Annotated in this window: 73 protein-coding genes and 1 riboswitch (1 of these 74 only partly in view); of the genes, 23 read left to right on the forward strand and 50 right to left on the reverse strand. The window is 45.7% G+C overall.

The genetic code is table 11. From position 1 onward, the window contains the following. Positions 1 to 311, forward strand: the 3' end of a protein-coding gene (locus ABDW33_RS20650) for a ribonucleoside-diphosphate reductase subunit alpha (RefSeq protein WP_343691995.1). The gene continues 2,092 nt to the left of window position 1, outside the view; the window shows 311 of its 2,403 coding nt (coding positions 2,093-2,403); the start codon falls outside the window, past its left edge; the stop codon is at positions 309 to 311. Between the two features lie 86 nt (positions 312 to 397). Here the strand turns inward: ABDW33_RS20650 and ABDW33_RS20655 are convergent, their stop codons facing one another. Continuing rightward, a complete protein-coding gene (locus tag ABDW33_RS20655) occupies positions 398 to 988 on the reverse strand; it encodes an RNA methyltransferase (RefSeq protein ID WP_343691996.1) in 591 nt (196 codons plus the stop codon). A 103-nt stretch (positions 989 to 1,091) separates the two neighbouring features. On the opposite strand from ABDW33_RS20655, the gene ABDW33_RS20660 reads away from it, so the two are divergent. Both ABDW33_RS20660 and ABDW33_RS20665 read left to right on the forward strand, forming a co-directional pair. After that, positions 1,092 to 3,782 (forward strand): AsmA-like C-terminal region-containing protein, encoded by a 2,691-nt coding sequence (locus ABDW33_RS20660; RefSeq protein WP_343691997.1) that lies wholly within the window; start codon positions 1,092 to 1,094, stop codon positions 3,780 to 3,782. A 206-nt stretch (positions 3,783 to 3,988) separates the two neighbouring features. Next, positions 3,989 to 4,399: a hypothetical protein gene (locus ABDW33_RS20665; RefSeq protein WP_343691998.1), complete on the forward strand. Its 411-nt coding sequence runs from the start codon at positions 3,989 to 3,991 to the stop codon at positions 4,397 to 4,399. Between the two features lie 73 nt (positions 4,400 to 4,472). Here ABDW33_RS20665 and ABDW33_RS20670 read toward each other — a convergent pair whose 3' ends face one another. From ABDW33_RS20670 to ABDW33_RS20695, 6 genes are all read right to left on the reverse strand, one after another. After that, positions 4,473 to 7,649 carry a multidrug efflux RND transporter permease subunit gene (locus ABDW33_RS20670; protein WP_343691999.1) on the reverse strand — a complete coding sequence of 1,059 codons (3,177 nt, stop codon included), beginning with the start codon at positions 7,647 to 7,649 and terminating at the stop codon, positions 4,473 to 4,475. Positions 7,650 to 7,686: 37 nt separating this feature from the next. Next, entirely contained in the window at positions 7,687 to 8,832 is a 1,146-nt protein-coding gene (locus ABDW33_RS20675; RefSeq protein WP_343692000.1) for an efflux RND transporter periplasmic adaptor subunit, read from the reverse strand. A 55-nt stretch (positions 8,833 to 8,887) separates the two neighbouring features. Then, the gene (locus ABDW33_RS20680) at positions 8,888 to 10,219 is read right to left on the reverse strand and encodes a TolC family protein (RefSeq protein WP_343692001.1); all 1,332 of its coding nucleotides are present in this window, start codon (positions 10,217 to 10,219) and stop codon (positions 8,888 to 8,890) included. A 488-nt stretch (positions 10,220 to 10,707) separates the two neighbouring features. Next, a complete protein-coding gene (gene lipA, locus ABDW33_RS20685; protein ID WP_343692002.1) occupies positions 10,708 to 11,631 on the reverse strand; it encodes a lipoyl synthase in 924 nt (307 codons plus the stop codon). Positions 11,632 to 11,989: 358 nt separating this feature from the next. Then, entirely contained in the window at positions 11,990 to 12,832 is an 843-nt protein-coding gene (locus tag ABDW33_RS20690; protein WP_343692003.1) for a hypothetical protein, read from the reverse strand. A 243-nt stretch (positions 12,833 to 13,075) separates the two neighbouring features. Beyond that, positions 13,076 to 14,407: a DUF2851 family protein gene (locus tag ABDW33_RS20695; RefSeq protein WP_343692004.1), complete on the reverse strand. Its 1,332-nt coding sequence runs from the start codon at positions 14,405 to 14,407 to the stop codon at positions 13,076 to 13,078. 84 nt (positions 14,408 to 14,491) lie between these two features. Then, a riboswitch (SAM riboswitch) is annotated at positions 14,492 to 14,615 on the forward strand. A gap of 127 nt (positions 14,616 to 14,742) precedes the next feature. Here ABDW33_RS20695 and ABDW33_RS20700 point away from each other — a divergent pair. Continuing rightward, entirely contained in the window at positions 14,743 to 15,921 is a 1,179-nt protein-coding gene (locus ABDW33_RS20700; protein ID WP_343692005.1) for a PLP-dependent aspartate aminotransferase family protein, read from the forward strand. A 50-nt stretch (positions 15,922 to 15,971) separates the two neighbouring features. Further along, a complete protein-coding gene (locus ABDW33_RS20705; protein WP_343692006.1) occupies positions 15,972 to 17,153 on the forward strand; it encodes a homoserine dehydrogenase in 1,182 nt (393 codons plus the stop codon). An 84-nt stretch (positions 17,154 to 17,237) separates the two neighbouring features. Here ABDW33_RS20705 and ABDW33_RS20710 read toward each other — a convergent pair whose 3' ends face one another. From ABDW33_RS20710 to ABDW33_RS20725, 4 genes are read right to left on the reverse strand one after another with little or no spacing between them, the layout of a single operon-like run. Then, a complete protein-coding gene (locus ABDW33_RS20710) occupies positions 17,238 to 17,798 on the reverse strand; it encodes a Maf family protein (RefSeq protein WP_343692007.1) in 561 nt (186 codons plus the stop codon). Continuing rightward, the gene (locus ABDW33_RS20715) at positions 17,798 to 18,739 is read right to left on the reverse strand and encodes a geranylgeranylglycerol-phosphate geranylgeranyltransferase (protein WP_343692008.1); all 942 of its coding nucleotides are present in this window, start codon (positions 18,737 to 18,739) and stop codon (positions 17,798 to 17,800) included. The genes ABDW33_RS20710 and ABDW33_RS20715 overlap by 1 nt, the downstream gene beginning before the upstream one ends. A 21-nt stretch (positions 18,740 to 18,760) precedes the next feature. Beyond that, positions 18,761 to 19,282 (reverse strand): HAD-IIIA family hydrolase, encoded by a 522-nt coding sequence (locus ABDW33_RS20720; RefSeq protein ID WP_343692009.1) that lies wholly within the window; start codon positions 19,280 to 19,282, stop codon positions 18,761 to 18,763. Positions 19,283 to 19,332: 50 nt separating this feature from the next. Beyond that, a complete protein-coding gene (locus tag ABDW33_RS20725; protein WP_343692010.1) occupies positions 19,333 to 20,097 on the reverse strand; it encodes a DUF2520 domain-containing protein in 765 nt (254 codons plus the stop codon). 384 nt (positions 20,098 to 20,481) lie between these two features. Here ABDW33_RS20725 and topA point away from each other — a divergent pair, with 384 nt between their 5' ends. Together topA and ABDW33_RS20735 are read left to right on the forward strand one after the other, a co-directional pair. Beyond that, complete coding sequence (gene topA / locus ABDW33_RS20730) at positions 20,482 to 22,836, forward strand: type I DNA topoisomerase (RefSeq protein ID WP_343692011.1); 2,355 nt, start codon at positions 20,482 to 20,484, stop codon at positions 22,834 to 22,836. Positions 22,837 to 22,949: 113 nt separating this feature from the next. Further along, the gene (locus ABDW33_RS20735; RefSeq protein ID WP_343692012.1) at positions 22,950 to 23,825 is read left to right on the forward strand and encodes a transglutaminase-like domain-containing protein; all 876 of its coding nucleotides are present in this window, start codon (positions 22,950 to 22,952) and stop codon (positions 23,823 to 23,825) included. An 89-nt stretch (positions 23,826 to 23,914) separates the two neighbouring features. Here ABDW33_RS20735 and ABDW33_RS20740 read toward each other — a convergent pair whose 3' ends face one another. After that, a complete protein-coding gene (locus ABDW33_RS20740; RefSeq protein WP_343692013.1) occupies positions 23,915 to 26,041 on the reverse strand; it encodes a carboxy terminal-processing peptidase in 2,127 nt (708 codons plus the stop codon). A gap of 279 nt (positions 26,042 to 26,320) precedes the next feature. Here ABDW33_RS20740 and ABDW33_RS20745 point away from each other — a divergent pair, with 279 nt between their 5' ends. Continuing rightward, positions 26,321 to 27,586: an MFS transporter gene (locus ABDW33_RS20745; RefSeq protein WP_343692014.1), complete on the forward strand. Its 1,266-nt coding sequence runs from the start codon at positions 26,321 to 26,323 to the stop codon at positions 27,584 to 27,586. Between the two features lie 23 nt (positions 27,587 to 27,609). On the opposite strand, the gene ABDW33_RS20750 is transcribed toward ABDW33_RS20745, so the two are convergent. Beyond that, positions 27,610 to 28,101 carry a YkgJ family cysteine cluster protein gene (locus ABDW33_RS20750; protein WP_343692015.1) on the reverse strand — a complete coding sequence of 164 codons (492 nt, stop codon included), beginning with the start codon at positions 28,099 to 28,101 and terminating at the stop codon, positions 27,610 to 27,612. A 166-nt stretch (positions 28,102 to 28,267) separates the two neighbouring features. Between ABDW33_RS20750 and gcvP the strand changes: the two genes are divergently transcribed. The 5 genes from gcvP (at position 28,268) to ABDW33_RS20775 (ending at position 35,140) form a co-directional block, all read left to right on the forward strand. Then, positions 28,268 to 31,138 (forward strand): aminomethyl-transferring glycine dehydrogenase, encoded by a 2,871-nt coding sequence (gene gcvP / locus ABDW33_RS20755; protein ID WP_343692016.1) that lies wholly within the window; start codon positions 28,268 to 28,270, stop codon positions 31,136 to 31,138. A gap of 186 nt (positions 31,139 to 31,324) precedes the next feature. Beyond that, entirely contained in the window at positions 31,325 to 31,843 is a 519-nt protein-coding gene (locus ABDW33_RS20760) for a hypothetical protein (RefSeq protein ID WP_343692017.1), read from the forward strand. Between the two features lie 262 nt (positions 31,844 to 32,105). Then, positions 32,106 to 32,459: an MmcQ/YjbR family DNA-binding protein gene (locus tag ABDW33_RS20765; RefSeq protein ID WP_343692018.1), complete on the forward strand. Its 354-nt coding sequence runs from the start codon at positions 32,106 to 32,108 to the stop codon at positions 32,457 to 32,459. A gap of 4 nt (positions 32,460 to 32,463) precedes the next feature. Next, entirely contained in the window at positions 32,464 to 34,356 is a 1,893-nt protein-coding gene (locus ABDW33_RS20770) for a CocE/NonD family hydrolase (protein ID WP_343692019.1), read from the forward strand. Positions 34,357 to 34,423: 67 nt separating this feature from the next. Then, entirely contained in the window at positions 34,424 to 35,140 is a 717-nt protein-coding gene (locus ABDW33_RS20775; protein ID WP_343692020.1) for an FKBP-type peptidyl-prolyl cis-trans isomerase, read from the forward strand. Positions 35,141 to 35,308: 168 nt separating this feature from the next. Here ABDW33_RS20775 and ABDW33_RS20780 read toward each other — a convergent pair whose 3' ends face one another. From ABDW33_RS20780 to ABDW33_RS20815, 8 genes are all read right to left on the reverse strand, one after another. Beyond that, positions 35,309 to 36,304 carry a chorismate synthase gene (locus ABDW33_RS20780; protein ID WP_343692021.1) on the reverse strand — a complete coding sequence of 332 codons (996 nt, stop codon included), beginning with the start codon at positions 36,302 to 36,304 and terminating at the stop codon, positions 35,309 to 35,311. Positions 36,305 to 36,330: 26 nt separating this feature from the next. Beyond that, positions 36,331 to 37,620, reverse strand: a complete 1,290-nt coding sequence (gene aroA, locus ABDW33_RS20785) for a 3-phosphoshikimate 1-carboxyvinyltransferase (protein WP_343692022.1) — start codon at positions 37,618 to 37,620, stop codon at positions 36,331 to 36,333. Positions 37,621 to 37,636: 16 nt separating this feature from the next. Further along, a complete protein-coding gene (aroB, locus tag ABDW33_RS20790) occupies positions 37,637 to 38,662 on the reverse strand; it encodes a 3-dehydroquinate synthase (RefSeq protein WP_343692023.1) in 1,026 nt (341 codons plus the stop codon). A gap of 38 nt (positions 38,663 to 38,700) precedes the next feature. Then, positions 38,701 to 39,798 (reverse strand): chorismate mutase, encoded by a 1,098-nt coding sequence (locus ABDW33_RS20795; protein ID WP_343692024.1) that lies wholly within the window; start codon positions 39,796 to 39,798, stop codon positions 38,701 to 38,703. Positions 39,799 to 39,908: 110 nt separating this feature from the next. Continuing rightward, a complete protein-coding gene (locus tag ABDW33_RS20800) occupies positions 39,909 to 40,751 on the reverse strand; it encodes a prephenate dehydrogenase (protein WP_343692025.1) in 843 nt (280 codons plus the stop codon). Positions 40,752 to 40,763: 12 nt separating this feature from the next. Beyond that, a complete protein-coding gene (locus tag ABDW33_RS20805; protein ID WP_343692026.1) occupies positions 40,764 to 41,924 on the reverse strand; it encodes an aminotransferase class I/II-fold pyridoxal phosphate-dependent enzyme in 1,161 nt (386 codons plus the stop codon). A gap of 22 nt (positions 41,925 to 41,946) precedes the next feature. Further along, positions 41,947 to 42,768 carry a prephenate dehydratase gene (locus tag ABDW33_RS20810; protein WP_343692027.1) on the reverse strand — a complete coding sequence of 274 codons (822 nt, stop codon included), beginning with the start codon at positions 42,766 to 42,768 and terminating at the stop codon, positions 41,947 to 41,949. Between the two features lie 558 nt (positions 42,769 to 43,326). Next, positions 43,327 to 43,557 carry a hypothetical protein gene (locus ABDW33_RS20815; RefSeq protein WP_343692028.1) on the reverse strand — a complete coding sequence of 77 codons (231 nt, stop codon included), beginning with the start codon at positions 43,555 to 43,557 and terminating at the stop codon, positions 43,327 to 43,329. A 206-nt stretch (positions 43,558 to 43,763) separates the two neighbouring features. On the opposite strand from ABDW33_RS20815, the gene ABDW33_RS20820 reads away from it, so the two are divergent. Together ABDW33_RS20820 and ABDW33_RS20825 are read left to right on the forward strand one after the other, a co-directional pair. Further along, positions 43,764 to 44,333: a sigma-70 family RNA polymerase sigma factor gene (locus ABDW33_RS20820; RefSeq protein ID WP_343692029.1), complete on the forward strand. Its 570-nt coding sequence runs from the start codon at positions 43,764 to 43,766 to the stop codon at positions 44,331 to 44,333. A 36-nt stretch (positions 44,334 to 44,369) separates the two neighbouring features. Next, the gene (locus tag ABDW33_RS20825; RefSeq protein WP_343692030.1) at positions 44,370 to 45,449 is read left to right on the forward strand and encodes a S1C family serine protease; all 1,080 of its coding nucleotides are present in this window, start codon (positions 44,370 to 44,372) and stop codon (positions 45,447 to 45,449) included. 135 nt (positions 45,450 to 45,584) lie between these two features. On the opposite strand, the gene ABDW33_RS20830 is transcribed toward ABDW33_RS20825, so the two are convergent. From ABDW33_RS20830 to ABDW33_RS20850, 5 genes are all read right to left on the reverse strand, one after another. Next, a complete protein-coding gene (locus ABDW33_RS20830; protein ID WP_343692031.1) occupies positions 45,585 to 46,298 on the reverse strand; it encodes a carboxypeptidase-like regulatory domain-containing protein in 714 nt (237 codons plus the stop codon). 117 nt (positions 46,299 to 46,415) lie between these two features. Beyond that, the gene (locus ABDW33_RS20835; RefSeq protein WP_116851712.1) at positions 46,416 to 46,565 is read right to left on the reverse strand and encodes a lmo0937 family membrane protein; all 150 of its coding nucleotides are present in this window, start codon (positions 46,563 to 46,565) and stop codon (positions 46,416 to 46,418) included. A 2-nt stretch (positions 46,566 to 46,567) separates the two neighbouring features. Continuing rightward, the gene (locus ABDW33_RS20840) at positions 46,568 to 46,753 is read right to left on the reverse strand and encodes a CsbD family protein (RefSeq protein WP_072359918.1); all 186 of its coding nucleotides are present in this window, start codon (positions 46,751 to 46,753) and stop codon (positions 46,568 to 46,570) included. Between the two features lie 70 nt (positions 46,754 to 46,823). Next, complete coding sequence (locus ABDW33_RS20845) at positions 46,824 to 47,777, reverse strand: aldose 1-epimerase (protein WP_343692032.1); 954 nt, start codon at positions 47,775 to 47,777, stop codon at positions 46,824 to 46,826. A gap of 10 nt (positions 47,778 to 47,787) precedes the next feature. Beyond that, the gene (locus ABDW33_RS20850; RefSeq protein ID WP_343692033.1) at positions 47,788 to 48,159 is read right to left on the reverse strand and encodes a helix-turn-helix domain-containing protein; all 372 of its coding nucleotides are present in this window, start codon (positions 48,157 to 48,159) and stop codon (positions 47,788 to 47,790) included. Between the two features lie 191 nt (positions 48,160 to 48,350). On the opposite strand from ABDW33_RS20850, the gene ABDW33_RS20855 reads away from it, so the two are divergent. Further along, positions 48,351 to 49,076, forward strand: a complete 726-nt coding sequence (locus tag ABDW33_RS20855) for an alpha/beta hydrolase-fold protein (RefSeq protein ID WP_343692034.1) — start codon at positions 48,351 to 48,353, stop codon at positions 49,074 to 49,076. A 109-nt stretch (positions 49,077 to 49,185) separates the two neighbouring features. Here the strand turns inward: ABDW33_RS20855 and xylA are convergent, their stop codons facing one another. The 11 genes from xylA to ABDW33_RS20910 form a co-directional block, all read right to left on the reverse strand. Then, positions 49,186 to 50,514 (reverse strand): xylose isomerase, encoded by a 1,329-nt coding sequence (gene xylA / locus ABDW33_RS20860; RefSeq protein ID WP_343692035.1) that lies wholly within the window; start codon positions 50,512 to 50,514, stop codon positions 49,186 to 49,188. 93 nt (positions 50,515 to 50,607) lie between these two features. Further along, entirely contained in the window at positions 50,608 to 52,080 is a 1,473-nt protein-coding gene (locus tag ABDW33_RS20865; RefSeq protein WP_343692036.1) for an FGGY family carbohydrate kinase, read from the reverse strand. A 71-nt stretch (positions 52,081 to 52,151) separates the two neighbouring features. Beyond that, positions 52,152 to 53,849, reverse strand: coding sequence for a sodium/sugar symporter (locus ABDW33_RS20870; RefSeq protein ID WP_343692037.1), 1,698 nt, complete (start codon positions 53,847 to 53,849; stop codon positions 52,152 to 52,154). Between the two features lie 103 nt (positions 53,850 to 53,952). Beyond that, a complete protein-coding gene (locus ABDW33_RS20875) occupies positions 53,953 to 55,062 on the reverse strand; it encodes an FAD-dependent oxidoreductase (protein ID WP_343692038.1) in 1,110 nt (369 codons plus the stop codon). A gap of 11 nt (positions 55,063 to 55,073) precedes the next feature. Further along, positions 55,074 to 56,030, reverse strand: coding sequence for an NADP-dependent oxidoreductase (locus ABDW33_RS20880; RefSeq protein ID WP_343692039.1), 957 nt, complete (start codon positions 56,028 to 56,030; stop codon positions 55,074 to 55,076). A 101-nt stretch (positions 56,031 to 56,131) separates the two neighbouring features. Further along, positions 56,132 to 57,388 carry a threonine ammonia-lyase IlvA gene (gene ilvA, locus ABDW33_RS20885; protein WP_343692040.1) on the reverse strand — a complete coding sequence of 419 codons (1,257 nt, stop codon included), beginning with the start codon at positions 57,386 to 57,388 and terminating at the stop codon, positions 56,132 to 56,134. Between the two features lie 62 nt (positions 57,389 to 57,450). Then, complete coding sequence (gene ilvN, locus ABDW33_RS20890) at positions 57,451 to 58,041, reverse strand: acetolactate synthase small subunit (protein WP_343692041.1); 591 nt, start codon at positions 58,039 to 58,041, stop codon at positions 57,451 to 57,453. A gap of 28 nt (positions 58,042 to 58,069) precedes the next feature. Continuing rightward, positions 58,070 to 59,830 (reverse strand): biosynthetic-type acetolactate synthase large subunit, encoded by a 1,761-nt coding sequence (gene ilvB / locus ABDW33_RS20895; protein ID WP_343692042.1) that lies wholly within the window; start codon positions 59,828 to 59,830, stop codon positions 58,070 to 58,072. Beyond that, positions 59,796 to 61,475, reverse strand: a complete 1,680-nt coding sequence (gene ilvD / locus ABDW33_RS20900) for a dihydroxy-acid dehydratase (RefSeq protein ID WP_343692043.1) — start codon at positions 61,473 to 61,475, stop codon at positions 59,796 to 59,798. Before ilvD ends, ilvB begins: the two co-directional genes overlap by 35 nt. A gap of 451 nt (positions 61,476 to 61,926) precedes the next feature. Next, positions 61,927 to 62,832, reverse strand: a complete 906-nt coding sequence (locus tag ABDW33_RS20905; protein WP_343692044.1) for a branched-chain amino acid transaminase — start codon at positions 62,830 to 62,832, stop codon at positions 61,927 to 61,929. 415 nt (positions 62,833 to 63,247) lie between these two features. Then, positions 63,248 to 64,150: a sugar phosphate nucleotidyltransferase gene (locus ABDW33_RS20910; protein ID WP_343692045.1), complete on the reverse strand. Its 903-nt coding sequence runs from the start codon at positions 64,148 to 64,150 to the stop codon at positions 63,248 to 63,250. A 232-nt stretch (positions 64,151 to 64,382) separates the two neighbouring features. Here ABDW33_RS20910 and ABDW33_RS20915 point away from each other — a divergent pair, with 232 nt between their 5' ends. The 4 genes from ABDW33_RS20915 to ABDW33_RS20930 all read left to right on the forward strand — a co-directional run bounded on the left by ABDW33_RS20915 (position 64,383) and on the right by ABDW33_RS20930 (position 69,863). Then, on the forward strand, positions 64,383 to 65,726 hold the full coding sequence (locus tag ABDW33_RS20915; RefSeq protein WP_343692046.1) for an alpha-L-fucosidase: 1,344 nt from the start codon (positions 64,383 to 64,385) through the stop codon (positions 65,724 to 65,726). A gap of 72 nt (positions 65,727 to 65,798) precedes the next feature. Next, positions 65,799 to 68,075 (forward strand): family 20 glycosylhydrolase, encoded by a 2,277-nt coding sequence (locus tag ABDW33_RS20920; RefSeq protein ID WP_343692047.1) that lies wholly within the window; start codon positions 65,799 to 65,801, stop codon positions 68,073 to 68,075. Next, on the forward strand, positions 68,075 to 68,965 hold the full coding sequence (locus tag ABDW33_RS20925) for a pyridoxal-phosphate dependent enzyme (protein WP_343692048.1): 891 nt from the start codon (positions 68,075 to 68,077) through the stop codon (positions 68,963 to 68,965). The genes ABDW33_RS20920 and ABDW33_RS20925 overlap by 1 nt, the downstream gene beginning before the upstream one ends. Positions 68,966 to 69,071: 106 nt before the next feature. Next, positions 69,072 to 69,863 carry a hypothetical protein gene (locus ABDW33_RS20930; RefSeq protein ID WP_343692049.1) on the forward strand — a complete coding sequence of 264 codons (792 nt, stop codon included), beginning with the start codon at positions 69,072 to 69,074 and terminating at the stop codon, positions 69,861 to 69,863. Between the two features lie 75 nt (positions 69,864 to 69,938). Here the strand turns inward: ABDW33_RS20930 and lipB are convergent, their stop codons facing one another. Continuing rightward, positions 69,939 to 70,649: a lipoyl(octanoyl) transferase LipB gene (gene lipB, locus ABDW33_RS20935; RefSeq protein WP_343692050.1), complete on the reverse strand. Its 711-nt coding sequence runs from the start codon at positions 70,647 to 70,649 to the stop codon at positions 69,939 to 69,941. A 394-nt stretch (positions 70,650 to 71,043) separates the two neighbouring features. On the opposite strand from lipB, the gene ABDW33_RS20940 reads away from it, so the two are divergent. Both ABDW33_RS20940 and ABDW33_RS20945 read left to right on the forward strand, forming a co-directional pair. Beyond that, positions 71,044 to 72,111, forward strand: coding sequence for an RluA family pseudouridine synthase (locus tag ABDW33_RS20940; RefSeq protein ID WP_343692051.1), 1,068 nt, complete (start codon positions 71,044 to 71,046; stop codon positions 72,109 to 72,111). A gap of 205 nt (positions 72,112 to 72,316) precedes the next feature. After that, complete coding sequence (locus ABDW33_RS20945; protein WP_343692052.1) at positions 72,317 to 73,978, forward strand: gliding motility-associated C-terminal domain-containing protein; 1,662 nt, start codon at positions 72,317 to 72,319, stop codon at positions 73,976 to 73,978. A gap of 214 nt (positions 73,979 to 74,192) precedes the next feature. Here ABDW33_RS20945 and ABDW33_RS20950 read toward each other — a convergent pair whose 3' ends face one another. The 9 genes from ABDW33_RS20950 to ABDW33_RS20990 all read right to left on the reverse strand — a co-directional run bounded on the left by ABDW33_RS20950 (position 74,193) and on the right by ABDW33_RS20990 (position 80,731). After that, a complete protein-coding gene (locus ABDW33_RS20950) occupies positions 74,193 to 75,119 on the reverse strand; it encodes a hypothetical protein (RefSeq protein ID WP_343692053.1) in 927 nt (308 codons plus the stop codon). Between the two features lie 26 nt (positions 75,120 to 75,145). After that, positions 75,146 to 75,976 carry an anti-sigma factor gene (locus tag ABDW33_RS20955; protein WP_343692054.1) on the reverse strand — a complete coding sequence of 277 codons (831 nt, stop codon included), beginning with the start codon at positions 75,974 to 75,976 and terminating at the stop codon, positions 75,146 to 75,148. 3 nt (positions 75,977 to 75,979) lie between these two features. After that, positions 75,980 to 76,531 carry a sigma-70 family RNA polymerase sigma factor gene (locus ABDW33_RS20960; protein ID WP_146967146.1) on the reverse strand — a complete coding sequence of 184 codons (552 nt, stop codon included), beginning with the start codon at positions 76,529 to 76,531 and terminating at the stop codon, positions 75,980 to 75,982. Between the two features lie 216 nt (positions 76,532 to 76,747). Further along, on the reverse strand, positions 76,748 to 77,608 hold the full coding sequence (locus tag ABDW33_RS20965; protein ID WP_343692055.1) for an anti-sigma factor: 861 nt from the start codon (positions 77,606 to 77,608) through the stop codon (positions 76,748 to 76,750). Positions 77,609 to 77,612: 4 nt separating this feature from the next. Then, on the reverse strand, positions 77,613 to 78,161 hold the full coding sequence (locus ABDW33_RS20970; protein WP_343692056.1) for a sigma-70 family RNA polymerase sigma factor: 549 nt from the start codon (positions 78,159 to 78,161) through the stop codon (positions 77,613 to 77,615). Between the two features lie 68 nt (positions 78,162 to 78,229). Further along, the gene (gene def, locus ABDW33_RS20975) at positions 78,230 to 78,808 is read right to left on the reverse strand and encodes a peptide deformylase (protein WP_343692057.1); all 579 of its coding nucleotides are present in this window, start codon (positions 78,806 to 78,808) and stop codon (positions 78,230 to 78,232) included. Positions 78,809 to 78,913: 105 nt separating this feature from the next. Next, entirely contained in the window at positions 78,914 to 79,327 is a 414-nt protein-coding gene (ruvX, locus tag ABDW33_RS20980; RefSeq protein WP_343692058.1) for a Holliday junction resolvase RuvX, read from the reverse strand. Continuing rightward, positions 79,327 to 80,193 (reverse strand): UbiA-like polyprenyltransferase, encoded by an 867-nt coding sequence (locus tag ABDW33_RS20985; RefSeq protein ID WP_343692059.1) that lies wholly within the window; start codon positions 80,191 to 80,193, stop codon positions 79,327 to 79,329. The genes ruvX and ABDW33_RS20985 overlap by 1 nt, the downstream gene beginning before the upstream one ends. A 7-nt stretch (positions 80,194 to 80,200) precedes the next feature. Next, a complete protein-coding gene (locus tag ABDW33_RS20990; protein WP_343692060.1) occupies positions 80,201 to 80,731 on the reverse strand; it encodes an RNA methyltransferase in 531 nt (176 codons plus the stop codon). A 107-nt stretch (positions 80,732 to 80,838) separates the two neighbouring features. Between ABDW33_RS20990 and mutS the strand changes: the two genes are divergently transcribed. After that, positions 80,839 to 83,445, forward strand: a complete 2,607-nt coding sequence (gene mutS, locus ABDW33_RS20995) for a DNA mismatch repair protein MutS (protein ID WP_343692061.1) — start codon at positions 80,839 to 80,841, stop codon at positions 83,443 to 83,445. Between the two features lie 71 nt (positions 83,446 to 83,516). Here mutS and ABDW33_RS21000 read toward each other — a convergent pair whose 3' ends face one another. From ABDW33_RS21000 to ABDW33_RS21010, 3 genes are all read right to left on the reverse strand, one after another. Continuing rightward, positions 83,517 to 84,824 (reverse strand): cytochrome c, encoded by a 1,308-nt coding sequence (locus ABDW33_RS21000; RefSeq protein WP_343692062.1) that lies wholly within the window; start codon positions 84,822 to 84,824, stop codon positions 83,517 to 83,519. Positions 84,825 to 84,828: 4 nt separating this feature from the next. Further along, positions 84,829 to 85,392 (reverse strand): redoxin domain-containing protein, encoded by a 564-nt coding sequence (locus ABDW33_RS21005; protein WP_343692063.1) that lies wholly within the window; start codon positions 85,390 to 85,392, stop codon positions 84,829 to 84,831. A gap of 63 nt (positions 85,393 to 85,455) precedes the next feature. Beyond that, the gene (locus ABDW33_RS21010; RefSeq protein WP_343692064.1) at positions 85,456 to 86,757 is read right to left on the reverse strand and encodes a cytochrome c; all 1,302 of its coding nucleotides are present in this window, start codon (positions 86,755 to 86,757) and stop codon (positions 85,456 to 85,458) included. Positions 86,758 to 86,927: the final 170 nt, after the last annotated feature.

Consider the following 86,927-nt stretch of genomic DNA (forward strand, 5'->3'; position numbering starts at 1 on the left):
GAGCGTTCATCTGCCAGTCTCAGTCGCTGAACCTGTTTGTAGATACACCATCTGCTGCGAAGCTGACATCTATGCACTTCCATGCATGGAAGAAAGGTCTGAAGACAGGTATGTATTATCTGCGCACACAGGCTGCTGCACAGGCGGTACAGTTCACTGTAGAAAAACAGGGTGGTCAGAATATGGAACCTATGATCGCTGCTACAGCACCTGCAGGAGAAAAGAAAGTAGACCCGAAGTTAGATGAGGTGGAGATAATTGAAGGTGCAGTATGCACTATGGAAGAGGGTTGTGTAACTTGTAGTGCGTAAAATGAATTAAATTTTATAAGGTACGCAACAGGTGTACCTACAATTAAAAAAGCTTTTGCCATGGGCAAAAGCTTTTTTAATTGTATTTATTCTTCTTCTTCATATCCCCATTTCTCCAACAGCATATTATATTGTTCATCGGGCAAACTCCTCTTGTCATAATGCCCTGCCAGTGTCTTCTGCCGCATAGCTTCATAAATACTCACCGCACAGGCAACAGATACATTCAGTGATCGGATAATGCCCATTTGCGGAATAATAAAATTCCCGTCGGCAGCTGCCAGGAATGCTTCTGATACACCCGTCTGTTCATTGCCAAATACCAGTGCAACAGATTCTTTAAAATCAATATCATATAAACTCACTGAATCCTGTGCAAGATGTGTGGTCATCAATTTATCATATCGCTGCTTCAACACTTTAATACATTCATGCACATCGGTAAACTTATGATGCGTCAACCATTTATTGGCACTGGATGAACTTTTGGCGCCCCATTTCTTTACCCTTGGCGGCTTGTTATTCACCGTAAAAATTTCCTGTATACCCACTGCATCACAGGTACGCATGATAGCAGCGATATTATGTGGATCCTCTATATTATCCAGCACGACTGTGAGGCCGGCCTGGCGTCTATTTAGTACAGATAATATGCGTGCTCTACGTTCAGGTGTCATAATCAATCAGATATAAAAATTCAGGAGCAAAAGTAAGCTAATTTGAAGAATACGAACTTTACTTGTTATCTTCAATCGGAATATATAAACCTATATCAGCCACATGTTAAAGAAGATCCTGAAAGTAACAGGCATACTGCTGCTCGTACTAATAGTAGCAGCTATTGCTATTCCTTTCCTGTTCAAAGGAAAGATTATGTCCATCGTTAAGACTGAACTGAATAAGCAGTTAGAGGCGGACGTTGACTTTAAAGACGTGGATATCAGTTTGATCAGGCACTTCCCACGCCTTGCCGTGGCACTGGAAGACCTGCAGGTGGTAAACCGCGCGCCTTTTGTCGGAGATACACTGATCTCCGTGAAAAAAATTGATGTGGCATTGAACCTGATGAGCGTAATTAAGGGAGAAACCTACGATATCTACAACATCAATGTCGATGCACCACGTATTCACGCTATCATCAACAAAGACGGTAAGGCAAACTGGGATATCACCAAACCAGATACTGCCCGGATCAATCCTGCAGATACTGCTGCGACTAAGTTTGCAATGAGCCTGCAACAGTACAAAATCGAAGATGCTTATATCGAGTATACTGATCGTCAGGGAGATATGAGTATGATCATCGAAAACCTGGATCACTCAGGCAAAGGTGATTTTACACAGGACCTCTTTACGCTTACCACTTCCACAGAAGCGGAAGCTGTAACTTTCCGTTATGGTCTTATCCCCTACCTGCTACGTACCCATACCAAAATGGATGCAGACATCAAAGTAGATAATAAAACCAATACCTACACTATCCAACAGGCTAAAGCCAGTCTGAATAACCTGCAGCTCACGGCACAAGGTTCTTTCACCCTGGTGAATGACAGTACTTATGGGATGGATCTGAGCATGAAAGCGCCTTCTACCCAGTTTAAAGATATCCTTTCACTGGTACCGGCTATCTTCATGACAGATTTCGAGAAGATCAAGACATCTGGTACAGCAACATTCGATGGCTTTGTGAAAGGTACTTACAGTGCTACACAGATGCCGGCATTTGGCCTGAACCTCCAGGTAAAGGACGGGTTCTTCCAATATCCCGACCTGCCTAAGCCAGTAAAAAATATACAGATCGCCCTGAAGGTCAACAATCCTGACGGTGTACCTGATCATACAGTTATTGACATGCCTGCTGCACATCTTGATATGGACAATACCCCACTGGACCTGCGCCTGCTGGTAAAAACACCTATCTCTGACATGTATATAGATGGTGCTGCCAAAGGTAGCCTGGACCTTTCAAAAGTGACCCAGTTCGTAAAACTGGACGAAGGAACCGCTGTAAGTGGTATTGTAGATGCTGACGTAAGTGCGAAAGGCAACATGAGCGCCATCGAAAAGCAACAATATGACCGTTTCTATGCAGCAGGCAGCATCCTGGTGACTAACCTGCTGTATCGCAGCAAAGATTATCCGGATGGCGTAAAGGTGAATAACCTTTCCATGAAATTTAATCCAAAGAATGTAACTGTAGAATCATTCGACGGTCAATACATGGGCACAAATTTCAAAGCCAATGGTGCAGTAAATAATATGCTGGCCTATGCATTCAAAAACGAACCATTGGATGGTAACCTGACCGTGAAGGCAGATCAGATTGACCTGAATAAATGGATGGGTACGGAAACTACTGCCACCGCGACAACGGATACCCCCAGTGCACCATTTGCAGTACCTGCTAATCTGAACCTGAGTCTGAATGCAACAGCAGACAAGGTACGCTATGATCAACTGGATCTGACCAATGTAAGCGGTGCACTGCTTGTCAAAGATCAGACCGTTACTATGCAACAGGTGAAAGCCAATGCTATGCAGGGTACAATGGAAGTAAATGGTAGCTACAGCACAAAGGCAAATCCTAATACCCCTGATATCAGTATGTCTTACAATGTACAGCAGATAGATATCCAACAGGCATTTAAGTCATTCAATACGGTACAGAAACTGATGCCAATCGCACAGTTCATAGGAGGTAAAGTCACGTCTCAATTGAGTATGAAGGGTCAGCTGGGCAAGGACATGATGCCTATCCTGAACAGCCTCAACGGAGATGGTAACCTATTTGTACTGGAAGGAGCGTTGCAGAAATTTGGGGTAGTAGACCAACTGGCGAACACCCTGAACGTGACTGCCTTGAAAAACCTATCCCTGAAGGACCTGAAGACTTACTTCTCCTTCGAGAACGGAAGAGTAAAAATCAATCCATTCACACTGAACTTTAACGGTATGCACATGCAGATCGGTGGTTCTCATGGTTTTGATCAGTCATTGGATTATACGATGCTGATGACCCTGCCGAGGAGTGTAATTGGCAAACAGGGAGATGCCCTGATTACCAGTCTGACAACCCAGGCAAGTAACAAAGGTATACCCGTAAACGTAAGTGATAGTATTCATTTAAATGTTTTATTGGGAGGAAATATCTTAAAACCAACTTATAAAACTAACTTGCAGGAAACCGCTGGCAATACAATAAATAACCTGAAAGATCAGGCTGCTACTTTAGTAAAAAATAAGGTAGACACAGTAAAGACAGCGATAAAAGATACTTTGCAATCCGTTAAAAACCAAGCGGTAAACACCGTTAAAGAAGCAGCGAAAGAAGAGCTGGCCAAGCAGTTACTTGGTGGAAAAAAGGATACTTCGAATACAACTACGACAACCAACAAAGCAGAAGATTTGAAGAATGTTGGGAAAGAGGCGGTAAAGGGGATCGGGAACATATTCAAGAAAAAAAGCAACTAGGCAACACATTAAAATCATTTATATACAGCTATAAATGGGAGAATGTACCCTTAATTTCATTTTTTTTTGGGGTTTTTCTTAATTCACTAAATTGGACAACTTTTTGTCTGACATTTTTATCACCTTAGCAAAGCCGTGGAAAATTGCTTATTCTCCATCCTTTGAATGGATGACATGTTAACTTGAGAGAAAACCTAAATAAGTATATGGAATACGAGCGTTACATATCAGATGGCCTAATCGAAAAACACTTTCTTGGGTTCGCTACCCTGGAAGAAGAAGAAGACCTGCGAATCCATTTGAACATTTTTCCTGAATTACATACAGAAATGGAAGAAGTAGAACGTCGTATGGAGCGGGCTGCATTTAAAGATGCTCCAATGCCTCCGGCTCATATTAAAGTTGCTTTGATGCAGCGGATTGCTCTGGAAGAAGCTACCAGACAAGCAAGTGTGTCATCCCGTGCGCAGAATAAGGTGTATAGAGATGTCGCACCACCAGCAGATAAAATAACTGTTCATATAGGATGGAAAATATTTTTGATATTCTTTCTATCCTCGATTGCCCTGTCCCTGTTAGCCATTTTGCTATACTACAGACAAGTGGTTGGTAAGTAAAATGTTAAAGCCCGCTCGAATGAGCGGGCTTTGTTATTCTTGCAATAAGGTGGCCAATGGCCACCTTATTTGTTTATACATCCATATGATCCTGCATCACTTTGTAGTTATCCTGCATCGCCTTCAGTTTATCTTTACCATATGCCAGTCTTGTGATCGTTACAAACAAAACAGGTACAATAAAGATCGCCAGGAAGGTAGCGGTAAACATACCACCCAATACCGTCCAACCCATCGTTTTACGTGATTCTGCACCTGCGCCGGAAGCCAGTACCAGTGGCAGAATACCCAACAGGAATGCCAGGGAGGTCATGATAATCGGACGCAGACGCAGCTTCGCAGCTTCTACCGTCGCGGTAACCAGCTCCATTCCTCTATCCACACGTTCTTTCGCAAACTCCACAATCAGGATCGCATTCTTGGCTGATAAACCAATCAACGTAATCAAACCAATCTGTGCATATACGTTATTACTGATCTTTGGCAGGAAGGTAAGCGTCAGGATCGCACCAAACGCACCAATCGGCACCGCCAGCAGTACGGAGAACGGTACTGACCAGCTTTCATACAACGCTGCCAGGAAGAGGAATACAAACACAATAGACAATGCGAAGATGTACACCGTTTTACTACCGGATAACAATTCTTCACGGCTCAAACCGGAGAACTCATATCCGTAGCCTTCCGGCAATACCTGCGCCGCTACTTCTTTCAGGGCATTGATCGCATCGCCACTACTATAACCAGGATTAGGGCTACCGTTTATTTCCGCTGAACGGAACAGGTTATAGTGGGAAATCACAGGGGCTGTTTCAGTCACCTTATAATTAGTCACCGCACTTAACGGTACCATATCTCCATTTGTATTCTTTACAAACATCTGGTTCAGATCCTTTATATCTCCACGATAGCTGGAATCAGCCTGTGTGAGTACACGGAAGTTACGTCCATAGATGGTAAAGTCATTCACATAGGAACTACCCATATAAGTGGACAGCGCAGTAGCGATAGATGAAATAGATACTCCCATCTTCTTCGCCCTTTCACGGTCTATTTCCAATTGATAGCCCGGTGTACGTGCAGTGAAGAAGGAGAATCCTCTTGCTATTTCAGGACGCTGGTTGATCGCAGCTGTAAACTTCTGCAATACTCCTTCAAAGGCCTTGATATCAGGGTCACCACTACGTTGCTCCAGGATAAAGGAGAAACCGGCAGTACTACCCAGACCCGGAATAGCCGGTGGCTGAATTACGACAACAGATGCCTGTTTCCAGCGGGATAGTTTCGCCTGTATGTTAGCAGCGATTGCCTGGATCTGCGTTTCCTTAGACTTTCTTTCGTCCCATGGTTTCAACTGCACAAAGATGGTCGCACTATTTGATTTGGTCGCAAAGCTGATAACGTTCAGACCACCCAATGCTGCATAGTGCCCGATACCCGGTACGCTATCCAGTGCATGCATCATACCTGTCAGCGCCTCTACGGTTCGCTCTGTAGAAGCTGATTCCGGTAAGTCAAACGTGATATACAAACGGCCATCGTCTTCAGTAGGAATGAACCCTGTTGGCTTGGATCTGAACAACATGAACACGCCCACACAAATACACAGCAGCAGGATCATCACATACCTTGCCCAGCGGATACTCTTCTTTACACCCAGTGAATAACGGCTGGTGAGATGACCAAACCAGGTATTGAAACGATAGAATAACTTGTTCAGACCTTTTGAATCCTTATCCAGGTGCATAGGACGCAGAATCAGCGTACACAATGCCGGAGTCAGGGACAACGCGATAAAAGCGGAGATCAGTACTGAGATCGCGATAGTGATCGCAAACTGCTGATACAGGCGACCTACGATACCAGGAATAAATCCTACCGGTACGAATACTGCTGCCAGGATCAATGCAATGGCGATTACAGGACCTGAGATCTCTTTCATTGCCTGCAGGGTAGCTTCTTTAGGCGACATCCGCTCATGGTCCATATTGTGCTGGACCGCCTCTACCACCACGATGGCATCATCCACCACGATACCAATCGCCAGTACGAAACCGAACAAGGTCAGGGTATTGATAGTAAAGCCTAACGGTATGAAGAAGATGAACGTTGCAATAATAGATACAGGAATCGCCAGTACCGGAATGATGGTCGCTCTCCAGCTTTGCAGGAACAGGAACACCACGATCACCACCAGCACCAGGGCTTCAAGCAATGTTTCAACTACCTCGTGGATAGATACTTTCACCACAGATACTGATTCAAATGGAACTACATAATCCACATCCGCAGGGAATGCTTTTTTCAGTTGTTCCATTGCTTCCGTCACGTTTTCAGCAGTTTCAATCGCGTTACTACCTGGCGCCTGGTATACCAGCAGGTAAGAAGCTCTTTTACCATCTACAAAGGAGTTACCGGTGTAGTTGAATTTACCAAGTTCTACACGGGCTACATCTTTCAGGTAAACAAGGCCACCATTATTAGGCTGGGTTTTCACGACGATATTTCCAAACTCTTCCGCATTTGCCAGACGGCCTTTTACGAAAATGTTGTACTCGTAGGTCTGACCAGTCTTTTGCGGAGGCGCGCCTACGGAACCGGCTGCGATCTGCGCGTTCTGCTCTGTAATGGCAGCTTTCACTTCGTCGGCAGATACGTTCATTTCAGCCAGCTTATCAGGCTTTAGCCACACACGCATACTAAAGTCGTCCGCACGGGTAAAGATATCGCCCACACCCTTTGCACGCAGCAAGGCATCTTTAATAAAGATGTTGGTGTAGTTGTCCAGGAAGGTTACATCGTGGGTACCTTTTGGAGAATATAATGCCACCAGCATCAGGATACTGGGGTTACGCTTTCTAACTGTAAGACCCAGTCGTTGTACTTCCTGAGGCAGGGTTGGCTGAGCGATACCCACACGGTTCTGCACATCCAGTGCCGCAATGTTGATATCTGTACCTACTTCAAAGTTTACAGTAAGGCTCATGGAACCACTGTTCGTACTGTTACTGGTCATGTACGTCATACCAGGTGTACCGTTTACCTGTACTTCCACAGGCGTGGCTACGGTTTGCTCAATGGTCTGCGCATCTGCACCGGTGTATGTACCTGTCACCTGCACCGTAGGAGGTGAGATTTCAGGATACTGACCGATAGGCAGGTTGAGCATCGCCAATATCCCTACCAACACCAGTACGATAGAAATTACTATCGCGGTGACCGGTCTGCGTATAAAAGTATTTGCAATCATGATCTTCTTCTATTGATTCAAACTCAAACTGTTTACGTTATTTTTTAGGAGCCTGGCCTGGTGCCTGCTGCGCTGGTACGCCGGAAGTATCGATCACACCACCATCACGCAGACGCTGGAAGCCATCGGTTACTACTACTTCTCCAGCCTTCAGGCCATCGCTTACTACTATGCGGTCCCTCAGTTTGGGGCCCAGGTGGATTTTACGTTGTTCAGCAATAGTATCTTTTGCTACGAATACGAAGAATTCACCCATCTGTTCTACAACAGCTTTGTAAGGAATGATCACGTTTTCGCCGCTTTGCTCATTCAGCACCTGCAGTACAGCACTCATACCATCCTTCAGTTCGTCTTTAGGATTGGCAAATTCGATACGTACTTTGATAGTAGCAGTCTGGTTGTCTACACCACGGTCAACGGCGAGGATCTTACCTTTTTCTGAATAAGCCATACCACCTGGCAGTACAAGGCGGAAGGTAGAGTCATTAGGTGTAATGGTTTTGCCCTGCATCGCTGAAAAGCGGGCAATATCAGTTTCGCTCACTACGAAGTCTACTGCAATGGGGTTCTCACTGCTCATGGTATTCAGCAATGTAGAGCCCTGGCTGATCTGAGCACCCAGCTTTACCTGAGAGATACCGATACGACCCGTGAATGGCGCTTTAATAATAGAATAATCCAGGTCGGTGCGGGCAGCGAGCAATGCTGCTTCGGCTGCAGCTACGCTTGCACGGCTGGTTTCGAGTGTAGCATCGGCATTGTCCAGTGTCTGACGGGCTATCGCATCCTGCTTGGCCAGCTCGTGATAACGATCAGCATCTTTCTGCGCGCGCACCAGTGTAGCCTTTGCACTAGCCAGATTGGCTTCTGCCTGACGTACTGCAGCTTCATATTTACGACGGTCTATTTCATACAGGGCTTTTCCTTTTTGCACGACTTCCCCTTCTTTAAAAAAGATACCAGTGATATAACCACTGACCTGCGCACGCAGTTCCACCTGGTTCAGGGCCACCACTGAAGCCGGGTATTTATCATAATAAATAGCCTGTCCCATAGTAGCAGCCGTAACATTTACCTTAGTTGCCGGCATCGCCATAGCACCTTTTTGTTCCGGACCTTTACAGGAAGCCAGAAAAAACATACCTGTAGCGCCAATGAGGAGAATGTGTTGCTTTGTTTTCATCTGAAAATATTTGTCCTTTCAATGACTGGTTATTGCAACCAGCCAGTTTTATCATTTATTGATTAGATGTTGTTATAGTACCCAATGCCACCTGCAGGTCTATCTTGCTGGATAATACAGTGAACATGGCATTATAGTAATTCAGTTCTGCTGAGCGGAGATCTGTCTGGGCGGTGATCACTTCCAGGTAGGTTTTGATACCTTCCCGGTATTGCAGATCGATCAGGTTGTAAACCTCCTTGGCCAGGTCCATATTTTCCCTGAGAATGAAATATTCGTTCAGGTTACTCTTATAGGAAGCCATTGCCTGGGTATACTGTGTATTGATCTGTTGCTTCAGCGCTTCTACGTCCCAGTCGGTACGCTTGAGGTTCAGTTCAGCGATCTTGATATTATGAGTACGTTTGAAGCCCTGGAAAATAGGCAGGGCGACTGTCAGGCCTACCAGGGAGTTAGGGTAGTTGTTGTTGTACAACTTACCAAAATCCTTATTGAAGTATGCAAAGGTGTAGCTGCCAGATGCAGACACGGTAGGCAGGTAACTCCACCTGTTGTACTTCAGTTCTGCTTCCAGCAGTGAACGCTGGGTTTGCAGCAGTTGGTACTCAATCCTGTTCTGGTAGGTAACTGTTGTGTTGGTATCCAGTTGTACGCTCTGCGCCATCTGGATGGTATCATATCGCACATCCAATGCAGAATCAGGCGGGAAGCCCATATATTGCTTCAGCAAAGCGTTTTTGGCTTTCAGCGATTCCTCGCCGGTTTTCTTTTGCGCTTTGGCATTGTTCAGTGAAATAGTGGCTCTCTTGTAGTCTGTCTTGTCTACAATACCGCTTTGGTATTGGTTGTAGGCATCTTTCAGGCTACGTTCCAGGCGCACGATATCCTCATCCAGCACTGCTACCTGTGCTTTGGTAAGCAACATGTCGTAATAGGCTTTAGATACATTGGATACCACATCGATCTGATTGCTGGTAGTATTTTGTGCAGCTTGCTGACGCACAACCTTGGCGGTTCTGCTGGCCAGCAATACATCCCTGTTAAAGATGTTCTGCGTTAAAGTAAAGGCTGCAGAGGATGTATTAGCCACACCAGTGGTGATAGCCGCTCCATTAAAATAAGACGTCTGCAACTTCAGATAGTGGTTCAGGCCGGCGGCCAGATTCAGCTGGGGATACCAGTCAGCCAGTTTGCTCTTGATGGTATGTTCCGCTATTTCCTGGTCCAGCAGCGTTTGTTTCATCACCGGCTGGTGGGTTAAAGCGTACTGGATGCAATCCTGCAGAGACGCTTTTGGCATGACGGAATCAGATACCTGCTGTGCAAAGGATGAGGTGCTTATTAGCCCTGCTCCCAACATGGCGGTCAGATAAATTACTCTTTTCATAAAAGGTTTTGACAATCAGTTTCTTCTTTAGACCAATCGTAGAACAAAGCAATAATGCTATATGTTCTTTGCTTGCGTAGTAATTAATTAAGATTTCATTAAGACACACAATATCCAGCTTAAGCACAGATCAATATGTACTAACAATCAAACAGGTAGGTTGCAGGTAATGTAGGTGTAAGCTGCGGTTATGGTCGCATATACGGGTATATATACCGGGGAAATATCCGCCTATTCCCCTGAAACTATTCGAAAATGTGTTTGCGAAGATAACTATTCAATCAAAATTTTCTATCTCTAATAATCAGCAGATATTCAATATTTTATTATCTGCTGAAATGGCTGGATAGTAACTCAAGGTCTGCTGGTTATAAAATGCGCCCTTAATATTATTCTATAAATACGTCTCTTATCGCAATCGAGATGCGAAGATATGATGGAAATAAAAAAATCCATCACCGCTGATGGATTTTAATAAACAAGATTAATTACTTATTCGGCCGCCCACTGTGGATATGCTTCTCTGCATGGTAGGAGGATCTTACCAATGGTCCTGACTCTACATAATCGAGTCCCATTGCGTAACCAATCTCTCTGTACTCTGCAAACTCATCCGGGTGCACAAAGCGTACTACCGGCAAATGCTTTGGTGTGGGCTGCAGGTATTGACCCAGGGTCACTACGTCACAACCATTATCATACAGATCCTGCATAGCCTGGATCACTTCTTCTTTGGTTTCACCCAGTCCCAGCATAATACCACTCTTGGTGCGCATGCCACCGTCTTTCAAACGGCGAATCACTTCGAGACTTCTGTGATATTTCGCCTGGATACGCACCTGTTTGGTAAGGCGCTCTACTGTTTCCAGATTGTGAGACACGATTTCCGGTGCTACGTCAATGATACGCTGCAGGTTTTCCCATTGTCCTCTGAAGTCAGGGATCAGGGTTTCCATGGTCGTTTCAGGGTTCAGCGCTCTTACTGCCTTGATCGTATTGGCCCAGATGATAGAACCACCATCTTTCAGCTCATCTCTGTCTACAGAGGTGATGACAGCGTGTTTTACCTTCATCAGGAAAATGGCTTCTGCTACACGCTGAGGCTCGTCCCAATCAACTGCTTCTGGCCGGCCGGTGGCTACGGCACAGAATCCGCAACTACGGGTACAGATATTTCCTAATATCATGAACGTAGAAGTACCAGCCCCCCAGCATTCACCCATATTAGGGCAATTTCCACTTTCGCAAATGGTGTGTAATTTATGGGTGTCTACCAGGCTACGAACCTGTTTGTAGTTTTCTCCTATTGGCAATTTGACACGCAGCCAGTCAGGTTTTTTAGTCCTGGGGGCAGGTGCAGCATCAGGTGCTGTACTGCAAGGTGTTGCGGTCGTGAGTGTTGGTTCTTGCATCTCTGATCCTTTCTTTAAGATTACAAAAATAGTACTTCTCGGGGGATTTTGAACCGGGTTATTGCCAGGGGCTGGTTAATGGTATGCTAATCAGTAAAAATCTTCCACCATTGTCAGCCTGTCTTGTATTCTCCTGTAAATATTATTTCACCATCATTCGCCTCTTCTGCCTGCTTTCTGCCCGCTTTCAGTAGATGCCCGCCAACAACCTAATTATTTCCGTTTCCTTCAATAAAATCCACTTTCGCCGTAATCGCCTACCTACCCACTATCATTTTTCTACTGCTGTTCCCGCTATTCTCATAAAAAAACGCTTTCACCATCAGGCAAAAGCGTTTCTTACATTATTTTTCATTTTTTACTTCTTCTTATTCCAGCGCTTACCAAACTGTAAAGCTATATAAGCATTGAAAAAGAACTTCTTAGGGTCACTATTCACCATTATAGGTATATCCTTAACGTAATATTCGGCATTCACACCTACCTCCAGCGCACTCACCACCTCATTAAATCTGGCCCAGTCAAAACGGAGTCCCGTTTTACCATGCACACCCGGCGCCACAGTCACCTCTCCCCAACCTTTTCCAAATCCACCGCCACCAATTATCTTATCCCGGTCCAGGAAAGCCTGGTTATACTGCACACTTTCACCATATTTAATGGTTCTTACCGTTACACCATCATTAGGATCGATCACGTTTACATAATAAGGCTTCAGCAACCCGATTGAAAGCCCTCCATAATAGAACGCATTTACCAGTACTCCATTCTTATTGGCCTTCCCTCCTATCAGTCTTTGCTGCCCGATACCAATCTTAACCTGGTAAAAGTTATTCTGCTTACCATAGATATAAGGTTTTTCAGAATATACGAATCCATATTGGTCTACTCCCTTGATTGCACCTGACTTCTTGTCTTCCTTTGGATCTTTCTTTTCTGCAAATTCAAACTGGAAAAAGGTCACCTTAGTCCTGCTGCTGCGATATCCTTTTTCAAGGAAACCACTCCAGCCATCAGAATTCAGACGGGCACCCACTGAAAACTCACGCTCATAAACATTCTCCAGTTCCTCCTGCGCCTTAAATGAGTTAACGGGTTTAGACTTCTTCTGCTCCCTGTGCTCCCCCGACGAGGTATTGTCCTGTGCCTTCAATCCACCTGCCACTACCAATAAAAGCAAGAATAAGTGTAATTTTTTCACCTGTATAGATTTGTTTTTGTTAAAGGGAGTAATATTAAACTATGATTGATCAGCCTCATCACGAATTACAAACAAAAGTATCCTGAGTTTAACTGTATCGCCCACTATTACTAATAAACGTAAGGGGCGTAATATTGGTATACTTATCGTTACAAACCTACACGTTTTTTCTTTCATGTGTAAATTTGTTTTATCCCCGGCCATATGCCTACCCATAGATATAACGCACTCGAAGTAAAATGGTTACAGGGAAATGCCTTTCTTCAGCAGTTTACACCCTATTGCACATTGTAAGCACCGCTTTTCCTCGCAGTAATACTGCTTCAGATGCAGCAGTGCCTGGGAATCGGCAGCATCGCCTGCCATAATACCGACCTTCTTCCAACCTTCCATCACACTGTTTTCTTCGGCAGGCAGGGCTTCCATCATGCCCAATGCCCTTTCCTGGTATTCCGGCAATCTTTTCTCCCTTCCATACAAGTATAACAAGGGCAAGACACTATTGATGATCACATTCCTTGTGACCATAATACCTGGCCTTCGCATGATCACCGCCGCCGTATCAAACCTGTAATGATCCTTCCAATAGCCATCTGGCTGCACAAACAGCATCTGTTGAAAATGTTGCAGATCTTTTATCTCCAGCAACCTGGCAAAAAGATCTCTTCCCTGCTGTAATAACACTGCCAGACTGGCCAGCCTCACTGAAGGAAAAGATGAAGGCCGCATCCGCAACCATCTCCACTGATGAGGTAACAACGACAGCAAATTGTATTTCCGCTTTAAAAAAGCATATTCCGCCTGCAATTCCGATGGATAATCATCTGTAAACGGCCCTTCCAGCATGCCTGCCTGACCAAACAACAACGCTTCAAGCTGCGCAAGGTGATGCTTATTCCGCATCAGCATTGTATAAGGCAGGCTTTGGGCCAGCTTCAGAAAAGCTTCTCCATTTACCGGCATCCCATAACTATAGGCAATAGCCCAGTAGCAACACTCCTCCCAGTTATTACGACTCCTTGTCAGCCATTCCTTCATCATATCTGCCCTTTTCTCCAATCGCTCTACCAGCAGGCGATCTTTCCAGCTTCGCCATGTAAGCCGCTCTACCGACGCCACATTTCCTCCACAAGGCACAAAATGCCCTGAATGCTTCAACTGCGCATACCGGTGCAGTAACATTTTCGGGATAGCTGATTGCAACTCCATACATGGAATTCCCTGGGTAGTCGTCTCCTCCAGATCGTGTTCAAACACGACATGAAGTATAACATTCCTGTAGCGCTGATCGCGCTGATGATTGTGCCTGTACCAGTCAGATGTTTTCAAATGTAATTCTACATTTCCTGCCCAGATTGTATTGCCTATCCGCAACCTTGCGTTGCTGAAATCCGGACCATCATTACTGTTCAGTACTCCCGGTTGAAGTACCTGTACGGCCTCTCCTTCTATCGTATGTAAATGAGAAATGGTAAACAAACGATGCTTCCAAATATATTGGAACAGCTCCTCTGTGAGAAGCGGGGCTATTTGAACAATGGTCATATCTTCTTCCTTTGCTAATAAATTTAGCATTTCCAAAACGACATTTCAAATTTTTTCTTTTTTTGGAAATCTGATGCACTTACCATTAACTTTGCACCCAGTTCTTTAACACATGACTTATCCAGAAAGGCGGAGGGACTTGGCCCTGCGATGCCTTAGCAACCAACCTTGTTTAAAAAATGAGGGAAAGGTGCTAATTCCGGCTTCGGTTATACACATAACCGGAGATAGATAAGTTGGCAGAGATTGACATTTTCAACGTACTTATATACTGAAAAGGCTCTTCCAACTACGGAAGAGCCTTTTTTGTTTTGGGTAGTTAGCTGTTCTGAACGAAAGTTTCATAACCGTATAATTGCTTTGCGTTGAAAATAGCCACACAGTTATTACATAGTATCCCGGTAGATGAATTGACGGGCGCCATCTCCGTCCCCATCTATCAAACTTCTACCTTCGTACAGGAATCACCCGGTATCAACAAGGGATTTGAATTCTCCCGTGCCAATAATCCTACTCGCAAGGTGCTGGAAAACATTATCTGCAGCCTCGAAGAAGGACACGCGGGTTTTGCTTTTGCCAGTGGTATGGCTGCTATCGACGCGGTAATGAAACTTTTAAAATCAGGTGATGAGATTATGGCCGTTGAAGATACTTATGGCGGTATCTTTCAGATGTTCCAGCACATGTTCGAACGCTTTGGCATTAAAGCAAACTTTGTAGATACAAGCAATACCGACAAAGTATTGGCTGCTATCACCCCTAATACAAAGATGATCTGGCTAGAATCGCCCACCAATCCTACATTACGCGTTTCTGATATCAAATCTATCAGCAAGATCGCCAAGCAGCACAATGTACTGCTGGTAGTAGATAATACCCTGTGTACACCACTGCTGCAGCAACCCATTCCATTGGGCGCAGACATTGTGATCCATAGTGCTACCAAATACCTGGCGGGTCATACCGATGTCATTGCAGGTCTGGTAGTAGTGAACGCCAAACCTCTCGCCGACCAGTTACGCTTCAATCAAAATATTTCAGGAAGTATACTCAGTCCATTTGAAGCATGGCTCACTATCAGGGGGATTGAAACCCTTTGCCTGCGCCTTGATAAGCAATGCAGCAATGCAATGGCCATTGCCACCTGGCTGTCCACACATCCTGCTGTGGACAAAGTGTTCTATCCCGGACTGGCATCACACAAAAACCACCACATCGCCCGTAAACAACAAAAGCAATACGGTGCACTCGTGAGCTTCTCTCTCAAAAATGACAATATCAAAAATGCAATCAGAGTAGTGAACGCCACAAGGCTGTTCAAACTCGCCGAAAGCTTTGGTGGCGTAAAGAGTATGCTGGATCACCCGGCAACTATGACACACCGGAATATTCCGGAAGACCACCGCAAGAAAACAGGTTTACAGGATTCCTGCATCCGCCTCTCCGTAGGTATCGAAGATGCTGAAGACCTGATTAACGACTTAAAACAGGCACTGGACAAACTCAACCTGCCTGCTGGTAAACAAATTACAGTTTTACAATAAACGCAAAACCGTTTTGCAACGGACACTGAATGCAGCACTAAGTATAGAACATGGAAAACAAAATTATCAATCTGGGTATTTTCGGATTTGGTTGTGTGGGACAAGGACTTTACGAAGTATTGAACAGAACTAAAGGTATCAATGCGCGTATTAAGAAAATATGTATCAAAGACCCCAATAAGCCTCGTCCAATTGACGCCAGCTATTTTACTACAGACAAGAACGATATCTTACAGGACCCTACCATCGACGTGGTAGTGGAACTGATCAATGAAACAGAAGCAGCTTTCGAAATCGTAAGCACTGCACTGCGTAATGGGAAAGCAGTGGTAAGCGCCAGCAAACGTATGATCGCCGAAAACCTGCCTGCCCTCTATCAGCTGCAGGTAGAAAACAAAGTACCTTTCCTCTATGAGGCATCCAGCTGCGCAAGTATTCCTATCGTGCGCAATCTCGAAGAGTACTACGACAATGACCTGCTCAATGCAGTAGAAGGTATCTGTAATGGTTCTACAAATTACATCCTTACCAAGATCTTCGAAGAGAATCAAAGCTTTGACGTAGCCCTTCAAAAGGCACAGGAGCTTGGCTTTGCAGAAACAGATCCTACACTGGACATCGAAGGCTACGATCCTAAATTCAAGATCGTGATCTTACTGTTACATGCTTTTGGCACCTTCGTAAAACCAGAGGAAGTATTCAACTTTGGCATACATCGCCTGAACGATTTCGATATTCAGTTTGCCAAACAAAGAAACTGTACTGTAAAACTTATCGCCGGTTGCAGAAGACAAAATGGTAGCGTGAATGCATCTGTGTTACCACACCTCGTCAAGGAACATAACCTCCTGTATGATGTATACAATGAATACAATGGTATCCTGCTCGAAAGTGCATTCACAGATAAACAGTTCTTTGTAGGCAAAGGTGCGGGGGGTACCGCTACAGGTAGCGCAGTATTGTCCGATATATCTGCATTGACATACAATTACAGATACGAATATAAGAAGATCAGACAGGCAAACTCTCCGGCCTTTACGAACGATGTGCAGTTAAAGATCTACCTGCGTTACCGCACAGCCGATCAGGTACATCTGCCAGACTTCTACAATATCTCTGAAAAATATGAATCCTCTACCTGGCGTTATATTGTTGGGGTAATCAACCTGGAAAAACTGAAGGAAGCGAAGTGGTTGAAAAATCCAGATGTAAACCTGCTGGTACTGGAATAGAAATTGCGTTAATAGGAAGTATAAAGGTATTAACCAACCAAAATGAAACGGCGTCCCTGCTCTGATCAGGGCGCCGTTTATTATTTATAATTTTTCTACGACATTGCTCACAGGTAATCCCATCACGTTGTAAAAACAACCATCAATTCTATCTATTCCTACAGCACCAATCCATTCCTGAATTGCATAGGCACCCGCTTTATCGTAGGGCTTATAGTTATCTACATAATAAATGATCTGCTCCGCTGTCAATGGCTTGAAGTGTACCGCTGTTTCTTTTGAAAAAGCCTCTTCCTGACCATCACGCAGAATGATCACACCAGTTATTACACGATGTTCTCTTCCGCTCAATGCACTCAGTATACGTATTGCATCTTCCCTGTCTCTGGGCTTCCCTATGATTGTATTATCCAGCACGACCACCGTATCAGCTGTAATAATGATATCATCTTCCTGGCACAGCGGCGCGACAGCTGCTGCTTTTTGACGTGCTATGTGCACCGGAATATCAGGTATATGCATATCAGCAGGAAATGTTTCTGCTGTATCCACTACTTTCACTTCAAAAGGAATACCTGCCTGCTCCAGCAATTGTTTGCGCCGGGGCGACTGACTACCCAGTATTACACGTTTGCCTGTATACATCAGAGAAATAATTTAAAGAATACCATCGACAGAATGCCCGAAAGCATCACCAGTTTCACCAGTGAACTTACTTTATGATAATGTTCCGGCAAGTGTGCTTTTTTCAATAAAGAGAATATATAATAACATGGGGCCTGTACAAAAATCAACAGATAAGCGATCGCAATGTACCAGCCTATCAATGCTACCCTGATTTCTACCACTACGATCAGTACCTGTAATCCCAGCAGCAATCCATAACAGATCCTCTTGGCCGGCGCTACTCCCCATACAATGGGAATAGTACGGCAACCATCTTTGCTATCTCCAATTACATCTTCCAGGTCTTTTACAATCTCCCTCACCAGCGAGATCACAAAAGCAAATACAGCATAGATACCAATGATCTGAATAAGCTTTCTGCCCTCAGGCGACATGATAGCCTCAAAGCTTTCGTAGATCTGCTTTTCATAAAAACCGACCACCACCACAGCAAGCGCCGTGAGCAGGGAAATGAGCACATTGCCTACCAGTGCCTGACGCTTGAAAGATGTGGAATAAAACCACAACAGCAGGGAGCACAATACCTGTGTAAAACCCAGGTAAATCTGCCCGATCTTCCAGGCTGCAATAAAACCGATACTTACCCCCGCAAGATTAAAAATGGTATGCCAGGCCATCGCCCAGCGACGGTTGATCACCTTATCCAACACCATTTTATCAGGCTTATTGATGATATCAATATTAATGTCGAAATAGTCATTAATAATATATCCGGCAGCAGCGATCAACACTGTTGAAAAACTCAGCAGGCAGAAAGACGGTACAGACAAAGAGGGTTCTACCCCATTATAATGGAGTATCGGAGCTACAACACAGTATTGTAATAAATATTGTGTGAGGGCTATATAAATAAGGTTTGGATATCTTACCAGTCTGAAAAATGCTGTCAGTAACTTCATAATCAATTAATTGGAAACAAATTAGCGGCTGGCTATTTCTTCGTCTATCGTCCAGTGTCCATTGAGCTTCAGCACTTTCTCTATTACCTCCCTTACACAACCGTTTCCACCATTTACCGGTGAGATATAACGGGAAATACTCTTGATCTCGGGTACAGCATCGGCTGGACATACCGGCAATCCTACCAGCTGCATTGCACGATAATCGGGGATATCATCTCCCATAAAAATGACCTGCTCCCATTGCAGCTCATTCTCGAATACGTAATCCTGCAGCTTCTCCTGTTTATCAGTAATGCCGGTATAAATATCCTTTATTCCTAATCCCTGCAGGCGGCTTACTACACTCTCAGAGCGGCCACCCGAAATGATGGCTACGCGGTAACCTTTCTTCACAGCCAGCTGCAAAGCATACCCATCCTTAATGTTCATCCTGCGCGATTGCTCCCCGTTAGGTAATAATTGTACAGTACCGTCTGTGAGCACGCCATCTACATCAAACACAAATGTGGTGATGGGCTTAAAAAGAGATAAAACGTTCATTGCGTTTATTAAAATATCGTATTGCGCAAAAGTAGTATAGATTTTTGATGTCAGGCATTATAGAAATCATAAATACTGTCAGACATCACCCTGTATATATCGGCCAAATGTGGTTGATCCTGAATTAGTGCCATGTGTTTAGACATCGTGGCCTCATCCTTTCTCATGGCCGGACCGGTCTGCACATTTTCAGGAGCAAACTTCTCAAGTCTGTCAAAAGTTTCCCTGATAATTGGCTGAAGGAGCGTAAAGTCAAGCCCCTTTTGTTCACAGAACTGCTTCGCCCTTGCTATCAGGTGATTCGTAAAATTGTTACAGAAGACCGCCCCCAGGTGCAACTGCAATCTTTGTTCCGAGCCTACTATCGCTATCTGCGATGAAATGCTCTGGGCAATAGATTGTAGTCTGCGCATCACTTCGTCGTTACTGGCTTCCAGCAACAGAGGAATGGCTGGGTGATTTTTCACTTCCTTCCGGATAGATTGCAACGGATACATTACCCCGGTATGGGTTGAGATCCGCTTAATGGCATCCAGTGACACCGCTCCAGCTGTATGCAAAACAATCCTTTTACCCAACCTCAGCTCCTCATTCAGCTCTGGTAGTGCTGCGTCACTCACTGCCAGTATATATATATCCGCCTCCATATTGATATCCAGGAGGTCGTCACTAGCTGAGGCATGTAAAGTTTCTGCTAATGCCTGCGCATTTTCCTTTTTCCGGCTAATAACCTGCAAAATCTGGTGTCCGTTTATTTTTAATGATGTTCCGAAACAATGCGCAATGTTTCCCGCGCCAATAATTACAATGTTCATCGGGTAAAAGTGGTTATTAATATATTATGGTGTACCGGTCAGATAAAAGCAAATTTTAGGTCGCCGGGCTCATACAATTATATGGTACAGCACGTTCCCTTCCGTTCAGCGTTGTTATCCAGCAATTTAACCATTAAACTGTTAATCGTTCATTTTTAATGGATTTCCCAAAAATATTACATTTATATTCAATGTTTTAAAAGAGACTGATTTTTTATTCTACCACTTCTTTTATATACTTGCAAAAATCGGATGGTCCCTTTTTGATCAGTTGGCTATCCCCCCGCCAGAGGCAGCACTTAATTTTTGAGGCACTTACTTAAAGCGGTTTATACAATTTAATACGGAATTTTACGTATCTAGTAGCACATAAAGACGGCATTCATGGCAAAAAATTTAGTAATTGTTGAGTCTCCGGCCAAAGCCAAGACAATTGAAAAAATACTGGGCAAGGACTTCGAGGTCATTTCCTGCTTCGGTCACATCCGTGATCTGGAGAAGGATGATATGGGGATTGACATCAACAATAACTTCAAACCTAAGTATATTATCCCTGACGATAAAGAGAAGGTAGTAAAGGATCTAAAGAAGTTAGCCAAGTCAACCGACGAGGTTTGGTTAGCAACGGATGAGGACCGTGAGGGGGAAGCCATCAGCTGGCATTTGTGTGAGGTACTGGGATTAGACCCGGAAATAACAAAACGTATTGTATTCCACGAAATTACGAAGCCTGCCATTGAAAAAGCCGTGCAACAACCCCGACTGCTCAATATGAACCTGGTAAACGCGCAGCAAGCCAGACGTATCCTGGATAGGATCGTAGGTTTCGAGCTGTCACCAGTGCTCTGGCGTAAAATGAGTATGCGTAACCACCTCTCTGCCGGTCGCGTACAATCAGTCGCAGTAAGACTGATCGTGGAAAGGGAAAGAGAGATCAATGGTTTTACCGCTGTAAGCAGCTTTAAAGTGGAAGCTTTCTTTATTGCCAAAGATCTGAACGGTAAGAACATTACCTTCAAGGCAGAAGGCCCAACCCGTTTCAAAACTGCCGAAGATGCGGAGAAATTCCTACAGCAATGTATCGGTGCAGCTTACACCGTAAAAGATATTCAGGTAAAACCCGGCAAGAAATCTCCTGCCGCCCCCTTTACCACTTCTACTCTTCAACAGGAAGCCAGCCGTAAACTCGGTTACAGCGTATCTAAAACGATGCTGCTGGCACAAAAACTGTATGAAAGTGGTAAGATCACCTACATGCGTACTGACTCCGTCAACTTGTCAGATACCGCTTTGGCTGATATCCAGAAAGCTATTACAACCAACTACGGACAGCGCTATCACCAGCACCGCAAGTTCAAAAACAAGAACGAATCTGCACAGGAAGCGCACGAAGCCATCCGCCCAACCTACATGGAGAACGCTTCTGTAGACGACAGCGATAGCCGTAAACTGTATGAACTGATCTGGAAACGTACCATTGCCAGCCAGATGAGCGATGCTGAACTGGAAAAAACAATCGCCAAAATCGATATCTCTACTAACCACGAAGAGCTGACCGCCAGTGGTGAAGTACTCAAATTCGATGGTTTCCTGAAAGTATACATGGAAGGCCGGGACGATGAAGATGAAAATGAAGAAGATGAACAGGACGGTTCCCTGCCACCACTCACACTGAAACAGGTACTGGATCTGAAGGAAATGAAAGCTACCGAACGCTTTACCCGCCCTGCTCCCCGCTATACGGAAGCAAGCCTCGTAAAGAAACTGGAAGAACTAGGTATAGGCCGTCCATCTACCTACGCGCCAACCATTACCACTATCCAGAAGCGTAACTATGTGGAAAAACGTGACAAAGAAGGTGTGAAAAGAGACTTCCGCATACTGACACTGAAAACCGACAAACTCACTAAAGTAACAGAATCTGAAAATACCGGTGCCGAAAAGTCCAAACTGTTCCCAACAGATCTGGGTATGATCGTAACCGACTTCCTCAGCCAATACTTTGGCAATGTAATGGACTACGGCTTCACCGCCAAGATCGAAGAAGAGTTTGACGAAGTTGCACATGGTAAGAAGATCTGGAACAAAATGCTGAACGAGTTCTATACTCCTTTCCACAAGGACGTGGAAAATACCCTGGAAAATGCTGAAAGGGTGAAAGGAGAAAGACAACTGGGTACCGAAGAATCTACCGGCAAACCAATCGTAGCACGTATGGGACGTTATGGCCCAATGGTGCAGATCGGAAAGGCTGAAGATGAAGAAAAACCTCGTTTTGCAAAATTAAAGGCGACACAAAGCATTGAAACCATTACTTTAGAGGAAGCAATGGAGCTGTTCAAACTTCCCCGTAATCTGGGTAAATTTGAAGGCGAAGATGTAACAGTGAATATAGGCCGTTTCGGTCCGTATGCAGCACACGATAAGAAATTCTATTCCCTGAAAAAGGAAATGGACCCATATACAGTGGAACTCGATGAAATTGCCCCGCTGATCGTGGAAAAACGCACTGCTAAAGATGAACGTACGATCAAAGTATTTGAAAAGGAAAAGATCCAGATACTCAAAGGTCCCTATGGTCCATATATTAAACAAGGTTTAAGAAACTACAAGATACCAAAGGAGAAGATCGATACCGCTGCGGATATTACAGTGGAGGAAGCAAAAGCTATAATCGAAGATGTGAAGGCCAACCCTCCTAAGAAGAAAGCACCTCCTAGAAAGAAAAAAGCTGAGTAATGTGCTATTACAGGAATGTGCCGGTGTGTATATAAGGGCTGAAAGTCCCGTCATATACTATCTGGATGATTCACGGATTAGCATATTTGCACATCGGCACATTTAGATTTGTTATGCACGAGACCAAAGAAATAAATGCTTTGTTCCATCTCCTGGACGATCCGGATCAGGAGGTATATGATACCGTTGCCAGCAAGATATTACTGTTTGGGAAAGAGATCATTCCCAACCTGGAAAATCTGTGGGAGAACACTGTTGATGAATCCATCCAGGAAAGGATAGAACAACTGATCCACAGAGTTCATTACATGGACCTCCAGATGGCGCTGGCTCAATGGAATAAAGCCGAAATCCCCGATCTTTTGCAGGGAGCTATCCTTGTAGCCCGCTATCAGTTTCCCGATATGCAGGCCAATTCCGTCCTCAACGAAATCGAAAAAATCAAGCGTAATATCTGGCTGGAACTCAATAACTACCTCACTCCCCTTGAGCAGATCAATGTGCTAAACAGCATGATCTACAATTACTTCGGACTCAAAGGTGAAGAGGTCGCGTATGTGCGGAAGAACCAGTTCTTTATTAATCAGGTGCTGGAGTCCAAGAAGGGAAACCCGCTCACTAATGGCATCGTTTACCAAAGCCTTTGCGCTATGCTGGACCTGCCTGTATACGCGGTGAATATTCCCCGGCAATTTATTCTCGCCTATTTCGATAGCTTCTATGACTTTTCCGAGCCGGCCAGTCCGGACGATTACCGCATCCTGTTCTTTATCGACCCTATTCAGGGGCAGATCTATTCCCATCAGGATGTGGAAAACTACCTGAAGCGAATGTCACTCCCCCCTACTCCTTCTTATTACACGCCACAGTCCAATACAAGAATCATTCAATTCCTGCTGGAAGAATTATCTAAGTGTTTCCAGGATGACAAAGACATGTACAAGCAGGAGGAACTCAGAAATCTGATCAGACTTCTGGGGGGTGAATAAACAAAGTTAAAAGCAGTCGTTACCTTACTATATAAAAAAAGCATCTGTCTGAGACAGATGCTTTTTTTATATAAGTATTACACTCGATCTTATTTATTCGCTAACCGGCCATTTACCTTTGAAGCTGTCATTCCAATCAGATCATTCATCACATTCACCGCTTCATCCAGGTAAATATCCTTCTGCCTGAATTTCAACCAATCTTTATTACGAGCCAGTTTGGACGTATCGTTCCCGATCTTATCCAGATCTACCTTCAGGCTGGTAATGTCCAGTTCCTTCACTTTGTCATTGACTGAATCATAGCGTTTCAGGGCATTAGCGTTATTCTTTTGCTCAGTTTTATAAGTCTGATAATTCAGGGAATAACTTTCCTGCGCGTCCATTTTCTTCAGGGTAGCGATATTTTCATTCATTGTCCTGAAGGCTTCGTTGGCAGCCAGGCGTTTTTCGCTATTCGCTTTCAACGCAGCAACTGGTACCGGATCTACCCATGGAGTGAAGTTAGCCTTCGGAATTTCGTCCCAGTTCAAAGCATCCTTATCCTTACGCTCAGCCACTTCATAATATGGATCCGGCAGAACGATATCGGAATTTACACCTTTCAGCTGGGTAGAACCTCCATTTGCACGGTAGAACTTCTGCTGTGTCAGTTTGATAGCACCCAGCGGTCCTAATTCTTTATTGGAATAGAACTCATCCAGGCTGAACATACGCTGCACGGTACCTTTACCATAAGTAGAGTTACTACCAATAATTACCGCACGTTTGTAATCCTGCATAGCAGCTGCCATGATTTCGGAAGCCGAAGCACTATACTCGTTCACCATAATGGCCAGCGGACCTCCATATTGTACACTTTTATCACGGTCACGCAATACCATTGGATCGCCGGTACGTGATTTCACCTGTACAATCGGGCCATCCGGAATGAACAGACCAGCCATTTGTACCACATCCTGCAGGGAACCACCACCGTTAAAGCGGAGATCGAGAATGATACCTTCTACATTTTCAGCCTTCAGCTTAGTAATTTCCTTTGCCACATCTTCTGCACAGCGGGCTCCGTTTCTGTCCTGGAAGTCTGCATAGAACTCAGGCAGGTAGATGTAACCAATTTTATGTTGACCACCGATAATTGCAGATTTAGCAAATGTTTCATCCAATACGATCTCATCACGTACAATAGAAACATCTTTTATAGTACCATCTACACTCTTCACTGTCAGCTTTACCACGGTACCTTTTTCACCTCTGATCACCTTCACGGCATCTTCCACTGCGTATCCGGTAATGTCCAGCGGTTCCTTATCACCCTGTGCCACTTTCAGGATCACATCATTTGCCTTCAGGTTACCTTCTTTCCAGCTTGGACTACCAGTTACAATGCTTACGATCTTGATCTTTCCGTCTTCTTCACGCAACTGTGCACCGATACCAAAGAATTTACCTGCCATCTGCTCTTCGAACGCTCTCTTTTCATCAGGAGGGAAGAAGTCAGTATGCGGATCCATGGTAGCTGTAATGCTGTTTACATAAGTACTGAAGCGCTCATTGTCATTCTGTCTGTTCTTCAGGCGATCAAAGTAGCGATCATACACCTGTTTTACCTTTGCACGTGCTTCGGCTTCCAGCTGAGCATCAGTTTTTGCCTTTGCAGTATCTTTCTTATCCTGCTTATCGCGGGCTTCTACCAGTTCAGAATATTTTTCCAGGGTACGATACTTCAGCACCTTTCGCCACGCTTCTTTACGGGCAGCTTCGTCTGCAGGATAGTCAACCTTATCAGGATCAAGGGTCACCTTTTCTTCTTTAGAGAAGTCAAAAGGTTTAGCCAGGATTTCAGGATAAAGTGCCGCTGCCTCAGCAACACGTTTCTTGATCAGATCATTGATTGCATTGAAACAATCCAGGGGTTCACCCATCAGCTCATTATCAATGTGAGTAGACAATGGCTTGAGGTTCTCGATATCACTCTTCAGAAAGAATTTCTTTTCACTGTCCAGGTTCTTGAGGAACTTGTCAAAGACTTCCTTTGAAAATTTATCGTCTATAGCCTTCGGCTGATAGTGCCCGTCTTTTAATATTTGCCCAACCAGACCAATGATTACTTCATTTTTGCCAGGGGGGTCTTCTTTACGCAGTTTGCTGAAAGCCAATACTCCCATCGAGATGGTGATCAGCATAACTGGTATAATCACTTTCATTCTTCTCATAGAAAATCCTAATTGAACATCATCAAATATAGCATAAAATTGCCCATTGTGCTAGAATGGCAGCTTTCTTTTAACAAAAGATTGAGAAAGGGTAATGTAGCATAGGCGCTATTTTAAAGGAGCTGGTGGCCACATTCAACATGATTATTTGCTACTAAAACCAGACCAATGTCTTATAAAATTAAGCTTCCTTGTTGAATTTAACGATACCGCTTATCAGTTAAAATCCACGCATTTATTCAAATTATATATTTTTGCGGTGGTTTTAAAACTGATTACGTGGATAATCCGGCTCAAACAAATAGCAAGAACGACCCTTACGCTTCGCTTCGTCTTCCTGAATTTAACTACTACCTCATTATTCGATTCGCCCTTGTTTTCGCGCTTACAATGCAGTTTATTGTCATTGAGTGGAAAGTAAATCTGCTTTCTAACCATGATCCTTTTGCACTTGGTCTCATAGGCCTTGCCGAAGTCATCCCGGCAGTACTGCTGGCGCCTTTTGCGGGACACATTGTAGATAAAAGAGAAAAAAGAGGTATCCTGCTCAGGTGCGTATTCGCCTATGTCATCATTGGTACCGGGCTGTTCTTCCTTACATGGGATAAAGCCGTAGCAGGGTACGATACTCATCATATCCTCATGGCCATTTATGGACTGGTGTTCTGCGGAGGTATTATCCGTGCCTTTGTAAGCCCGGCCAACTTCTCCCTGCAAGGTCTGATTGTACCACGCGCCTTATATGCCAATGCCTCTACCTGGGCCAGTAGTGCCTGGCAGATAGGTAGTATGGCAGGTCCGGCCCTGGGTGGCTTGCTGGTATATGCCATTGGTGTACACTGGTCTATGCTGCTCGTGGTAGCTGTGTTCTTGCTGCCACTGTTCAGCCTCATCATGATCAAACCCAAACCGGTACATTATGCAGCCAAAGGTGAGACCTTTATAGATGGACTGACCAAAGGAATGCGCTTTGTATGGAACACCAAAGTGGTATTGAATGCCATGGCACTGGATATGTTTGCAGTACTGTTCGGCGGTGCGGTAGCCATGTTGCCCGTATTTGCCTCCGATGTATTGCATGCAGGGGCACTTGAATTTGGTCTGCTTAGATCTGCGGTCGCTTTAGGCTCATTGGTGACGATGTTTATACTGGCTTACAAGCCATTGGTACATAAACCCGGTATCAAACTGCTGGCGGCTGTATTCGGTTTCGGTATCTGCATTATTGTATTCGGTTTGTCCAAAAACTTCTACCTGTCTTTCTTCGCTTTATTGCTGAGTGGTACACTCGATGCAATCAGTGTGATTATCCGTCAGACTATCCTGCAATTAAAAACACCGGACGAAATGAGGGGTCGTGTGGCAGCGGTCAGCTCCATGTTCGTAGGTTCTTCCAATGAGCTGGGCGCTTTTGAAAGTGGATTTATGGCCCGCATGATGGGACTGGTGCCATCTGTCGTGTTTGGTGGATGTGTAACACTGGGAGTAGTGATCACTACCTATATCATCTCGCCGGCGATGCGAAAACTTGATCTAAAGGCATAAAGAGAGTTACCTGCGAAACATCATTATTTCACTATATCCCGCAACTTCTCTAACACGTAAAAGACCGCAGGACAAATGGTACTATTCAGGTAAGTAGTATTGGGCCGCTTCACAAACTCAATACTATCTGTATAGGGATAGTTCTCACAGTCACCCGGCCTTACATCGTAGATACTACAATAGTTATCCGCACCTAAAAATGGGCAGGGACTGCTCTTCACCACGTAGTCCCCATCTTCGTCCAATCGCAGGTAAGTTTCAATGAACGCCGATTCCCGCATACCCAGGTACCTGGAAATGCGCTTTAAATCCGGCGTTTTGAACCTTGGACTGATCGATTTACAACAACCTGCACATTGCAGACAATCGATGTGGCTAAAAGCCTCCTCATGCAGGTCTGGCAGTAGCTTATCCACCCCCCTCCCCTTCTTGGTCTGTAGCTTTTGCAGAAACTGTTTATTGGCTTTTTGCTGCTCCGTGGCCCGCTGCTTCCAGTTATTTAGTGATGCATCCATTTGCTGCAAAGGTAATATTCTCCCACTTACGACAATCATGTGACAATTCCCGGAAATATACATCCCCAATTATCACCACAATTTCCACAAGCCTCCGGCAGGTTTGGCTATTGCTAAAAAACAGAATACCTTTGCACATTCTTATTATCATACCTGCTTTCACATCATGAATCTTTTTGATATACAACAAAATGAGTTTGTAGGTCGGCACATTGGACCTAACGAAACAGAGACCAACCACATGCTGGAGACCATCGGTGTTTCTTCGCTGGAAGCATTAATCAGCAAGACCGTACCAGGTGCAATCCGTATGAACCACCCGCTGGCAGTACCTGCGGCAATGAGTGAAAGTGATTATCTCCGTCATCTCAAGGAAGTATCGCTTAAAAACGAGGTATTCCGGAACTACATCGGTCAGGGATACTACGACACCATCACACCAAGTGTGATCCTGCGCAACATCTTCGAGAATCCAGGGTGGTATACCCAGTATACGCCTTACCAGGCAGAGATCTCCCAGGGTCGTCTGGAAAGTTTACTGAACTACCAGACAATGGTCAGCGACCTGACGGGTCTCCCAATCGCTAATGCATCCCTGCTGGATGAGGCAACAGCTGCAGCCGAAGCCATGAGCATGTTCTTCAGCGCACTGAACAAAGACCACGACAAACTGGCCCGTCCTAAATTCTTTGTGGACGTTAATGTGTTCGCACAAACAAAAGATGTAATTATCACCCGTGCTACTCCGCTCAACATCGAAGTAGTAACCGGCGACTATAAAACAGCTGCGATCGATGAAACCTACTTTGGTGCATTGGTGCAGTACCCTAACAGCTTTGGTGCTGTTGAAGATTACCAGGCCTTTATCCGGAAAGTACACACTGCCGGTGCATATGTAGCCATGGCTACCGATCTGCTGGCACTTACCATCCTCACCTCTCCGGGTGAACTGGGTGCTGATGCTGCATTAGGGTCCGCACAGCGCTTTGGTGTACCATTAGGCTTTGGTGGTCCACACGCCGCTTTCTTCGCTGTCAAAGATGAGTTCAAACGCGCTATCCCAGGCCGTATTATCGGGGTGAGTGTAGATGCACAGGGCAACCGCGCGCTGCGTATGGCACTGCAAACCCGTGAGCAGCACATCAAACGTGAAAAAGCAACCTCCAATATCTGTACCGCACAGGCATTGCTGGCAAACATGGCAGCAATGTACGCAGTATACCACGGACCTGCAGGTCTGAAAAATATCGCTACCCGCGTAGCCATCCTCGCCAAAGCGCTGGGTGCTGCCCTGCAGGCTAAAGGATATACACTCGCAGCCAATAGCTATTTTGATACTATCGAAGTCGCAGTAAAAGCAGTGACTGACATCCAGGCAAAAGCAGCAGGAAAAGGTATCAACTTCTTCTATCCAGGTGCTGATAAGGTGATCATCTCCCTCGATGAAACCACTACCATCCAGGATGTGAATGATATTCTCTCCATCTTCGATGCAGGCAGCCTGTCCGCAGACGGTAACAACCTGACTGCTACTGCCGTTCCTGCAGAACTGGTACGTACTTCCGAATACCTTACACATCCTGTATTTAACAGTCATCACAGTGAGTCTCAGATGATGCGTTATATCAAGATGCTTGAAAATAAAGACCTTTCTCTCAATACTTCCATGATCTCTCTGGGTAGCTGTACCATGAAGCTGAACGCTGCAACAGAAATGATTCCTTTGAGCTGGTCTCACTGGAGCAGGATCCACCCATTTGCGCCTAAAGCGCAGACCGGTGGCTACCAGCAGATTGTAGATGAACTGGGTGAATACCTCTGTAAGATCACGGCGTTTGATGCCTGCAGCCTGCAGCCAAACAGTGGCGCACAGGGTGAATATGCCGGTCTGCTCGTGATACGCGACTATCACAAAAGCAGAAATGAAGAACATCGTAATGTAATGCTGATCCCTATCTCCGCTCACGGTACCAACCCTGCATCTGCAGTAATGGCCGGCTTTAAAGTGGTAGTAGTAAAAGCACTGGAAAATGGTTATATCGATGTAACCGACCTGAAGGCAAAAGCTGCACAATATGCAGAAAACCTGGCCGGTATCATGATCACCTACCCTTCCACTTACGGTATCTATGAAGAAAGCGTAAAAGACATCTGCGCAACCGTTCACGAATTCGGTGGCCAGGTATATATGGATGGTGCCAACATGAACGCACAGGTAGGCTTAACCGCTCCGGGTCTAATCGGTGCCGACGTTTGTCACCTGAACCTGCACAAAACGTTTGCAATTCCGCACGGTGGTGGCGGTCCCGGCATGGGTCCGATCTGCGTGGCCAAACACCTTGCTCCTTACCTGCCCGGTCACGTTAGCCTGAATGATGGTAAAGTGTCAAATGCAGTATCAGCAGCGCCTTATGGCTCCGCCAGTATCCTGCTCATTTCATACGCATACATTCGTCTTTTAGGAGCAGAAGGCCTGAAGAAAGCATCTGAAAATGCTATCCTCAATGCCAACTACATGAAAGCTCGTCTGGAAAAATCATTCGAAATCCTTTACAGTGGTAGTAATGGTACCTGTGCACACGAATTCATCGTGGACCTCCGACCATTCAAGGTAACCGCCGGTGTAGAAGCAGAAGATGTGGCAAAACGCCTGATGGACTATGGTTTCCATGCTCCAACCATGAGCTTCCCTGTACCAGGTACCATCATGATCGAGCCTACTGAAAGTGAGGATAAAGCAGAACTGGATCGCTTCTGCGATGCACTGCTGGCTATCCGCGCAGAAATCAGTGCGGTTGAAACAGGCAAAGCCGACAAGGCAAACAACGTATTGAAGCATGCTCCTCATACTCAGTTCGTTATCACTACCGATGAGTGGAACCGTCCTTACGGCCGCCAACAGGCAGCTTATCCGCTGGAATATGTGAGACTCAATAAGTTCTGGCCATCTGTAAGCCGTGTAAACAATACACATGGCGACAGAAACCTGATCTGTACCTGCGAGCCGGTGAGCGCTTACGCAGAAGCAGAAGCTTAAGAGAAAAATTAATTTATACGCAAACGGCTAAAAGCGAATGCTTTTAGCCGTTTTTTTATTTACACATGAGAAAAACCTGCTACTTTTTTATTCACATACATACTAAAAGCGCTTTCTGATCGTATTAAGACTTAATTATATTTAGAAAAATTTTAAATATATTAGAAATAAGAAAAAACCATATCTATGCAGGACTACTCTTTTATGACCATCGAGGAGATCTTCCTCCTTCAGGATGCGTTGAAAAAGAACAAAAGGCAAATCCTAAAATTTATTTTGATTGGCCTCACTATTGTGCTCATCGCAGCTTACGTGCCTCAATTCTTCCTCAAAAGAAGGTATTCCGAAGAAGAAATCGACGCAACAATGTTCAGTTACCGGAATACCTGGTTCTGGGTATGGCTGCTGTCCTTTGTTCTTGTACTCATCTTCGCACTGATCAAAGTGACTGATGTACGGTACTTTACAATTAAGAAAGACCTCACACTTCTTCAGAAAGGACAGATCAAAGTACCGCTGGAGCATGTTTACCAGGGTAACAACGATCTGATGACCAGCTTTATCGTAAAACAGGAAGGGGTAAGAAAGCGGAAACGACTCTTCTACTGGATGCGCGGCCGCCTGGACGATTACAGGTCAGGGCAGGAAGTTGAGATCATATACGGTCGTTATTCCCGCGTCATTCTCAATATCAGCAAAGCCTGATCCTTCCTAAAAACAACCATATCATTTGCATGTAGCTTTCATTTTTACAAAACATAACAGGGGCAACAGGTACACTGTCTGCCCCGTTTTTTTTATTAGCCTGCCTTCTTCAATGATTAAGCCGGTTCCGGCCATTCCTGTCAGCCGCAGATACCTGGAACCTGAGATCAAAGTATCCATAACAGCGTGGCTCCGGGAAGAAATTGCAAAATGAGTCACTACCTTTTTTTATACCTTTGGACGCACTTAGATTCAATGCCTTATGAATATTGAACAGTTTCGTGATTTTTGCCTCGCCCTGCCCGGTGTCACCGAAGAGTTTCCATTTGGTGAAGAGACACTCGTATATAAGGTGATGGGAAAACTATTTACACTGACAAACCTTGATACCTTCGAAAGTATCAACCTCAAATGCGATCCTGAAATTGCCATAGAGCTGCGGGAGCGCTATGACGGTGTCTCTCCGGGGTATCATATGAACAAGAAACACTGGAATACAGTCGATATACACGCCGGCATTTCTGATAAACTGATCTACCAGTGGATCAGGGATTCATATGACCTGGTTGTAAGTTCACTGCCCAAAAAAGCAAAAGAAGAATTGAAAAATATATAAGCTTATGAAACGGATCTTATGGCTGCTTGTGGTGATTATTGTCTTTCAATCAAAGGCAAAAGCTATCAATGCAGATTCCCTGTGGATGTACGAACATTACACAAAGAAAGAAGTATATATTCCTATGCGGGATGGTGTAAAACTGTTTACAGCTATTTACATACCTAAAGACAACGCAGAAAAACATCCTTTCCTGATGACACGTACTCCCTATTCCTGCTCACCTTACGGCGAAAAGGAATACAGACCTTTCTATGCAAGGTATACCAATGCATATCTGCACGAGGGGTATATAATGGTCATACAGGACGTGCGTGGTCGTTGGATGAGCGAAGGTACCTTTATGGATATTCGTCCTTATAATCCGGCTAAAAAAGGAAAAAATGAGATCGATGAGGCCAGTGATACCTACGATACTATCGACTGGCTCGTAAAGAACATTGCCAACAACAATGGTAAAGTGGGCGTATTCGGTACTTCCTATCCTGGTTTCTATAGCACCATGGCGGCTTTAAGTGGTCACCCTGCCCTGAAAGCTGTAAGTCCCCAGGCACCGGTTACTGACTGGTACCACGGAGATGACTTCCACCACAATGGCGCATTCTTCATAGCCGATGCATTCTCCTTCTATACAAGTTTCGGTCAGCCAAGACCTAAACCTACCACCGTTGGCCCGGAAGGTTTTAAATACTTTACCACCGAAGATAATTATGAGTTCTATCTCAAAACAGGGGCGTTGTCTAATTTCTCCAAACTGATGGGCGATAGCATCGCTTTCTGGAATGACCTTATGAATCATGGAGACTACGATGCATGGTGGAAAGCCCGGGATGTAAGACAATACCTGAAAAATATCCAGCCGGCAATACTGACGGTAGGTGGCGTATTCGATGCGGAAGATTGTTTCGGTGCATGGAATACCTACAAAGCAATTGAGAAGCTGAGCCCTGATGCCAGCAACAGGATCGTAATGGGCCCATGGTACCATGGCCAGTGGGGTAGCAACGATGGTACACATCTGGGAAATGTTCATTTCGGTAGCAACACCTCTGCATATTATCAGCAAAATATCGAAATTCCTTTCTTCAACTATTACCTGAAAGGTAAAGGGGCAGCCCCTGATATCGCAGAAGCAACCGTATTTTTCACCGGCGAAAACGAATGGCGCAAATTCCAGCAGTGGCCTCCTGCCAACGTTCAGCAAAAGTCTATCTACCTGCAGTCAGATGGGAAACTGGACTTCTCCAAACCACTGAATGGCGGCAGCTTCTCTGAATATGTAAGTGATCCGGCCAGACCAGTACCTTACACACAGGACATACATTTCTACCGTACCATCAATTACATGACAGACGATCAACGTTTTGCTGAACGCCGTCCGGATGTAGCTACCTTTTCAACAGAAGTGCTGACTGATGACATTACCCTCGCTGGTCCGCTGACCGCGAAACTGGTGGTGAGCACCAGCGGAACAGATGCTGACTTCATTGTAAAACTGATTGATGTGTTCCCTTATGACTTCAAATACGAAAGCAAGGCACAGAGCGAACACTACAGAGTACCTTCTTCTACTTATCCGATGGGTGGTTATGAAATGCTGGTTAGAGGAGAGATCATGAGAGGTAAGTACAGGGAAAGTTTTGAAAAACCAGTGCCATTCACTCCAGATGCACCTGCCAATGTAGACTTTACCCTCCCTGATGTAGCGCATACGTTCAAAAAAGGACACAAAATCATGGTACAGGTACAGAGCAGCTGGTTCCCACTGGTGGATCGTAATCCACAGGTATTTACAGATATCTATCACGCTACAGACAAGGATTTTAAGAAGGCGACCATACGCATTTTCCATGATGCAGGCCATCCATCCGCGATAGAATTGCCGGTGTTGAAATAAAATTTAACTTGCGGGCGTTCAAATATGTAAATTTCGTAAGTCCATTACCATTGATAACTACTATTTTATGATCAGAAAAGCCCTTCTACTGGGAGCACTCGGCGTCATTTCCCTGAATGGATTTGCGCAAAAAAAATCTAAAAAGAACAAAGGCAAGGAACAAACTGTTGTTCCTGTGGCCCCTTTATTGCAGACTAAAATCGATACTGTAAGCTACGGCCTCGGACAGGACATCGGCAATACCCTGAAAACACAGGGTTTGGAAAACGTGAACCTGAACGTGCTGAAACATGCGATTGAAGATGCAATGAAGGATACATCATTACTAGCAAAAGAAGTAGCAAATATGAGTATCAGTAATTATCTCCAACAGATAAAAGCGGAAAAGATGCAAAAGAACAAAGAAGCAGGTGAAAAATTCCTGGCAGAGAATAAGACTAAACCAGGCGTGGTAACACTGCCAAGTGGTTTACAATACCAGATCCTGAAGGAAGGTAATGGCCCAAAACCTACCGCCGCAGATAAGGTAAAAACACATTATCATGGTACTTTGATCGACGGTACCGTGTTCGATAGTTCTGTAGAAAGAGGTCAGCCAATCTCCTTCCCGGTGGGTGGCGTGATCAAAGGCTGGACAGAGGCACTGCAGCTGATGCCGGTGGGTTCTAAATGGAGATTATTTATACCTTCCGATTTAGCTTATGGCGAGCGCCAGGCAGGACCAAAAATCGGCCCGAACAGTGCGTTGATTTTTGATGTGGAACTGCTGGATATCGAAAAATAAGAAATCCGAATGATCACTTTTTTTAAAGGCCGGTTCATGGTGAACCGGCCTTTTTCATTCTCTTGTATCTCTTGTCTATGAAGGCTTTCGTAGAAATAATTGATTTTTTATTCCCACGTGGAGCACACAAAAAAGCCTTCTTAGTTAAGAAGGCTTTTTGTAAAAAACTTATTTCCAGATCCTCGGACTCCTTTGCTCTACCATCATCAAATCCGCCAGCGCCATCGCCGCCACCGCTTCTAACACCACCGGCACCCGCAGCGCTATACACAGATCATGTCTCCCCTTCACACTAAACGATTCTACTTCTCCACTCCTGATATTCAGTGTATGCTGCTCCTTCGGGGTACTCGACGTTGGTTTCACTGCCACACGGAACACCAGCGGATTCCCGTTAGTGATCCCTCCTACCACACCACCGGCATTATTCGTCGCCGTCTTCCCACTGGCATCCAATATCGCATCATTATGCTCTATTCCCTTCATCTTCGCGGCCGCAAAACCTGCACCGAACTCAATCCCTTTTATAGCCGGAATAGCAAACACCGCATGTGCAATAGTAGACTCCACTGAATCAAAAAACGGTTCCCCCAATCCTATTGGTAACCCTTCCACCACACACTCTACTATACCACCCACAGAATCCTTCGCAGCAATCGCCGCTTCCAGCCCCTGCTCAGCATCCGGTAATCCCGCTACCTCTTTCAGGGTAGCCTTTACCTGAATGCTATCACCCAGTATCTTCTTGGCGATCACGCCCGCCGCTACCAGGTTCAGTGTGAGTCTTCCGCTAAAGTGACCACCGCCACGGTAATCCTCAAAGCCACCATACTTATGGGTAGCCACAAAATCCGCATGGCCGGGACGTGGAAACTCACGCAGCTTCTCATAGTCTGTACTACGCGTGTTATTGTTTTCAAACAAAATTGTAATCGGCGCACCAGTAGTATGGTCATTGAAAACGCCTGATTTAATGTAAGGCAGATCATCTTCCTTACGGGGTGTGGTGCCTTTGGCACCCGCCTTGCGCCTGTCCAGGTCTGGCAGGAAATCTTCCTGCTTCAGCGGAATACCTGCCGGTACACCGTCTATGTTCACGCCTACACTAGCGCCATGCGACTCACCGAAAACATTCACCCGGAATAATCTACCGAAACTGTTCATTAGTATGCTGATTTATCAATGTCGTGTTAATGTACCTGACTGGTGGCTCCTTCCTTTTTTACAACACCACCTAACTTCTGCAAATGTTCGTAAAATTCAGGATAAGATTTGTTAATCGCCTCCGCATCTTCAATCACTACCGGACCACTCGCAGTCAGTGCAGCTACTGCACATGCCATAGCAATCCTGTGATCATTGTGAGATTTTACAGTACCACCGGTGATACCAGTACCACCATGCACCAGCATTTCATCTCCATGCAGTTCTATGCTGATACCCAGTTTACCAAATTCCTCCTGTAAGGTTTTACCACGGTCACTTTCCTTGTGCGCCAGTCTGCTCACACCCAGGATCTTCGTAGTACCTTCACAATTAGCCGCTAAAGCTACCAGTGGAGGAAACAGATCAGGACAATCGGTCGCATCGAAATCAAAGGCTTTCAGCTGCTGTTTTTCCACATTCACCGTGAATACACCTGACATGAGACCAGTACCTGCCTTCTCCAGTGCTTCCAGAATCGCTTTATCAGATTGTGCAGATTGTGTATTGAGATGGTGTACTTCTGCCTTGCCAGCTACTGCTGCCGCCACCAGCAGGAATGCAGCACCACTCCAATCTCCCTCTACAGTATACTCGCCGGCTTTATAGGCCTGCTTTTTACCAAAATGGAATTGCTCAAAGCGTTCCTCTTTCACCTGTACACCAAACTGCTCCATGAGTTGCAGGGTAAGGGCGATATATGGTTTGCTCTTCAGATCTTTTACCGTAATGGTTACATCCTCTGCTACAGCACCAAAGGCCATTAATAAGCCCGTTAAAAACTGTGAACTGAGTGACCCATCGATCGTAATATTCTTCGCCTGTAATGGGCCCTGAATATGCAAAGGCAGCTTGCCCTCGCGGGTGCTGATCTTTACACCTACCTGTGGTAAGACTTCTTCGAAGAAGTTCATAGGGCGGGTGGTCAGACTACCATGACCATTGATGGTAATAGGTAGTGCAGAAAGAGAGGCTATTGGGGTAAACATGCGGATACCCAGCCCGGATTCTCCACAGTTGATTTCGTTATCAGCAGATTGTACCGGGTGTATTCCATGGCTGGTGATCTCGATATAATCTTCCTGGCGGTTGATAGTTGCACCCAGTTTGCTGGCTACATCCAGTGCTGCGAGACAGTCATTGCTTAACCCCGGATTCCGGATAATGCTTTTTCCATTGCTCAGCAACGCTGCCGCTACTGCCCTCTGCATAGCGCTTTTGGAAGGATTGGCTGTTACGGTGCCATTGATGCTGCCGGGTAATATTGTTACTTGCATGTGTGTGTTTGGTTGTTTATAGCTCCTCCAGCAACTGCTTCAGCGTTGCCAGCGGTACAGCCTTTGTATGCGCGCTACCTAATTGTTCCAGCAGCACAAAATTGATCGCATCCTTTTCCCTTTTCTTATCCATTTTGAAGATGTTGTACATCTCTTCTTTGTTCGATGTCAGGGTCACCGGCAACTGGTAATCATTGATCAACCTGATCAACCGGTTAGTTTGTTCCACTGGCAAAGCAGAGAGCTTCTCCGAGATCTTGGCGGCTGCCACCATCCCGATAGCTACAGCTTTTCCGTGGGCGATGTTCTCTATTTTTTCTACTGCATGTCCCAGGGTATGGCCGAAGTTGAGCCAGCGACGTACACTCTGCTCAAATTCATCTTCCAGTACCACTTTGGTTTTCAGCTCTACAGAGCGTTCTACCAGGTATTCCAGCACGGCTACATCCTTCTGCATAGCCTTCTCCCGGTTTTCTTCCAGGTAGGTGAACAGGCTTGCATCCAGGATGCAGGCATACTTGATGATCTCCGCAAAACCGTTATGCCACTCTTCGTCAGGCATGGTCAGTGGCAATGTGTAGTCAAACAGGATAAACTCAGGCTGCCTTGTAGTGCCCAGCATGTTCTTATGTTTACCATGGTTGATACCATTCTTGCCACCAATAGAGGCATCTACCTGTGCGAGCAAGGTGGTAGGCACAAAACCTACCGGCATCCCACGCATATATATGCTGGCGGCATAACCGGTTAAATCCGTGGTCATGCCACCGCCTATACCAATGAGCATAGTCTTGCGGTCAGCTTCCAGCTCTATGAGCCCGTCAATGATCTGTTCGAGTACTTCCTCACTTTTATTCTCTTCTCCATCCGGAATCACCAGCTTTCTCCAACCCTGCAATTTCATTCCGTGGTGTTTATCCACATTCTCATCCACTACCAGCACGGTACGGGATGGATCGGCGTAATTGCCCAGCTGGTAGAGGCTTTCTCCCAGGTAATATTTGGTAGCACTATGCTGGAACTGGTAAGATAATGTTCTCATATATAATTTATGGTTGTGCCTGATAATTCAGGACGCCACTATTTGCCTTCGTTCATTACTCTGTTCTGCCTGTTGATTGACTCCAGGTGAACTGCATCGAAGTATTTCAGGATGAAATCTTTGGTCAGACCCAGTTTATCACCTTTAGCAATACCACGCTCCAGGATCTCATTCCAGCGGTTCGTCTGCAGAATGGTCACGTTGTTCTCTTTCTTGTAAAGACCGATCTTCTCAGCAATCTTCATACGGTTACCGAGCAACAGCAGGATTTCATCATCGATCTGGTTGATCTGACCACGCAGTTTATCGAGTGCAGAGTTGAATTCTTTTACATCTGTACGTTCATGGCGCCATTTGATACCATCCAAAATTTCTGCCAGTCTTTCAGGAGTCACCTGTTGTTTCGCATCGCTCCACGCTTTGTCCGGATCGATGTGAGACTCCAGCATCAGACCATCGTAATCCAGGTCGATAGCTTCCTGACCAATTTCCTGCAGAATGTCACGACGACCACCAATGTGGCTTGGATCGCACACGATAGGCAGCTCTGGCATACGACGCTTCATTTCGATGGGCAGGTGCCACATCGGCGCATTACGGTATTCAGTATTGCCATAGCTGGAGAAACCACGGTGAATCAGACCAATCTTGGTGATACCCGCATTACGCACACGCTCTACAGCACCTACCCACAGTTCCAGGTCAGGGTTGATCGGGTTCTTGATCAGTACAGTTGTATCCACACCTTTCAGTGCATCCGCTACTTCCTGTACAGAGAAAGGGTTTACAGTGGTACGTGCACCAATCCACAGGATATCTACATCATGTGCCAGTGCTTCTTCTACCTGCTGTTTGGTCGCTACTTCTACAGCTACCGGCAAGCCAGTCAGCGCTTTCGCTTTCTGTAACCATGGCAGCCCCTGTACACCAATACCTTCAAAAGAACCCGGACGGGTACGTGGTTTCCAGATACCTGCACGCAGTACATCTACTTTCCCGGTCTTAGCCAGGCGCTGTGCGGTTTCAAGTACCTGCTCTTCAGTTTCTGCACTGCAAGGGCCGGAGATGATCAACGGCTTCTTGTCTGAGCCCGGATCAGAGAATTTTGTGTTGGAGAGTACGTTTGCTAATACCATCGTTGTAGTTTTTTAGTCCACAGACTATAGTCGATAGTCCATAGTGTTTTGATTTGATTATTGGTTTGTTGCTATGAGCCATCGACTATAGCCCACGAACGATTGATTACTTATTTTAAAATCTTCCTGATCTTGTTTGATTTCTGGATCAGTTTATAAAAAGCGTCATAATCTTCATTTTCCAGCAGGTCCTTCATCTGTTGCAGCTGATGAATATGTTCATCCAGTACATCCAGCACGTTATGGCGATTATGCTTAAAGATCGGCACCCACATATCCGGGGAGCTCTTGGCCAGGCGTACCGTAGATTCAAAACCACCACTGGCAAGTTCAAAAATGCGCCCGTGTTCTTTTTCCTTTTGCAGTACTGTCAGCGCCAGGGCAAAGGAGGTGATATGAGAAATGTGCGATACATAGGCCGTATGCAGATCATGCTCTTCCGCATTCATATATACGAGACGCATCTGCAGTTTGTCTACCATATCCTCCACTATTTCCACTGCATCTTCATCGCTGTTTTTCACATCGCACAGCACCATCGTTTTGTTGGTGAAAAGGTTCGGTATGGCTGCTTCGGGGCCGGAATACTCCGTGCCGGCCATCGGGTGGGCGGCTACAAAGCGACCTCTGTGAGGATGACCGGCTACGAGTGTTAATATCTTTTCTTTTGTAGAACCCACATCCATAATCACCTGTTGTGGACCCGCGTTATCAAGAATAGAAGGCAGCACTTTCAGCAGGCCATCTACCGGTATCGCCAGTATAACCAGGGCAGCACGCTGCATGGCTGCTTCCAGGGTGGCTCCCTCATCGATGATGCCGAGCTCCAGGGCCTTTTTAAGATTATCTTCATGCTGGTCTACACCAATGATATGGGTGGCGACACCCTTTGATCTCAGGCTGATGGCCAGTGATCCACCAATTAAACCAGTACCTACTATCGTTACGATCATACGTTTGTCTGTTTATTTAATTGCCCTGATCCTTTGTAACACTTCGTCAAACACTTTCTCATCTTTACAAAGGCTCACTCTTATATACCCGTTACCGTTACTACCAAAGATTCCGCCCGGTGTGATAAATACCTGTGCTTTCTGAAGGATCTCATCCGTTACGGTAAAACCATCTTTTGCAGTGGCCGGTATCTTGGCCCATACGAACATACCTACCTGGTCACGATCGAAAGTACAGTCCAGCAATTCCAGCAGTTCAAATACTTTCCGGCGGCGCCCTGTGTAGATTTCATTCAGCTGTGCATACCACTCAGGACCCAGTTCCAGTGCTTTCACAGCTGCCATTTGCAATGGCTGGAACATACCCGAATCCATATTACTCTTGAAGCGTAAAACCTCGTTAATCCATTCCTGCTTACCCACCAGCATACCTACGCGCCATCCGGCCATGTTAGATGATTTGCTGAGTGAGTTCAGTTCTAATACCACTTCCTTCGCACCTGGTGTCTGCAACAGGCTTTGTGGCTGTGCATTCAGGATAAAGCTGTAAGGATTATCATGGCAGATGAGAATATTATGATCGCTGGCAAATTTGACCAGCTTCTCTGCGAAGGCCGTGTTAAAACGCGCGCCGGTGGGCATATGCGGATAGTTCACCCACATCAGCTTTACCTTGCTCAGGTCTGTTTTAGCCAGTGCATCGAGGTCAGGCAACCATCCGTTCTTTTCTTCCAGATCATAGTCTCTTACAGTAGCACCGCTCAGATTCACTGCAGAACGATAGGTAGGATAACCCGGGTTAGGCACCAGGGCTTCATCCCCTTCCTGCAGGTAGGTCATGCAGATGTGCATGATACCTTCTTTGGAACCGATCAGTGGCAGCACTTCTTTTTCAGGATCCAGGGTCACGCTGTAATAGCGCTGATACCAGCCGGCCATTGCCTGGCGCAATGCAGGAATACCTTTGTAGCCTTGATAGGCATGCGTATCGGGGCGATGAGCATTTTCAGTCAGTGCCTCGATCACAGAAGGATGCGGGGGCAGATCAGGACTACCAATACCAAGGTTGATCACTTTGGCACCAGCCCTGTTCATTTCATCTATTTCTCTCAGCTTTTTGGAGAAGTAGTATTCTTCTGTTTGTTGCAACCTTTTTGCTACCTGTAAGTTCATATCGAATGATTGAGAAATAGAATTATAATGTTTTGCCTTTTTTGTAGATGCCCAGCACCTTCAGATGTTCGGTCAGTGGTGTGATCTTACTAATACCTTTCTGGAAAGTTGCCAGGTCTTCGAATTCGAAATCGGCGTGGAAATAGTAATTCCATTCCTTGGTTGGCATAGGGAAAGACTGCAGTTTGCTCAGGTTGATACCTACATTTGCTACCTGTGTCAGTACTTTTGCCAGTGTACCAGATTCGTGTGACGTCTGGAAGTATACAGATGCCTTGTTGGAGTCTTCCGCAGGTTCTACACCATTTGGAGAGATAACCAGAAAGCGGGTATAGTTGTTCTTGATAGTATGGATGTTCGGTGCAATAATATCCAGTCCATAGATCTCAGCGGCCAGCTTACCCGCAATGGCTGCTGTTGTTTTCAGCTTCTTTGTAGCCACATGTTTTGCACTCAGGGCGGTATCTTCAGTTTCCACCAGCTTCATTTGCGGATACTTATCCAGGAAGTCAGTGCACTGCAGGAGCGCCATATGATGGGAATGTACTTCCCTTACATCCTCCAGGGCAGTACCCGGCAATGCCATCAGGTGCTGCTTGATGTGGAGGTAGATCTCTCCTACTACGTGCAGGTTTGAATTCTTCAGCAGCGTGTAGTTTGGAAGAATACTTCCGGCTATCGAGTTTTCGATGGCCATCACGCCAGCATCAGCTACCTGCGTTTTTACTTTCCTGATCAATTCTGCGAATGAAGCACAACATTCGATCGTAATATCCTTTCCATAGTATCCTTGTGCCGCTATTTGGTGAAAACACCCTTCGAATCCCTGAATTGCGATGTGCATCTTAAATGTGATTTGTTTGTATTTGATAGTTGCTACAACAACTACCGGATAAAATGAAAAAGGGCCCCGGTTGAGCCGGGACCCTTTTAAGTGCAGTTATATGTTTAGTGCATTTTTTACAAAAGAGTCCCGGCCTTTACGACGTAAAAGAAAAAGTAAAAAAAGTAAAAGAAGTAAAGACTGAAACGATGTAACATAGACCAGTTATTAGAAAAAAAGAAGGCCTCCCTGATCAGGAGGCCTCTTTGTTAGTTTCTTTTTATGTTTTAAGTACTACAAACGACCTCCCTAATTCTGGTACCAGAAAAAGTAGAAACCATAAAAGTAACCAAAGGTTGTTTGCTGTATCATACTTGCGTGAATTGCCCAACAAAAATACGTCAGGATTTGAATTGTCCAAGCACTTTTGTAAAAAATTATATTCTTTTCAAAAAACGAACAGAAAATCAACAATTTATTCAAAAATGATACACTTCTGCCCCCTATAGATAAAAAAAAACCGCTCCCCGGTTGGAGAGCGGTATATAAAAAGCCTTTATTTGCTTTACCAGAGAAAGATTAGTGCTTAGCAGCAGTATCTTTTGCAGCAGCAGCAACTGAATCAACAGCAGCCTTTGCAGTATCAGCTTTAGCAGCGATTGAATCGTTAGCAGCGTTTGCTACTGAATCGATAGCCTGAGTAGTTGCAGCAGTTGAATCCTGAGCAGCTTCGCTAGCGCCACCGCCACATGCAGTTACAAATACACCCAGTGCCAGAGCTAAGAAACCAATTTTCAGTGCGTTCTTCATTTTTTTATTTTTTAGGTTTTTTGAAATATTGTTTCTTCTTTATACCAGGTTCAAAGAAAGGTAACCCAGCTTTTTCAGAATTTTTTTAAAAAAATCTCTTTTTTCGGCAAAATGCCCTGTAGTCAAGGTTTTTAATTATATCTTTTATAAGTTTATTTTTTTTTGCCCTACTTTGGGTTACCAAAGCGATATAATAGTATTAATAAGTGAAGCATAATCTGAACATAGAAAGGGATCGGGAATTATTACTGGGACTTGCCCGGAATGACGATAAAGCGCTGTCTACCATCTACGTGGAAAACTTTCCAGCCGTACTCAGGATGGTAATACAGCACAAAGGTTCTGAGGATGATGCAAAAGATCTTTTCCAGGAGGCGATGATCGTACTGTATGAGAAAGCACAGACAAGTGAATTCGATCTCTACAGTAAGCTCAAAACCTATTTATATGCTATCTGCCGCCATCTCTGGCTCAAAAAGCTCCAGTCAGGCAGCTGGCAGCTCTCTCTGCCGGAAGAACTGGAAGAAGTACTACCCGCAGACAACCACATGGAAGACCATGATAAAAAGGACGAACAGTTCCGCATTATGGAAGAATCTATGGGTAACATGGGAGAGCCCTGCAAAACCATCCTGGAAGATTATTATATCAGGAAACTCTCTATGGCAGATATAGCAGAGAAATTCGGGTACACCAATGCTGAAAATGCAAAGAATCAGAAGTACAAGTGCCTGATGCGATTAAAGAAACTCTTTTTTGATAAATATAAATTATAGGGGCCACCACCGGACCCGCAAAGTGGTTTACAGGCGATGAATGATACAAATTTAATACGTGACATTGAACGCTATCTGGAAGGCGATATGAATATGCAGGAAAAAGCTGCATTCGAAGCGCTGTGTCAGACCGACCCGATAGTAAATGAGCAGTTGAAAGCCCATCAGCATATCACGGCACAGCTGGAAAGTTACGGCCGCAGATTGGCGCTACAGGAAAAAATGGACCATATCCATGCTTCCCTCGATATGGATATGCTGCGTGATGCAGCTGCTCCGGCACCAGCCAGGGTCATCTCCTTCCGCAGAAGGCTGCTGACAAACGTTGCCGCCGCTGCATGTATCGCGCTCGTTACCTCACTTACCACCATCGCCCTCATCCAGAAGGCAAACAGACAGAAAACAACTGCACAATATGAGGATGTAAGAAGAGTACTGAACAATATCCAGCGCTCTCAAAACGCCCTCATCAACGATATTAATAATAAGAGGAAAGTACCTGCCAACCCCGGTACTTACGGAGGTACAGGGTTTGCCATTACCGACAACGGATATGTGGTGACCAACTACCATGTAGTAGCAGGTGCCGATTCCATCTACATCCAGAATACAAAAGGTGAAGCTTACAAAGCAACCAGCGTGTTCGAAGACATTTCAAGTGATCTGGCAATTTTAAAGATCACAGACAGCACTTTCAGAAGCCAGCCTATTCCCTATTCCGTAAAATTCCAGAAAGCCCTGCGTGGCGAGAAAGTCTTTACACTGGGTTACCCACGTGATGAGATTGTGTATGGAGAAGGATATATCAGCGCACAGACCGGCTTCAATGGCGACTCTGCCGCTTACCAGGTATCCATCCCTGTCAACCCGGGTAACAGCGGAGCTCCGCTCATGGACGCGAAAGGTGATGTAGTAGGTATCGTAACAGGCAAACAAACGACCGCCGACGGAATTGCCTTCGCCGTAAAATCAGCCCAGCTGAAACGCCTGCTGGAAGAAATGCCGAAAGAGAAAATGGGTAAATGGAATCACAAAAATCGACTGGAAAATCTGCCCCGCGTAGAGCAGATCAGGAAACTGGAAGATTTCGTATATATGGTTAAAGTATACAACTGATAAAATATTTTTTCTATTGGCCTCTGCAACCAAAACGGCCACTCTGGATTCAGGGTGGCCGTTCTTTATTTTAATAACTTCAGGTACTTTTTAACAGGCCACAGCCCATCAACGCTCCGGCAAAAAATCAATCTGCTACTTTTTCTTCCAGGCCTTGTACCTGTCCGTAATCCAGTACATCAGGTCTTCCGTCGGCATCATCCGCAGCGTATCGTAGTCCGGATAATTTTCCTTCATGAACAACCGGAGACTATCCCCTTTCAATGTAGTTACCCTGCTCACGAATAACGGGGTGTACCTGGAATCAATATATTTCTCTTTCTCTGCTTTCGCGTATATCTTCTTAAACTCACGTTTCTGTTTCTCTTTTCTTGAATACCTGGTAAACGGACTAAACACAATCCCCGCCCCTACCGGCGTACTGCCACCTGCCAATGGCTTATTCGGATTATCCAGGATATACCCAAACTGATCACGCCTGTTGATAGAGTCCAACTGGTACGGTGTAAATTTCGTCGTCACCTCTACCCCATGCAACTGCCTGCTCTCTACCACCAGATGAACTTCCCTCGTCTCTATCCCATTCTCCGCACTCACTACCAGGCTGTCCGGATTGTACCCCAGGAACCCAAACACCACTATATCGCCCTTCTTCGCAGAGATCTTATAAAAACCGCCCTTATCAGAATAGGACCTCCGCCCGGTGCTCTTGTTAGTAATACTTGCATATGGCAACACCAATCCATTCTCCTTGTCTACAATCGTGCCTGTCAGGGTAACCTGCGCCTGGCTCTTTTCTGCAAGTAAACTGCATAATACCAGCAGGAGCAATAAGGGCAATCGTTTCATATATCTATTCTGTTTATTCCACCAAGTTCCTTAAAAAGTTCCTTAAAAAAAACAAAAAATCCCCCCGTCGCCAGGAGGATTTCGCATGATTATTTTGCTACAGTAAAGCAAGATAACTCAACTGGCACCTCTTATCACCTGTAAAAGAATGGCTATTATAGCTATCACCAACAGGATGTGAATTAACCCACCTGCGGAATACACAAAGAAGCCTAACAACCAACCGATAATAAGTATAACTGCAATGATATATAACAGACTTCCCATTGTTAAACAGATTTAAGCATTTTAATAACTTCTTCCCTGCTCTTGCCCAGCTTCTGCTGAATTTTACCAATCAGGCGATCTTCCTGCCCTTCTTCATACAGCAAATCATCATCCGTCAGATCTGCATACTGTTGCTTAATCTTGCCCTTGATCTCGTTCCAGGCACCTTTTATTTGTAAAGTATCCATAACATTAACTTTTTTGGGTGAAACAATGCTTTACAAAATCCAAAGACTATGCCAGAGGGTGTGCCAGTTATTAATACGCTACGGCTGTGATGGCCGTGCTAAATACCTTTTCCTCGCCCGGTGCCAGGGTCACCAGCCCCATGCCATTGTTAAAGGCATTCGGCGCCCCCGTCAGGTGCTCTATCGCAATACTGTGGCGGTGTGGAGGGATATAAAGCTGTAAGATCGGGTAACAGGGCTCGGGGTAAAAATGGATCAATATCCGCTTGTGCGGGTCACGCAGCGTAGCCAGTGCACTATGCCTGCTAAAATCCAGCAGGAAACTATTGTCCAGCGGTATACCTGCCAGACTTCGGGCTTCCAGGAAACGATCGTACGGCAACATATTGCCGGTTGGCACCAGTTGCGCATTAAATTCTACTATTTGTTCCGATGCAAATTGCAACTCCAGCTCATCGACAGGCGTACCTGTACTGAAATAAGGATGCCAGCCATCCATCACAGGAATCGGGGTGTCTGCATTGTTCAGGATAAATGTTGAGATCCGTAGCTGCTGTCCGGGTTCCAAGTGATACCTGACTTCACATTCGTAAGGAAACGGGTATCCCGCATCATCCCCTACATAAGTATGGCGCAATGTCAGCATTGCTCCTTTTTCATTCGCTTCCTGACTCACTATCCCGAACGGTACATCGTAGAGCAGACCATGAATGGCGCTGCCAGTGGCGGAGCGTGTTTTTCCAATTGTGTAATCCCGCTCTTCCCAGCGATAGGTACCGGCAGGAATACGGCAGGCAAAAGGACTCAGCTTTGCGCCTTTATAATATTCAGGCAGGTTGACCTTATAGTCGTCCAGACTTTCATAACTATCAATGATGTTCAGAAAACCTTCTCCATGTGGTATTTTAAATGCATGCAGCAACGCGCTGTGGGCAGGAATGATCTCTACCCGTGTACCCGTATCACCATCAATGAGTGCGATGATGTCAAAGCCTGCCTGATGAAATGACTGAATGGAAAACATAATGTGTTTATCAGTTTGCGTTTGCAATAGTTTCGTTGTCGACCAGGTGTTGCATCCCCCAGTCGCACATGAGTTGTAAAAAGTGATGTAACTCTGCTCCACGATCCGTAAGCGCATAAGTGGTGCGGGGTGGAACTTCCGGATAAATAGTTTTGCTGATCAGCTGATCCTGCTCCAACTCTTTCAGCTGCTGTGCCAGCATCTTTTCAGAGATACCTGGCAGGGAAGTTTTCAGCTTCCCAAAGCGGGTCACACCTTCCTGTATTTTCATGAGCAAGGCCGGCTTCCATCTTCCTTCTATCATGTGCAACACATTGTGCAGCATACAGGTGCGGTTCAGTGTATCGCGGTTGATGGCGTTACTCGTTTCATTCTTTTTCATATGCACCTACTTTTTGGTAAGTATCCTACAATTCCGTGACTACTTGTGTACACTACCAAGTTACACAAACTTTGCGGGCAATTAAAACTGATAGAGATATGCTAAAAAGAATGCACATAACCTTGCTTTTTCTACTGTGTCTTTTCATAACATATGCACAGGATACACTACTTTTTAAATCAAAATACCTGTTGAACACAGACACGGTTTTAGTCTTTAAACCATCTCATTACAATCCATCCAAAGCATATCCATTAGTCTATCTACTACATGGATATTCACAGGACTATAAACAATGGAGCCACATCCTGCCATTACAAACCATCAGCGATGAAAATGATTTTATCATCGTATGTCCCGATGGATTTGTAAGCTGGTTTGTAAACAGCCCAAACGACAGCACCTCACGCATGGAAGATTTCTTCTTTAAAGAATTAGTACCACGCATTCACAGCACCGTCAATGTGGATAAGCTGAATGTATTTATCAGTGGATTAAGTATGGGAGGGTATGGGGCCTTAAGATACTTCCTACTACACCCCGGGTATTTTAATACAGCAGGAAGCACAAGTGGAGGAACTGAAGTAGATTATACTTTATTAAAAGCAGCCAGTATGCAATTCTTCGGCACGGATAGGGTAACAAAAGACCTGTCCCGGCTATTGGCAAAGAACTGGCATCAATACAATATCACAACATTACTAACGGGCAACACCAAACCATTCATTTTCGACTGCGGTACAGATGATATCCTGTATCCTTCTTTCCTGAAATTACAACAGGCATGCAAAGCACTGCATATACCCGCTACCAGTATTTCACAACCCGGTGATCACAATGAAACATACTGGCACAATAGTATACAGGCTCACTTCAATTATTTCAATGCGCATAAAAAGAGGTCGTCTCAAAAGTAATCTGAAGGCTACGAAAATTCATTAAACGAAAATTCTTTCCATCAGGTACCCGAATTAAATCCGGGAAATTTACTTTTGAGACAACCTCTATTCTATAATCAGTTTAACTTTAAATATACTGGTTGATGATATTCTCCAGCCATTCCTGTCTGCCGCTGATCATCTTTGGTTCACCATTCGCAATAGCGAAACTACGCAGATCTTCCAGTGTCAGTTTTCCATCTTCGAATTCCTTTCCTTTACCGCTGTCAAATGATGCATAGCGGTTTTTACGGAATTGCCTGTAAGGAGACTGCTCAAGGATCTTTTCTGCAACTATCGCTGCACGTGCAAATGAATCGATACCACCTATGTGTGCATGGAAGATATCTTCCAGGTCAGTAGAGTTACGACGTGCTTTCGCATCGAAGTTCACACCACCACCTGCAAATCCGCCCGCTTCCAGGATCACCAGCATCGCTTCAATGAGATCATTCAGGTTCATTGGGAACTGGTCGGTATCCCAGCCATTCTGGTAGTCACCACGGTTGGCATCAATACTGCCAAGGAAACCAGCATCCGCAGCTACCTGCAGTTCATGCTGGAAAGTATGACCCGCCAGTGTTGCATGGTTAACTTCGATATTCAGTTTGAAATCTTTGTCCAGGCCATAATGACGGAGGAAACCAATCACCGTTGCTGAATCATAATCGTACTGGTGCTTGGTAGGCTCACAAGGCTTAGGCTCAATGAAGAAGGTCCCCTTGAAACCCTGTTTACGTGCATAGTCGCGCGCCATACCAAGGAAGCGTGCCAGGTGTTCCTGCTCACGTTTCATATCAGTATTCAGCAGGGTCATATAGCCTTCACGACCACCCCAGAACACATAGTTTTCTCCGCCCAGTGCGATAGTAGCGTCCATAGAATTCTTTACCTGTGTACCGGCATAAGCCACTACAGAGAAGTCAGGGTTGGTGCTCGCACCGTTCATATAACGGGGATTGCTGAACACATTCGCAGTGCCCCAGAGCAGTTTTACACCGCTGGCTTTCTGCTTCTCTTTTGCATACTCAACGATTGCCTGCATACGGCTTTCGTATTCAGCGATGTTAGCTCCTTCGTCTACCAGGTCTACGTCGTGGAAGCAGTAGTACGGAAGGCCCAGTTTGGTGATGAATTCAAAAGCTGCATCCATCTTGTCTTTCGCACTCTGCACAGCATCCGGAGCTGTGAGCCATGGAAATGCTTTGGTACCCGGACCGAACGGATCGCCACCGGTTCCGCAGAAGGTATGCCAGTAAGACACCGCAAAACGGAAAAGCTCCTTCATGGTTTTTCCACCGATCTTTCTGTTCTCATCGTACCATTTGTACGCAAATGGGTTGTTTGACTGAGGACCTTCATAGGCGATTTTGCCAATGCCTTTGAAGTATTCCTTGTTTCCTAATGTAATGCTCATTGTGAGTGTTTTTTTTGATCCTAACGTGTGTGAAAAATGTATGTATGTGTGTGTGTGTGTGTAAAAATTGCAGACTGCTTATGCCGTCTGATCTTAAATCATTCTCTTCAACCCTTCTACCCACTCTTCATAAATTCCCTTATATGCACTGTTTGCCTCCGGCTCTATCGTAGCCAGGCACTCCATTCCCTTAAATGCATCTTCTACTGCATACAACCCAGCGCCCACACCGGCCGCCCTCGCAGCTCCCTGTGCACCATCCGTGTTGTACAACTCAATGACCACATCCGCCGTATTTGCAAACACTTCTCTGAATAATGGACTCAGGAACATATTCGCATGCCCGGCCCTTACTCTTTTTATCTGCAAGCCCATATCCTGCATAATGTCCATGCCATATTTCAGCGCAAATACAATCCCTTCCTGTGCGGCACGCAGCATATGCTCTCTGCCATGAATATTGAAGTTGATTCCTTTGCACTCTGCCCCGATTTCCTTGTTGGCAAGTATACGTTCTGCTCCATTGCCAAACGGATAGATCTTTAACCCGCGGGAACCAACAGGCGCTACCGCCGCCAGTGCATTCATCTCCTCGTAAGATGGTTTGCCTACCAGGTTGCGCATCCAGCTGTTCAGGATACCCGTGCCATTCAGGCACATTAACACGCCATTACGATGGGCGGCCGCTGTATCATTTACATGTACAAAAGTATTCACCCTGCTCTGCGCATCAAATGCAATATGGTCATGCACTGCATATACAACCCCTGAAGTACCCGCTGTGGTAGCAGCTTCTCCCGGCTGTAATACATTCAGAGAAAAAGCATTATTCGGCTGGTCACCTGCACGGTAAGTAACCGGTGTGCCGGCAGCTATGCCTAACAATGCTGCCGCCTGTGCATTCACCTTACCCTGTAAGCCAAACGTAGGCACTACGTTCGATAATAATTTCTCGCTGATACCATAATGTTTCAGCAATACAGGCGATACCTGGCGCATACTGAAGTCCCAGAAGATCCCTTCGGACAATCCGGAGATGGTCGTAGCTGCCTCACCCGTCAGGCGCATAGCAATGAAATCGCCAGGGAGCATCACTTTGTCAATGCGCTCATAAATAGCAGGTTCATGCTCCTGTACCCAACGTAATTTAGAAGCTGTAAAATTTCCGGGAGAGTTTAAAAGATATTGCAGGCACCAGTTTGGACTCAGCTTTTCAAAAGCTGTATTGCCTATTTCCACGGCCCTGCTGTCGCACCAGATAATTGCCGGACGTAATACCTGCTGATCTTTATCCACACATACCAATCCATGCATCTGGTAGGCAATGCCTATCCCTGCTACAGCCGATCCGTCGAAAGGGTGGATTTGTTGTAATTTCTTTGTCGCATGCTGCACTTCCTGCCACCACATCTCAGGGTCCTGTTCTGCCCATCCCGCCACCGGCGCATGCATGGGCATTTCCTGGGCTGGGCTGATGGCTGTCGCCACACATTTGCCAGTTTCTGTATCCAGTAGTGCCGCCTTCACGGAAGACGACCCTATATCATAACCAATCGTATACTTCATAACGCTTGGGGGTTTAAAAAAAAGAAAGCTGGCTAAACATGCTATTGTCAGCCAGCTTTTTCAAATATTTCTTACCAGAAAATAGTATATAATGCTACCAGGATACCACAGATAAGGATCGCTGTAATAGCAAATGGCATTGAAGTTTTGAACATAGAAGCATCTACTTCCAGGCCTTTACTTTCATCCACTATTTCCATACCAGCTACCTTCTTCTTAGCAGGTGCTACCAGTGAAATCAGGATCATACCAATCACACATACCACGAACACGATACCCATACGATCCAGGAACGGAATTTCGTAGACACCGCTGGGTGCAGGTACGGAGAAACCAATGCTGCTCAAACCAGAAAGATCCATCCAGCCTGGCAGGAACTTCAGGATAATAGACAGTGCAAAACCACCGATCATTGCAAACAGGGCTGCACCGGAAGTAGTGCGTTTCCAGAAGAATCCAAGCAGGAACATGGCAAAGATACCCGGAGATACAAACCCGGTGTACTCCTGTATGAACTGGAAGCCACCTTTCTTGTCGATACCCAGGAACGGAGAAATAATAATAGCCAGGATCATCGCAATGACCACGACAATCTTACCTACGCGTACCACGTGCTTTTCATCTGCCGTTTTCGCAAAGTGTTCTTTATAGATGTCCAGTGTGAAGATAGTAGAGATACTGTTTGCCTTACCAGCCAGCGAAGCTACTACCGCAGCTGTCAGCGCGGCAAATGCCAGCCCCTTCATACCAATTGGCAACAGGTTCATTAACACCGGATAAGCATTGTCAGGATTCAGCTCACCACCTTTCACCATTTCGGCCTGGAACAAACCGCGGCTATGCAGTACATAAGCAGCAATACCAGGAATTACCACGATCAGTGGCATCAGGAGTTTCAGGAAGCCGGCGAACAGCAGACCAGAACGCGCTGTTTTCAGATCAGCACCCAATGCACGCTGTGTAATATATTGGTTACAACCCCAATAGTTTAAATTTACGATCCACATACCACCTACCAGGATAGATAAACCCGGCAGATCCAGGTAATGAGGATCTTTTCTGTCCAGGATCATATGAAAGTGATCACCGGCATGTTCTGTCATCAGGTGGAAACCTCTCAGTACACCGGTTTCCCCAAAGTGCTCAGATACAAGGTTCAATGCCAGGTAAGTAGTAGCCAGACCTCCCAGGATCAGGAAGAACACCTGTATAACGTCTGTATAACCAATTACCTTCATACCACCCAGCGTGATAAACACAGCAAAGACGGCCAGCAGTATCATACAAACATTAAAGTCAATCCCTGAAATTGTGTTGATAGCCAGTGCACCCAGGTACAAAATGGAAGTCAGGTTGACCACTACATAAAGCAGTAACCAGAATACCGCCATAATGGTACTCACTGTTTGGTTATACCTGCGCAGCAAAAACTGCGGCATGGTATAAATCTTGTTTTTCAGGTAAATAGGGAGGAAAAATACCGCTACGATAATCAAAGTAGCTGCTGCCATCCATTCGTAAGTGGAGATCGCCAGACCAATATTAAAACCGGAACCAGCCATACCAATAAACTGCTCCGCAGAGATGTTGGAAGCTATCAGGGAAGCACCAATGGCCCACCATGTAAGGGATCCTTCTGCCAGGAAAAAGTCTTTGGAGTCAGTAGTTTTTCGTTTCTTTTTCTGGTAGATATATATACCGTAACCGGCAACTATCGCGAAATACACCAAAAAGACAACATAATCGAGGAATTGTAAACTCTTTTGCATAAAATCAACGTGGTATAAAATAAATGTTGGTCAATATAGTAACATTTTTATTAAACGTAAAATTTACATTTAAAAATTATTTCAGTAGGGGAATTGATCGTGATCATTCTTTTATCAGGATATCGGCCAGTTGTGCCCCGATAGCGGTTCCAATTGCAACGCCCATACCGCCCATTCTTACGCCCAGCGCGATTCGGGAAGAATGACGACGGATGACCGGCTGCCGGTTCTGGCCAAAAGCCATGATGCCCGCCCAGCGGTCAGCAATATTAAACGAAAAACCCGGCAAAATAATATCACGTAACCGGTCTTCCAGTGCTGCCTGAATATTGGTATTTAATTCAAATGCTGTGGTGGTCTCTCCTGCAAAGTCCATATTACGCCCGCCACCAAAGAGCACACGCCCCTCCAGTTCCCGGAAATAATAATAGCCTTCATCCATGTGGTAAATTCCCCTGAACGGTAATCCAGGTATAGGATCTGTGATAAGGACCTGCCCCCTGCCGGGAACTACATCCAGGTCTGCAAACAATTCTTTTGTAAATGCATTGGTACAGATGCCCAATTGCCGGGCTACAAACCGGTACTCTCCTACCGACACGTATACCGCCTCTGCCGCTTCCGAAATATCCGTGATTGCACAACCCGTTTTTATCTCCACGCCATAAGAGAGCGCCAGGTCTGTCAATCTGCGCATCATCTTCCCGGTATGCAGCTCGCCTTCAAAATTATTGCGCACCAGCGCCTTTACGTGATGCGGGTTAAACCCAAAGTCACTGTCGTCCAGTGTAAAGGCATCTCCCCCCAGCAACGGCCGCAATAACCCGTTCATTTGGTCGATCTGTGATAAAGCGGGCAACTCCTGCTCTCCTATCAGCTCATAGCTCCCGTTCTCCCGGTAATCCATATGCTGATCACCCACACGATGCCTTAAGGCCTGCAATCCTTTCCACCTTAATTCCAGCAATGCCAGTACATCGGCTGCCGGCAGTACCCGCAGATCCGCCAGCAACTCCGTCAGGCTCCCGATACAGGCAAACCCGGCATTCTTCGTACTCGCACCCGTAGGCAACACCCCCTTCTCCAATACCAGTACACGGGCCTGCGGCTGCGCTTCGCGTAGACTGATAGCTGTGGATAAACCTACAATGCCACTGCCGGCAATAATATAATCGTATTGAAGAAGAGATTGTTTCTCCCAGTAGCTGAGCATATAATTATCTTTTACATCACCAGCACTATCTTGCCGGTTACATGACCCGTTTCCACAGCTTCATGTGCTTTTGCCACATCTTCCAGCGGGAATGTCTGATCTACCTTTACTTTCAGATCTCCTGCCGCCAGCAGACCGGCCAGCTGCTCCATCCTTTCACCAGACGGCCTTACCATCATCCACTTCACTGTCACCCCTTTTTCAGCTGCCTTTGCCAGAATGGCCGGATCATCTTTATACATAGATGGCAGGCATACCAGCACACCACCGGGTTTCAATACATCGATAGAACGGAGGGAAGTTTCGCCACCTATACCATCCAGCACCACATCCAGCTCCTTTACCCCGGTGGTGAAATCCTGTGCGGTATAATCAAGCGGCATATCCACACCCAGTTCACGCAGTAAACCCTGGTTCTTTTGAGAAGCTGTGCCTATCACATAAGCACCTTTCCACTTAGCCAGTTGTACAGCAATATGACCTACGCCCCCTGCGGCTGCATGGATCAGTATCTTCTGCCCCGCTTCCAGGTGACCATGATCGAACAATGCCTCCCATGCAGTCAGGGCGGCCAGTGGGGTGGCTGCAGCTACTTCATTACTTACAGACGCAGGAATAAGGGCGAATTCATCTTCCTGCACAATTGCATATTCAGCATATGCCTGGCCGGTATGTGGGAAATTGCTCATGCCGAACACACGTTCATTCCGGTTAAACCGGCTTACACCATCACCCAGGCTCACTACCTCACCAGCCAGATCCCATCCCAGGATGGCCGGGAGTTCCAGTTCTTTTGCAGGCAAACCTTTGCCTGTACGGGTTTTATAATCAACAGGATTAACACCTGCGGCACGTACTTTTATGAGTAACTGACCTGTTGCCGGCAGAGGGACCGGTACTCTTTCAATATTCAGGTTACTTGCGGGGCCAAATTCCCGCAGCAGGGCTGCGCGCATGAGATTGCTCATCTTCCGGAATTATTTATCTAAATGTAATTAAAAGGGGCAAAATAAAACCTCCTGCGTTATGCAGGAGGTTAATTTCTTGTTACCAGATATGTTGCGATAGCTTACACCAAATAACCAAATAAGTTATCATCTTCATTCAGTGCAGTATAATGGATACCGTACTTCGAAAAGTTAGCTACCAGGATATCGTAATCTTCTTTCTTTTTCAGTTCCACACCAATCAGTGCAGGACCGGTTTCTTTATTGTGCTTCTGGATAAATTCAAATCTTGTGATATCATCATCCGGCCCCAGCACATGGTTCACGAATTCTTTCAATGCTCCCGGGCGTTGTACAAAGCGGATGATAAAGTAATGCTTCAACCCTTCGTACAGCAAAGATCTTTCTTTGATCTCCTGCATGCGGTCAATATCATTGTTGCCGCCACTCACCACACATACGACCTTTTTACCTTCGATCTCTTTCGCAAAATCATCGAGTGCTGCAATTGACAAGGCACCTGCAGGTTCCACTACAATCGCATCTTCATTGTACAATTTCAGGATAGTTGTACAGATCTTGCCTTCTGCTACAGTGTGCATTTTGTCCAGCACATCCTTACAGATTTCAAAATTCAGCGCACCCACCCTTTTTACGGCAGCGCCATCTACAAAGCGCTCTATTTCATCCAGTGTAACCGGTTCCCCTTTTTCCAGTGCAGCGGTCATAGATGCAGCACCTTTAGGTTCAACCCCGATCACTTTGGTATGCGGACTGTATGTTTTAAAATAAGTACCGGCACCCGCAGCCAGGCCACCGCCACCGATAGGCACAAATAAGTAATCGATCTGTGACTGGTCTTCCAGTACCTCTACAGCAACCGTTCCCTGTCCTTCTATGATCTTGGGATCATCAAAAGGTGCGACGAACGTCATACCCTGTGCTTTGGTATACGCCTGCGCTTCTGCAGCACAATCATCAAAAGTGTCTCCCACGAGTCTGATCTCAATATTATCTCCGCCAAACATATTTACCTGGTTCACCTTCTGCTTGGGAGTAATGATCGGCATGAAAATTACACCTTTAATGTCCAGCTGACGACATGCATATGCTACGCCCTGCGCATGGTTGCCCGCGCTTGCACACGTTACTCCCTTAGCCAGCAGATCTTTGTCAAGACTACTGATCTTGTTGTAAGCGCCACGCAGTTTATACGAGCGTACAATCTGCATGTCTTCTCTTTTCAAGTAAATATCGGCATTGTACCTGCGTGACAATGTTGGACTATAGGTCAGCGGTGTTCTGTTCACCACTGGTTTCAACTTCACCGCTGCATCGAGAATATTGAGCGGATTAACACTTGTTAATACCTGAGACATGTGATTGAGATAAGAATTAGGGCTGACCATACAGCCAGCCCTAATGAATTGATTATAGTTTATTAGATACTCTCTGCCTGATGTGAACCTGGCTGTCCGTGTGTATAATCTACTTCTGCCAGATCATCTGTCTCCTGTTGAGACAGATTTTTCAAATGATCATGGAAACGACGGCTCCATTTCACAATCGCTACGCGACCGCTCTTGGAATACTCTATCAGTCCATATGGTGCCAACTTCGCCTGCAGCGCGATCAGCTCCTCCTGGTGACCCGTCTTTTCCAATACAAAGTATTCGTCTGTAATGGTCAGGATCCTTGCCGCATTTTCACGGATCAGCTTTTCAATGCTGCCGTTCTTCAATGCCTTGGTAGAGATCTTATACAACGCCAGTTCCTGGTATACTACTTCATCTTCATCGTGTACAAACGCACGGTGAATTTCCACCAGGCGTTCGATCTGACCGACTACCTTATCGAGCAGTGGCCGCTCTGCCAGTACAGTGATAATGAATTTGTAAACACCCTCTATCTCCGTTGGAGCAGTTGTGAGGCTGGTGATATTGATTCGACGGCGCGTAAAGATAACAGTGATACGGTTGGTGATACCGATCCTGTCTTCTGTATATACCGTGATTGTATATTCTTTCTGCATAAAAATTCTTCGTTGTTAAAAAGGTTTACTACTCGAGCCTGATATTAGCAATTGGAGCACCAGCCGGTACCATCGGGAATACGTTGTCTTCCTTCTCTACGACTACTTCCAGCAGGTAAGCACCATCGTGGCTGATCATTTCATCAACGGCTGCCACAATATCAGCACGGTCAGTTACCTTCTTACCCGGAATGTAAAATCCTTTCGCTATCTGTACGAAGTCAGGATTGGTCATTTCGGTAGAAGAATAACGTTTGTCATGGAACAGCTGCTGCCACTGACGAACCATCCCCAGGAAGTTGTTGTTCAGGATCACGATCTTCACACCAATCTGTGACTGGTAGATCGTACCTAATTCCTGTAAGGTCATCTGGAAACAACCATCTCCGATCACCGCTACCACCTCTTTTTCCTGTGCTCCCATTTTCGCGCCCATAGCAGCTGGCAATGAGAAGCCCATGGTACCCATACCACCGGAAGTGATGTTGGTATTCGGATCCTTGAAGCGATAGTAACGGCTGGCAATCATCTGGTGCTGCCCTACGTCTGTCACCAGTACTGCTTTCCCTTCGGTACGCTCAGAAATGAGACGTACTACCTCTGCCATTTTCAGTGCACCGGTTGTAGGATACAGCTCGCCACGGTTTACCTTTTCATATTCCTGTTTATCTGCCTCTCTGAATTCAGCGATCCATTCATCGTGTTTCGCTTCTTTCACCAGTGGCAACAGGGCCTGCAGTGCAGTTTTGGCATCTGCATGTACACCTACGTCTGCAGTGATGATCTTGTTGATCTCAGCAGCATCAATTTCGATGTGGACAACTTTTGCCTGTTTTACATATTTGGTTACGTCTCCTGTTACACGGTCGTCAAAGCGCATACCTACAGCAATAACCACGTCACATTCATCAGTTTTGATGTTCGGTGCATAGTTACCATGCATACCCAGGTAGCCTACATAATTAGGATGATCTACAGGAACAGCAGAAAGACCTAACAGTGTAGAAGCGATAGGAATACCTGCTTTTTCAGACAGGGCAATCAGCTCCTTTTCAGCACCGGATAACAGTACCCCATGTCCACAGAGGATATAAGGCTTCTTAGCTTCGTTGATGAGTGCAGCAGCAGCTTTCACTGCTTCCTTGTTCAGCTTTGGAACAGGGTGATAACTACGGATATATTCACATTTGCTATATTCAAAATCGAACTTAGCTACCTGTGCATTCTTGGTAATATCTACGAGTACAGGACCCGGACGACCGCTGGAAGCAATGTAAAATGCTTTGGCAATAGCACCCGGAATATCTTCTGCACGGGTCACCTGGATATTCCATTTAGTAATAGGAATGGTGATCCCGATTACATCAGTTTCCTGAAAAGCATCGGTACCCAGCAGGTGAGCAGCCACCTGGCCAGTGATACATACCATGGGTGTAGAGTCCATATAAGCATCTGCCAGGCCGGTTACCAGGTTCGTAGCGCCGGGACCGGAAGTGGCAAATACCACACCCACCTTACCGGAAGTACGGGCATACCCCTGTGCAGCATGGGTAGCTCCCTGTTCATGGCGTACTAATATGTGATGAACTTTATCCTGAAAATCGTAAAGGGCATCATAAATAGGCATAATGGCCCCACCTGGATAGCCGAAAATGGTTTTCACATCTTCTGCAATCAGCGAGCGGATAACGGCTTCGGAACCGGTTATATGTAGTTTTTCCGCAGTAGGCGCTGCTGCTGGCTTAGTAGCCGCCTCAGGCTTCATCGGTAACACATCCTTCTGTTGCATTTGAAACGAGTTTTGCGTATTTATATAATACTCCACTATTTACCTTCAGGGCAGGTTTTACCCATTTGGCGCGGCGTGCAGCGATTTCTTCCTCGCTTACTTCCAGCTTAATGGTGTTGTGTATTGCGTCAATTTCGATCATATCATCATCTTGCACCAGTCCGATCAACCCACCTTCTACAGCTTCAGGGGTAATGTGACCTACCACGAAACCATGGGTACCACCGGAGAAACGGCCGTCGGTGATCAGTGCTACACTCTTACCGAGCCCCACACCCATGATCGCTGAAGTGGGCTTCAGCATTTCAGGCATACCGGGTGCACCTTTCGGGCCTACATTGCGGATCACCACCACGTCACCACTCTTTACACGACCACTGGTGATACCTGCGATCAGTTCATATTCACCATCAAATGTCCTTGCAGGACCACGGAAAAATTCACCTTCTTTACCAGTGATCTTAGCTACGGAACCCAGTTCTGCCAGGTTACCATACAGGATCTGAATATGACCGGATTCTTTCAGTGGCTTTTCAACCGGAACAATGATATCCTGGCTTTCAAAATCCAGGTCCGGAACGCTTTCCAGGTTTTCAGCGATGGTCTTGCCGGTGACAGTGATACAATCACCATGCAGCAGACCCGCTTTCAGCAGGTATTTCATCACCAATGGAACACCACCGATTTTGTGCAGGTCTTCCATCAGGTATTTACCACTTGGTTTCAGATCGGCAATCAGTGGGGTCTTGTCGCTGATGCGCTGGAAGTCTTTGATATTGAAGTCCACACCGACTGACTTTGCAATAGCGATCATGTGCAGCACGGCATTGGTACTACCACCCATGGCCATAATCACTACAGCAGCATTTTCAAAAGCCTCAAAGGTCATGATGTCCCTTGGCTTGATATCTTTTTCGAGCAACAGGCGGATATATTTACCTGCTGTTCTACATTCTTCTCTTTTTGCTTCGCTTTGGGCAGGTGTGGAAGAACTATATGGAAGGCTCATACCCATTGCTTCGATAGCGGAGCTCATGGTATTAGCGGTATACATACCACCGCAGGCACCGGCGCCAGGGCAGGAGTTCATGATGATACCTTTATAATCCACTTCATCCAGGTTACCAGCCATTTTCTGACCAAGTGCCTCAAAAGCAGAAATGATGTTCAGGTCCTTTCCTTTATAGTGACCAGGAGAGGTAGAACCACCATAGACCATGATAGCCGGGCGATTTAAACGACCCATTGCCATCAGGGAACCCGGCATGTTTTTATCACAACCAGGTACAGTGATGAGGCCATCATAATATTGACCACCCACTACAGTTTCGATGGAATCAGCAATCAGGTCGCGGCTGACAAGCGAGTAACGCATACCTGGCGTGCCATTGGTCATACCATCGCTGACGCCTATGGTATGGAAGGTAAGGCCGACCAGATCATTGGCCCAGACCCCTTTCTTGACCTCTTGTGCCAGTTCATTCAGGTGCATATTACAGGTGTTGCCATCATATCCCATGCTGGCAATGCCCACCTGTGCTTTCTTCAGGTCCTCATCTGTTAAACCTATACCGTACAACTGTGCCTGTGTAGCAGGCTGTGTAGGGTCCTGAGTGAGCGTCTTGCTGTACTTGTTCAATTCCATCTTTCAGTAAAAGTTTGTCTGGGTTCCGGTGCTGTTCGTTCAACCCGGTTCCCAAATGTTGAATATCATATTAAGCAGGATACAAAGAAGCGGCTATAAACGCCAAGTTCCAAACCGACATTTTGGGGTCCAACCGGATTTCAAGAAGGTCCATTTTCGTCTCAAAACCGCTATGGCATTGAATAACGTGAACTCAAAAATCCAAAATCCAACTATTAAAAATTTCTTGTAATACGAGTACGATCTTCTCAAAAATGGGAGTGGTCTGACGACTGGCCGCCATCGGACCACTCACCTATTGAATATCAAAGCGAAGCAGTGTTCATTGGTATACCAGGCCATCCATTTAACCCGGTATGTTCTTATTTCTAAATTATATACAAAATACAACCTTCTTTCCAGGCGAGATCCTGAAATTGAACCAGTTATATATCCTGAACACCTTTATCCCTTACGCTACCTTCACTGAAGAACGATCAAATTCCTTCTCCAGCACCCTGGCTTTATAAGCCTGCTGCAGCAGTTTGCCCAAAGATGAAGCCCATGGCTTAGCAAACGCCTGACCATCCAGTGATTCCAGACCCACTACTTCAGCAGCGGTTCCGCAGAAGAATGCGCAATCAGCCGTTTTCAGTTCGTCGGTAGTGAACAGGCGCTGTTCCAATGGAATGTTCAGCTCCTCGCACAGCTCAATTACTGTAGCACGGGTAATACCAGGCAGAATAGCACCTGGAGGTGGGGTTACGAGTTTACCATCTTTCTCGAAGAAGATATTAGCACCTGGGCCCTCAGCTACATAGCCTTCCAGGTCCAGCAACAATGCCTCGTCGAAGCCTTTTGATTTAGCTTCCTGCGAAGCCAGGATAGAGTTGATGTACAAACCTGCTGACTTAGACTCGATCTTGAATGCTTTTGGATTTGGACGCTGATAAGAAGATGTCATTACCCTCAGCAGCTTTTCACCCAGGTAAGCACCCCATTCCCATGCGCAGATCATCACATTCATTTCAGATGCAGCTTTCAGGGTCATATTGGGGGGGCAATAAGCGAGCGGACGAATGTACGCTTCCTGCATATTGTTCAGTTCCAGCACCTTATAGCATGCAGTGATCAACTCTTCGTTGGTATAGTTATAAGGCATGTGAATCAGCTCACAGCTGCGGCGAAAACGATCGAAGTGCTCTTCAGCCTTGAAGATCTTCACTTCACCGCTCGCAGTCTTGTAAGCCCTGATACCTTCGAATACAGCGTATCCATAATGCAATGACTGACCATACAGGTCGATTTTGGCTTCGGTGGCTTTCTTATACTCCCCGTCCACGTAAATGATGGTGTTCTCGTTGTAATAGCTATACATATAATTCAGATATTAGAAATCTTGTGAAATAACAGGCATAAAAAAAGCCTCCCTCTGGTGGAGGAAGGCTGTATATTCGATTTGGTTGTACACAGTTACCTATCCTCCATATTGGTGGCTAATAATGACAACGACGATCACAACGAGCGTAATAGCCCAGTTAAGCTGAGCTACGATGTGATTGATCTTATTATTGTCTTTATTTACCCACATGGGAGGAATGCTTTGTTGTTTAACTGTACAAAAGTATTGGTGATTGAAATAAAAAACAATACAATCAAAAAATTTAGTGATTTCGCAAACAAATGTTCCCTTTTTGAAAATATTGAAATATAACCCCAATTCTTTGTACGTTTTTTACAGAATCAACAGAATTATTGTATAACGACTGATACAAATTACCGCCGGCGGTAGTTTATTTCCACAGATTGGTAGGATACTCTCCTGACTCAACCAACGCTGACAAACTAGCCTGCACACCCGGCGCATCTTCCTTGTAAGTGACACCAAACCACTGTGCAGCAGTTGGCAATACATTTACCACACCCAGGTTTTTCTGAATGAAGTGGTCCACTACAATCGGAATAAAGAATTCTGACTTAGGCTTGTCACCATCTTTCTCCAGGAATTCCTTGAACAGCCCCTTGCTAAGATCGAATACATTCTGATGGAACCCCCAGAAGTTCATAGATACCGGGGTATCAGGTGCCAGTTCGTGCTTGCTGCCATCCGCATTTTCATATACAATCTTGTCACCATCCTTATATACCTTGGTACGCTCATTGATCTCTGCCAGGTTACCATTGCTATCTGCTGCGCATACGCCACGGGATACGGAGCCATGCTCAGAAATAGTCTTGCTCAGCTGATATCCAACTACGCTGTATACATCAGGTTTGCAGGAATTTTCCAGGAATTTCGCCATTTTCTCAAATGAGTCACGGCCATAAAAGTCGTCCGCATTGATCACTGCAAATGGCTCGTTGATCGCATTTTTAGCACACAATACAGCATGCGCAGTACCCCACGGCTTAGTACGATCCGCTGGTACAGGATATCCGTCAAGGAATGCATCCATCTCCTGATATACGTAATCAGTCTGTACGCGTCCCTTCAGTTTAGGTTCAAATATTTCTCTGAATTCCGCTTCAAAATCCTTCCTGATAATAAACACAATCTTACCGAAACCAGCTCTGATCGCGTCATAGATAGAGTAGTCGATAATAGTCTCACCGCTAGGGCCAAACTGTTGTATTTGTTTTAAACTACCGTAACGGCTCGCCATACCGGCTGCCAGAATCAATAAAGTGGGTTGCATCTTTACTAGATTGTTTTTATTAATTTTTTATTGTAATTGGCGAAATTCCAGGGACTAAATTTACTGATTAAAACTATTTTCACGCTTTCTTTTTCAATAGAGTAGGTGTCTCCACTCTGGTAGCTCTAGCCATTAGAGTTACTTTTAATATTAGTCCTGTAAGTGGTGTCAAAACAGCAAACACTATACCAACCCAGACTATTACGTTATTGTTATGAATCTTAATACATCAATGAAAAGAATCATTTTAAAGGCTGTCTTTGCCTTTACGTCTTACGCCAGCGCCTGTGCCCAACAACATGTGCCACCTTCCGAAATCGCTCAAAAGATGCAATGGTTCTCCGATGCGAAGCTTGGAATCTTTATCCACTGGGGTATATATTCCGTGAATGGTGTCGATGAATCGTGGTCGTTCCACAATAAAAAAATACCATACCAGGACTATATGGCACAACTGAAAGGCTTTACTGCTGCCAGTTATGACCCTGCTGCCTGGGCTTCGCTGATCAAAGAATCAGGCGCCCGTTATGCCGTTATCACTACTAAACACCATGATGGGGTAGCACTGTGGGACAGCAAATTAAGTAAGCTGGATGCGGTGAACAGTACACCCGCCAAAAGGGATGTGCTCACTCCCTTCTATGCTGCCCTGCGTAAAGAAGGCATTAAAGCCGGTGCCTACTTTTCGTTGATCGACTGGAGTTATCCCGACTATCCGGGATTCCTGAAAGACAGCTCCCGTTACAACGCTGCCAAAGATACGATACGCTGGCAACGTTTCCGCACCTTCTACCAAGAACAACTTAAAGAAGTAATGACACGGTTCAACCCCGATCTCTGGTGGTTTGATGGTGACTGGGAACATAGCGCCGCTGAATGGGAAGCCGCCAAAGTGCGTACCATGCTCACTTCTTACAATCCTGGCGCCATTATCAATGGTCGCCTGCAAGGGTATGGTGACTATGAAACACCTGAACAAAACTTCCCCGTTACCCGTCCTCACTACAACTGGTGGGAGCTATGTATGACTATAAATAGTAACTGGGGCTATCATCCTGATGATACCAACTGGAAAACTCCTTACGAAATCATCACCATCTTTGCCGATGTTGTTAGTAATGGTGGTAACCTGCTGCTCGATATCGGACCCGATGCCGCTGGTCATATTCCTGCCGAAGAAGTGAATGTACTGAAAGAACTGGGCGCATGGAACAAAAAACATGCTCCGGCCATCTTCAATACAATAGGCGGTATTCCACAAGGTCACTTCTATGGCCCTACTACCCTGTCAAAAGATTCGACCACACTCTACCTCTTTCTGCCGGGCAAGATGACCGGCAATGTAATGGTAAAAGGTTTGATGAACGACATCAGGCGTATTCAGGTAGTAGGCACTAACGTTGAACTATCTCATAAGATCGTTGGTAAAATTTCCTGGAGCAGTGTGCCCGGTCTTGTGTATATTGACGTACCTGAAAATGTCCAGGATAAATACATGACTGTACTCGCGCTGCAACTGGACAAACCAGTGAAGCTATACAGAGGTAAAGGCGGCTTCCTTACCAACAATGACTGATTCATCCGGCCCTCACCCCTTTCTGCATTTTGCATAACAGCAAAACGCGTTGAAAGTTTAAATAAACGTAGTATGAAAAAACTAATCCTGTCAACATTGTCAGTGCTGCTGTGCCTGTATGGTACCGCACAAAAGAAAACAGCTGACATCATGATCATCCCGGAACCGAAATCACTGCAAAGTGTACCGGGTAGTTTTGTGCTTAATGAGAATGCACTGATTCACTATGAAGGCGCTGCTGCAAAAACCACCGCGGGTTTGCTCAACACTTTCCTGCAAAGCACTTATGGGTTTAAGGTGGAAGTGACTGACAAACCTGTGCCGAAAGTGAAAGCCACCGCCGTGATTGATATCAGGGAAATAACCGGAACACCGGAAGCTTATACACTTTTTGTAAATAATGGTACCATCTTACTGAAAGGTGACGCCGCTGGATTGTTCTACGGTTTACAAACTTTACAACAGTTATTACCCGCCGAAAAAAGTGCTGCGATCCATATACCCGGCGTGGAAATATCCGATGCACCCCGCTTCGCATATCGTGGCCTGATGCTGGATGTAGGCCGTCATTTCTTTCCTCCTGACTATGTGAAGAAGTTTATCGATGTAATGGCACAGTATAAGTTTAACCGCTTCCACTGGCACCTCACCGAAGATCAGGGATGGCGGATAGAGATTAAGAAGTATCCACAGCTGACCAGAATTTCCTCACAGCGCAAAGAAACTGTAGTAGGGCATGCTGCCCGCAGCAATACCTATGATGGCAAACCTTATGGTGGATTTTATACACAAAATGAAATCAGGGATATTGTAAAATATGCTGCAGAAAGACATATCACCATCATCCCTGAAATAGAAATGCCAGGTCACTCACAGGCAGTACTGGCAGCATTTCCCAGCTTTGGTTATGGCAGGCAGTATGAAACCATGACTACCTTCGGCATCTCGAAGGAAGTACTGAACCCTGCCAATGATTCTGTATTTACTTTCCTGCAGGATGTATTGACAGAAGTAATGGACCTTTTTCCCAGTAAGTATATCCATATAGGCGGTGATGAGTGTCCGAAAGACCGCTGGAAAGAATCCCCACAGGTACAGGCATTGATGCAGCGCCTGGGCCTGAAAGACGAACATGCTTTGCAGAGTTATTTCATACAGCGTGTGGAAAAGTTTGTGAACAGCAAGGGCCGTAGCATCATTGGCTGGGACGAAATCCTGGAAGGCGGCTTAGCGCCAAATGCAACGGTGATGAGCTGGCGGGGCGAAGCTGGGGGCATTGCTGCCGCAAAGGAAAAACATGATGTGATCATGTCTCCCAACACATACCTCTACCTGGATTATTATCAAAGTCCGCAAGTGACGGAGCCAAGCAGAATTGGTAATTACCTTTCACTGAATACAGTGTATAATTACGAACCCCTGCCACCTTCGCTGAATGCAGCAGAACAGCAATTCATCAAAGGAGTGCAGGCAAATATCTGGACAGAATATATGCCGGATCAATCCTATGTTGATTACATGACATGGCCCAGGGCGCTGGCATTGTCAGAAGTAGCCTGGTCTCCGGCTGCAAAACGCAACTGGACACGCTTTCAGAAGAAAGCCCCCACAGCCTTGGCAGCAATTGACAGGCAGGGTGTGAACTTCCGGATACCAGAACCCGCACAGCTGAAAGATACCCTGATAGCTACAGCAACGACGACTGTAACACTGACGCCCGGTGTAAAAGGTGCTACTATTTATTACACCGTTGATGGCAGTGGCCCTGCCACTAACAGTAAACGTTACACACAGCCATTCACCCTGAACGTACCTGAACATGGTACAGTGGTATTAAGTTACATAGAAGTAACACCCGGTGGCCGTAAAAGCAATGTATACAGCACTACCTATACCCGTAAGCCTTACCGGGAAGCTGCCAGCGTAAAGCCTGCAAATAATGGATTACGCTTCTCCGCAGTATTTAAAAATGTACCTAAAACGGCGAAAGAACTGAGCGAAAAAGGCGATAGCAGCGGTACTGTCGCTGGTCTGGACCTTCGTCCATTCCTGGCTGCCAGAAAGGATTTCGGTATCACTTATACAGGCTATGTAAAAGTAGATGCAGATGGTATGTATACCTTCAACCTGCTCTCCGATGATGGCGCAGTATTATATATCGATGATGAAGTCGTAGCAGATAATGACGGCGTACATAATACTACTGAGAAAGCAGGCGTGATTGGATTGAAAAAAGGATATCATAAAATCAAAATCCAGTACTTCAATACCGGTGAGATTGGCTGGATAAATGTGCTGTTGTCAAAAGGTGGACAAGCGTTAAATTTGCGCAATAGCCTGTTCAATTAATGTTATTCGACTATCGTCATATTCAGTTACAATACATCACACCAACATGGCTGCCTCATACAATACAGGCAGCCATGTTGCGTTTAGACATGTTACATGGCGCAGTATCCGGCAATAAATGGTTCAAACTGCAACGTAATGTTGCGGCCGCCAAAGCCGCGGGAAAGGATCATATCGTGACATTCGGTGGCGCATATTCTAATCACCTGGCCGCCACAGCAGCGGCCTGCCAGTTATTAGGTATACGCTGTACTGCGATCGTGAGAGGGGAAGCGGCTCCTGTGTTAAGTCATACGCTACAGCTGGCACAACAGCAGGGCATGCAGTTACATTTTGTAACGAGAGCGGAATACAGGGATAAGGAAACTATCGACTGGACAGGCCTGTTTCCGGACGCATATATAGTGCCGGAAGGTGGTCACAATGCAGCAGGTGCTGAAGGTTGTGAAGAAATCCTGTCGATCCGGAATGTCAGCGACTTTACACATATCATTTGTGCTGCAGGAACAGGCACTACGCTGGCTGGTCTGATCAACAGTGCAGCACCGGGGCAGCAGCTGAGGGGATATGTCGTATTGAAAGGGGCTACGTCTATGGCCAATGAAGTGCAGGCGCTTTTGAAAAATAAACAGCTGCCTCACTGGGAATTAGTACATGAGCACCATGGCGGCGGGTATGCAAAGGTGACACCGGCGCTGATCGGGTGCATGAATAGTTTCTATGAGGAGACGACAATTCCCCTCGATGTCGTGTATACAGGTAAACTGGTACAGGGATTTAAAAAAGAGGTGGCAACTGGTGTATTCCCCGCAGGGAGCAGGGTTTTACTCATTCATTCAGGAGGGTTACAGGGAAACCTTTCACTCAAACCAGGCGTATTACACTATTAATTAAAATTTCTTGCTCCCGCTACCCGGTATATTACTATATTAACGAATATTTAAAAAGGCGTTTACTATATTTGAAGCTAATTGTAGTTATAGGAATCAGGAATTTATGAAGCAGTTGTCGCGAATTTTTATTGTCACAGTATTAGCACTATCAGCATTAGTATTTTCAGTACAGGCTCAACAAAAAAATCCTCCGGTATTTCCGGAGTTTTCGGCTCTGATCCAGACAGGCAAAATCCGTCTTGAATTTATTTCGGGCTTTAGAGATGTGAAGTCGATCGGCGTTCAGCGCTCGCTGGACAGTGTTCTGAACTTTAATACCATTGGTTATATCAGTAACCCGGGAGATATCAGGTGTTCCTACGATGATGGCAAACCATTACCCGGCTCTAACTATTACCGGATGTGTATCATTTTCAACAACGGTCGTTACTTCTTTACCAAAGTGGTACTGGCAGTACCAGACTCCTCGATCAATGACCGGGAGAAACTGACCGCTGCCGATGTAAAAGCCGCCATCGCTGCAGCGAAGGCGGCCGGGGTAGCAACGACCACCGCACCGCCCCCCGTAGTGACTGAGAAAGGTAAAACACCGGAGAAGGAGAAAGAAGCGCCTAAAGAAGAGAAGATCGTATGGCATCCTTCCAATTACATCTATACAACAGCAGATGGCAATGTGAACATCAAACTGCCTGATGCACCAAATAAGAAGTACACCGTAAAATTCTTTGAACCGGATGGCACTTTCCTTTTCGACATCAAAGAGGTAAAAGAACCTTTTCTGATCCTTGAAAAAGCTATTTTCCTCCATGCCGGCTGGTTTAACTTTGAGATTGTAGAAGACGGCAAAGTACTGGAAAAGTGGAATGTGTTTATTCCGCTTAGCTATAGAAACTAAACCGGGTTGTCCCGACAATAAGAAGAGCCTGTATCCTCATCAGATACAGGCTCTTCTTATTTTATTTACAGCCAATTATGCGATGACTGCGTCAAAGACTTCGGCAAAATGTTTCAATAGTTTTTCCTTCACTTCTGCCAGCGGTATCTCCCTGCCCAGTTCTTCCTGCATTGCCGCCACCTTCTTGTCTGCTATACCACAGGGAATGATATTACCAAAGTACCCCAGGTCTGTATTGACGTTCAATGCAAAACCGTGCATGGTTATCCAGCGGCTGCAACGTACTCCCATTGCACAGATCTTCCGTGCCTTTGCGGGATCTTCCGGATCCAGCCATACGCCTGTCTCACCGGGAGAGCGTTCTCCCCTGATGCCATAATCTGCCAGTGTGCGGATCACGACTTCTTCCAGTAAACGAAGGTATTTGCCGATATCGGTAAAAAAGTGTTCCAGGTCAAGAATGGGATAACCAACTACCTGGCCCGGGCCATGGTAGGTAATGTCTCCTCCCCTGTTCGTCGGCACAAAAGTAATGCCCTTATCTGCCAGCTCTGCTTCGTCGAGCAGCAGGTTTTCCATATGCCCGCTCTTCCCGAGGGTATATACCGGGGGATGTTCACAAAAGAGAAAATGGTTCTTTGTATCTGCGCCTTCAGCAGGGAGCTCTCCCCGGCCCCTTGCCTGTTTAATCCTTACGTTCTCCTGGAGCAACTGCTCCTGGTAGTCCCAGGCTGGTTGGTATGCAATAACGCCCAGGTCCTGGATATGAATGGTTCTGTTGGTCATAACCCGGCAAAGTTACTGAAATGTTGCCTTCCGGAAATGGAGTTCCGTGTTCAGGGACATTGCCGCTGTAAAGCCCTTGCTGCAACCAATCCAGCCTGTTAAGACAATACTGCTTCAATACTGTCACTGTCAGGGTTTTCCATAAAAAGGCAAACATTGTCACCTTCCTCAGGACCCAACCCGCCAAAGGCGCTTCCATAGCGCTTCTTCAGAGATATTCCGCAGATAACCCGCAGATAACCCGCCTATAACCCGCAGATATTCCGCATTTATAGAGAGGCGGGATATCTGCGGGTTATCACCGGGACATTAACGGAACAGCTGGGTAGCCGGGTTATGGCCACACTATAAAAGCGGCCTAAATGACATACCTTTGCAGAAATTTTTGAAATTCATGACCGAAGATCTGATTGAACTGGACGATGAGCTGGAAAGCGGCGAAGGCAGTGAAGAGCTGTATGAGCGTGTCAGTATTGTTGCAGATAAAGGACAGGAGCCCCTCCGTATCGACAAATTCCTGATGAACCGGGTAGAAGGTGCTACCCGCAATAAAATTCAGCAGGCCTGCGAATCAGGTTGGGTGATCGTCAATGATAAACCTGTTAAGTCCAACTATAAGGTCAAAGCCTTTGACAAGATTGTGGTGATGACCACCAGGAATCCTGAGAATACCGATGTAATTCCGGAACAGATGGACCTGAACATCGTATTTGAGGACGACGATATTATGATCATTAACAAGCAACCAGGGATGGTCGTACATCCGGGTTGTGGTAACTATACCGGTACCCTGGTGAACGGGCTGGCCTGGTACCTGGGTGGACAGACAACCGAGGTGACCGAACCTGAAATTCCCCGTTTCGGCCTGGTACATCGTATTGACAAGAATACCAGTGGCCTCCTCGTTATTGCCAAGTCAGAAAAGGCCATGAACGACCTGGCCAAGCAATTCTTTGATCACTCTGTACAAAGAAGGTATATCGCCCTGGTATGGGGAGATTTTGAAGAAGATGAAGGCACGGTAGAAGCCCATGTGGGTCGCCATCAACGCTTTAGAAAGATTATGGATGCCTATCCTGATGGTGAGTATGGTAAAGATGCCATCACCCACTATAAGGTACTGGAGCGCTTTAACTATGTGACACTCATTGAGTGCCGCCTGGAAACAGGTCGTACCCACCAGATCAGGGTACACATGCAGCATATCGGTCATTCCCTGTTCAACGACGATACTTATGGCGGTGACCGCATCCTGAAAGGCACCGTTTTCAATAAATACAAGCAATTTGTGGATAACTGCTTTGAGCTCATGCCAAGGCATGCCCTCCATGCGCAGACGTTGGGCTTTATTCACCCACGTACCCGCCAGCCAATACATTTTGAAAGTCCAATGCCGGAAGATTTTAAGGCAGTGTTAGAAAAATGGAGGAGATATATCTCTGCCAGACCACTGGAAGATTAGTTGTTGTAAAAAAGGCATCCCGCATAGCGGGATGCCTGAGCAGCAGGAAATGCTGCTTTACTTCTCTCTCGGGATTAAAATTAGGATATTGATATGGTAGGTTTGCTAACCCGATGTTAATAGAACGAAGTTTTTACGTTTCTATTAAAAAAATACCATATATCATGAATTTCTTTTAATTTTATGGCTTACCCATGTCCCAAGCATGAGAAACCTATACCTTATTTTAGTTGTTTTACTCGTTTTATTCGGTTCAACCACCGCGCAGGCGTCTACACCCTTTACCTACAATAGCACCTGCCTGAACGATAGCATTCGTTTTATTATCGCCACAGCTGACCGTGACGGCATTGACTCTGTCAAATGGTATTATGGCGATCCGGCATCCGGTAAATATGATTCTTCCAAAGCGATCAACGGGGTGCACCTTTATAATACCCTCGGCGACTATACCATCACCCTTGTAGCTTACAGGAGCGGTGTGGAAGACATTTCTACCAATACCATCACCGTGGTTGCACCCGTACCGTACGACTTTGGTCCGACCGATTCTACCCTCTGTGAAGGCTCCACCATCACCCTGACCGCTCCTTATGTAGCCGGTGCCTCCTACCTCTGGCAGGATAGCTCCACTGGTCAGAGTATAGTGGTAGATACCATGCAGACATACAAGGTCAAAATCAATGGTTGCCTGGTACCCGATTCCATGAACGTATTCTATACACCGGAGCCGGAAATAGAACTGGGAAATGATGTGATCCTCTGCCTGGGTGAAACCCTCCAACTGGATGCTACCGCCCAGAACTGCACCTTTTCCTGGAATACGGGTGAAACGACACCAGACATCATTGTACATAGTGATACTGCGCGGGCAGCCTTCACCTACATAGTACAAGCCAATGCCAAAGGTTGCGGTATTTTTATAGACAGCATTCGTATTGCATTCGGTGGCACTGAGCACCCATACTCACTGGGTCCGGATACTTTACTTTGCCCGGGCGAAACGGTGACCATCAATGGAGCAACCAGTGGTGCTACAGCTTATTTGTGGAGCACAGGGGCTACTACACCGACTATATCTGCCAGCCGCCCTGCGGACCTTTGGTGTTATGCTACAATCAATAATACCTGCAATGTGATCGACAGCATCCGGGTTCGTTACAATGCGCTCCGCAATGTGAACCTGGGTAATGATACCATTATCTGTAAAGGAGAAAAACTGGTACTCACCGCCGATTTTGGAACCGGTACCTACCGGTGGCAGGATACCAGTAAGCAGGCAACCTACTATGTAACTAAAACTGGCTATTATTATGTACATGCACAAATAGGTCGTTGCGAAAGCAGCGATACCGTACATGTACAGATTGAAGATACCCTACGGGTAAGCCTGGGTAGAGATACTGTACTTTGTAATGGTGAGATCTATACCCTGTATCCAAAAGGTGCAGGTAGTAACTATAAATGGCAGGACAGTAGTACAACGGCATTATACAAAGTGAATACAGCCGGCATCTATGCAGTAGTGGCACAAAATACCTGTGGTACAGCTATTGACTCTGTTGAAGTTGGCTTCAGGGATTGTGAATGCCAGGTGTGGTTGCCGAGTGGCTTTAGTCCGAATGGAGACGGGCAGAATGACCTGTTCCGACCGAGATACCGATGCCCGTTACAGTCCTTCTCAATCAGTGTATACGACAGATGGGGGGCACAGATCTACTATACCACAGATCCCGATATTGGATGGACCGGTACGAAGAATGGGGTCCGCGTGCCAGTTGGAACATATGTGTGGGTGATGGAATATACTGTGCAAAAAACAGGAGAATTTGTGCGAAAGACAGGTGCGATCACGGTGATACATTAGGGAGGCAACTTCATACAATAAAACAAAAAAGCGCCTGTATCTTTTACGGATACAGGCGCTTTTTTTCTGACAATCATTTTCATTCCTGTTGGTGAATGCCCCCCATCATGACTATTCTATTTGGATAGCTGACAGGAACAATTGTCATTTTTATAAGTTGATATTACGGCTGATACATTTCTTTTTCTGTACAGGTAGTAATTGAAAGCATTTTTTACCGGGTAAACTCATGAAACTTTGCTATAAAAATCGCTGTTTCTCTCTTCCTGAAAGGTACATCCCAGGTACCTTCATATGTGACTAAAGTCGGTGTAAGCAGCTCTTGTTTTTTCACCAGTTGCACATTCATCTTCACATTGAAATCAAATACCAGGGTCTTGTAGGAAAGTGAATATTTTCTGTTCACGATATCGAAGGCATCCTTGGTGAAATAGGTGATCAGTTCATTGATCACGATATCATTCTTATCAAAATACCCGAGGTTCTTTTTCGCGGTAGCGGAAAACACCCAGCAGGGTACTCCATTAAAATCTTCGGAAGTAATTGAGAAATCGTAGAGACGCATCACTTCGGGGTCGAAGATCGCGACTTTGCCACCTACGATTGGCACACCTTTGATAGGCTGACCGGGATTGAAGATCAGTTGTTTGAGCTGTGCTTTATGTTTGGCCAGGTTGCCCCTGGAAGGTTCAATTGATTCACCGTTGGCCTTCGCACATACGGTTCCTTTGGTGAAGAAGAAGTTTGCATACAGCTCGGCAGTATAGTACTTGTAATCACCTTTGGAGGTATAGAAGTCGCCGCCTGTTTCTTCGTGCAATACTTTCATGGTACGGCAGGTGCCTTCCATGGTTTGCACGGTCTGGCTTTTCAGGAAAGCGTCTATCTTTCCTTTTTTACCATAGATACGAATATCGTTGTCGGCCGAATAGCCTAATAAATGAAGATTCCGGAATGCCCTGTAAAAGGTAGTATCAGTTTCTACCCTTTTGATGAAGCTATTGACATCAAAGCCCACCCGCTTGGCCTGAACGACGACTTCGTCAAGGTTGACAGTCATCCCCCTATAGTTGGCCGTATCCTGGGCACTTGAAATGTTACTGATGAAAAAAGCAAAAATGAATAACAACAATGATCGCATGCTGCAAATTACGAAATACCGGGGGATTATATCTTACCGGCTACGTACATCTGATCTAAAGTTGGTTCCGGGCTACCACCTTTTTTCTCTAAAGTAACGGCAAACATTTCCGCGTTGTTAACAGATTTCATTTTCTGTATGATTTTCGCGTCGGTGCCTGTTTCAAATACGCCCATGTCTACGGGTTTGCCATCAACGATGGCCCACAGTTGGTATTGCTTATCAGGAGCTGGTTGCGGGAGGTTGTTGACCATCACAAAGACTTCTTTGGAAGTCTGGTTCCAGTATACGGTAGCGAGCGCTGTCGGGAATGGTTTTGTGCCCGGCATCTTCACCGTTTTCATGGAAGGGTCCTGAACGATATGGAGGTTTTCTTCTGCCTGTTCGAGCCTGGTACGGTACGTGTTTGTTTCTGCAGCCAAAGAAGAATTGGACACTGCCAGTGCTTCCAGTTTCTGCTGCGCATCGTTGTAACGTGTGAACAGGTTATAATTCAACAGTGCACTTCCGGCCAGCAAGAGTATGGAGGCAGCAGCTACCCAGCGCCATGCGCTGCTTACGAGTATCTTACGTACGGGCGTTTCAGGTATAGCATCTTCATCGACGTAAGTACCGTTTGCACGTGCAGTTTCTTCGGTATCCAGCTGTGAAAATAATTTCTCTTTTAAGGTGGCAGGAGGTGTGACTGATTGATAGATTATGTATTGCTCCATATCGTGCTGGCAGCTCTGGTATTCTGCAGCAACCTCCGGATACTGTGCCATGGCTGCTTCCAGCTCTTCCCTTTCCTGGGAAGAAGCAAGTCCGCTGACATAGGCTTCAATAATGCCGGATGATATGTAACTTGTTGCACCCACTTCTTAAACTAATTTTAACAGGTTTCTTAATTGAATGATCGCATTTCTCATCCTTGTCTTTACCGTACCCAAAGGGATTTCCAGCACCTTGGAAATTTCTTCCTGGGTGCAACCTTTATAGTACGCCAGATCAATGATGATACGTTGTTCTTTTGTCAGTTTTTCCAGAACCTTGGAGAGTCCGAGATGGTCAACGGAAGGGTGTACGGCCAAATTGCCAGTATATAGATGTACGTCATCTCCGATGTCCTGGATTTTCTGATCCATTTTATGTGCCTTAGAACGAAGTGTATCGATGGCTGTATTACGGGTAATATTCAGCATCCAGGTAAACAAACGACCCTTACTTTCATCGTAACGATCAATGTTTCGCCAGATCTTCATGAATACTTCCTGAAGACAATCACTCGCATTGCTTTCGTCGTTGAGCACTTTCAGCGCCACACCGTACAAGGCCGGAGAGTAACGGTCATACAGGTAACTAAACACCTTCTGGTCTTTAGCTTTTAAGCCCTGAATCAGCTCAGATTCCGTATATGTGAACGCGGATTCCAAAACAGTTAAAGAATTAGTTTAAAAATATCTTTTCACGTGTGCTCCCACATCATAGCCGTAAACGCTACAGAAAAAGTACCCGTGTTCCGGTACAGCTGCGTGTGATTACAAATTAATACAAATAACAATAAATGGTCAAAGGGAATGCAATAATAAAGGAAATATAGCAATTATTGCGGAATAATTGAAAATGAGAGCGTAAGAGAGTTTCTTATATCATCCAGCCACCTTTCCGGCTACAAACATCTGGTCTAGGGTAGGGGTTGGGCTACCACCTTTCTTTTCCAGGGTTACTGCAAATGCCTGTGCGTTGACAACGTCTTTGACTTTTTGCATAGAAGTGGCCTGTTCACCGGTGGAAAACACGCCGGCATCTATACACTTGCCATTGACGATCGCCCACAGCTGGTATTGCATGTCAGGTGGAGGTTCAGGAAGCTTTTGTGCGAGAATAAAGGTAGCTTTTGACTGCGGGTCCCAGCAAATGGTGGCTACATTGCCCTGGTGCCTGGGTGTACCCAGCATTTTAATCCATTTAAAGGCCGGATCTTTCATCAGGGTCAGTTCTTCCTGTGCGCGGTGCAATTGTGCCGAGAGCGTGTCCTTTTCGGCTGCAAAACTGTCCTGGCTACTTTGAAGACTGGCGTATTGACTTTGGGAATCGTTGTATTTGGTATAATAAGCAATGTTCATGACAGCACTGGCTACAAGCAAGGTAAATGCGGCAGCGGCGCCATATTGCCATATTTTTAAAGGAGAGATGGGGGTGCGGGGGGTATAGTCGATTACAGGAATTTCCTCGTCGATTGCAACGGGTTGGGTAACGGGAATAGCCGGCTCTGCTGCGCCTGCATCCTGCTTTAACCTTTCAAGAATTTGCTTTTTCAGATGTACCGGTGGCTTTTGGGCCATCATCATCACGTATTTCTCCAGGTCCTGCTGTGCAGCATCGACAGCCGCCTTTACTTCAGGATGCTGTTGGATCGCCACCTCCATTTCGCGGTTTTCCGCTTCGGAGACTAAACCGATCACATGGTTTTCAATAATACCGGATGATATGTACCGTTGAACATCCACTTGCTTACATCTGTTTTAAAATATTCCGCAATTGTATGATCGCATTACGCATCCTGGTCTTGACCGTACCGAGCGGGATATCCAGTATTTTGGAAATCTCGTCCTGTGTACAACCTTTGTAATAAGCCAGGTCTATAATAACACGTTGTTCCTTGTTCAACTGTTCCACTACTTTGGCCAATCCCAAATGATCAACGGACGGGTATACCGCCAGTTGATCGACTATAAGGGAATTGTTTCCTATTTCCTGAACTTTCTGGCCAAGTTTATGGCCTTTGGAGCGGAGTGTATCGATAGCTGTGTTACGCGCTATATTCACCATCCAGGTGAAAAGGCGGCCTTTATCTGTATCATAGCGGTCTATACCCCTCCAGATCTTGAGAAAGATTTCCTGCAACACATCTCCGGCAAGCGTTTCGTCTACCACTACTTTGAGGGCGATACCATACAATGCCGGTGAATAATGGTCATATAAGTAACCGAAAAACTTTTCGTTCCTGGCTTTTAATCCAGTTACCAGTTCGGCTTCAGTATATGTAAGTGCTGCTCCCAATTATAGTTGATTAGTTTGCAGGCACTAAAATAATAGGGATTTTTAACATTACAAAATTTTCATACATTTTATTTATGAAATATCATTTTGTAATCGACCTTAATCTTTCCTTTGGAGATATCGTCCAGCTTGCTTTTGATCATCCTGCGCTTGAGAGGTTTGAGGTGATCGATGAATAACTTACCATCGATATGGTCGTATTCATGGAATATAACACGTGCTGTAACGCCGGTGAAGGTGTCTTCGTGTGGCTGGAAGTTTTCGTCTACATAGCGGATGGTAACGGTTTCAGGCCGGTATACGTCTTCTCTTACTTTAGGGATGCTGAGGCAACCTTCGTTGTAAGGCCATTCTTCGCCACCGGTAGCTACGATATGTGCGTTGATGAAAACGCGTTTTACACCGGCATCGCCAGGGTACTCGTCTTTTTCATCTTCTTCGAGGTTATTGATGATCTGTTCGCTGTCTATTACGAAAAGGCGGATAGGCCTGTTGATCTGAGGTGCTGCGAGGCCTACACCACTGGACGCGTACATGGTTTCCCACATATTTGCGATCAGTTTGTCTAAGTCTGGGTATTCTGGTGTGATGTCTTCACACATCTTACGGAGTACCGGATGGCCGTAGGCGACGATAGGTAAAATCATTATATATAGATGTATTTTTCAAAATGCAAAGGTACAAAAATGACAAAAAAATAGCTTCTGCCTGCGGCAGAAGCTATTTTTTTGTTCGCCATGGCCGGCGGCCGGCTAAAATTTGGAGCGTAAATACTCCTGTAGTATGATGGTGGCACTGATCTCGTCAACCAGCGCTTTATTTTGCCTGTCCTTTTTCTTCAGCCCGCTATCTATCATGGTCTGAAACGCCATTTTAGAAGTGAACCGCTCGTCTACCTGCTTCAGCGGCATCGCCGGGAAGTTCTTTTTCAGGATCCTCACACACTCTGCCACCAGCGCAGTAGCATCTGTATCGCTCCCATCCAGGTTCTTAGGCTCTCCTATCAGGATCAGTTCTACCTGCTCTGTTTCAAAGTACTTCTTCAGGTAAGGTATCAGGGTTTGCGAGGGAATGGTTGTGAGCCCTGTTGCAATGATCTGCAAAGGATCTGTTACTGCTAACCCCGTTCGCTTTTTACCATAATCGATGGCCAGTATTCTTCCCATTACGCTAAAAATAACATGTCAGCAATTGCAAATATGGCATATACCACGCTGGCAATACCATTTGTGGTCATGAAAGCAATATTTACCCTGCTCAGGTCATTTGGTTTTACCAGCAGGTGCTGAGAGATGAGCATGATAATGAATACCGCTGCGCCTATTGCATACAGCCAATGGAACTGTCCCATCAACCCGATTGTAATAGCCAGTGCTCCAGCTACCACGTGCAGTCCTTCTGAAAAGTGCAGGGCACCTGCTTTTCCTAACCAGGTAGGTACTGAATTCAGGGCCTGAGAACGGTCGAAATCTTCGTCCTGTAGTGAATAGATAATATCAAATCCGGATACCCAGCACAGCACCAGGCAGGACAGCAACACCGGTAATACCGCGAAGTGGCCGGTCACTGAAAGGTACGCACCTATGGGTGCCAGGGACAATCCTAATCCCAGTACCAGGTGGCACAGCGCTGTGAAGCGCTTGGTATAACTATATCCCAGCACCACGATCAACGCGACTGGTGACAGGATAAAGCAGATCATATTGATAAAGTACGTAGTGAAGATAAACAAGGCACAGTTTGCAATAATGAACAGCAGGGCGTTGTTTTTAGTAATGATGCCCGCAGGGATCTCACGTTTAGCGGTACGTGGGTTGATCTTATCGATATCCACATCCAGCCAGCGGTTAAATGCCATGGCAGCACTTCTTGCAAAGACCATACATAACACCACCAGTACAAACAGCTGCCAGCTGAAAGAATACCCTGCCCTGGCGGTGGCAATAAAGAATCCCGTCAGCGCAAATGGCATGGCGAATATGGTGTGGCTGAATTTTACCAGCGAGAGGTATTTATTTACAGTCGTAATCATCTCCTGTTTACTTTTTTAACTTTACAAAGATATCCCAAACTACAATACCTGTGCTAACAGATATGTTCAAAGAGTGTTTCATACCCAGCTGAGGGATTTCTATACATCCATCTACCAGTTTCATGACGGCCGTATCTACCCCGGATACTTCATTCCCAAATACCAGTGCCAGGGGTTCAGTGCCTGCAGGCTGGAACTGGTCCAGCATGATACTGTTCTCTGCCTGTTCGATCGCCAGCACCCGGTAGCCAGCTGTTTTTAAGGCATTGACTGCTTCGGTGGTGGTGGCATAGTATTGCCATTGAACGGTTTCGGTTGCACCCAGGGCTGTTTTCTGAATATCGCGGTGAGGTGGAACAGGCGTATATCCACACAGTACAATCCCCTGAATCAGAAAGGCATCGGCCGTTCTGAATACAGAGCCGACATTGTGCATGCTCCTGACATTGTCCATCACCAGTACCAGTGGTGTTTTTTCGGCGGCCTTAAATTCTTCGATCGTTTTGCGGCCTAATTCGTCCATGCTGAGTTTTCGCATTTTGCAAAAATAAGTCTTTCATAGCAGTAGCTATGTTGAAACATTCGCAAATGTTACCTCTTCCGGCGCCGGCGGGAAATAAAGTACATTTTCTCTATTTTTGCCGAATGGCGAAAAGCAAATCGGAAGAAACCCCACTGATGCAACAGCATAAGGCTATTAAAACCCGTTACCCGGATGCCGTGCTTTTGTTCCGCGTGGGCGATTTTTATGAAACGTTTAATGAAGACGCAGTCATAGCCTCCAAAGTACTGGGGATCGTGCTGACCAAAAGAGCAAATGGTGCTGCCTCTTACGTAGATCTGGCTGGTTTTCCACACCATTCACTGGACACATACCTCCACAAACTGGTAAAAGCAGGGCACCGCGTAGCGGTCTGCGATCAACTGGAAGATCCCAAAACCGTAAAAGGAATTGTAAAACGCGGTGTGACCGAAATGGTGACCCCCGGGGTTGCTGTGAATGATAAGATCCTCGAAAATGCCAACAACAACTTCCTGGCAGCAGTACATCTCCACGACGATGCAGCCGGCGTTGCCTTCCTGGATATTTCCACCGGCGAATTCTTTGTAGCACAGGGTACCATTGAGTATGCTGACAAACTGCTGCAAAGCTTCAAGCCTGCTGAAGTACTCTACGCCAAACAACAACAAAAGAATTTTCGCCAGCATTTTGGCACTAAGTTTTACACCTATACCATGGATGAGTGGATCTTTACTTCCACTTATGCACATGAAACACTCCTCAGGCAGTTCGAGACACATAGCCTGAAAGGCTTTGGAGTAGACGGGCTCACAGATGCCATCATTGCTGCAGGTGCAGCCCTGCATTACCTGCGGGATACGGAACATCCTCACCTGCAACACATTACCAACATCCAGCGCATAGAGCAGGATGACTTCCTGTGGATGGACCGGTTCACCATCCGTAACCTGGAACTGCTGGGTAGCAGTGTAGAAAACGGGCATACCCTGCTCAACACCATCGATACGACAGTAAGCCCTATGGGCGCCCGCCTGCTGAAACGCTGGCTCATATTCCCCCTCCGCGACATTAACCAGATCAACGAAAGACTGGATGTAGTGGAATACTTCATCAAAGAGACGGACCTGGCCAAAAATCTCACCCATCACCTGAAGCAAACAGGTGACCTGGAAAGGCTGGTATCCAAGATCCCTTTGAAGAAGATTAACCCGAGAGAAGTGATGTCACTGGCCAAAGCCCTCCAGCAGGTGTGTGCGGTAAAGACATTGCTGGAGAAAATACCACATCCCTACCTTGCCCAACTGGCGATGACCATGGATGGCTGTAATGAAATTCTCGACAGGATACTCCGTGAAATAACAGAGACGCCGCCTATACTTGTGAGCAAAGGCGAAGTGATACAGATGGGCATTCATACCGAACTGGATAACCTGCGTAAAATTGCACGTTCCGGCAAAGATTACCTGTTACAGATCCAGCAGAAAGAGTCGGAAGCCACCGGTATTCCCAGTCTGAAAATTGCATTCAACAATGTATTTGGCTACTACCTGGAAGTAACCAATGCACATAAAAATAAGGTACCTGACAACTGGATCCGTAAGCAAACGCTGGCGAATGCAGAAAGATATATCACCCCTGAGCTAAAGGAATACGAAGAGAAGATCACTGGTGCGGAAGAAAAGATCCTGGCGCTGGAAGCACAGTTGTTCGAAGAACTGCTGTCTGCTTTACAGCCTTTCATCAGGCCTATTCAGCAGAATGCACAGGTGATGGCGAAACTGGATTGCCTGCTCAGTTTTACAAACAATGCCGTACAGTTTAAATACCGTCGTCCACATATCACCGACGAGTATCACCTGGATATCCGGGAAGGTCGTCATCCGGTAATTGAGAGAGGATTGCCACCGGGCGAAAGTTATGTAGCGAATGATATCAGGCTGGATAAAGAAAGCCAGCAGATCATTATTCTCACAGGTCCTAACATGAGTGGTAAATCCGCCCTGTTACGCCAGACAGCGTTGATCACGCTGATGGCACACATGGGTAGCTTTGTACCGGCAGCAGCGGCAGAGATCGGGCTGACAGATAAGATCTTCACACGTGTGGGAGCTTCTGACAACCTGAGTGGCGGCGAGTCTACGTTCATGGTTGAAATGAACGAAACGGCGAGTATTATTAACAATATCACACCAAGAAGTCTGGTTATCCTGGATGAGATCGGGCGTGGTACCAGTACGTATGATGGTATTTCAATTGCATGGAGTATCGTGGAATACCTGCATGATATGACGTCGGCCAGGCCGAAGACGTTGTTTGCAACACACTACCATGAGTTGAATGAATTGGAAAATAAGCATGCGCGGATTAAGAACTTCCATATTACGAATAAAGAGTCGGGGAACAAGGTGATCTTCCTGCGAAAGCTGGCGCCAGGTGGAAGCAGGCATAGCTTTGGTATTCATGTGGCGCGGATGGCCGGCATGCCGCCAAAGCTGATAGAGCGGGCAAATGAGGTATTGGCTCACCTGGAGGAGAAGCAGATAGACGGGCCTATGCAGGAGCAGGTGAAGAATATCAGCGGGCCTGCACAGAAGGTGCAGCTGAGCATTTTTGATACGCATAGTGATACGTTCAGAACGATCAGGGATATGCTGGAGAATGTGGATATAAACAGGTTGACACCAGTGGAAGCGTTGCTAAAATTAAGTGAGATAAAGCATTTGTTATAGTGCACAAAAAAAGCTTTTACCTGAGGTAAAAGCTTTTTTTGTGCAGGCCTGCGGCCGTTCTGTTAACGGCTTCAATCTTTTTTAAGTGAAATGTTTTCATCTCCATCCTTGTAAGGCAACGTCACCATTATCAGCGTCATCATCTCATCTTTCGTATTCATATTCTCCATAACCAATGCCGGTGGCAAGTTTGGGTTATAAGGATTATTAAGCGTGTTATCGTAAGTCCCTTCCACATGAATAGTAGATCCTTTCGGGATCTTCACCATCTTCGGGAACCAGTAGATCTCCTGCCAGTTAAAATCCCATTCGGGAATATATACCAGTGGAATGGTGTCTTTGTTTGGTTTTACTGCATATGCTTTAAACACCTTTCCCAGCAGGTGCATATGTGGCCATACATACAGCAGCGACTTATCTTCTTCGGTTTTTACATTCAATGTAAAAGTACGTACTACATCAGGAGGCAGATAAAAGAAAGGCTGGATCTGCTTTTGTGAATCACTGCCAGAGCCCAGGTTTTCATTTTTAATCTGCCTGGAAATGGCTGATTTTGTTGTCCAGATCTGTACCCCTGCAATGACCTCTTCTGCTTTACCCAGCGGTGCATAATGCAATGTTAGCAAGATCACTCCCCTCCTGGGCATCACCCAGCCGATATGCTCGGGGTAAGATTCCATAGACGCGCCCGGGATCCACCCGCCAAAGTACATGATCCGCTTACGATAGGGTACAAAGTTTTCATAGTACTTGAGTGATTCTGTTTCATGATCTACATAGTCCGCCGTATTATACAGATCCATGCCTGGCACATCGTCTATCTCATAATTTGCATGGTGAATGACTTTCCGGTTGCTGGTGATAAATTCAATGGCTTCTACATTCATGGAATCTGCCAGTTCGAAAGGTATTTTATAAACGATGTAATGGTCTTTGTTATCGCCTGCCAGGTGATAGCTTTCTTTCATCTTCAGTACCAGATCAGGCTTACGGTGATAGACAGTACCTGCTACAAAGTTGTGGGTATCCTCCTTGTCATCTGCGGTATTGCCTTTAGGCATATCGTGCGTTGCCCAGTTGGCGATCATGGCAATATCTTCGTCGGACAGGCGCCTTACATTAGCATATTGTACATAGTGCGGATCAGGTTTCCAGGGTGGCATATAACGGGCTTCCGTCACCCGTTGTATCATACTGGCTCTTTTGGCAACGTCATCGTAGGTCACCAATGAAAAAGGTGCCGCCTCACCAGTTCTGTGACAAGGTGTACAATTATTGTGAATGATGGGTGCAATGTGTTTGTACCAGGTAATATCCTGTGCCCTCCCCTTTCCGCAAATGAATAACAAGATTAATGTTATTGCAATAACAACACGCATACTTCTAATAATTACTGATCAGACAACCTATCGGTGTGGTCTTTGAAATAGTGGGTACACCTGCCACCAGGTTCTGAATAGACTGGTCCAGGTAGAGCTGTGTTGTTTTTGCACGCTTGGTACCTAAACCGGTGATCCAGTCATCAATTAATCCACGATAATATTCTTTCCCGTCACTTCCTACCAGCAGTGCTTCGGGCGTAACGGTTGCCCTGAGTGAATTGGCCACTTCCTTGTCCGTATCCATGAGAACGGGGAAAGTGAGATTATAATCTTTTACATACGCGCCTACCTGCCCTTTAGTAAAGGTGCGGCCACTGATGATGCCATAGAATTGCACGGTTTTATACTTTTCTGACAGCTTCTGTACAATGGGTGCATAGTTCTTACACAACGGGCATTCAGGTGAGAGAAACAGGTATACAATTACCTTTCCCTGTGGCCTGATGTCATAGGCCTTACCTGTATAATCCTTTAGCCTTTCATTAAAGGCAGTTCCATTTGGACGTCCTATCGACTGCGTGCACAGGCCGGTTATCAGCAGCGATAATAAAAGTAGTTTTGACATAACGGCTCATTGGTTGACAGTAGCAAATTACAATATATCAATTATGTTTTATTATGATATATATCATCGTTTTATTTCCATCTTTTCATCCCCATTTTCGTACGGTAAATAGATCATCACGAGTGTCATCATTTCATCAGTAGATTTCATTTCCCCACTGCTATAAATCAACCGGGGGGGACTGTTTGGATTAGACGGATTTTCCGCCGTATTATCATATGTTCCTTCCACGACGATGGTAGATCCTTTTGGTAGTTTCTTCAATTTCGGGAACCAGTACATTTCCTGCCAGGCCACATTCCAGTCCGGAATAGACACCAGGCGAATGGTATCTTTCTCCGGTGTGATACAGTAGGCCCTGAAGACCTTGCCGATGTAGTGCATATGTGGCCATACGTACAAAATTGACTCATCTTCGGGCACGCCTACTTTCACCCTGAAAGTTTTGACGGCATTGGCAGGAATATAAAAGAACGGATCAATATCTTTTTCTCCCGCGCCGCCAGAGCCAATGCTGGCAGCACGGATGGCTCTTTTTACTTTATTCCTGGTAAAATAGAGCTGTATCCCGCTGATGCTTTTTTCTTCTTTTCCCAGCGGTGCAAAGTGGAGCGTGAGCAGGATGATCCCTCTCTTTGGCATTTTCCAGCCAAGGCCGGGAGGGTATGATTCATGGGATGCGCCGGGAATCCAGCCTCCGTAGTAAACCATGTGCCTGCGGTAGGGAATGTATTGAGCCGTATTTCCATTTCCCTCTTCGGTGAGGTTCACAAAGTCGGCCGTATTATAGAGGTCTTCAGCAGGAACATCGTCAATTTCGTAGTTCGCGTGGTGTATAAGTTTTCGATTATTTGTAATGAAGCGGATGGCTTCTACATTCATGGAATCAGGTAGTTCAAACGGGATTTTGAAAACGACGAAGCGTTCTACGTTATCCCCTTTGACGATGAAAGCCTGTTTCATGGTAAGTTCCAGGTCTGGCAGGCGGGAGACTTTGGAGGTAACGATGGTGTCTGGCCGATCTTTATCATTTTTGCCGATGGGCATCTTATGATCGGCCCAGTCTGCGATCATGGCAATTTCTTCGTCGGAGAGTCGTCTTTCATTCGCATAACTTACATAATGTGGATCTGCTTTCCATGGTGGCATGTACCGGCTTTGGGTGACCCTTTTGACCATAGCGGCGCGTTTGGCAACATCTTCGTAAGTGATCAGCGAGAAGGGACCGGCTTCGTCAGGGCGGTGGCAGGGGGTGCAGTTAGTATGAACGATGGGGGCGATATGCTGGTACCAGGTAATGCGCTGCGCATAGGCAGCGAATGACAATATCGTGGACAGGCATAGGAATAGGAATAGGCGCTTCATACTTATTTACCTAAAATAGATAAATTTTTCTCAAATGTATAATATTTCGACTTTTTTGTAAAAATCGAGTAGGAAGTGAGGGATTAGTTCCCTCACTGTCCTCTCACACCACCGTACGTACCGTTCGGTATACGGCGGTTCCTTAATTTAATTTTCGAGCATTCAGGTAG

This window comes from Chitinophaga sp., assembly GCF_039596155.1.
Classification (GTDB): domain Bacteria; phylum Bacteroidota; class Bacteroidia; order Chitinophagales; family Chitinophagaceae; genus Chitinophaga.

Excerpts from the sequence above, each read along its gene's own strand:
- ABDW33_RS20775 (WP_343692020.1), top strand. The coding sequence starts at position 34,424 with ATGATCAGAAAAGCCCTTCTACTGGGAGCACTCGGCGTCATTTCCCTG.
- xylA (WP_343692035.1), bottom strand. The coding sequence starts at position 50,514 with ATGAGCATTACATTAGGAAACAAGGAATACTTCAAAGGCATTGGCAAA.
- ABDW33_RS20680 (WP_343692001.1), bottom strand. The coding sequence starts at position 10,219 with ATGAAAAGAGTAATTTATCTGACCGCCATGTTGGGAGCAGGGCTAATA.
- ABDW33_RS20835 (WP_116851712.1), bottom strand. The coding sequence starts at position 46,565 with ATGGGAAGTCTGTTATATATCATTGCAGTTATACTTATTATCGGTTGG.
- ABDW33_RS20930 (WP_343692049.1), top strand. The coding sequence starts at position 69,072 with ATGAAGCAGTTGTCGCGAATTTTTATTGTCACAGTATTAGCACTATCA.
- topA (WP_343692011.1), top strand. The coding sequence starts at position 20,482 with ATGGCAAAAAATTTAGTAATTGTTGAGTCTCCGGCCAAAGCCAAGACA.
- ilvA (WP_343692040.1), bottom strand. The coding sequence starts at position 57,388 with ATGTCTCAGGTATTAACAAGTGTTAATCCGCTCAATATTCTCGATGCA.
- ABDW33_RS21005 (WP_343692063.1), bottom strand. The coding sequence starts at position 85,392 with ATGTCAAAACTACTTTTATTATCGCTGCTGATAACCGGCCTGTGCACG.
- ABDW33_RS20710 (WP_343692007.1), bottom strand. The coding sequence starts at position 17,798 with ATGTATACAGGCAAACGTGTAATACTGGGTAGTCAGTCGCCCCGGCGC.
- ABDW33_RS20715 (WP_343692008.1), bottom strand. The coding sequence starts at position 18,739 with ATGAAGTTACTGACAGCATTTTTCAGACTGGTAAGATATCCAAACCTT.
- ABDW33_RS20810 (WP_343692027.1), bottom strand. The coding sequence starts at position 42,768 with ATGCACATCGCAATTCAGGGATTCGAAGGGTGTTTTCACCAAATAGCG.
- ABDW33_RS21010 (WP_343692064.1), bottom strand. The coding sequence starts at position 86,757 with ATGAAGCGCCTATTCCTATTCCTATGCCTGTCCACGATATTGTCATTC.
- ABDW33_RS20740 (WP_343692013.1), bottom strand. The coding sequence starts at position 26,041 with ATGAGAAGAATGAAAGTGATTATACCAGTTATGCTGATCACCATCTCG.
- ilvD (WP_343692043.1), bottom strand. The coding sequence starts at position 61,475 with ATGGAATTGAACAAGTACAGCAAGACGCTCACTCAGGACCCTACACAG.
- mutS (WP_343692061.1), top strand. The coding sequence starts at position 80,839 with ATGGCGAAAAGCAAATCGGAAGAAACCCCACTGATGCAACAGCATAAG.
- def (WP_343692057.1), bottom strand. The coding sequence starts at position 78,808 with ATGATTTTACCTATCGTCGCCTACGGCCATCCGGTACTCCGTAAGATG.
- aroB (WP_343692023.1), bottom strand. The coding sequence starts at position 38,662 with ATGAGAACATTATCTTACCAGTTCCAGCATAGTGCTACCAAATATTAC.
- ABDW33_RS20950 (WP_343692053.1), bottom strand. The coding sequence starts at position 75,119 with ATGCGATCATTGTTGTTATTCATTTTTGCTTTTTTCATCAGTAACATT.
- ABDW33_RS20770 (WP_343692019.1), top strand. The coding sequence starts at position 32,464 with ATGAAACGGATCTTATGGCTGCTTGTGGTGATTATTGTCTTTCAATCA.
- gcvP (WP_343692016.1), top strand. The coding sequence starts at position 28,268 with ATGAATCTTTTTGATATACAACAAAATGAGTTTGTAGGTCGGCACATT.
- ABDW33_RS20795 (WP_343692024.1), bottom strand. The coding sequence starts at position 39,798 with ATGGTATTAGCAAACGTACTCTCCAACACAAAATTCTCTGATCCGGGC.
- ilvN (WP_343692041.1), bottom strand. The coding sequence starts at position 58,041 with ATGCAGAAAGAATATACAATCACGGTATATACAGAAGACAGGATCGGT.
- ABDW33_RS20665 (WP_343691998.1), top strand. The coding sequence starts at position 3,989 with ATGGAATACGAGCGTTACATATCAGATGGCCTAATCGAAAAACACTTT.
- ABDW33_RS20915 (WP_343692046.1), top strand. The coding sequence starts at position 64,383 with ATGAAAAGAATCATTTTAAAGGCTGTCTTTGCCTTTACGTCTTACGCC.
- ABDW33_RS20850 (WP_343692033.1), bottom strand. The coding sequence starts at position 48,159 with ATGAAAAAGAATGAAACGAGTAACGCCATCAACCGCGATACACTGAAC.
- ABDW33_RS20695 (WP_343692004.1), bottom strand. The coding sequence starts at position 14,407 with ATGCTAAATTTATTAGCAAAGGAAGAAGATATGACCATTGTTCAAATA.
- ABDW33_RS20830 (WP_343692031.1), bottom strand. The coding sequence starts at position 46,298 with ATGAAACGATTGCCCTTATTGCTCCTGCTGGTATTATGCAGTTTACTT.
- ABDW33_RS20945 (WP_343692052.1), top strand. The coding sequence starts at position 72,317 with ATGAGAAACCTATACCTTATTTTAGTTGTTTTACTCGTTTTATTCGGT.
- ABDW33_RS20670 (WP_343691999.1), bottom strand. The coding sequence starts at position 7,649 with ATGATTGCAAATACTTTTATACGCAGACCGGTCACCGCGATAGTAATT.
- ABDW33_RS20845 (WP_343692032.1), bottom strand. The coding sequence starts at position 47,777 with ATGTTTTCCATTCAGTCATTTCATCAGGCAGGCTTTGACATCATCGCA.
- aroA (WP_343692022.1), bottom strand. The coding sequence starts at position 37,620 with ATGCAAGTAACAATATTACCCGGCAGCATCAATGGCACCGTAACAGCC.
- ABDW33_RS20865 (WP_343692036.1), bottom strand. The coding sequence starts at position 52,080 with ATGAAGTATACGATTGGTTATGATATAGGGTCGTCTTCCGTGAAGGCG.
- ABDW33_RS20760 (WP_343692017.1), top strand. The coding sequence starts at position 31,325 with ATGCAGGACTACTCTTTTATGACCATCGAGGAGATCTTCCTCCTTCAG.
- ABDW33_RS20675 (WP_343692000.1), bottom strand. The coding sequence starts at position 8,832 with ATGAAAACAAAGCAACACATTCTCCTCATTGGCGCTACAGGTATGTTT.
- lipA (WP_343692002.1), bottom strand. The coding sequence starts at position 11,631 with ATGCAAGAACCAACACTCACGACCGCAACACCTTGCAGTACAGCACCT.
- ABDW33_RS20815 (WP_343692028.1), bottom strand. The coding sequence starts at position 43,557 with ATGAAGAACGCACTGAAAATTGGTTTCTTAGCTCTGGCACTGGGTGTA.
- ABDW33_RS20825 (WP_343692030.1), top strand. The coding sequence starts at position 44,370 with ATGAATGATACAAATTTAATACGTGACATTGAACGCTATCTGGAAGGC.
- ABDW33_RS20765 (WP_343692018.1), top strand. The coding sequence starts at position 32,106 with ATGAATATTGAACAGTTTCGTGATTTTTGCCTCGCCCTGCCCGGTGTC.
- ABDW33_RS20905 (WP_343692044.1), bottom strand. The coding sequence starts at position 62,832 with ATGTATAGCTATTACAACGAGAACACCATCATTTACGTGGACGGGGAG.
- lipB (WP_343692050.1), bottom strand. The coding sequence starts at position 70,649 with ATGACCAACAGAACCATTCATATCCAGGACCTGGGCGTTATTGCATAC.
- ABDW33_RS20870 (WP_343692037.1), bottom strand. The coding sequence starts at position 53,849 with ATGCAAAAGAGTTTACAATTCCTCGATTATGTTGTCTTTTTGGTGTAT.
- ABDW33_RS20705 (WP_343692006.1), top strand. The coding sequence starts at position 15,972 with ATGGAAAACAAAATTATCAATCTGGGTATTTTCGGATTTGGTTGTGTG.
- ilvB (WP_343692042.1), bottom strand. The coding sequence starts at position 59,830 with ATGCAACAGAAGGATGTGTTACCGATGAAGCCTGAGGCGGCTACTAAG.
- ABDW33_RS20660 (WP_343691997.1), top strand. The coding sequence starts at position 1,092 with ATGTTAAAGAAGATCCTGAAAGTAACAGGCATACTGCTGCTCGTACTA.
- ABDW33_RS20800 (WP_343692025.1), bottom strand. The coding sequence starts at position 40,751 with ATGATCGTAACGATAGTAGGTACTGGTTTAATTGGTGGATCACTGGCC.
- ABDW33_RS20750 (WP_343692015.1), bottom strand. The coding sequence starts at position 28,101 with ATGGATGCATCACTAAATAACTGGAAGCAGCGGGCCACGGAGCAGCAA.
- ABDW33_RS20655 (WP_343691996.1), bottom strand. The coding sequence starts at position 988 with ATGACACCTGAACGTAGAGCACGCATATTATCTGTACTAAATAGACGC.
- ABDW33_RS20910 (WP_343692045.1), bottom strand. The coding sequence starts at position 64,150 with ATGCAACCCACTTTATTGATTCTGGCAGCCGGTATGGCGAGCCGTTAC.
- ABDW33_RS20920 (WP_343692047.1), top strand. The coding sequence starts at position 65,799 with ATGAAAAAACTAATCCTGTCAACATTGTCAGTGCTGCTGTGCCTGTAT.
- ABDW33_RS20985 (WP_343692059.1), bottom strand. The coding sequence starts at position 80,193 with ATGATTACGACTGTAAATAAATACCTCTCGCTGGTAAAATTCAGCCAC.
- ABDW33_RS20780 (WP_343692021.1), bottom strand. The coding sequence starts at position 36,304 with ATGAACAGTTTCGGTAGATTATTCCGGGTGAATGTTTTCGGTGAGTCG.
- ABDW33_RS20940 (WP_343692051.1), top strand. The coding sequence starts at position 71,044 with ATGACCGAAGATCTGATTGAACTGGACGATGAGCTGGAAAGCGGCGAA.
- ABDW33_RS21000 (WP_343692062.1), bottom strand. The coding sequence starts at position 84,824 with ATGCGTGTTGTTATTGCAATAACATTAATCTTGTTATTCATTTGCGGA.
- ABDW33_RS20720 (WP_343692009.1), bottom strand. The coding sequence starts at position 19,282 with ATGAACGTTTTATCTCTTTTTAAGCCCATCACCACATTTGTGTTTGAT.
- ABDW33_RS20840 (WP_072359918.1), bottom strand. The coding sequence starts at position 46,753 with ATGGATACTTTACAAATAAAAGGTGCCTGGAACGAGATCAAGGGCAAG.
- ABDW33_RS20725 (WP_343692010.1), bottom strand. The coding sequence starts at position 20,097 with ATGAACATTGTAATTATTGGCGCGGGAAACATTGCGCATTGTTTCGGA.
- ABDW33_RS20875 (WP_343692038.1), bottom strand. The coding sequence starts at position 55,062 with ATGCTCAGCTACTGGGAGAAACAATCTCTTCTTCAATACGATTATATT.
- ruvX (WP_343692058.1), bottom strand. The coding sequence starts at position 79,327 with ATGGGAAGAATACTGGCCATCGATTATGGTAAAAAGCGAACGGGGTTA.
- ABDW33_RS20880 (WP_343692039.1), bottom strand. The coding sequence starts at position 56,030 with ATGAGCAATCTCATGCGCGCAGCCCTGCTGCGGGAATTTGGCCCCGCA.
- ABDW33_RS20735 (WP_343692012.1), top strand. The coding sequence starts at position 22,950 with ATGCACGAGACCAAAGAAATAAATGCTTTGTTCCATCTCCTGGACGAT.
- ABDW33_RS20925 (WP_343692048.1), top strand. The coding sequence starts at position 68,075 with ATGTTATTCGACTATCGTCATATTCAGTTACAATACATCACACCAACA.
- ABDW33_RS20990 (WP_343692060.1), bottom strand. The coding sequence starts at position 80,731 with ATGCGAAAACTCAGCATGGACGAATTAGGCCGCAAAACGATCGAAGAA.
- ABDW33_RS20805 (WP_343692026.1), bottom strand. The coding sequence starts at position 41,924 with ATGAACTTACAGGTAGCAAAAAGGTTGCAACAAACAGAAGAATACTAC.